General features: G+C 70.5%; 90 protein-coding genes and 2 pseudogenes. 64 read left to right on the forward strand and 28 right to left on the reverse strand.

The window, feature by feature from the left end; all coding sequences use genetic code 11:
- A pseudogene (locus ABT025_RS12385) lies at positions 1-296 on the forward strand (hypothetical protein); the annotation flags it as partial.
- A 219-nt stretch (positions 297-515) separates the two neighbouring features.
- Here ABT025_RS12385 and ABT025_RS12390 read toward each other — a convergent pair.
- A pseudogene (locus ABT025_RS12390) lies at positions 516-890 on the reverse strand (hypothetical protein); the annotation flags it as partial.
- Positions 891-967: 77 nt separating this feature from the next.
- On the opposite strand from ABT025_RS12390, the gene ABT025_RS12395 reads away from it, so the two are divergent.
- Together ABT025_RS12395 and ABT025_RS12400 are read left to right on the forward strand one after the other, a co-directional pair.
- Positions 968-1,573, forward strand: a complete 606-nt coding sequence (locus tag ABT025_RS12395) for an SGNH/GDSL hydrolase family protein (RefSeq protein WP_350992861.1) — start codon at positions 968-970, stop codon at positions 1,571-1,573.
- A 381-nt stretch (positions 1,574-1,954) separates the two neighbouring features.
- On the forward strand, positions 1,955-3,916 hold the full coding sequence (locus ABT025_RS12400; RefSeq protein WP_350992863.1) for a YncE family protein: 1,962 nt from the start codon (positions 1,955-1,957) through the stop codon (positions 3,914-3,916).
- Positions 3,917-4,432: 516 nt separating this feature from the next.
- Here ABT025_RS12400 and ABT025_RS12405 read toward each other — a convergent pair.
- The 3 genes from ABT025_RS12405 to ABT025_RS12415 all read right to left on the reverse strand — a co-directional run bounded on the left by ABT025_RS12405 (position 4,433) and on the right by ABT025_RS12415 (position 10,360).
- A complete protein-coding gene (locus tag ABT025_RS12405) occupies positions 4,433-8,041 on the reverse strand; it encodes a DUF4132 domain-containing protein (RefSeq protein ID WP_350992865.1) in 3,609 nt (1,202 codons plus the stop codon).
- A 125-nt stretch (positions 8,042-8,166) separates the two neighbouring features.
- Entirely contained in the window at positions 8,167-9,195 is a 1,029-nt protein-coding gene (locus ABT025_RS12410; protein ID WP_350992867.1) for a hydroxyacid dehydrogenase, read from the reverse strand.
- 103 nt (positions 9,196-9,298) lie between these two features.
- Positions 9,299-10,360, reverse strand: a complete 1,062-nt coding sequence (locus ABT025_RS12415) for a LacI family DNA-binding transcriptional regulator (protein WP_350992868.1) — start codon at positions 10,358-10,360, stop codon at positions 9,299-9,301.
- A gap of 82 nt (positions 10,361-10,442) precedes the next feature.
- Here ABT025_RS12415 and ABT025_RS12420 point away from each other — a divergent pair, with 82 nt between their 5' ends.
- From ABT025_RS12420 to ABT025_RS12440, 5 genes are read left to right on the forward strand one after another with little or no spacing between them, the layout of a single operon-like run.
- Complete coding sequence (locus tag ABT025_RS12420) at positions 10,443-11,747, forward strand: ABC transporter substrate-binding protein (RefSeq protein ID WP_350992870.1); 1,305 nt, start codon at positions 10,443-10,445, stop codon at positions 11,745-11,747.
- 8 nt (positions 11,748-11,755) lie between these two features.
- Entirely contained in the window at positions 11,756-12,697 is a 942-nt protein-coding gene (locus tag ABT025_RS12425; RefSeq protein WP_350992872.1) for a carbohydrate ABC transporter permease, read from the forward strand.
- A gap of 26 nt (positions 12,698-12,723) precedes the next feature.
- Positions 12,724-13,590: a carbohydrate ABC transporter permease gene (locus ABT025_RS12430; protein ID WP_350992874.1), complete on the forward strand. Its 867-nt coding sequence runs from the start codon at positions 12,724-12,726 to the stop codon at positions 13,588-13,590.
- 4 nt (positions 13,591-13,594) lie between these two features.
- A complete protein-coding gene (locus tag ABT025_RS12435; RefSeq protein WP_350992876.1) occupies positions 13,595-15,364 on the forward strand; it encodes a DUF2264 domain-containing protein in 1,770 nt (589 codons plus the stop codon).
- Entirely contained in the window at positions 15,361-18,060 is a 2,700-nt protein-coding gene (locus tag ABT025_RS12440) for a carbohydrate-binding protein (protein ID WP_350992878.1), read from the forward strand. Before ABT025_RS12435 ends, ABT025_RS12440 begins: the two co-directional genes overlap by 4 nt.
- A 66-nt stretch (positions 18,061-18,126) precedes the next feature.
- Here ABT025_RS12440 and ABT025_RS12445 read toward each other — a convergent pair whose 3' ends face one another.
- Together ABT025_RS12445 and ABT025_RS12450 are read right to left on the reverse strand one after the other, a co-directional pair.
- Positions 18,127-18,570 carry a hypothetical protein gene (locus ABT025_RS12445; protein WP_350992880.1) on the reverse strand — a complete coding sequence of 148 codons (444 nt, stop codon included), beginning with the start codon at positions 18,568-18,570 and terminating at the stop codon, positions 18,127-18,129.
- A complete protein-coding gene (locus tag ABT025_RS12450) occupies positions 18,564-19,022 on the reverse strand; it encodes an ATP-binding protein (RefSeq protein WP_350992882.1) in 459 nt (152 codons plus the stop codon). The genes ABT025_RS12445 and ABT025_RS12450 overlap by 7 nt, the downstream gene beginning before the upstream one ends.
- Before the next feature lie 205 nt (positions 19,023-19,227).
- Here ABT025_RS12450 and ABT025_RS12455 point away from each other — a divergent pair, with 205 nt between their 5' ends.
- From ABT025_RS12455 to ABT025_RS12465, 3 genes are all read left to right on the forward strand, one after another.
- Complete coding sequence (locus ABT025_RS12455; protein WP_350992884.1) at positions 19,228-20,088, forward strand: Sco1979 family transcriptional regulator; 861 nt, start codon at positions 19,228-19,230, stop codon at positions 20,086-20,088.
- A complete protein-coding gene (locus tag ABT025_RS12460; protein WP_350992886.1) occupies positions 20,088-20,324 on the forward strand; it encodes a DUF397 domain-containing protein in 237 nt (78 codons plus the stop codon). Before ABT025_RS12455 ends, ABT025_RS12460 begins: the two co-directional genes overlap by 1 nt.
- A gap of 78 nt (positions 20,325-20,402) precedes the next feature.
- Positions 20,403-21,209, forward strand: a complete 807-nt coding sequence (locus ABT025_RS12465) for an SAM-dependent methyltransferase (protein WP_350992890.1) — start codon at positions 20,403-20,405, stop codon at positions 21,207-21,209.
- A 46-nt stretch (positions 21,210-21,255) separates the two neighbouring features.
- On the opposite strand, the gene ABT025_RS12470 is transcribed toward ABT025_RS12465, so the two are convergent.
- Complete coding sequence (locus tag ABT025_RS12470) at positions 21,256-22,395, reverse strand: M48 family metallopeptidase (protein WP_350992892.1); 1,140 nt, start codon at positions 22,393-22,395, stop codon at positions 21,256-21,258.
- A gap of 181 nt (positions 22,396-22,576) precedes the next feature.
- Between ABT025_RS12470 and ABT025_RS12475 the strand changes: the two genes are divergently transcribed.
- Positions 22,577-23,017 (forward strand): YchJ family protein, encoded by a 441-nt coding sequence (locus ABT025_RS12475; RefSeq protein WP_350992894.1) that lies wholly within the window; start codon positions 22,577-22,579, stop codon positions 23,015-23,017.
- 37 nt (positions 23,018-23,054) lie between these two features.
- On the opposite strand, the gene ABT025_RS12480 is transcribed toward ABT025_RS12475, so the two are convergent.
- Positions 23,055-25,127: an MDR family MFS transporter gene (locus ABT025_RS12480; protein WP_350992896.1), complete on the reverse strand. Its 2,073-nt coding sequence runs from the start codon at positions 25,125-25,127 to the stop codon at positions 23,055-23,057.
- A 55-nt stretch (positions 25,128-25,182) separates the two neighbouring features.
- A complete protein-coding gene (locus ABT025_RS12485; protein ID WP_350992898.1) occupies positions 25,183-26,010 on the reverse strand; it encodes an ATP-grasp domain-containing protein in 828 nt (275 codons plus the stop codon).
- A 78-nt stretch (positions 26,011-26,088) separates the two neighbouring features.
- Here ABT025_RS12485 and ABT025_RS12490 point away from each other — a divergent pair, with 78 nt between their 5' ends.
- Positions 26,089-27,345 carry a cytochrome P450 gene (locus tag ABT025_RS12490; RefSeq protein ID WP_350992900.1) on the forward strand — a complete coding sequence of 419 codons (1,257 nt, stop codon included), beginning with the start codon at positions 26,089-26,091 and terminating at the stop codon, positions 27,343-27,345.
- 7 nt (positions 27,346-27,352) lie between these two features.
- Here the strand turns inward: ABT025_RS12490 and ABT025_RS12495 are convergent, their stop codons facing one another.
- From ABT025_RS12495 to ABT025_RS12510, 4 genes are all read right to left on the reverse strand, one after another.
- Positions 27,353-28,567, reverse strand: coding sequence for an acyl-CoA dehydrogenase family protein (locus ABT025_RS12495; protein WP_350992902.1), 1,215 nt, complete (start codon positions 28,565-28,567; stop codon positions 27,353-27,355).
- Positions 28,568-28,571: 4 nt separating this feature from the next.
- On the reverse strand, positions 28,572-29,045 hold the full coding sequence (locus ABT025_RS12500) for an SCP2 sterol-binding domain-containing protein (RefSeq protein WP_350992904.1): 474 nt from the start codon (positions 29,043-29,045) through the stop codon (positions 28,572-28,574).
- Positions 29,046-29,142: 97 nt separating this feature from the next.
- Entirely contained in the window at positions 29,143-29,406 is a 264-nt protein-coding gene (locus ABT025_RS12505; RefSeq protein WP_350992906.1) for a hypothetical protein, read from the reverse strand.
- Between the two features lie 219 nt (positions 29,407-29,625).
- Complete coding sequence (locus ABT025_RS12510) at positions 29,626-30,840, reverse strand: PucR family transcriptional regulator (RefSeq protein ID WP_350992908.1); 1,215 nt, start codon at positions 30,838-30,840, stop codon at positions 29,626-29,628.
- A 583-nt stretch (positions 30,841-31,423) separates the two neighbouring features.
- Here ABT025_RS12510 and ABT025_RS12515 point away from each other — a divergent pair.
- From ABT025_RS12515 to ABT025_RS12600, 18 genes are all read left to right on the forward strand, one after another.
- Positions 31,424-32,065: a hypothetical protein gene (locus ABT025_RS12515; protein WP_350992910.1), complete on the forward strand. Its 642-nt coding sequence runs from the start codon at positions 31,424-31,426 to the stop codon at positions 32,063-32,065.
- Between the two features lie 362 nt (positions 32,066-32,427).
- Positions 32,428-33,063 (forward strand): hypothetical protein, encoded by a 636-nt coding sequence (locus ABT025_RS12520; protein ID WP_350992912.1) that lies wholly within the window; start codon positions 32,428-32,430, stop codon positions 33,061-33,063.
- Between the two features lie 109 nt (positions 33,064-33,172).
- Positions 33,173-34,735 (forward strand): DUF6801 domain-containing protein, encoded by a 1,563-nt coding sequence (locus ABT025_RS12525; RefSeq protein WP_350992914.1) that lies wholly within the window; start codon positions 33,173-33,175, stop codon positions 34,733-34,735.
- Positions 34,736-34,810: 75 nt separating this feature from the next.
- A complete protein-coding gene (locus tag ABT025_RS12530) occupies positions 34,811-35,764 on the forward strand; it encodes a hypothetical protein (protein WP_350992916.1) in 954 nt (317 codons plus the stop codon).
- An 873-nt stretch (positions 35,765-36,637) separates the two neighbouring features.
- Positions 36,638-37,633: an ABC transporter ATP-binding protein gene (locus ABT025_RS12535; protein ID WP_350992918.1), complete on the forward strand. Its 996-nt coding sequence runs from the start codon at positions 36,638-36,640 to the stop codon at positions 37,631-37,633.
- A complete protein-coding gene (locus ABT025_RS12540) occupies positions 37,630-38,478 on the forward strand; it encodes an MlaE family ABC transporter permease (RefSeq protein WP_350992920.1) in 849 nt (282 codons plus the stop codon). The genes ABT025_RS12535 and ABT025_RS12540 overlap by 4 nt, the downstream gene beginning before the upstream one ends.
- Positions 38,479-38,481: 3 nt before the next feature.
- Complete coding sequence (locus tag ABT025_RS12545; protein ID WP_350992922.1) at positions 38,482-39,285, forward strand: MlaE family ABC transporter permease; 804 nt, start codon at positions 38,482-38,484, stop codon at positions 39,283-39,285.
- The gene (locus ABT025_RS12550) at positions 39,285-40,598 is read left to right on the forward strand and encodes an MCE family protein (protein WP_350992924.1); all 1,314 of its coding nucleotides are present in this window, start codon (positions 39,285-39,287) and stop codon (positions 40,596-40,598) included. Before ABT025_RS12545 ends, ABT025_RS12550 begins: the two co-directional genes overlap by 1 nt.
- Positions 40,595-41,626 (forward strand): MCE family protein, encoded by a 1,032-nt coding sequence (locus ABT025_RS12555; protein WP_350992926.1) that lies wholly within the window; start codon positions 40,595-40,597, stop codon positions 41,624-41,626. Before ABT025_RS12550 ends, ABT025_RS12555 begins: the two co-directional genes overlap by 4 nt.
- Positions 41,623-42,642 carry an MCE family protein gene (locus tag ABT025_RS12560; RefSeq protein ID WP_350992928.1) on the forward strand — a complete coding sequence of 340 codons (1,020 nt, stop codon included), beginning with the start codon at positions 41,623-41,625 and terminating at the stop codon, positions 42,640-42,642. The genes ABT025_RS12555 and ABT025_RS12560 overlap by 4 nt, the downstream gene beginning before the upstream one ends.
- A 1-nt stretch (position 42,643) precedes the next feature.
- Positions 42,644-43,759 carry an MCE family protein gene (locus tag ABT025_RS12565; protein ID WP_350992930.1) on the forward strand — a complete coding sequence of 372 codons (1,116 nt, stop codon included), beginning with the start codon at positions 42,644-42,646 and terminating at the stop codon, positions 43,757-43,759.
- A complete protein-coding gene (locus tag ABT025_RS12570) occupies positions 43,756-44,910 on the forward strand; it encodes an MCE family protein (RefSeq protein WP_350992932.1) in 1,155 nt (384 codons plus the stop codon). The genes ABT025_RS12565 and ABT025_RS12570 overlap by 4 nt, the downstream gene beginning before the upstream one ends.
- Positions 44,910-46,172, forward strand: coding sequence for an MCE family protein (locus tag ABT025_RS12575; RefSeq protein ID WP_350992934.1), 1,263 nt, complete (start codon positions 44,910-44,912; stop codon positions 46,170-46,172). The genes ABT025_RS12570 and ABT025_RS12575 overlap by 1 nt, the downstream gene beginning before the upstream one ends.
- A complete protein-coding gene (locus tag ABT025_RS12580; RefSeq protein ID WP_350992936.1) occupies positions 46,169-46,690 on the forward strand; it encodes a hypothetical protein in 522 nt (173 codons plus the stop codon). The genes ABT025_RS12575 and ABT025_RS12580 overlap by 4 nt, the downstream gene beginning before the upstream one ends.
- A complete protein-coding gene (locus ABT025_RS12585; RefSeq protein ID WP_350992938.1) occupies positions 46,687-47,403 on the forward strand; it encodes a hypothetical protein in 717 nt (238 codons plus the stop codon). Before ABT025_RS12580 ends, ABT025_RS12585 begins: the two co-directional genes overlap by 4 nt.
- A gap of 92 nt (positions 47,404-47,495) precedes the next feature.
- Positions 47,496-48,026: an Rv1363c family protein gene (locus ABT025_RS12590; protein ID WP_502971932.1), complete on the forward strand. Its 531-nt coding sequence runs from the start codon at positions 47,496-47,498 to the stop codon at positions 48,024-48,026.
- A gap of 59 nt (positions 48,027-48,085) precedes the next feature.
- Positions 48,086-48,835 carry a hypothetical protein gene (locus ABT025_RS12595; RefSeq protein WP_350992940.1) on the forward strand — a complete coding sequence of 250 codons (750 nt, stop codon included), beginning with the start codon at positions 48,086-48,088 and terminating at the stop codon, positions 48,833-48,835.
- Between the two features lie 21 nt (positions 48,836-48,856).
- Entirely contained in the window at positions 48,857-50,128 is a 1,272-nt protein-coding gene (locus tag ABT025_RS12600) for a lytic transglycosylase domain-containing protein (RefSeq protein WP_350992942.1), read from the forward strand.
- A gap of 14 nt (positions 50,129-50,142) precedes the next feature.
- Here ABT025_RS12600 and ABT025_RS12605 read toward each other — a convergent pair whose 3' ends face one another.
- Positions 50,143-51,207 carry an ATP-dependent DNA ligase gene (locus tag ABT025_RS12605; protein WP_350992944.1) on the reverse strand — a complete coding sequence of 355 codons (1,065 nt, stop codon included), beginning with the start codon at positions 51,205-51,207 and terminating at the stop codon, positions 50,143-50,145.
- A 97-nt stretch (positions 51,208-51,304) separates the two neighbouring features.
- Here ABT025_RS12605 and ligD point away from each other — a divergent pair, with 97 nt between their 5' ends.
- Together ligD and ABT025_RS12615 are read left to right on the forward strand one after the other, a co-directional pair.
- The gene (ligD, locus tag ABT025_RS12610) at positions 51,305-52,315 is read left to right on the forward strand and encodes a non-homologous end-joining DNA ligase (RefSeq protein WP_350993043.1); all 1,011 of its coding nucleotides are present in this window, start codon (positions 51,305-51,307) and stop codon (positions 52,313-52,315) included.
- Complete coding sequence (locus ABT025_RS12615; protein WP_350992946.1) at positions 52,312-53,427, forward strand: ABC-2 transporter permease; 1,116 nt, start codon at positions 52,312-52,314, stop codon at positions 53,425-53,427. Before ligD ends, ABT025_RS12615 begins: the two co-directional genes overlap by 4 nt.
- Before the next feature lie 15 nt (positions 53,428-53,442).
- On the opposite strand, the gene ABT025_RS12620 is transcribed toward ABT025_RS12615, so the two are convergent.
- Together ABT025_RS12620 and ABT025_RS12625 are read right to left on the reverse strand one after the other, a co-directional pair.
- Complete coding sequence (locus tag ABT025_RS12620; protein ID WP_350993045.1) at positions 53,443-55,602, reverse strand: OmpL47-type beta-barrel domain-containing protein; 2,160 nt, start codon at positions 55,600-55,602, stop codon at positions 53,443-53,445.
- Between the two features lie 74 nt (positions 55,603-55,676).
- Complete coding sequence (locus ABT025_RS12625; protein ID WP_350992948.1) at positions 55,677-58,169, reverse strand: ThuA domain-containing protein; 2,493 nt, start codon at positions 58,167-58,169, stop codon at positions 55,677-55,679.
- Between the two features lie 199 nt (positions 58,170-58,368).
- On the opposite strand from ABT025_RS12625, the gene ABT025_RS12630 reads away from it, so the two are divergent.
- The 5 genes from ABT025_RS12630 (at position 58,369) to ABT025_RS12650 (ending at position 67,514) form a co-directional block, all read left to right on the forward strand.
- The gene (locus tag ABT025_RS12630; protein WP_350992950.1) at positions 58,369-59,391 is read left to right on the forward strand and encodes a multicopper oxidase domain-containing protein; all 1,023 of its coding nucleotides are present in this window, start codon (positions 58,369-58,371) and stop codon (positions 59,389-59,391) included.
- Between the two features lie 227 nt (positions 59,392-59,618).
- Complete coding sequence (locus ABT025_RS12635) at positions 59,619-60,353, forward strand: ABC transporter ATP-binding protein (protein ID WP_350992952.1); 735 nt, start codon at positions 59,619-59,621, stop codon at positions 60,351-60,353.
- A gap of 159 nt (positions 60,354-60,512) precedes the next feature.
- Positions 60,513-63,842, forward strand: a complete 3,330-nt coding sequence (locus tag ABT025_RS12640) for an FtsX-like permease family protein (protein WP_350992954.1) — start codon at positions 60,513-60,515, stop codon at positions 63,840-63,842.
- 1 nt (position 63,843) lies between these two features.
- Positions 63,844-66,558 carry an FtsX-like permease family protein gene (locus ABT025_RS12645; protein WP_350992958.1) on the forward strand — a complete coding sequence of 905 codons (2,715 nt, stop codon included), beginning with the start codon at positions 63,844-63,846 and terminating at the stop codon, positions 66,556-66,558.
- The gene (locus ABT025_RS12650) at positions 66,555-67,514 is read left to right on the forward strand and encodes an ABC transporter ATP-binding protein (protein ID WP_350992960.1); all 960 of its coding nucleotides are present in this window, start codon (positions 66,555-66,557) and stop codon (positions 67,512-67,514) included. The genes ABT025_RS12645 and ABT025_RS12650 overlap by 4 nt, the downstream gene beginning before the upstream one ends.
- Positions 67,515-67,723: 209 nt before the next feature.
- Here the strand turns inward: ABT025_RS12650 and ABT025_RS12655 are convergent, their stop codons facing one another.
- The gene (locus ABT025_RS12655) at positions 67,724-69,919 is read right to left on the reverse strand and encodes a DEAD/DEAH box helicase (RefSeq protein ID WP_350992962.1); all 2,196 of its coding nucleotides are present in this window, start codon (positions 69,917-69,919) and stop codon (positions 67,724-67,726) included.
- A gap of 104 nt (positions 69,920-70,023) precedes the next feature.
- Positions 70,024-70,806, reverse strand: a complete 783-nt coding sequence (locus tag ABT025_RS12660) for an IclR family transcriptional regulator (RefSeq protein WP_350992964.1) — start codon at positions 70,804-70,806, stop codon at positions 70,024-70,026.
- A 193-nt stretch (positions 70,807-70,999) separates the two neighbouring features.
- Here ABT025_RS12660 and ABT025_RS12665 point away from each other — a divergent pair, with 193 nt between their 5' ends.
- The 9 genes from ABT025_RS12665 to ABT025_RS12705 all read left to right on the forward strand — a co-directional run bounded on the left by ABT025_RS12665 (position 71,000) and on the right by ABT025_RS12705 (position 78,209).
- Positions 71,000-71,110: a putative leader peptide gene (locus ABT025_RS12665; RefSeq protein ID WP_327271637.1), complete on the forward strand. Its 111-nt coding sequence runs from the start codon at positions 71,000-71,002 to the stop codon at positions 71,108-71,110.
- Between the two features lie 141 nt (positions 71,111-71,251).
- Positions 71,252-72,280, forward strand: coding sequence for an ABC transporter substrate-binding protein (locus tag ABT025_RS12670; protein ID WP_350992967.1), 1,029 nt, complete (start codon positions 71,252-71,254; stop codon positions 72,278-72,280).
- Positions 72,277-73,299 (forward strand): NrtA/SsuA/CpmA family ABC transporter substrate-binding protein, encoded by a 1,023-nt coding sequence (locus ABT025_RS12675; RefSeq protein ID WP_350992969.1) that lies wholly within the window; start codon positions 72,277-72,279, stop codon positions 73,297-73,299. Before ABT025_RS12670 ends, ABT025_RS12675 begins: the two co-directional genes overlap by 4 nt.
- Positions 73,296-74,180, forward strand: coding sequence for an ABC transporter permease (locus ABT025_RS12680; protein WP_350992971.1), 885 nt, complete (start codon positions 73,296-73,298; stop codon positions 74,178-74,180). The genes ABT025_RS12675 and ABT025_RS12680 overlap by 4 nt, the downstream gene beginning before the upstream one ends.
- Positions 74,177-74,932 carry an ABC transporter ATP-binding protein gene (locus ABT025_RS12685; protein WP_350992973.1) on the forward strand — a complete coding sequence of 252 codons (756 nt, stop codon included), beginning with the start codon at positions 74,177-74,179 and terminating at the stop codon, positions 74,930-74,932. Before ABT025_RS12680 ends, ABT025_RS12685 begins: the two co-directional genes overlap by 4 nt.
- On the forward strand, positions 74,933-75,820 hold the full coding sequence (locus ABT025_RS12690) for an ABC transporter substrate-binding protein (protein WP_350992975.1): 888 nt from the start codon (positions 74,933-74,935) through the stop codon (positions 75,818-75,820).
- Between the two features lie 4 nt (positions 75,821-75,824).
- Positions 75,825-76,898 (forward strand): LLM class flavin-dependent oxidoreductase, encoded by a 1,074-nt coding sequence (locus ABT025_RS12695; protein ID WP_350992977.1) that lies wholly within the window; start codon positions 75,825-75,827, stop codon positions 76,896-76,898.
- 160 nt (positions 76,899-77,058) lie between these two features.
- Positions 77,059-77,859 carry a VOC family protein gene (locus ABT025_RS12700; RefSeq protein ID WP_350992979.1) on the forward strand — a complete coding sequence of 267 codons (801 nt, stop codon included), beginning with the start codon at positions 77,059-77,061 and terminating at the stop codon, positions 77,857-77,859.
- A gap of 95 nt (positions 77,860-77,954) precedes the next feature.
- On the forward strand, positions 77,955-78,209 hold the full coding sequence (locus ABT025_RS12705; RefSeq protein WP_350992981.1) for a WhiB family transcriptional regulator: 255 nt from the start codon (positions 77,955-77,957) through the stop codon (positions 78,207-78,209).
- A gap of 530 nt (positions 78,210-78,739) precedes the next feature.
- Here ABT025_RS12705 and ABT025_RS12710 read toward each other — a convergent pair.
- Entirely contained in the window at positions 78,740-79,657 is a 918-nt protein-coding gene (locus ABT025_RS12710; protein WP_502971934.1) for a chitosanase, read from the reverse strand.
- A 63-nt stretch (positions 79,658-79,720) separates the two neighbouring features.
- Here ABT025_RS12710 and ABT025_RS12715 point away from each other — a divergent pair, with 63 nt between their 5' ends.
- A complete protein-coding gene (locus ABT025_RS12715; protein ID WP_350992986.1) occupies positions 79,721-83,077 on the forward strand; it encodes a hypothetical protein in 3,357 nt (1,118 codons plus the stop codon).
- Positions 83,078-83,233: 156 nt separating this feature from the next.
- Here the strand turns inward: ABT025_RS12715 and ABT025_RS12720 are convergent, their stop codons facing one another.
- From ABT025_RS12720 to ABT025_RS12730, 3 genes are all read right to left on the reverse strand, one after another.
- Entirely contained in the window at positions 83,234-84,211 is a 978-nt protein-coding gene (locus tag ABT025_RS12720) for an acyl-ACP desaturase (RefSeq protein ID WP_350992988.1), read from the reverse strand.
- 277 nt (positions 84,212-84,488) lie between these two features.
- A complete protein-coding gene (locus ABT025_RS12725) occupies positions 84,489-84,680 on the reverse strand; it encodes a hypothetical protein (RefSeq protein ID WP_350992990.1) in 192 nt (63 codons plus the stop codon).
- Between the two features lie 9 nt (positions 84,681-84,689).
- Positions 84,690-85,541 carry a Scr1 family TA system antitoxin-like transcriptional regulator gene (locus tag ABT025_RS12730; protein WP_350992992.1) on the reverse strand — a complete coding sequence of 284 codons (852 nt, stop codon included), beginning with the start codon at positions 85,539-85,541 and terminating at the stop codon, positions 84,690-84,692.
- A 167-nt stretch (positions 85,542-85,708) separates the two neighbouring features.
- Here ABT025_RS12730 and ABT025_RS12735 point away from each other — a divergent pair, with 167 nt between their 5' ends.
- On the forward strand, positions 85,709-86,170 hold the full coding sequence (locus tag ABT025_RS12735; protein ID WP_350992994.1) for an ATP-binding protein: 462 nt from the start codon (positions 85,709-85,711) through the stop codon (positions 86,168-86,170).
- A gap of 38 nt (positions 86,171-86,208) precedes the next feature.
- Here ABT025_RS12735 and ABT025_RS12740 read toward each other — a convergent pair whose 3' ends face one another.
- Together ABT025_RS12740 and ssgD are read right to left on the reverse strand one after the other, a co-directional pair.
- Positions 86,209-87,840 (reverse strand): ABC-F family ATP-binding cassette domain-containing protein, encoded by a 1,632-nt coding sequence (locus ABT025_RS12740; RefSeq protein WP_350992996.1) that lies wholly within the window; start codon positions 87,838-87,840, stop codon positions 86,209-86,211.
- 347 nt (positions 87,841-88,187) lie between these two features.
- Complete coding sequence (ssgD, locus tag ABT025_RS12745) at positions 88,188-88,604, reverse strand: spore wall synthesis regulator SsgD (protein WP_350992998.1); 417 nt, start codon at positions 88,602-88,604, stop codon at positions 88,188-88,190.
- Positions 88,605-88,790: 186 nt separating this feature from the next.
- Between ssgD and ABT025_RS12750 the strand changes: the two genes are divergently transcribed.
- The 3 genes from ABT025_RS12750 (at position 88,791) to mmpA (ending at position 90,854) form a co-directional block, all read left to right on the forward strand.
- A complete protein-coding gene (locus ABT025_RS12750) occupies positions 88,791-89,882 on the forward strand; it encodes a WD40/YVTN/BNR-like repeat-containing protein (protein ID WP_350993000.1) in 1,092 nt (363 codons plus the stop codon).
- A 70-nt stretch (positions 89,883-89,952) separates the two neighbouring features.
- Entirely contained in the window at positions 89,953-90,678 is a 726-nt protein-coding gene (locus ABT025_RS12755) for an endonuclease V (protein ID WP_350993002.1), read from the forward strand.
- Positions 90,679-90,710: 32 nt separating this feature from the next.
- On the forward strand, positions 90,711-90,854 hold the full coding sequence (mmpA, locus tag ABT025_RS12760; RefSeq protein WP_350993007.1) for a morphogenic membrane protein MmpA: 144 nt from the start codon (positions 90,711-90,713) through the stop codon (positions 90,852-90,854).
- Positions 90,855-90,875: 21 nt separating this feature from the next.
- Here the strand turns inward: mmpA and ABT025_RS12765 are convergent, their stop codons facing one another.
- Positions 90,876-92,066, reverse strand: a complete 1,191-nt coding sequence (locus ABT025_RS12765) for a saccharopine dehydrogenase family protein (protein ID WP_350993009.1) — start codon at positions 92,064-92,066, stop codon at positions 90,876-90,878.
- A 205-nt stretch (positions 92,067-92,271) separates the two neighbouring features.
- On the opposite strand from ABT025_RS12765, the gene ABT025_RS12770 reads away from it, so the two are divergent.
- The 4 genes from ABT025_RS12770 (at position 92,272) to ABT025_RS12785 (ending at position 98,099) form a co-directional block, all read left to right on the forward strand.
- Positions 92,272-93,432, forward strand: a complete 1,161-nt coding sequence (locus ABT025_RS12770; protein WP_350993011.1) for a CaiB/BaiF CoA transferase family protein — start codon at positions 92,272-92,274, stop codon at positions 93,430-93,432.
- A complete protein-coding gene (locus ABT025_RS12775) occupies positions 93,432-94,574 on the forward strand; it encodes an acyl-CoA dehydrogenase family protein (protein WP_350993013.1) in 1,143 nt (380 codons plus the stop codon). Before ABT025_RS12770 ends, ABT025_RS12775 begins: the two co-directional genes overlap by 1 nt.
- A 107-nt stretch (positions 94,575-94,681) precedes the next feature.
- On the forward strand, positions 94,682-95,896 hold the full coding sequence (locus ABT025_RS12780) for an acetyl-CoA C-acetyltransferase (RefSeq protein ID WP_350993015.1): 1,215 nt from the start codon (positions 94,682-94,684) through the stop codon (positions 95,894-95,896).
- 31 nt (positions 95,897-95,927) lie between these two features.
- The gene (locus ABT025_RS12785) at positions 95,928-98,099 is read left to right on the forward strand and encodes a 3-hydroxyacyl-CoA dehydrogenase NAD-binding domain-containing protein (protein ID WP_350993017.1); all 2,172 of its coding nucleotides are present in this window, start codon (positions 95,928-95,930) and stop codon (positions 98,097-98,099) included.
- 57 nt (positions 98,100-98,156) lie between these two features.
- Here ABT025_RS12785 and ABT025_RS12790 read toward each other — a convergent pair whose 3' ends face one another.
- Entirely contained in the window at positions 98,157-98,888 is a 732-nt protein-coding gene (locus ABT025_RS12790) for a MerR family transcriptional regulator (protein ID WP_350993019.1), read from the reverse strand.
- A gap of 118 nt (positions 98,889-99,006) precedes the next feature.
- On the opposite strand from ABT025_RS12790, the gene ABT025_RS12795 reads away from it, so the two are divergent.
- The 4 genes from ABT025_RS12795 (at position 99,007) to ABT025_RS12810 (ending at position 104,250) form a co-directional block, all read left to right on the forward strand.
- A complete protein-coding gene (locus ABT025_RS12795; protein ID WP_350993021.1) occupies positions 99,007-99,483 on the forward strand; it encodes a macro domain-containing protein in 477 nt (158 codons plus the stop codon).
- Positions 99,484-99,550: 67 nt separating this feature from the next.
- Complete coding sequence (locus ABT025_RS12800) at positions 99,551-100,648, forward strand: helix-turn-helix transcriptional regulator (RefSeq protein ID WP_350993023.1); 1,098 nt, start codon at positions 99,551-99,553, stop codon at positions 100,646-100,648.
- Between the two features lie 133 nt (positions 100,649-100,781).
- Positions 100,782-103,472 carry a M4 family metallopeptidase gene (locus ABT025_RS12805; protein ID WP_350993025.1) on the forward strand — a complete coding sequence of 897 codons (2,691 nt, stop codon included), beginning with the start codon at positions 100,782-100,784 and terminating at the stop codon, positions 103,470-103,472.
- Between the two features lie 145 nt (positions 103,473-103,617).
- Positions 103,618-104,250 (forward strand): TetR/AcrR family transcriptional regulator, encoded by a 633-nt coding sequence (locus ABT025_RS12810; protein ID WP_350993027.1) that lies wholly within the window; start codon positions 103,618-103,620, stop codon positions 104,248-104,250.
- Here ABT025_RS12810 and ABT025_RS12815 read toward each other — a convergent pair.
- On the reverse strand, positions 104,168-105,142 hold the full coding sequence (locus ABT025_RS12815) for an oxygenase MpaB family protein (RefSeq protein WP_350993030.1): 975 nt from the start codon (positions 105,140-105,142) through the stop codon (positions 104,168-104,170). The genes ABT025_RS12810 and ABT025_RS12815 overlap by 83 nt on opposite strands.
- Before the next feature lie 386 nt (positions 105,143-105,528).
- Here ABT025_RS12815 and ABT025_RS12820 point away from each other — a divergent pair, with 386 nt between their 5' ends.
- Positions 105,529-106,410 carry an oxygenase MpaB family protein gene (locus ABT025_RS12820; RefSeq protein ID WP_350993032.1) on the forward strand — a complete coding sequence of 294 codons (882 nt, stop codon included), beginning with the start codon at positions 105,529-105,531 and terminating at the stop codon, positions 106,408-106,410.
- Between the two features lie 117 nt (positions 106,411-106,527).
- Here ABT025_RS12820 and ABT025_RS12825 read toward each other — a convergent pair whose 3' ends face one another.
- The gene (locus tag ABT025_RS12825; RefSeq protein ID WP_350993034.1) at positions 106,528-107,571 is read right to left on the reverse strand and encodes a LacI family DNA-binding transcriptional regulator; all 1,044 of its coding nucleotides are present in this window, start codon (positions 107,569-107,571) and stop codon (positions 106,528-106,530) included.
- A gap of 419 nt (positions 107,572-107,990) precedes the next feature.
- Between ABT025_RS12825 and ABT025_RS12830 the strand changes: the two genes are divergently transcribed.
- The 3 genes from ABT025_RS12830 to ABT025_RS12840 all read left to right on the forward strand — a co-directional run bounded on the left by ABT025_RS12830 (position 107,991) and on the right by ABT025_RS12840 (position 113,151).
- Positions 107,991-109,313, forward strand: a complete 1,323-nt coding sequence (locus ABT025_RS12830; protein WP_350993047.1) for a M14 family metallopeptidase — start codon at positions 107,991-107,993, stop codon at positions 109,311-109,313.
- Positions 109,314-109,387: 74 nt separating this feature from the next.
- Positions 109,388-111,133 (forward strand): BCCT family transporter, encoded by a 1,746-nt coding sequence (locus tag ABT025_RS12835; RefSeq protein ID WP_350993036.1) that lies wholly within the window; start codon positions 109,388-109,390, stop codon positions 111,131-111,133.
- A gap of 380 nt (positions 111,134-111,513) precedes the next feature.
- Positions 111,514-113,151, forward strand: coding sequence for an ABC-F family ATP-binding cassette domain-containing protein (locus tag ABT025_RS12840; RefSeq protein WP_350993038.1), 1,638 nt, complete (start codon positions 111,514-111,516; stop codon positions 113,149-113,151).
- The last annotated feature ends 429 nt before the right edge of the window (positions 113,152-113,580 follow it).

Genomic DNA, 113,580 nt, shown 5'->3' on the forward strand with positions numbered 1-113,580 from the left:
TGTCCGCGAGTTCGACCGCGCAGAACAACTGGCGTTTCTGCCAGAAGTGCTTCGCGATGTATTACTGGGGTTATCCGACCGACGGCGTCTGTCCGGCCGGTGGTTCCCACAGCGCGCAGGGCTTCAACTTCGTCCTCCCGCACGATGTGTCCGCGAGTTCGACCGCGCAGAACAACTGGCGTTTCTGCCAGAAGTGCTTCGCGATGTATTACTGGGGTTATCCGACCGACGGCGTCTGTCCGAGCGGTGGTTCCCACAGCGCGCAAGGTTTCAACTTCGTCCTCCCGCATTCATAGATCCGGGTTCATCGGGACTCGGCCTCCGGCTCCACCGGCAGTCCGGCGCCGCCCCGGAACGCCACGTGCGGTGGGCAGCAGCCCTTACGGCCTCGGGCGAAATTGAGATCCGGGCGTGCCGGCCCGGCGGTTCGGCTGGTGGGTGATCAGCAGGTCACGTCGCGGACGAGGACGAGCTCGGTGCTCGTCTCGGGGCGGGTGACCTGCTGTGCGGATCGGTCAGAGACCAGGGAGGCGATCGCGAGGTGCGTTTCGGCGTAGATGTCGCGGCATCCGGTGAACCGTCGCAGGGGTGACCACTGGCGGAGCTCGGCGTTGGTGTGTTCCGCGCAGATCCGGGCCGAGGACTGCCGCCGCCGCGTCTCGCGCCAGGCGTACTTGTCGCCGTCGCATGCGCGTCCTCGGCTTCTTCGGCGGTGCGCTGACCTGGCAGGGGAACTCCTTGGCCGGCCCTGCGTATCCGGAGTCGACCTTGGCTCTCACGCCTGGCCGGTTGCGGAACTGCTCGGCGATACCCCCGGTGCGGACGGCGGTCTGGTCGTGCATCCGGCCTGGGCGGACCACGCCGGACGGCAGCATGCGGCCCCGGCCGTCGCTGAACGTGGTGGTCTTGACGGTGTTCTGCCTGCGCTTGCCGGAGACGAACTCACGGCGTCCGGGACGCCCGGCCTGTGGGTGCCCGCGACCGCTGGTTCGAAGACCTGTCGCCCCGTACCGACGCCGTCCTGCGGGCCCACGGGGCCCAGATCGTCCGTGCCGACCTCGTCCTGCCCCGCGCGGCGCAGGACCGGCCGGCGGCCGAGCCGGCCCCGGACGGCGTCCACCCGAGCCCTCTCGGACACCGGCTGATCGCCTACGCCTGGCTCGCCGTGGTCGGTGCCGGCGCTCCGGCGGCGCAGCGCCGGCATTACGTCGCCTGCCGCAAGTGCGTCACGATCGGTCATGAACGTATGACCAGTTCATACAGGGGGCATGTGATCCGCTTCATGCGTTCGCTCGTCCACGGCGGGCTTGCCGCGCTTGCCGTGGACGCGCTCCTGATTCGCGGCCACGCGGGGGAGGCTTACGCCGATCAACTCCCCTCCCCTCGGCAGGGGTACGGCTCCGTCAGCGGTCCGGCGGCGCCCGGCGCCACAGGGGAACTCACGGCCAAGGAGCGCTCCGGCGATCCGCACCCGACGGCAGTCGAGGTCTCCCGCTCGAGGCTCACTCCGGATCGCTGCGGCAACTCACTCTCGCCAACTCCCACCACTGCCACCACGCCTTCCAGGGAATGAAGTTGCGCCGTCGGCTGCGCCGGCGCGACCGCAACGCCCGGCACTCCTAAGTCCTGGGCGCCCAGCGCCGCGAACGCGCCCGCGTCCGCAGTGAGGGGGATCCGCGGGGTGCCCCTTCCCGGCAGCAGCCTGATCGTCTGCCGCAGGATCCGGATCTCCCGGGCGCGGGGGCTGTGCGACCGCCCGCCCCAGAGTGCTGCGCTCCCGCGGAGTGCGGCCCAGCGGATCACGGACGCTTGGGGCGGGCCCCTGCGCATGTTGTCGGTGGCATGACCTATTCTTCGCTCACCCGTCACACGTGCAGCACAAGTCGCACACATCGACTGTCACCTGCTAGCTGCATGTAGTGGCCCCACACTCGTTCCGGGGGTTCGAACCATCGTGCGTATACGCACTCTCCCGGCCGCCACCGCACTGGCGGTCCTCTTCAGCTCGGCGGTACTCACCACCGCACCGGCGTCCGCCGACACCACCAGGCCCATCGCGGTCTCGGACGCCGACGACACGGTCGTCGACGGCGTCCACCAGCGGCTGTACTTCAGCGACCGGTCCAATGACAAGATCGTCGTCACTGACCACACCGGCAAGGCCGTCGCCACGCTCACCGGCCTGCCCCAGGTCCGTGGCCTCGAACTGAGCCCGGACTCGGGCACGTTGTACGCGGCGGTCTACGGCGCCGACAAGATCGTCGCCATCGACACCGCGACCCTCACACGGACCGCCGAGTACCCGACCGGCGACAAGACCATCCCCTCCCGGCTCGCCTATGCCGACGGCAAGCTGTGGTTCGGATACGGGGACCAGTGGGACTCCGGGCTCGGCTCCGTCGACCTGACGGCCGAGACGCCCACGGTGACGCTGGACCTGGCGGCCGGACACGACTTCTCAGGCCCGCCCGATCTCTACGCGAGCCCCGCCAACCCGGGCACGCTGCTTGCCCTCGACTCGCACATCAGCTCCGCTCCGATCGTCGTCTACGACACCTCCTCCGGTACCCCGGTCATCCGCGTGTCCGCCGAGAAGGGAGGCTTCTACAGGGACGCGGCCATCACGCCGGACGGCCAGAACGTCGTCGTGGCGGGGCCCGGGAAGCGGGCGCTCACCGAGTACCGGCTCTCCGACCTGGAACAGGTCCGCACCTACCCCGTCCCCGACGAGCCGGAGACGGTCAGCGTCGCTCCGGACGGCACGGTCGCGGCGACCGTCCTCGACACCGACGACCTCGGCGACACGTACGTCTTCGCCGGCGGCAGCGGCAAGCCCGCCAGCGTCCGCAACCTGTCGCACCAATGGATGCCCTGGTTCGGACACTCCATGAACTGGTCGGCCGATGGCCGTAAGCTGTTCGTGCTGACCGGGTCCTCCGAGTTCACCCAGTTCCACACCATCGACGAGCCCCGCAAGTACGTCGGCACGCTCAAGGTCGATGCCCCCGCCACCGCCACCCGCGCGAAGTCGCTCACCGTCAAGGGCTCGCTCACCGCCGCCCTCGCGCTGCCCGCCGGGACCCCACTGGCCGTCACCCGCACCGACATGGAGTCGCCGAAGGGAAAGTCGCTCGGCACCAAGCGGCTCGGCACGGGTGGCAAGTTCTCCTTCACGGACACCCCGCCGGCCGGCAGCAAGGTCACGTACACGGTGAGGTACGCCGGTGACGCCACGCACACCTCGGCCACCGCCTCGGACACCGTCAGCGTTTCCCGCGCCACGCCCACACTGACTCTGAACAACAACGGCAAGGTGTACGGCTACGCCAAGAAGGTCGCGTTCACGGCGCACCTCGGCACGACGTACAAGAACCGCACGGTCGAGATCTGGACCGACCCGTTCGGGGCGGACAAGCCGAAGAAGCGGGTGAAGACCGGCACGGTCAACTCCAGAGGCAACCTGTCGGTCACCCTGGCCATGACCCGGGACACCGCGGTCACCGTCGTATTCAAGGGCGACGCCCGCTACGCCCCGAAATCGGTCAAGTCCACCGCGTACGCCCGGGTGAAGGTCTCGACGGCGCTGTCCAAGCACTACAAGACCGGCAAGATCGGCTCCACGACGTACCGCTACTTCCACAGGAACACCAACGTCATCTCCACGACGACGATGAGCTACTACAAGGGCCGCAAGCAGCGGCTCGAACTCCAGGTGTACTACCAGGGCAAGTGGTACTACGGGGCCACCGAGTACTTCAAGCTCGGCACCAACGGAAAGTCGGTCGTCAACCTGGGCCACTCTGGCAAGTCCGGCATCCGCGCCCGCGTGCGCTCCTCGTACGTCAACTCCGCATCCGGAGACACCGTCAACTCGACGACGCACGGGAGCTGGACGTACTTCATATTCACCAGCTGATGCACGGCCGACGTCCTTCGAGACCGTGACGTCAGGGGCGCGTTTCCCACCCGGGGACGCGCCCCACTGCTGTCCCCCTCACGCTCTCCGCCTCCGGAGCAGCGGGTGTTCAGACTGCGTGACCTCTCGCCGGCCGCGGTCAACTCGGCGAGCGGCCCGCATGCCCGACACGGCCGCCGGGTTGACCGCAGTCAGCCGTTCCCGTCCGGGATGCCGGGCAAAGCGCGGCCGTCCGGACGTAGTTGACTGTTCGGGCGCGGGCCTCGAAAGTTGTCCCGCCCCCACCCGGACGCGGGGCCTCTCGTGTGGATCAGTGCCGACAACGCGCCCTGAACCAGGACCGTGCGATGCAAACCCTCTGCACGTCAGCCAGCGGCATACCTGCTTCTACGACCGCTGATCCAAACGATCCGTTGCCGGGACGCCCGAATACATCCAGGATTCGGGCGTCCCTCCGCCTTCCGGTGCACCGCATCCGACGCCGCACGCTGATCCGCCAGGCCCTATGGGCAGCTCTCAGGCGAGTCCGGCCAGGTCGGCGAGGAGCTCGGACACGGTCACCGCGTCCAGCCCGCCGAAGCGCAGCTGATGGCTGCGGCTCGGCCAGTAGTCGCCGGGCTGCGTGTCGAGCCAGACTGTCTCCAGGGTCTGGTCGGGGAACATGTCGACGACGCCGACCGCGATGCCCGTGTCCAGCGCGATGACCAGATAGCAGTCGTCGCCGAGCCGCTTGGAGATCCAGCGCTCCACCCCCGCGTCCTGCGGCACCCCGCGTTCCCAGCCGCGGCGCTCCAGACCGAGGACCTTGCCCGTCGGTACCTTTAGGCTCTCGAAGCGGGTCAGGCGGTTGTTGTCCGCCTCCTCCTCGGTCAGTGTGAATACGGCACGCCCCAGCTGGGGGAAGGGCTGCAGGATCTCGTGGTTCGCGAACAGCTCCGACCAGGTGGTCAACTCCTCGCCCAGGTGCAGTGGATGGGCCAGACGCACGGTCGCCTCCCCGGAGAGAACGAAGGGCTCGTCCTCGGCATCGGCGAACGTACGGTCCTCCGCAACCCGGAACGCGCTGGTTTCCCCGTCCTCCTCGCTCAGCCATACGAGGCGCCGTACCAGGTGCCACAGCAGCGGATGGCCGACGAACAGCTCGCCGAACTCCCGCGCACTCCAGGACCGGCCCGCCACCATCGCGGCCTCCAGGCGCCGCACCTCGTCGGACGCGACCGTCCGCACATCCTTCTTCAGGGCCATGAACCGCTTGTGCTCGGCCGGAGCCGATTCCGCGTCGTCCCGCGCGCCCGGCTTCGGCAGGTCCTTGCGGCGTTTGCCGTCGCTGTCCTGGACGTACGGCCGCAACTGCTCGTCGAAGCCCACCGTGAACGTCCGGGTCCCGTAGTCGAAGACCGTGGAACCATCCGTGTCCAGGCCGAAGTCGGGCACCAGCCGGTCGGAGAGCTGTTCCCCGGTGAGCCCGAGACCCGCGGCCACCTCGGCGATCTTCTCCGCCGCCCGGACCTTCAGGGCCTTGAACTTCACCCGCTGGGAGATGCCGTGCAGATGCAGGAGTGCGACATCGCTGCCGATCGCCGCCAGCACGTCCAGACCCTCGACCGCGCGGTGGTGGGCGCCCTCGCCGGGCCAGGACCGGATCACCGGTGTCAGCCGGCGCACCGTCCCGTCGTCACCCAGCAGGCCCAGGGCGTACAGCGCCCACGACTCCTTGGCGGGCAGAGAGGCGAGCCGCCACTGCTCGAAGAGCGCCCAGGCGAACTCGGCCAGGGAGGCGGCATCCGCTGTCCGAGTGACATCACCGAGACCCGGATACGGCTCACCGGGTCCGGACATCGCGAGCATGGTCAGTACATGGCGCACGGCCTCCGGCGGCAGGGCGCCGCCCGAGGTGACGGTGATCTGCGGCAACAGCGCCGGATCCGCCCACCCCGGCACCGTCGGCATGACGGCGGGCAGCGCCCGCTCCAGCGGATCGGCCGTCAGCAGCTCGGACACCGCGTCCGCCACCCGCGCGCCGTATGCCTCGGCGGCACCGCGGACCACGGCATCGCCGTGCAGCGCGGCGATCTGGACCAGGGCCTGCTCGGCGGCGCGTCGGGCCCGGCCGGCCTTGCCGACTGCGTCGGGCACCAGCATCGGAGCGGCCCGGACACCGTGCCGCTCGAACCAGGAACGGGTGCTGGCCGCAGTCGACTTGAGCCGTACCGACCAGTCGGCCATGTGCCGGGCGACCGACTCGTCCACGAAGGGAAGCAACAACGAAGCGAGGGAACTCGGCTGCCGGGGCACGACGCGCAGCAGCAGCGGGAGTGCTGTGAGTCCGAAGCGGGCGGGAATCGGCTTGAGGGTGTCCGAGGCGTCCCAGAGATCCGTCGGATCCCAGGTGGCGAGCAGTGGCGTGACCAGCTCCTCGGGGCCGTGGACATAGACCCACGCCGGTTGCAGGTCCGGCGCGTCGAGGGGGTAGCGCAGCGCGGCGATGTCCTTCTCCCAGTCGCCGTCACCGTTGCGGCGGGTGTACCAGCTGGTGGAGGCGGCCCACTGCTCCCGTTCGCCGGGCAGCCACTCCACCGCGGGCTCGCCGACAGCCGTCAGGCCGGTCACGACCGTGGGCTTCGGCGTGCTCCGCTGCCGGGCCCATGGTGGGGACGTCAGCACGGCGGGCAGGGCGGCGGCAGGTGCGTCGGCGATCCGGTTCGCCGGGTTGAGGAGCGGTTCGATGATCTCCGCCAGGTCGCTGTCCAGCGTCGGCCGCACCCGTTCCACGAGAGACCGGTGGGCGGCGATGTGCCCCGTCAGCAACTGGCGTGAGATGGCCGACGCCGCAGCGCCGTGGTCGCGGACCTCCGCGGCGAGCAGTCGCAGCCCCCGGACCGGATAGCGGCGCATCGCCTCCATGAGGGCGGGACGGACGTGCTTGGCGTCCGAGTGGCCGAGCAGCAGGAGGAACGCCTCGTCCGTCGGGAACTCCACGAGGGCGTTGGCGACCTGCTTCACGAGGTCCGCATAGGAGTAGTGGCCCCGCAGGTCCTCGCCCAGCAGCGGGACGGCGGCGGCGCCGATACCCTCGGCCACGGTCGCGATCAGGGCGGTGCTGTGACTGATGACGGGCCTGTGCGTGAACGCCCGTGCCTGTTCCGCGGAGTCGAGAGCGCAGAAGGCCAGGGAGAGGATCGCGTCGTCCTGTTCCGTGGTGACTTCGGGATCCGTGCAGAGTCCGGCGACCCAGTCGGTCTCGCTCGGTGCCAGATAGGCCGTGATGATCCTTCGGTAGGCGTCGGTGCGGCACCGGGCCAGCGCCTCGACCGTGGCCCGGTAGGTCTCCTCGTCCGCCGCGGCGAGCAGCGAGCGCACCCGGTCGGCGGCCGGACGGCACGACCGCGTCCAGTAGGCCTGGGGGGCCCGGGTGCGCGCCTCCAGCCAGGGGTCGTAGCGCCTGGCGCCTCTCTGCATCCAGTGGGCCTCGGTCAGGAACAGCTCCACCGTGGCCCGTGCGGCGAACGGCAGTCCGCCCAGCCGCACCCAGCTGTCGGCCCAGGAACCGGCATGCGGCGAGGCGAGTCCGACGATCGAGGCCACCGCGGCCGCCCCCGTCGGCGAACGACTGCCGGCGAGGTGCACCCGCACATGGTCCACGAGCTCCGCATCGCTGCCCGGCGCGTCCAGGAACTCCTGGATCCACGCCCTTTCCTCGGCCGTCCGGCCGTCGACGGCGTCCAGCTCCTTCTTCCGTGCCCGGCCGGGCGCGCGCACCACTCCGCCCCGGCGGGGGTGAAGTGAACGCTGCCAGCCGACCGGCAGTACGAAGGTGTCCTCGTCGGGCAGTGCGGGCTCCTGGTCCCCGTCACCCGCCTGGCCCGCCCCCGGACCGGAGGGCGCGCCCGGGCCCACCGCCGACGGCACCGAGGCGGACGCCCCCACCTCCCGGTACCCCTTGCGTTCCTTCTCCGCGATCGACTTCGCCACCTGCGCGTCCGCCGCCTGCGCGGATCCGTACTCCTTAGTCTGTGTACGTCCCTCGCTTCCGCAGCGCCCGTACCGCACGGTCACCACGGCGCCGTCCGCCCGGGTCTCCCAGAACTTCGACGCACTGCCCTCGACGTACTCCAAGCGACGCACAGGTCCGCCCCCCTTCACACCCGTTCGACCCGTACTGCCACGGGCTTCTCGATCAGTGGTTCCACACTAGAACCGACCACTGACAACGCAGCGTGACCAGGGTCCGCGACGGAGGGAAGGGCGGGTCAACCGCTGCGTGCCAGGTCTTCCCTGTGCACGGGGCGGGCGAACGGCACCCCGGTGACCAGGCGTTCCACCTCGTCCACCGCCGCACTCCCCAGCCGTTGGAGCTCATTGCCCAGCGAGCCCGCCAGGTGCGGGGTCAGAAAGGCGCCCGGCAGTTCCAGCAACAGTGCGTCGGGCGGCAGCGGTTCCGGATCGGTGACGTCGAGCACAGCGGTGATCCGGCCGCTCGCCACCTCGTCCGTCAGCGCCGCCGTGTCGACCAGCGCCCCTCGGGCGGTGTTGATGAGCACCGCCCCGTCGGGCAGCAGCGCGAGACGGCCCCGGTCGAGCAGGTGGTGGGTCTCGGGAATCGACGGGGCGTGCAGGCTGACCACCTCGCATCCGGCGAGCAGCTCGTCGAGTCCGGCGAGGCGTACCCCGAGGGCGCGCGCGGCGGCTTCGTCGACGTACGGATCGCTGAGCCACACGTCCAGATCGAACGGCCGCAGCAGTTCGATCACCCGCCGGCCGATCCGGGACGCACCGATGATGCCGACCCGGCGACGGAAGTTGCCGATCCCGTGGGGGAGGTCGTAGGGGGAGAGCGCTCCGTTCGCCGCCCGCATCCGCTCCCGGGCGGCGAACACCCCCTTCCCGGCGAACAGGACGGCCGCCAGGGTGAATTCGGCGACGGGTACTCCATTGGTGTCCGCGCCGGACGAGACGGCGACGCCCCGTTCCCAGCAGGCCTCCGTCACCAGCGACTTGACGCTCCCGGCGGAGTGCACGACGGCCCGCAGCCGCGGTGCGGCGGCAAGCACGGACGTGCCGATCGGCGGACAGCCCCAGCCCGTGATCAGTACCTCGGCGCGGGCGAGCGCGTCACGTACGGCCGTGTTCGCGGGATCGTCGAACCGCTCGGCGATCAGCGGGCGCCCGGCATCGATGCCGACGAGCCGGGCCAGCCGGGCCAGCACCTCCGGAGGGAAGAGTTCCGGTGCGTGGCGCGGGTCGAGGGCGAGAAGCGCAGGGGGGCGGGCATGCGCCACGGGGGTGCTCCGATCGGCAGGAGGCCGGCTGATCACCACATGATCACCGGTGGATGAGGCGACTATTTCGAAAATCTGCGAAAATGCAAGCCCGCTGGGCAGGCTACGCTCCGGTCCCCGCGCCGCCTCCCCCCGTGGCCGGCGGACACGTGCTCTCCCGCACGACCAGTTCCGTCGCCACCTCGACCCTGGTCGTCTCCGGCTGTTCCCCGGCGATCAGTTGCAGGACCATCCGCGCGGCCAGCGCGGTCATCTCGGCGAGCGGGGTGCGGACCGTCGTCAGCCGCGGGGTCACCCAGTCCGCGAACGGCAGGTCGTCGAAGCCGACCACGCTGACGTCCTCCGGGACCCGCAGGCCCAGCGAGGCCGCGGCCCGGTAGGTCCCCAGTGCCTGGTGGTCGCTCCCGGCGAAGATCGCGGTCGGCCGGTCCGGGAGTCGCAGCAGGTCGAGGGCGTGCTGGTGGGCCAGGCCGTGCGTGAAGTCGCCGTACCGCACCAGCTCCTCGTCGAAGGGCAGGCCCGCCTCCTCCAGGGCCGAACGGTAGCCGCCCACCCGGGCCCGCGAGGTCAGCCGGCGGGCCGGTCCGCTGATGATCGCGACGCGCCGGTGGCCCAGTTCGATCAGATGCCGGGTGGCGGCGAAACCGCCGGGCCAGTTGGTGGCGCCCACCCATGGCACTCCCGGGGCCGGCTCCTCTATCGGGGCGACCAGGGCGAACGGGATCGCGAGCCGGCGCAGCTCCTCGTGCTGCGCGGCGGTCAGTTCCGGCACCACGAGGATCGCGCCCCGGGTCGGGCGGGTTGCCAGCGAGTCCAGCCACTGCCGGGCGAGCTTCGTGCGGCCGTGGGTCGCCGACACCACCATGCCCATCCCGACCCCGTGCAGGGCCTCCTCGGCGCCCCGGATGAGCTCGACGGCCCAGGGGCTGTCGAGCTCGTTGATGACGAACTCGATGAGCCCGCCCCGGAGTTGGGAGGTAGGCGGACTGTTCCGGGCGAGGTAGCCGTGCTGCTCCAGGAGTCGCTGCACCTTTGCCCTGGTCTTCGATGACACATCGGATCTGTCATGCAGAACCTTGGACACGGTGGAGACCGAAACTCCGGCCTCTCCGGCAATCTCCGCCAAAGTACTCCGTGTCGAATCGTCCCCAGCCGTTGACGTCATCCGATGTTTCTCCTACGTTTCGATCGATCCGTTGTTGCGAAAACTATCGCAACTTCATTTTCAGGCACAGAGGTGGTCTTCGATGAACCGATGGGGTACCGGCGCAAGGACGCGTGCGGCGCTTTCGGTGTGCGGCGCGCTGCTGCTCACCGCCTGCGGCTCGGGCAGCGGCGGCTCGGGCGGAGACAGCGACGAGCTGCTCGTCTGGGTCGACAACACCCGGACCGCTGCTGCCAAGGAGTATGCCAAGGAGCACCCGGACCAGAAGATCCGTGTGGTGACGATTCCGCCGGATGCGGGATATGTGCCCACCAAGATCTCCCTCGCCAACCGCACCAAGCGCGGCTGGCCGGACGTGGTCTTCCTCGCCAACCCGTCCGAGACCGCCACTCTGGCCGCCGATCCCTTCGACTACGCGGCCCCGCTCGACGCCGCCGTCCCGAAGGAGACCCTGGCGGGCTTCGCGCCCGGCGCGCTGGACACCTGCACCTTCGACGGCAAGACGTACTGCCTGCGCAACGACATCGCGCCCGGCATCCTCTGGTACGACGCCGAGCTGATGAAGAAGTACGGCTACGAGGTGCCCACCACCTGGGAGGAGTACCGGAAGGTCGGCCTGAAGGCGGCGGCCGAGCACCCCGGCACCATCGTGGGCTCCGTCGCCGGCAAGTACGGTGCCGGGCTCTACTTCGGCTCCAGCGGCTGCCCGACCCGCGACACCCTCAGTCTGACCAAGGTCCGCATCGACACGGCCGACGACACCTGCACCCGGGTCGCCGACGTCCTCCAGCCGCTCACCGAGAAGAAGGCCGTCACCAACGTGGTGCCGACCGAACCGTCCTTCGCGAAGCTCGGCGCCGACGACAAGATCCTGATGCTGCCCGGCCCGGCCTGGTTCGGCGACTTCATGTTCAAGCCGTCCTTCAAGGTGCCCGACGGCCGGATCGCGGCCGCGCAGATGCCCGTCTGGAAGGGCGAGCCTAAGTCCGCGGCCGGTCAGGTGGGCGGCGGAGCGTTCGTCGTGTCGAAGCACGCGGGCAAGCGGGCGAAGGCAGCCACCGACCTGGTGACCTGGCTGACCACCGACGTACCTCTCCAGGCCAAGCAGCCCACGTACCCCGCCTTCACCGCCGCCGCCACCGAATGGGGCAAGGCGAAGGCGAAGGACACCTACTACGCCACGAACCCCGTGCCGGTGCTCACCGAGGCCGCCGCCAACCTCCGCCCCGGCTTCGGAGCCGTCCGCTACGAGGCCGAGTGGCAGAGCAGCTTCAACGACACCTTCGGTGCCGCCGCAGGTGACGGGAAGTCGCTGAAGGACTCCCTCGGCAGCTGGCAGGAGCGGCTGAAGCAGGCCGCGAAGACCAGCAACTACACCGTCGAATGAGCCGCCCCGTGACGCTCACCAGCAGGCGGCCCCCGGCCGCCGCGACCACCCCCGCGAGCACCGCCCCGCAGCCGCGCAGCCCCATGAAGCGGGCACGGTCGCTCGCCGCCTGGGGACTGATCGGCCCCTACACGCTCTTCCTCGTCCTCTTCGGTGTCGCGCCCGCCGGCTACGCGCTCTGGACGTCGTTCACGCACGACGGCGCTTTCGCCGGACTCCGGAACTGGACCGGCGTCTTCGAGGACTACCGGCTCGTCGACTCCGCGGCGCACGTGGGGATGTACCTCCTGCTGTGGCTGCCGGTCCTCGTCCTGCTGGTGCTGTCGCTCGCGCTGACCCTGCACGTGAAGCCGGGCAGGTTCTCCTCGACGATGCAGTTCGTCTACTACCTGCCGGGCGCGGTCACCGGATCGGCCGCCGCGCTGCTGTGGCTGTTCATGGTCAGCCCCGACGCCAGCCCGTTCAGCCCGGTCCTCGACCTGTTCGACATCACCAGCGCCACCGACGCCCTCTCCGGGCAGAACCTGATCGCCGTCCTCACCGTCATGGGTGTCGCGGTCCACGCGGGCGGCTGGATCATCGTCCTGTACGGGGCGCTGAACGCCCTTCCCAAGGACGTCATGGAGGCCGCCCAGGTCGACGGTGCCTCCACCTGGCGCACCACCTGGCACATCAAGCTGCCCATGGTCCGCAGCTACGTCGCCTTCGTCCTCATCTCCAGCTTCGCCGCCGGCAGCCAGGTCTTCGTCGAACCGACCGTGCTGACCACCGGCGCCCCCGGACAGATCAGCCCCACCTGGTCGGTCAACCAGCTCGCGTACAACTACGCGACCCAGGAAGGGGACTTCGGCAAGGCAGCCGCCCTCTCCCTGGCCATGCTCGCGGTCGGTCTGCTGGCCGCCTGGATCGTCATCAGCCGCACCCGCATGTACGAAACGGACCACCGGTGATCACACGTGAGAGGCGTCCGAGCCCGATGAACGCCGTATCCCGCTCCGCACGGCTGCTGTTCCTCCTCGGCGCCGCCGTCTTCTTCGGACTCCCGCTCCTGTGGCTGGTCCTCGCCCCGACCCGTACCGCCGACGACCTCACCACCGGGTCCTCGCTCGGCTTCGGCTCCCTGGGCAACGTGGGCAGCGCCTGGGACCACCTCATGAGCTACAACGACGGCCAGATCACGCTGTGGATCGGCAACTCCGTCTTCTACACCGCGGCCAGCGTCGCCCTGTCCCTGGTGCTCTGCGTTCCCGCCGGATACGTCCTGGCCAAGCACGACTTCGGCGGACGCAAGCTGCTGCTGACTCTCTCCATCGTCTGCATGATCCTGCCGCCGGCGGCGCTCGTCCTCCCGCTGTACCTGGAGATGAACGCCTTCGGCCTCACGGGCACCCCCGCCTCGGTGATCCTGCCGCTCTCCTTCTACCCGTTCGGCGTCTACCTCGCCTATCTGCACTTCGCCGCCAACCTCCCGGACAGCCTGCTGGACGCCGGACGGGTCGACGGGGCGGGGGAGCTGCGGCTGTTCTGGTCGATCGGCATCCCGCTGGCCAAGCCCGCCATCGGCCTGATCGCGTTCTTCTCCTTCACCCGGACCTGGACCGACTTCTTCCTGCCGTTCGTGATGCTCGCCGACGACCGCACGTTCACCCTCCAGCTCGGTCTGATGTCCCTGCTCCAGTCGACCGGAGCCGTCAACGCCTCCAGCGGCTTCAGCGACCTCGACATCCACCAGCCCGAGGCCGCCCTCGCCGGACTCGTCGCCTGCGTCCCCACCCTCGTCGCCTTCCTGTTCGCCCAGCGCTTCCTGCGCACGGGACTGCTCGCCGGCGCGGAGAAGGGCTGACCACATGACCGACGAAAGCCGCGCCCGACTGCAGGAGTACGTCCGGGCCCTCACCGAGCCCCTCCTGCCGCACTTCAGCCCCGGCCGCGCCCGGCTGCGCCTGGGCGTCAACACCGCCATCCACGACGACCCGGCCGCCGAACTGGAGGCGTTCGCCCGCCCCCTGTGGGGCCTCGCCCCGCTCGCCGCGGGCGGCGGGTCGTTCGCGCACTGGGACCACTGGGTACGCGGTCTGGCGGCCGGCACCGACCCGGGCCACCCCGAGTACTGGGGCCCGCCCGGACCGCACAACCAGCGCATCGTGGAGATGGCCGCCATCGGCTTCGCCCTCGCGCTCGCCCCCGACCGCCTCTGGGAGCCCCTGAGCGGACCGGAACGCGAACGGGTCGCCCACTGGCTGATCTCCGGCATGTCCTGCGCGGTCACCGACAACAACTGGCTGTTCTTCCCGGTCCTGATCGGACTCGGCCTCGACCGCGTAGGCGTCCCGTACGACCGCGAACGCGTCAGCACCTGCCTGGACCGGCTGGAGACCTTCGCCTGCGGCGACGGCTGGTACTCCGACGGCCCCACCGAACGCCGCGACTACTACGTGCCGTGGGCGATGCACTTCTACGGACTGCTGTACGCCCAGCTCGCCGGGCACCGCGACCCCGAACGGGCCGTCCGCTTCCGGATGCGGGCCGCGCTGTTCGCCCAGGACTTCCAGCACTGGTTCGCCGACGACGGGGCCGCCGTCCCCTACGGCCGCTCCCTCACCTACCGCTTCGCCCAGGCGGCGTTCTGGTCCGCCCTCCCGTACGCCGGCGTCGAAGCCCTCCCGTGGGGTGTCGTCAAGGGGCACCTGATGCGCCATCTGCGCTGGTGGCAGCAGCGACCCGACGCCGCACCCGGCGGACTCCTCTCTGTCGGCTACGCCTACCCGCAGCCCGCGCTCGCCGAGCAGTACAACGCCCCGGGCTCCCCGTACTGGGCCCTGAAGACCTTCCTGCCGCTCGCCCTGCCGGCCGGCCACCGCTTCTGGACCGCCGCCGAACGCCGCGCCCCCGCCCTGCCCGCGATCTCGCCCCAGCCGCACGCGGGCGCCGTCCTGATGCGCTCCGCCGGCGACGTCACCCTCCTCGCCGGCCGCCAGCACCACGCCTGGGTCCGGCACGCGGCGGAGAAGTACGCCAAGTTCGCCTACTCCTCGCGCTTCGGCTTCAGCCTGCCCGCCGGACCCGTCGGCCTGGAGCAGGGGGCGTACGACTCGATGCTGGCTCTCAGCGACGACGGCGGCACCCACTACCGGGTGCGCGAGGAGCCGGGCGATCACCAGGTCACCGACGACACAGTGCGCTCCACCTGGCACCCCTGGCCCGACGTCGAGATCACCACCTGGCTCACCGCCGCCCCGCCCTGGCACGTGCGGGTCCACCGCGTCCGCACCGCGCGGCCGCTGTGGACCGCGGAGGGGGCGTTCGCCGTCGACCGCGACGCCGCACCCCCGCCCGGACCCACTCGCCGGGCAGGACCCGCCCGGGCCCGCGTCACCGGCGCCTCCGGACTCTCCGGCCTGATCGACACCGACGGCCGCCGCACGGGGAGAAACGTCGACTGCCTGCCCGGCACCAATGTGCTCGCCCGCCGCACCGCGCTGCCCATGCTCACCGGCGAACTCCCGCCCGGCGAGCACTGGCTGAGGTGCGCCGTCCTCGGCGCCCCGCCGGGGCCGGACGGCGAGACAGCATGGAAACGCCCACCCGCACCACCGAACACCGGAGGCTGTACATGAGACCGGCTCTCAGCCCGACATCCCTGGTGGCCGCCGCGGCTGCCGCACTGATCGCACTCCCACTCGCCCTGCCGTCGGCGGCCACCGCCGCCGACCGCGGCCGGACGTACGAGGTCGCGACCTGGGGATCCGACCGGTCGGGCGGCAGCGCGCAGCACCCGCTGCGCACGATCTCGCGCTGCGCCGAGCTCGTGGGCCCCGGCGACAGCTGCCTGATCCACCGGGGCACCTACCGCGAGCAGATCACTCCGCCCGCCGGCCGCGAGGACGCGCCGATCACGTTCGCCGCGTACGGCGACGGCACGGTCACGGTCGACGGCACCGAGACCCTCTCCGGCTGGAAGGACGCCGGCGACGGCCTCGTCGCCGTCAGGACCGGCCTCCCGCTCGACGCGAGCGAGAACGCCCTCTTCCTCGACGGCGAGCGCGCCATGGAGGGCCGCTGGCCCAACTCCGGCACCGACCCGCTCAACCCGACCTGGGCCGTCGCCGAGAAGACCTCCACCGACCAGCACATCGACGACCCCGATCTGCCGGCCGGTGACTTCACCGGCGCCACCGTCCACCTGTGGGCCGGTTCCAACCCCTGGAGCCAGCAGACCGGAACGGTCACCTCCACCACCGCGGGCGCCCTCGACTTCAAGGGCGGCAACTACCGCTGCGACCCGCTCTGCATGGGCGACAAGGCCTTCCGCAACTACTACCTCGTCGGCGCCAGGGCCGCCCTCGACCAGCCGGGCGAGTGGTACTACGACAAGGCCGGCGGGACGCTCTACCTCGTCCCGCCGAAGGGCGGCATGAACGGCCACACCGTCACCGCCAAGCACCGAGCCTGGGGTGTCGACCTCAGCCACAGCTCGTACGTCACCGTCCGGGGCCTCGATCTGTGGGGCACCTCGCTGCGCACCGGGAACGACAGCACCGGAGTCCTCGTCGAGGACCTGAACGCCCGGTACGTCTCCGAGTACTCGACGCTCCCGATGCCCGCAGACGACGAACTCGCCATCGAACCGGGCGAGGGGCACATCGTCGTCGCCCGGATCCTGGACTCGGGCATCCAGCTCCTCGGCACCGGCAACACCCTGCGCGACAGCGAGATCGGCTACTCCGCCGGCACCGGCGTCCTCGTGCGCGGCAGCGGCAACACGGTCACCAACACCTACATCCACGACGTCGGCTGGATGGGCAGCTACACCCCCGGCATCGAGATCAACGGCAGTGACCACACCGTCACCCACAACACCGTCCGCCGCACCGGCCGGGGCAGCATCGACGTGTCGTGGCAGCTCAACGGCGTGCCGTTCCACAACAACACGATCGCCTACAACGACCTGTCCGAGGCGATGCGGACCTCCCGCGACGGCAGCCCGTTCTACGTCTGCTGCAACCTGGACGCCACCGGCACCAGCGTCGACCACAACGTCGTCCACGACCACGACGGGCAGGTCGGCTACTACATCGACAACTCCTCCGGCAACTTCCTGCTCCACCACAACGTCGCGTACAACACCGGCACCCGGGGCACCTTCTTCAACGGCCACAGCGGCGTCAGCCTCGGCAACCGCGACCACAACTCCTCGTACGGGCAGGGCATCACCGGCGCCTCGGTCCGGCTCAGCGGTGCCACCGACGCCACCGGGACCTACGTCAGCAACATCGTCGGGATGACCAAGACGGAGATCTCCGGACCCGGTGACCCCGGCCCCGTCGTCCGCAGCAACCTGCTGCCGCCCACCGAACCGGGCTACACCGACATCCGCAACGGCGAACTGTGGCTGCGCGGCGACTCACCCGCTGTCGACGCGGGGGAGACCGTCGACGGGGTGACGACCGGCGTACGGGGCGCAGGGCCGGACCAGGGCGCCTACGAGTACGGCGACGCGATCTGGTCCGCCGGCTGCAACCTGGACGGCTGCGTGTCACGCGTCCGCAACGACGGCTGGACCGCGGCCGCGGCCGCGTCCGACGGCACCGACGCCTCGGCGGCCGTGGACGGCGTCCAGACCACCCAGTGGAAGACGGCCGCGGTCCAGACGCCGGGCCAGTCGCTCACCGTGGACCTCGGCGCACCGAAGACCGTCGGCAGGCTCGTCCTGGACGCCGGCCTCGACGCCACCGGGCACCCGTCCGGCTTCACCGTCTCGACCAGCGGCGACGGCAAGAAGTGGGGCGCACCGGTCGCCGAGGTCAGCGGCCGCTCCTTCGCCCAGGAGGCCGTCTTCCCACCGGCCACCGTCCGCTATCTGCGGATCACCCTCACCGCACCCGGCGACACCGAGTGGGGGGTGAACGAGATCCGGCTGTACGCGGACGGACCCGACGCCACCACCACGCTCCAGGCCGAACAGGCCACCGACGTCAGGGGCGTCACCCGCGGCGACGCGGCCACGGGCCTCCTGCGCTCCGGTGACCGCATCGGCTTCCGCAAGGTGCAGTTCGGGGCGGGAGCGGACCGGCTGACCGTCCGCGTCGCCGCTCCGGGACGGGGTGCGACCGGAGTGCTCCAGGTGCGCCTGGACAGCCCGAAGGGCCGGATCGTGGGGGTGCTGCCGGTGCGGGCCACCGGTGGTGCGGACACCTGGCAGGAGCAGTCGGCGAAGCTGCTGCACACCGTCACCGGTGCGCACGACGTGTACGTCGTCGCGGCCGGTGGCGCGAAGACGGCGGCAGTCGACTGGCTGACCTTCCGCAAGTAGGTACGCGAACGGGGGCCGGGGCGTCATCCGGCGCCCCGGCCCCCGTTCGCACACACGGAATCGGTTTCAGGGAGCGGAGGAGACGACGCGCGCTCCGCCCGCGGGCGCCCACGAGGGCGTCACACCCGTCACCTGGCAGACCATGAGGAACAGCGGGATGGGCGGGGTGTACGGCGTACGGCTGTCGGGCTGGTGGATCAGCCGGGGCCGCACCGCGGGGACGTGCGCCCCTCTCGCGTAGGCGGCCTGCGCGGGCCAGTCCAGATCGAGGTCGGAGCCGGACGGGACGATCCACCACCAGCGGTCGGCGTCCGCGAAGACGCAGCCCGTACGCGGCAGATGGGACATCAGCCGGAACCCGTACCGCGCGGGTACCCCCACCGCGTCGCAGCCCAGGCTCGCCGACAGGGCCGCCGGCAGCGGCAGTTGCACCATGCCACCGCCGGGGACACAGCCGGGTTCGCGGGAGCGCCGGGCTCCGAGCAGATGGGACATGGCGTTCTTCAGCATGAGTGCTCCGAGCCGTGCGGCAGTTCCGCCCAGACGATGCGGCCCGAGCCGTCCCCGGAATCGCGGGACCCCCAGGCGCTGCACATCGCGTCGACGAGCAGCAGGCCGCGTCCGTGCTCGTCGTCGGCGCCGGCGCCCAACCGGGGTCCGCCCGGCTGGTGCCCCTGGTCCTGTACGGCTATGCGCAGTCGGGTCTCCAGACGGCGCAGCTCGACCACGACGCGCGCGCTGGCGGTGTGCACCACCGCGTTGGTGACCAGTTCGGACACGATGAGGATCGCGGCGTCGTGGGCGTCGTCGTCCAGCCGCCATGTGTCCAGCCGTGCCCGCGCCAGCCGCCGGGCACCGGCGACCGACTCGGGGTGCGCGGGCAGCGCGAAGCAGTATCGGAGCGCTTCCGTCCCGGGGCTGAGGTCCATGAGCCGGGGGATGAGCGCACTGCCAGGTGCCACGACCGAATCCTCACAGTGGGGGCTGTGTCACGCTTCGCGATCTTCCTGCGGAAGGGCGGGCATGACGAGTGAACTGGTTCACTCACCAACTCTCCCCCTGTCGTGAACACTTGGCAAGGGGCACTCTGAAAAATTCAGAGTGGCAGTGTTCTTGGTGGCACGCCCATGGCACACTCTTGGCAAACAGCGCATGGGGAGGTCTGAAGTGAGCGAACCGCGGTCCGCCCCGACCGTGGGTCAGGTCGTTCTCGGCAAGCGTCTGCAGGATCTGCGGGAGCGTGTCGGCCTGAGCCGGGACCAGGCAGCCAAGGTGCTCCGCGTCGCCCCGGCGACGATACGCAGGATGGAGACCGCCGAGGTCGCTCTCAAGGTCCCCTATGTGCAGTCGCTCCTGAAGGCCTACGGGATCTCCGAGGAGGAGGCCGACGCCTTCGTCGACCTCACCGAGGAGGCCAACAAGCCGGGCTGGTGGCAGCGGTTCCACGACGTGCTGCCCGACTGGTTCAGCATGTACGTCAGCCTGGAGGGCGCCGCGAGCCTCCTGCGCATGTACGAGCCGCACTTCGTCCCCGGACTGCTGCAGACAGAGGACTACGCCCGCTCGGTGATGCGCACCGGAGCCGTCGGCCAGACCAGGCCCGAGGACATCGAACGCCACGTGGCGTTGCGGATGGAACGGCAGTCCCTGCTGACCCGGCCGGACGCCCCGCGGCTGTGGGTGGTCATGGACGAGACGGTGCTGCGCCGCCCCGTGGGCAGCACCGACGCCATGCGCGCCCAGACGGACCGGCTGCTGGAAGCCACCGAGATGCCCAACGTGACCCTGCAGATCGCCGAGTTCTCGACCGGCCATCACCCGGGCACCTACGGGCCGTTCGTCCTCTTCCGGTTCGCCGTCCCCGAACTTCCCGACATGGTCTACAGCGAATACCTGACCGGGGCCGTCTACTTCGACGCGCGCCCCGAGGTGGCCTCCTACCTCGAGGTCATGGACCGCATGGCGGCCCAGGCCGCGACTGCACAACGCACGAAGGAAATCCTCCGGGACTTCCGCAAGGAGCTGTGATGACACCCATATACAACGGCATGCCGGCCACCGATCTCGGCTCCGAGGGCTGGTACAAGCCGTGGAGCGGTGGCAACGGCGGCAACTGCGTCGAGGCGATGAAGCTCTCCGACGGAAGAATTGCCATGCGTCAGTCCGCGGACCCCGACGGGCCGGCCCTCATCTACTCCCACCGCGAGATCGCCGCTTTCATCCAGGGCGCCAAGGCCGGTCAGGCAGACTTCCTTCTGACCTGACCCACCGCGCGGACGGTTCCCGGTCGCCGCGCAACGCATTCGTTCTCTGTTCGCCGACACGGATCCAAGGAGCGCGCTATGACCGGGCACGAGCCCCTCGCCGAGATCGACACCAGCAAACCGCATCCCGCGCGGATGTACGACTGGTTCCTGGGCGGCAAGGACAACTATCCGGTCGACGAGCAGATGGCCCGGCAACTGCTGGCCGTGGATGCGCGGGGCCGTGACATGGCACGGGTCAACCGGGCGTTCATGCACCGCGCCACCCGCTGGCTCGCGGAGAACGGCATCCGGCAGTTCCTCGACATCGGCGCCGGGATTCCGACCGAACCCAACCTCCACCAGATCGCCCAGCGGACAGCGCCGGAGGCGCGCGTCGTCTACTGCGACAACGACCCGATCGTCCTCGCCCACGCGGCGGCTCTGCTGCGCTCCACCCCGGAAGGTGCCACCGAGTACATCCAGGCCGACGCCCGCAGGCCCGAGGCCATCCTGGAAGCGGCCGGCAAGGTCCTCGACTTCGACAAGCCGATCGCCCTGTCCCTGCTGGCGCTGCTGCACTTCCTGGACGACGAGGACGGCGCCGCCGAACTCGTGGACCGCCTGGTCGACCAGCTCGCCCCCGGCAGCTACCTCGTCCTCTCTCAGACCACCGGCGACTTCGACCCGGAGGGTGCGGCCAAGGCCTCCGCCATGTACAAGGCCCGCGGCATGACCCTGCGCCCGCGCAGCCGCGCCGAACTCACCGCCTTCTTCCACGGCCTCGAACTCGTCGACCCCGGCGTCTCGCTCTCCGCCGACTGGCACCCGGAGCTCGGCGAAGCCGTCGACGTCCCGGGCGACGAGCCGATCCCGGGGTACGCGGGCGTGGCCCGCAAGGCCTGAGGGTGACCAGGGGCGTGGTGAGGACATCGCCTCGCGATCCGGCCTCCTACAACTGCATGCCGTCACGCAGCACCCGTTGGGCCACTGTTTGCTCGGGCACGTGAAGCTCGTCCTCGATGAGGGCCCGGCCGGGCTCGTCGAGCACGATCGTCGCCGGGTGCTGCGGGGAGTGGGCCAGCCGTTCGATGCGCAGGGCGTCCGTACCGGTGCCGGTGGAGCCGGGCACGCCACTCGGTGAGCCGGGTCCGGAGGGCCGGGTCATGTCCTGCTCACGCAGATGTGCGGCGTGCGCGTTGACGAGTTCCCAGAGGTCGTCCTGCGTGACCGCGGCGGTGCGGGCCTTGACGACGGTGCGCTTCTCGATGGCGAGGCGGTGCATCTCAAGGCTGATGGCACGTGCCAGGCGCCTGTCACGGAGTGCGGCGAGAGCAGCTGACGAGGAAGCCGCACGGGCCGACGCGTCGTCCGCCTCGAACTGCGCACGCCGGGCGGTCGGCTCCGTGAGCCACAGCAGCAGGCGGGCCGTCGCGGCCAGTGCCGTTCGCGGAATCCACAGCAGCCACTCACTCTTCCGCGACCGGGCGTTGAAGCGCTGTGTTCCGTCCGCCACGGCGGCCGCGCCCACGGCGACAGGGCTGAAGCGCGGCGGCGTGGCGGAGGGCTCGCCTTCTTGCACGGCATGCGATCCCGATGTCAGGGACCTGAGGGCCGAGCCGACGAAAGCGCCGTCCCGGACGTTGCGGGGAGCGCTCCGGCCCAGCGCCTGCGTCACTGCGGCAACACGCTGCTGAGGAGGGGAGGCGGCCCAGAGCGGGAGGCCCAGGACGAAGCAGCGTCTGCGGCGAAGGCCGTAGTGGATGACGTTCGCGGAGAAGTCGGCAGTGAACTGGACCGCGTCGACGCGTCGCGCTCCTGCCATGTCCGCCGCGCGGTGCAACAGTGCGAACAGGGCCGGCGCATCGGCTTCCCGCACGGTCGGCGCGTCAGGATCCAGGCGCCCGGGCCGCGGACGCATCGCAATGGCGAGACTCAGCAGCAACAGGCCGATCACCGGCTGGAAGAACGTGCGAAAACCGAGAACGGTCAACTGCAGCCCGGTGAGGAACAGCCCGGCCGTGACGAGATGGACCGCCCCCGCGACGGCGTACGCGGCCGCTGTCGCGAACCTGACACTTGCGGTGCTCACTGATCGGCTGTGATGGTCGGATTCCATGATGCCCCCCGGCGGTGAACGGCTGATGCCGCTCGAACATGAATCGATCTGAACAACATCGCGCAGGAAAGACAAGTGGTCTGCGCTTGTTCCGAGGGTGCGACCGACGCCGCCCGACGCCCGGCCCGGTACGCCCGCAGGCCACAATGGACCCATGTCCCGACGCACCGCACGCCCCCGGCGCCCCTCCGCCGCCCCCGCCTTCAAGGTCACGGCCGCCGTGCCGTGCCCCTGTGGGCTGCCCGCCACCTACGGGGAGTGCTGCGGCCGGTTCCATGACGGGGCGTTGGCGCCGACGTGCGAGGCGCTGATGCGCTCGCGGTACGCCGCCTTCGTCGTCCGGGACGTCGCGTACCTGCTGCGCACCTGGCACCCGGACCACCGCCCGGACGTCCTCGACCTCGACCCCGGGCAGCGCTGGCAGGGGCTGGAGATCCTGGAGACCACGGAGGGCAGCGCCTTCCACAGCACGGGCACGGTCACCTTCCGGGCGCATTACACGGCCGGCGGCCACCGCGACTCGCTCCATGAGAAGAGCCGTTTCGTCCGGCACGAGGGAACCTGGGTCTACGAGTCCGCCGTCTTCGCCGACTGACGGCCCGAGGCCGGGCGGGCCTCTGGCCGGGCCGGCCTCAGACCGGCGCGCCCGCAGGGGCTGCCGGGGAGAGCTCCTGCGTGAGGTCCTCCGCCAGCAGCCGCTTGGCGATCACGTCGACCGCGGCGCGCAGCCGGGCGTCGTCCGCCTGCTCCTGCTGGTCGCCCAGCTGCTCGGTGAGCCAGTGGGACCACGCGTCGTTGATGGCCGCGGCCTCCCGGCTGCCCGCCTCGGTGTGCGTGAACAGATGGCCGTCCCCGGTGAGGTAGCCCTCCTCGATCATGCGGTCGAAGACGGGCACCAGGACCTCCGGCGGAATCCGGTGCCGGGCCGCGATCAGCCGGAGCCCCGCATGGCCGACCATCCGCGTGAACAGCTCGACCTGCATCACCGCCCAGGCCCCCGCCATGTCGAGCCGGGTGTCGGACGAGGCCACGATCCGCCGGGCCGTGTCCGGGTCCACCCGGCGCAGGACCCTGGCCACCGAGAACTCCAGCAGCCGGGCCGAGTCACCGGTACTCGGAGAGGCGAACCCCTCGCCCATGTCGGTCGAGCCGGCCCGCGCCGTGTCCCGCAGCTTCACCTGTTTCAGGAACAGCGCCACGACGAAGCCGAGCACCGCGACCGGGACCGTCCAGAGGAACACCGTGTGCAGGGTGTCGGCATACGCCTGGGCCAGCGGGGCCGACTGCGCGTCGGGGAGGGAGTGCAGCCCCTCCGGACTCTGCGACGCCTTCGCCACCACCGCCGGATCACCGCCCGCCCGCACCGCCGCCGCGACCCCGTCCTTGAGGTTCGGGCCGAGCGAGTTGGCGTAGATCGTGCCGAACACCGCGGTACCGAAGGAGCTGCCGAGCGTACGGAAGAACGTCACGCCCGAGGTGGCCGTGCCCAGGTCCGCGTAGTCGACGGTGTTCTGCACCGCGATCGTCAGCACCTGCATGCACAGCCCGATGCCGAGCCCGAGCACCAGCATGTACAGCGACTCCAGCCACACCCCGCTGTCCGGTCCCATCCGGGAGAGCAGGAACAGCCCGACCGCCATGACCAGCGAGCCCACGATGGGGAAGATCCGGTAGTGGCCGGTCTTGCTGACCACGTTGCCGCTGAAGATCGAGGCGGCCAGCAGACCGATGACCATCGGCAGCGTCCGGACCCCCGAGAGCGTCGCCGAGTCCCCGTCCACGTACTGCAGATAGGTCGGCAGGTAGATCATCGCGCCGAGCATCGCGAAGCCCACGATGAAGCTGAGGATCGAGCAGACCGTGAAGACCGGATTGCTGAACAGCCGCATCGGCAGCATCGGTTCCTTCGCCCGGAACTCGACGAGGCAGAAGGCGGCCAGGGCGACCAGGCCGAGGACGAACAGGCCGATGATGACGGGGGAGCCCCAGGCGTACTCGTTGCCGCCCCAGCTCGTCGCCAGGATAAGGGAGCTCGCCCCGACCGTGACCATCGCGATGCCCAGGTAGTCGATGACCGGACGTCCCGCCGCCTTCACCGACGGGATGGTGCGGGCCGCGGCGATGACCACCACGATCGCGATCGGCACGTTGACGTAGAACGCCCAGCGCCAGGTCAGATGGTCGGTGAAGAGCCCGCCCAGCAGCGGCCCGATGACGGTCGAGACGCCGAAGACGGCGCCGATCGCACCCTGGTACTTGCCGCGGTCGCGCAGCGGGATCACATCGGCGATCAGCGCCATCGACGTGACCATCAGACCGCCCGCGCCGATGCCCTGCAGACCGCGCCACACGATCAGCAGCGTCATGTTGGTCGCGAGACCGCAGAGGAACGAACCGGTGATGAAGATGATCGCCGAGAGCTGGAAGACGATCTTCCGGCCGAACAGGTCACCGAACTTGCCGACCAGGACCGTCGCCACGGTCTCCGCCAGGAGGTACGCCGTCACCACCCACGACATATGGGCGGCGCCCCCGAGGTCCGAGACGATCGTGGGCAGCGCGGTTCCCACGATCGTCTGGTCGAGGGCGGCCAGCAGAATGCCCAGCACGATCGTGGCGAAGACGATGTTCCGGCGGCGCGGATCGAGCAGGGGCGGTGCGCCGGCGGCCTGCGCGGCGGGGGCGGTCTCGCTGGCAGTGGTCACCTTTGCACCCTCACACCGCCCCCTGTCACCCGCATGCGGGGGACGGCCGGACGTGTCAGCCCAGCAGGTCCTTCAGCGACGCCGCCATCCGGGCGATGAACGCCTCCCGCACCGGCTCGCCCACCCGGTCCAGCGAAAGGTACGGATTGAGGTCCTCCAGCTCGACGAGCAGCAGCTCACCCTCGGCGGTCCGGCAGGCGTCGACCCGCTGGATGCCGTGGTCGAGGGTGTTCCAGTCGACGAACGACCGGGCGAACGCCAGATCCGCCGCGCTCGCCCCGTACGGCTCCAGCACCCACCGCTGCTCCGGGTGCGGGGCGTTCAGCGCGTACTGGAAGTCGTGGTCGACGAAGTAGAAGGACACCTCGTAGCGGAAGTCGATCCGGGGCTGGACCAGCTGCGTGCCGTCTGCCTCGGGCGGCAGTTCAGGGGTACGGACGAACTGCAGCCCGACCGAGTCCGCGCCCAGCTTCGGCTTGATCACATAGCCCTCGGCCTCGGGCAGCAGCCCCAGATCCGCCGCCCGGTCCACCGTCGGGATCACCGGGTACCCGGCCCGGCTCAGATCGACCAGGTACTGCTTGCCCGCCATGTCGCCGCGCCCGGTCAGCGGGTTGTAGACCCGGGTGCCCAGCTCCCGGGCCCGCGCGCAGAACGCGTCGTACGCCTCCTGGTAGTGCAGCACCGGACCGCTGTTGCGCACGACGACCGCGTCGAAACCCTCCAGCAGCGCGGCGGCGTCGCGGGGGTGGCAGAGAGCGATGTCGAAGTCCTCGCGCAGCCGCGACGTCAGGTGGATGTCCTCGTCGCAATAGCGGCGTCCACGGGCCTCGTAGGCGAGATCGGTGACGAAGAGAACGGACGGGCGCGGGCCGGCGGGCATGGGTCCCCCAGGGGGTGTCAGGTCGGACGACGAGTCAATAGCCTGGGCGGCGTTGCCCGTCAACGACCCTGGAGCGTCATGACATCCGCCCCACAAGAGTCACTCGCCTCGCAAGCACCGCCCGTGCCCGACATTCTCTCGCCGGCCTTCGCGGCCGATCCCTACGGGTCCTACCGGATCATGCGCGAGAGCCACCCGCTGATCCGGCACGAGGCCACGAACAGCTACGTCGTCTCCCGGTACGAGGACGTCGAGCGGGTCTTCAAGGACAAGGCCGGGGAGTTCACCACCGACAACTACGACTGGCAGATCGAGCCCGTCCACGGCAGGACCATTCTCCAGCTCAGCGGTCGTGAGCACGCCGTGCGCCGGGCCCTGGTCGCCCCCGCCTTCCGGGGCGCGGACCTTCAGGAGAAGTTCCTCCCGGTCATCGAGCGCAACGCCCGCGAGCTGATCGACACCTTCCGGCACACCGGCGAGACCGATCTCGTCGACGCGTTCGCAACCCGCTTCCCCGTCCTCGTCATCGCCGACATGCTCGGCCTGGACAAGGCGGACCACGACCGCTTCCACGGCTGGTACACCACCGTCATCGCCTTCCTCGGCAACCTCGCGGGCGACCCGGAGGTGGCGGCGGCCGGCGAACGGACCCGGCAGGAATTCGCCGAGTACATGATCCCGGTCATCCAGGAGCGGCGGAAGGCACCCGGCGACGACCTGCTCTCCGCGCTCTGCACCGCCGAGGTCGACGGCGTCCGGATGAGTGACGAGGACATCAAGGCGTTCTGCAGTCTGCTGCTCGCCGCCGGCGGTGAGACCACCGACAAGGCCATCGCCTCGATCTTCGCCAACCTGCTCACCCACCCCGAGCAGCTTGCCGCCGTGCGGGAGGACCGCGGTCTCATCGACCGGGCCTTCGCCGAGACACTGCGGCTCACCCCGCCGGTCCACATGATCATGCGCCAGACGGCCGTCGACGTGCAGCTCGGCGGCGGGCCGGTGCCCGCGGGCTCGACCGTCACCTGTCTGATCGGCTCGGCCAACCGGGACGCGGCCCGGTACCGCGACCCGGACCGCTTCGACATCTTCCGCACCGACCTGACCAGCACCACGGCGTTCTCCGCGGCGGCCGACCACCTGGCGTTCGCCCTGGGCCGGCACTTCTGTGTGGGCGCGCTGCTGGCCAGGGCCGAGGTGCGGACCGGGGTGAACATGCTGCTCGACGCGATGCCCGACGTACGGCTCGCGGACGGGTTCACCCCGTCCGAGCAGGGCGTCTTCACCCGGGGCCCGGCGTCGCTGCCGGTGCGGTTCACCCCGGTCCCCGGCCCTTGACCCCGCGTCAGCGGATGTGGCGGCCCGAGATCGCCCGCGCGATCACCAGGCGCTGGATCTCGCTGGTCCCCTCGAAGATCGTGTAGATCTTGGCGTCGCGGTACATCCGCTCCACCGGATGCTCCCGGCTGTACCCGGCGCCCCCGAGGATCTGGACGGCCTTCTCCGTCGCGGACACCGCGAGTTCACCGGCTCGCAGCTTGGACATGGAGCCCTGTCCGGCGTCGAAGGTGCGGTCGTTGCGGGCCATCCAGGCGGCCTGCCAGATCAGCAGCCGGACGGACTCGATCTCCGTACGGATGTCGGCCAGTGCGAACGCGATCGACTGGTTCTCGATGATGGGCCGGCCGAACGCCTCGCGCTGACCGGCGTACTCCAGCGCGTATTCGTACGCCGCGCGCGCGATGCCCAGCGCCTGGGCGCCGACGGTCGGGCGGCTGACCTCGAATGTGGCCATGGCCGCCTGCCTCTTGGCGTTGCCGCCCTCACGGGCGCGGGCGAGCCGGGCGTCCAGCTTCTCCTTGCCGCCGAGCAGGCAGTGCCCGGGAACGCGTACGTCGTCGAGGAAGACGTCAGCCGTGTGCGAGGCGCGCAGTCCCAGCTTCTTGATGGTGCGGCTCGCCTCCAGGCCCTTCGTCGCGGGCGGCACGATGAACGCGGCCTGTCCGCGCGCACCGAGCGAGGGGTCGACCGAGGCGACGACGACATGGATCTCGGCGATGCCGCCGTTGGTGATCCACGCCTTCTGGCCGGAGAGCACCCACTCGTCCTTGGCCTCGTCGTAGCGGGCCTTCGTCGCCATCGCGGAGACGTCGGAGCCGGCCTGCGGTTCGGAGACGCAGAACGCCGCGACCTTCGGGTCGTCCTCGTCGCCGTAGCACTGGGGCACCCACTCGGCGAGCTGGTCCGGGGTCCCGGAGGCGAAGATGCCGGCGACGGCGAGGGAGGTCCCGAACAGTGCCATGCCGATTCCGGCGTCGCCCCAGAACAGCTCCTCGTTGGCTATCTGGAGGGAGAGTCCGGACGGGTCGCCGTACATGTCGGCCAGCGACTCGAATCCGTACAGACCGATCCGGGCCGCTTCCTGGATGACGGGCCAGGGCGTCTCCTCGCGGGCGTCCCATTCGGCGGCCGCCGGGCGCACCACCTGGGCGGCGAAGCCGTGCACCCAGTTGCGCAGGTCCTGCTGTTCCTCGGTGAGGGCGAGGGAGAAGTAGCTCATCGGCTCAGGCCTTCGGGATGTCGAAGTAGCGGGTGAGGCCCGAGGCGAGGCCGACATCGCCGGCCACCTTCAGCTTGCGCATCATGAACATCGTCACGGGATTGCCGTTTCCGGAGACCAGCTTGAGGAACTCCGCGTCGGCCATCACCAGCGTCGTGCGCGGTTCGGCGTCGGAGCGGCCCTCGCTGATGGTGCAGGTGCCGTCCGCGATCGATGTCTCGTAGACCGCGTCCGTTTCACCGGTGATCTTCCAGCGGATCAGCGCCTTGAGCTGTCCCGCCGCCTCCGGGCGGAACTGCTGCCTCATCCGGCCGAAGACCTCGCCGAGCACCCGGGCACGCAGTTTGCCGTGCATGACCTCGCCGAGCTGCTTGGCGGAGAGGCCCTTCACGATCCGCGCGAACTCCGGCGGGGAGACCGTCGCGAAGTCGAGGGCGGTCAGTTCGTCGGTGAGGTTGCCGCTGCTGTTGTCGGCCACGCCAGTTCCTTACTCCGGAGTAAACTTACTTCCGAGTAAGGTAAGCGTCGGGCGGCGCCTCCGCAAGACGGAGGCGGGGCGGGGGAGAGGCGGGGAGTCACCAGGGGCTGCCGGGGCGCACCGCCAGCCGCGGGTGGTGGGCGGAGAGCACCTTGTTGGCGCGGGCGAGCTCGGACAGAGCCTGCTCGCGGTCGGCCTGGTCCTCGATGCCGAGCCGCGGGCCGCGGAACCTGCGGACCTCGCGTGCGGCGCACTCCGCGGCGAACTCCGCCTCCAGGATGTGGGCCGGGATGCAGGAGCCGATCAGCGCCGCGATGCGGTCCGGGATCGGTACGGGGACGAGCAGGTGTGAGGCGGTCATGGGGGGTTCCCTCTCGAATGGTGGCCAGGAGGTCGGGCGTCGCGGCCGCCGGGTGGGCGGCCGACTCCTCCATGTGTACGAGACGCAGTTCCGGGTTTCTCGTTGAGAACGTCTCCGTGTGGCAACCGTTTGGGAGTGACCGGGTATTTCCCTTTACTCGTAAGTAAGTTGACGCGCAGCGAAGGCCGTGATCCGGCCGGAAGCCGTTCTGTGGACGGACTACGGGGAGGTCTCCTCGTTGCGGGCCTGCAACTGGAGAGCCCGCAGAACCGCCTCGGTGGAGAACCTGCTCTCGGGATCGATGAGTTGCTCACCGAAGATGGATTCGAGGTTGCGCATGCGGTAGCGGACGGTCTGCGGGTGTACATCCAGCAGTTCGCCCATGTGGGCAGCGGTGCCACGGGTGTCGAGCCAGATGCGCAGGGTCTCGATCAGCCGCTCCCGTCGGGTGGTGCTGATACCGGCGATGGGTGCGAGCTCCCGCTGCGCGAGCTGGTCCAGGAGGGCCGGATCGGAGAGCAGCCACAGGGTGATGAGGTGGTCCCCGCAGTGGATGAACGGCGCGTCGTCGATGACGCCCGCGTCGACGAGTTCGAGGGTCCTCCTGGCCCAGCGGATCGAGTCCGAGGCCAGAGCGGTGGGGACGGTCAGCCCGATCGCCGCACGGGTGCCCAGAAGCGCCTGGTCCAGCATGGCTCTTCGTGCGTCGTCGAGAGGCCCCGGGATGAGTAGATGCGGCTGGGGGTCGCTGAGATCGACCAGGATGTCGTGGTCGGCACCGGCCCGGTCGAGCCGTGCGGGAGCGCGTGCTGCGACCAGGGTGACCTTCTCGGGCAGCGCCCACCCGGTCTGCTCGCTCAGCTCGGCAATGGCCGAACTGGGTACGGGGCGCCCGGCCAGGATCAGGTGGAGCAGCCGCCGGCGCATGGCCTCGCTCTGTTCGCCGGTCTGGGACTGCACCTCCAGGAAGCCCTCGCGGGAGAGTGATTCGAGCTCGTCGATGTAGGCGAAGAGCGCATCGGCGAAACTGAGCATCAGGGTCGGCGAGAAGTGGTAGCTGCGGCCGACCTTCTTGGCCCGTCGTAACGCGACGCGGGCGCCGAGCCTGTAGGCCCCCTGAAGCGTTTCCATGGTGCGGCCCTCGTACGCCTCGAATCGTCCGAATCGACGGCACATGTCGTCGCGCAGCGATGTCGATGTGGAGGGTTCGGCGACCAGGTCCACGAATGCGGAGAGGCTCTGTTCCACGCCGACCCGAATTGCCTGGCCGTTGGGCCCGCTGAGCAGGCGCGCGTATTCCGGATAGGCCCGGGTGACCTCGACGCCGATCTCCTTGATGAGGCTGGGCAGTTCGGGACGCATGATCGCGGCGAACTCCTGGGGAAGCGGTCCCAGCGGATCCCCCGTGTCCATGGGTGAAATGACTTTCGGCATGACGTTTCCCCTTGCTCTCCGGCGCCCGGTGGGGGTGAGGCGGTGGGGGAAAGCGCTCCCACGAACCGACAGGTGCGTACCAAGTCAGCGATGAAGATAGACCAAGTCAACGGCCGTGCCCACAGCTTGTACAAGATCGAAGTGCAGGGGCCACACATCGTGGCCCCGACGTGGTGCTCCGGTGCAGGTAGGGCGAGAGCACTCACTTCCGGACAATATTTTCGGCCGTGTGTTTTCCGGCTGGCGAGGAGGTGGGCACCGGACATCGGGCGGCTGCGCCGGCGACGGGTGCGACGGCCGCACGGAGAAACTCGGCGGGCATCCGATGGGTGCGCTGTGGAGGCGTAGCAGTGACGCTTCCTTCCCTGGACCGGGACACGGCCGGCGAAGTGGATGCGTGGTGCCGTATGCGCGTCCTGCTGCTCATGAACTGACAAGGCTTACGCGGTGCTGCGTGGGCGGAGTTACCGGTACTCACACTCTGAAGATGTATGTGGCAAAGGCGTTGAGGATTCCCACCCGCTTCTTCTAGGGTTCCGGCCCTGAACGAATCGGGCGTTGAGGAAAGGGTTGATGGATCGATATGCGTACATTCATCAGAAGAATGTTCCTGCTGGGCGGGGCGGCTGCCGTCGCCCTGAACATCGCGGTGACACCGGCGATGGCCGCTCCTACGTCGTGGACGGTAGGACCGATGACGCCCGCCGCCATCGGCGCGAACTCGACGGACACGGTCTTCCAGCTCGGATACATCCCGATGACGTGTCCGGTCCTTCCGGTCAGGGGCAGCTTGTTCAGTGCCACGGGGTCACCCGGTTACGTCGGCAAGGTCACGTCCATGGTCTTCGGGAGTTCCGGCAGCCCCTGCACGACGGCGCTGGGCCCCGTCACGCCTCTGGCTGATGTGAGTACTCCATGGAAGATCATGGCCACGGAATATCACGCCGGAACGGGCGTGACCAGCGGGTACGTCACCGGGGTCGAGATCAGGTTCACCGTTCTCACCTGCTCGGGCAGGATCGCGGGCGAAATGGCGATGACCTACACCTCGTCGACCGGCGTGATGGCGCTTACGGGCGCCCCGGGCCACCAGTTGCTGTTCGCCGACACCACGCCGGCGTGCAAGGGTCTCTGGGCTGACGGGGAGGTCGCGACCCTCACCGCGAACCTCGGTGTGGTCACGCCCGCGGGAGGTGTTGTGCACCCGGCCGTCACCGGAAGCTGAGCCGCCTCCACGGAGGGCGTGCGCCGGCCGCGATGCGGACGCCGCTGCCCGGCGCGGTGTCCGGTAGTCGAGGGCGGCACCATGGGGCCGCTCCCGGTATTGCGCACCAAGTGACAAGTGAGCCACGGGAATTAGTAAGCGCGGGACGAGAAAAGAACTCGGCGTGAGCAATTTCGGTGAGCAGGATTGTGCTCCAAGTTTCCCGCTAGTAACGTCCCGGCCTGTCACAGAGCGTATGTGGCTGAAGAAGTAGCACGGCCCACGCAACACGGTTCATAGCTGCACGTCCGCCGCTTGCGCGGTACCTGGCGTGTGTGTCCCCGCAACAGTGCACCCGCACTGTCGAATCGGAGGAACTAACTGTGCGCAACTCCCTCAGAAAGATCGCGGTCGCTACCGGCGCAGCCGCCGCCGCTGTCGCCCTCGCAGCCCCCGCCGCCACCGCAGGCGTCGCGGCCGGGCAGTGGACTGTCGGCCCCGCCTCGCCGGAGACGTTCTCGGCCACCGCGGGAACCGTCACCCTGACCCTCAACAGCATCCCGATGACGTGTACCTCGTCCGCGGCGGGGGGCACCCTGACGTCCGCCCCCGGCACCACGAACGTGCAGGTCGGCACCATCGCTCCGCTGACCTGGAGCGGGTGCACCAGCCCGTTCGGTCCCGTGACACCGGCCTCCACCACATCCCCCGCGTGGAAGCTGATCGCGAACACCTACAGCGGCGGCGTCACGAGCGGGGCCATCACCGGTGTGAAGGCCTCCGTGACGGTGCTCACCTGCACCTTCACCGTGGACGGCAGTGTCGCTGCCACGTACACCAACTCCACCGGCAAGCTGGCTGTCAGCAACAACAGCACCTACAAGCTGAGGGTCGCCACCGCCAGCGCGGGCTGTGCCGGAATCGCGGCCGTGGGTGACAACCCCACGTACACCGCCAGCTACGCGGCGGTCACTCCGTCCGGCGGTACGACCAAGCCGACCATCACCTACACCCCCTGATCCGGCCTCACGCCGGTCTTGGGTGATCAGGGATCGCACGGCGGGCGGGAGCCCGCCGTGCGATTCGCCATCCGGCTCCGTCCGGCTCGTCCGAAGGGGGACACCGCAAGTGAAGCGCAGTGGTAAGTCGGGAGCGCCGCGGCGCACGGCACGGGGTGCCGCGGTGGCCACCGCGGTGCTGCTGGGGGGGATGATCCCCGGGGCGCAGGCCGCGGCGGGTGCCCAGGAGATCGATGCGAACCTGGCCTACACCTGCGAGTTCCCGGCGGGCAAGTATCCCGTGAAGGTGGGGATCACCGCCAAGGTCGCGGAGTCGGTCCAGGCGGGCCAGACGATACAGCCCGAGGACGTCTCCGTGGAAGTGGTGCTGCCCGAGGGCGCACTCACCGGGCCGGCCGATTCCGGGCCGGCGGATTCCGGGCCGGCGGATTCCGGGCCGGCCGATTCAGGGCCGGCGGATTCAGGTCCGGCCGTTTCCGGCGCGGCGACCGTGAGCGCCGAGATGCTGCTGTCCACGGACGTCTCCCAGGGCGACAAGCACGCCAAGGCCGAGTGGGCCGGGGCGACCACGGAGTCCACACCGATACCGGACAAGGGTGACCTGACGCTGAGGACCTCGGGGACTGTTCCCTATGTCAGACCTGGCGCGTCCGGCGACCTCTCGCTCAAGGCGGCCCGTCTGTCCGGGGTGCTCACGACCAGGACGGCCGCCGGTGCTCCGACCGAACCGCGGACCATCCCCCTGAGCTGTGAACTGGACGCCGATCAGGATGCGACCCTGGCAACGGTGAAGGTGCTGGGTGAGGGCGGACCGTCCACACCCGCGCCGTCCGCGTCCGACGACTGGCCCGAGGACGGAGCCGGGCTGCGTGACGCAGGCGTACCGGAGGTCGGGGAGAAGGCCGAGGAGCCGGCGGTGGCCGACGCACCCAAATGTGTCGGGGACACGACGAACGAGGTAGAGATGGTCGCCTATGTGACCGGCTACGCGAACGTCACCAAACTCAAGGGCGCCAATAAGTTCCCGCTTGCCTGCTCGCGGATCTACACGTATCCCAGCGTCCCCCCTGTGATACAGCCCCCCTATATTCACGTATACATGACAGCGGCGATGGTGCTCGACTATCAGGGGAAGCCGCAACTGCCGCCCACCACAGGAACATTCCTGACCTTCGGGTTCATGCCGACGACGGCGACTCTTGAGATGACGCAGATCCCTCCCAGGACCGACACGCCGGACGCCCCCAATGTGCACGTCCACACCGTTACCGATCTCACGACCTTCACCACCAAGGCTGTCACCACCATCGACGTCAAGCTCGTCCTCAGGCTGCGCGACGTCAAGGTCAACGGCGTTCCACTGGACGTGGGGAACAACTGTCGTACGGAGCGGCCCTTCACACTTCCGCTCGAAGGCGTGGGAAACGTGGTCGGCGGGGTCCTGGACGGCTACCAACTCACCGCAGGGGGTCCGCTGACGGGGTCGGTGACGATCCCGCCCTTCCAGGGCTGTGGTGCCGGTGAGGAGGACCTGGACAGCCTCTTCACCGCGTCATTGTCCGGTGTCCCGGGATTCGTCAAGCAAATGCAGGGAGCGCCCTGCATAGCTTCGGTTTCGAACGGCTGCACATCCGACAACCAGCCGTCTGACATACCCAAAGCGGAACGCTGAGGTTCATTCCCCCGCCCGCTCGCCATTGCACCGAGCACAGCAATCACCCAGAGCCGCAACCGAATTGAGGGAACGATGAGACCTGTCTCGAAGACCTGGATCAAGGGCTCCGCTGCCGTCGCGGCCTCCGCCGCGCTGGTCATGCCGCTGGCCGCGACGCCCGCCGGAGCCGCCACGGCCGCGGCCCAGCTCAACGGCGCCTGGGCGCCGTTCGACCGCTGCCCGGTGGACGACCCCGCCATGCTCGCGACGGACGGCGAAACCGACATCCCGCTGTGCGTGACCTCCGCCTCGCCCAACGGGTCGATCAAGCTGGGCAGCACCACGGCGACGACCGGTTCCACGAACCTGCAGTTCGGGGTCATCCAGCACCCGGCGCAGGGCACGTACACGGTCGTTCCGCCACCGGCCGGATCGATCATCAGTGGCGAGACCACGATCCCCGGTGGGCTGCTCGGCATCATGTGCCCGAGCAACGTTCCTGTCGTCTCGGCCGTGTGCGGGCAGATCACCAACGCGACCTTGAACAAGGTGACCGCCACCGTGGAGTCGGCCGGCACGCCGTCGGACTTCAGCCTGGTCGCCGGGATGTCGTCCGGGCCCATCGTGAAGCTGCCGATCAGGATCCGCCTGGACAACCCGCTCCTCGGATCCAAGTGCTACCTCGGCACCAACAGCAATCCGATCTTCCTGAACCCCGGGAACCTCAGCGCGCCGAGCCTGGGCGTCACCAGGTTCGACGGTGACGGAACGGCGAACCAGGAAGAGGGGTCGATGATCAAGTTCGGCCTTAAGGGCGCCGCCCAGGGCGACAGCACGTTCGCCGTGCCGAAGGCCAGTGGCTGCGGCCTGGCCGGGACGCTCAGCTGGGCGATCGACCTCAAGGTCGGCCTGCCGGCCGCGTCCGGGACGAACAACCTCGTCCTCAACAACGCCGAGACCTCCACGGCCGGCCTCGCGGCCCCCGGCATCGTGGTGCCCAACGCCGGCAAGCTGTTCGCCGAGAACTGGCACTCCGCGGTGAAGTAGTACCGGCGGGCCGAGACGGGTGTCCGTGGATCCGTTCGGCTTCTCCTTGTGACACTGCCCGTCCCCTCCGGGAGACCGACCGGAGGGGACGGGCTTCGTCGTGCTTCGGCACGCTGCGTCGTGACGCAAGGGCGGCAGACGGTTCCGGAATCCGGCTCCCGCACATTCTCATATCCGTATGAGACATGTGTCGAATACGCGCTCCGGAACACCGCGAGCACGGTGGTTGGCCCGGCGCCGGCTATATCGACATACCTCCTTTCATGAATGCTGATTCGGAGGTGATCCGGGAAGTCCCGTCGCCGCCTCGATCTCCGTAAATGCTCACTTCTCGATAGCCGTGTGAGGGTGTCTGCTCACCGGCGTACAAAAATGGCCCCGCCGTTCATACTTGCGCAAAAAGTTAGGGAACCGCTATTGCGGAGGCAGGTTACCGAGCCGTAGCGTCCCGGGTGGGCAGCGCGGGAATGCGTCCGCGACTGTTCGTTCGACGCATGTGGAGTCCAGGTCGTGCGCCCCCTGACCCGGATTCCGCAACGGGAATGCCTCAGCCCCGAACCCTCTGTCCAGGGCCGGCGCTCCCGCTGTCGGGGTCCCACTGCACCGGCTCCCACGGACCGTTGGACCCCACCCCGCACGCCGGAGATCTTGCGCAGGTTCCGACAAAGTCCGTGAGCGGCTTTGTCACTTGGTGACAAGTGATCCACATCGAGCACATGGTTCGCCGATTTCCGCTGTTCAACGGCTTGTCCTGGCGGTTTCGGCGGACATAACGTGCGCCTCCTGGTGCATGTGTGACGAGCCGCCATTGGATTTCTCAGAGCCGGAGCGCTGACAGATGACTTCGTTCACCGATACGTCGAGGGAGGGCCGATGGGAATCGAAGTAGTCGTTGAAGGCCTCACGAAATCCTTCGGTAAGCAGAACATCTGGCAGGACGTCAGCCTCACCCTGCCTGCCGGTGAAGTGAGTGTGATGCTCGGTCCCTCCGGCACCGGAAAGACCGTCTTCCTGAAGTCCATCATCGGGCTGCTCAAGCCCGAACAGGGACGCGTGCTCATCAACGGCGTCGACATGGTGAACAGCCCGGAGCGGCAGATCATGGAGACCCGGAAACTCTTCGGGCTCATGTTCCAGGACGGTGCGCTCTTCGGATCGATGTCCCTCTTCGACAACATCGCCTTTCCTCTGCGTGAGCACACCCGCAAGAAGGAGTCGGAAATCCGCCGGATCGTCATGGAGCGGATCGACATCGTCGGTCTTCTCGGTGCCGAGGACAAACTGCCCGGCGAGATATCCGGCGGCATGCGCAAGCGGGCCGGTCTGGCCCGCGCACTCGTCCTGGACCCGCAGATCATTCTCTGCGACGAGCCGGACTCCGGACTCGACCCGGTCCGCACCGCGTTCATCTCGCAGCTGCTGATCGACCTCAACGCGCAGATCGACGCGACGATGCTGATCGTCACGCACAACCTCGACATCGCCTCCACCGTCCCGGACAACATGGGGATGCTGTTCTGCCGCAACCTCGTCACCTTCGGGCCGCGCGAGGTGCTGCTCACCAGCGATCTGCCCGTCGTCTCCCAGTTCCTCGCCGGGCGCCGCGAAGGGCCCATCGGGATGTCCGAGGAGAAGGACGCAGCCACCCTCGCCGCCGAGGAACGGGACGGCTACGGACGGGGCATCAGCTCGGCCAACGCCCCGCGCACCGTCGTCCCGCAGCTGGAGCCCTCGCCGGGCCTGCCGGTACGACAGGGCGCCGTGCGCCGCCGGGAGCGGGTCATGTCGATGATGGGGCAGCTGCCCGAGGCCGCCCGTACCGCCATCCTGAACAGCTACAGCCCTGCCGCGGGCGGTGGGCGCCCGTGACGGCCCCCATGCCGGTGCGGCCCCCCGAGCCGCCGGCGGACCGGGTGCCGGCCAAGGCCCCCGAGCAGAGACGCCCGACCCGGTTGTTCGCCCCGCTGCGCGAGACCGGGAGGCTGTTCACCCTGGCCGGGACCGTGTGCCGCGAGACCTTTCGCCGGCCGTTCCAGGTGCGGGAGTTCATCGAGCAGTTCTGGTTCGTCGCCAGCGTCACGATCCTGCCCGCCGCTCTCGTCTCCATCCCGTTCGGCGCGGTCATCGCCCTCCAGGTCGGCTCCCTCACCCAGCAGCTCGGCGCCCAGTCGTTCACCGGCGGCGCCAGTGTCCTCGCGGTCATCCAGCAGGCCAGCCCGATCATCGTGGCGCTGCTGGTGTCCGGGGCCGCCGGATCGGCCATCTGCGCCGACCTCGGCTCACGAAAGATCCGCGAGGAACTCGACGCGATGGAGGTCATGGGCGTCTCGCCCGTGCAGCGCCTGGTCGTCCCCCGGGTGCTGGCCACCATGCTCGTCGCAGTCCTGCTCAACGGCCTCGTCTCCGTCGTCGGCACGCTCGGCGGCTACTTCTTCAACGTGATCATGCAGCACGGCACCCCCGGGGCCTACCTGTCGAGCTTCTCGGCACTCGCCCAGCTGCCCGATCTGTACATCAGCGAGATAAAGGCCCTGATCTTCGGGTTCATCGCCGGCATCGTCGCCGCCTACCGCGGGCTCAACCCGCGCGGCGGGCCCAAGGGGGTCGGGGACGCGGTCAACCAGTCCGTCGTCATCACCTTCATGCTGCTGTTCTTCGTGAACATGATCCTCACGGCGATCTATCTCCAGATCGTCCCCGCGAAGGGGAGCTGACCGATGTCGATGCTCAGCTGGCTCGATCGATCCGGTGACCAACTCACCTTCTACGTGAGGGCCCTGGTCTGGATCCCCAGAACCCTGCGCCGCTACCTCAAGGAGGTGCAGCGGCTCCTCGCCGAAGTCGCCTTCGGCAGCGGTGGCCTCGGCGTCGTCGGCGGCACCATCGGCGTGATGATCGCGATGACGCTCGCCACCGGCACCGTCGTCGGCCTCCAGGGGTACGCGGCCCTCAACCAGATCGGCACCGCCGCCTTCACCGGGTTCATCTCCGCCTACTTCAACACTCGTGAGATCGCCCCCCTCGTGGCCGGGCTCGCGCTCTCCGCGACCGTCGGCGCGGGTTTCACCGCCCAGCTCGGCGCCATGCGGATCAACGAGGAGATCGACGGCCTGGAGGCCATGGGCGTGCGCTCCATGCCCTACCTCGTCACCACGCGCATCATCGCCGGCGTCGTCGCGATCATCCCGCTGTACGCGATCGGGCTGCTCTCCTCGTACCTCGCCTCCCGCTACGTCACCGTCCTGTTCAACGGCCAGTCCGCGGGCACGTACGACCACTACTTCAATCTCTTCCTCTCCCCGCAGGACGTCCTGCTGTCGGTGCTCAAAGTGCTGATCTTCAGCGTGATGGTGATCCTCGCGCACTGCTACTACGGCTTCCACGCCTCCGGCGGACCCGCCGGAGTGGGCGTGGCGGTCGGCCGGTCGGTGCGCAACGCGATCGTGCTGATCAGCGTCACCGACTTCTTCCTCTCGCTCGCCATCTGGGGCGCCACGACGACCGTGAAGGTGGCCGGCTGATGAGTAACCGGACCACGGATTCGGCCCGCCGCCGGCTCGCCGGAGTCGCCTTCCTGCTGGTGCCCGCCCTGCTCATCTGGGTGTCGGTCGCGGTGTACGAGAAGGAGTTCACGGACGACGCCACCGTCACCGTCCGGACCGGCAGTGTCGGCAACGAGATGCACGACAACGCCGACGTGAAGCTGCGCGGCGTCGTCATCGGACAGGTCCGCGACATCGCGGCCGACGGCGAGGGCGCCCGCCTCACCCTCGCGATCCAGCCCGGCAAACTCGACCGGATCCCGGCCGACGTCACGGCCCAGATGCTGCCCACCACGCTGTTCGGCGAACGCTTCGTGGCGCTCGTACCGCCCGCTGTACCCTCCGCGCAGACCCTGCGGGCCGGGGCCGTCATCCCGCAGGACCGCTCCAGTAACGCCATCGAGCTGGAGGAGGTCCTCGACAACGTCCTGCCCCTGCTGACCGCCGTACAGCCGGAGAAGCTCTCCGCCACCCTCAACGCGGTCTCCCAGGCACTCCAGGGACGCGGCGAGAAGCTGGGCGACACCCTCGTCACGCTCGACGCGCACCTCCAGAAGTTCAACCCCCAGCTCCCCACGCTCAACGCCGACATCAAGGAACTCGTCAAGGTGACCAGGGTGTACGGGGACGCCGCCCCCGACATCCTGGACGCGCTCACGGACTTCACCACCACCAGCGGCACCATCGCCGAGCAGCAGGCGGAACTCGCCGATCTCTACGGCTCCACGACGGCCACCGCGCAGGACGTCACCTCGTTCCTGCGGGAGAACAAGGACAACCTGATCCGGCTCTCCGCCACGAGCAGGCCCACGCTGGAGCTTCTGGCGAAGTACTCCGACGAATTCCCCTGCACCCTGCGGACCGTGGCCGGATTCGTCCCGGCGATGGACAAGGCGCTCGGCAAGGGAACGGACCGGCCCGGCCTGCATGTCACCGTCAAGTCCGTGAGATCCAAGGGAAAGTACGTACCCGGCAAGGACACTCCGGTCTACGACGCCACCGGCGGACCGCACTGCTACTCCGTGCCGTACGTCGGGACGGCCGAGCCGACCGCCGCCGGGCGGGCCGCCGGCTCGCCCGCTCCCGGTGACCGGGCGGACGCCACGGAGCAGACCGCCACCGCGCCCACGGCCCAGGACACCGCACTCGGCATGCCCAACTCCCCGCAGGAGAGCCGGCTCGTCAACGAGCTGGTCGCTCCCTCACTGAAAGTCCAGCCGCAGACCCTGCCCGACTGGAGCAGCGTGCTCATCGGTCCGGCCTTCCGCGGTGCGGAGGTGAAGCTCAAGTGAAGCGCCGCTCCCTCGCGGGACCGCTCGCGAAATCGATCGTCTTCATCGTGGTGACCGTGCTCGCCACCACCGTCCTGGGGCTGTCGATCGCCAATACCGGGGTCGGCGACACCACCACGTACAAGGCCAGGTTCACCGACGCCACCGGCCTGATCGTCGGCGACAGCGTCCGGATCGCCGGGGTCAAGGTCGGGCAGGTCGAGTCCATAGAGGTCGCCGACAAGCGGCTTGCCGAGGTCGGCTTCGCCGTCCGCAAGGGGCGCAGCCTCCCCGCCTCGGTGACCGCCTCGATCAAGTACCTCAACATGGTCGGCCAGCGCTACGTCGACCTCGACCAGGGCGCGGGACCGGTCGGCCGGAGCTTCGCCGCCGGAGCGACCATTCCGCTCTCCCGCACCACGCCGGCGCTCGACCTGACCCAGCTCTTCAACGGCTTCCAGCCGCTCTTCGAAGGACTGTCGCCGCCCGACGTCAACCAGCTCGCCGGCTCCATCGTCCAGGTGCTCCAGGGCGAGGGCGGCACCGTCGACAGCATCCTCCAGCACGTCGGCTCCCTGACCAGCACGGTCGCGGCCAAGGACAAGGTGATCGGTGAGGTGATCAAGAACCTCAACACAGTGCTGAAGACCGTGAACGACCGGGAAGCCGGCTTCGACGACCTGGTCGACACGCTCCAGGAACTCGTCACGGGCTTCTCCGGCGACCGTAAACCGCTCGGAGAGGCGGTCACCGCGATGGGCGCCCTCACCACGGTCACCGCCGACCTGCTCCAGGACGGCCGCAAGCCGCTCAAGGAGGACATCAAGCAGCTCGGGCGGCTGTCGGACCAGTTGGACAAGGGCTCCCCGCAGATCGAGAACATGCTGAAGAAGACGCCGGCCAAGATGGAGGCGATCAGCCGCCTCGCCTCGTACGGCTCCTGGCTCAACCTCTACCTCTGCGAAGCCAAGGTCAGCGGCGTGACGACCGAGGACGGCAGCGCCCCGCCCACCGGCATCACGATCACCCAGCCGAGGTGCCTGGCATGAGAATCAGACCCCTGCGGGATCGCAGTCCCGTCGCCGTCGGCATCGTCGGACTCCTCGTCCTGGCCCTTCTCGGCTTCGGCGCCTACCGCGCCGATTCGCTGCCCTTCATCGGCGGCGGCACCACCTACACCGCCGACTTCACCGAGTCCGCCGGCCTCGGCGAGGGCGACGAGGTGCGGATCGCCGGCGTCAAGGTCGGCGAGGTCACCGGCGTTTCTCTCGACGGCGCGAAGGTCAAGGTCAGTTTCCGGGTCAAGGACGCCTGGATCGGCAACTCCTCCACGGTCGGCATCGCCATCAAGACCCTCCTCGGCGAGAAGTACCTCGCCGTCGACCCGCTCGGCACCGGGCCCCAGGACCCGGACGCCCGCATCACCGCAAGCCGCACCACCTCCCCGTACGACGTCACCCAGGCGTTCAACGGCCTCGGAGAGACCATCGGGGAGATCGACACCCAGCAGCTCGCCAAGAGCTTCGAGACGATCTCCGCCACCTTCAAGGACTCGCCCCCCGACGTGAAGAGCGCCGCCGACGGGCTCTCCGCACTCTCCAGAACGGTCTCCGAACGGGACGCCCAACTGGCCACGCTCCTCAAGGGCAGCAAGCAGCTGACCAAGACCCTCGCCAACAAGAAGAGCAGCTTCGAGACCCTGCTGAAGGACGGCAACCTGCTCCTCGGCGAGATCCAGGCCCGTCGCGACTCCATCCATCTGCTGCTCACCGGCACCCGGGACCTGGGCACCCAGCTCACCGGTCTCGTCGCGGACAACAACAAGCAGCTGAAGCCGACGCTCGACTCGCTCGGCCGGGTCACCGCCGTCCTGGTGAAGAACCGCAAGAGCCTCGACAAGGTGCTGTCGCTGGCAGGGTCGTACAACCGGCTCGTGGGCAACACGCTCGGCAGCGGCCGCTGGTTCGACAACTACGTCTGCGGGGTCGTCCCCAAGGACTACCTGCCCGCAGGCACACCTCCGGCGACCGGATGCATGCCACCCAAGCAGCAAGGCGGCCGCTGACATGAGACTCACGCGCATCGTCGGCATCGGCGCCGGACTCGCCGTCGTGGCCGTTGCGGCCACCACCGGGGTGATGGCCATGGACGAGGAGGGAACGACGACCGTCACCGCCTACTTCGACCAGGCCACCGGGGTGTACGCCGGATCGGACCTGCGGATCCTCGGAGTGAAGGTCGGACGGGTCGAATCGGTGCAGCCGCAGGGCAAGGAGGTCAAGGTCAGGCTCCGCGTCGACAAGGGTGTCAAGGTGCCCAAGGGCGCGCACGCCGTCGTCGTCGCCCCCAGCCTGGTCGCCGACCGGTACGTCCAGCTCGCCCCCGCGTACGACGGGGGGCCGGTGCTGGCGGACGAGGCCGAACTGCCGGCCATGAACAACGCCACCCCGGTCGAGGTCGATCAGCTCTACGCGTCCATCACGGAGCTCTCCACCGCACTGGGCCCCGACGGGGCCAACGCCGATGGCGCCCTGGCGAAACTCCTGGACACCGGCGCGAAGAACCTCGACGGCAACGGAAAGGCCATCGGCGACTCCATCGAACAGTTCGGCAAGGCGACGAAGACGCTCGACAAGAGCAGCGGCAACCTCTTCGACACCCTCTCCTACCTGCAGACGTTCACCACCATGCTGAAGGACAACGACGGCAACGTCCGCGCCGCCGAACAACAGCTCAACTCCGTCACCGGATTCCTCGCCGACGACAAGAAGAACCTCAGCGCCGCCCTGAAGGAGCTGGGCACGGCTCTCGGCCAGGTCAAGACCTTCATCAAGGAGAACCGCGGCGCCCTGAAGGCGAACGTGGACGCACTGGTGCCGATCACCCAGACCCTGGTGGACCAGCGCGCCTCGCTCGCCGAAGCCATGGACACGCTGCCGCTCGCCGCGACCAACGTGATCAACGCGTACGACCCGGCGAACCGCACCCTCAACGGCCGCACCAACCTCAACGAACTCTCCATGGGCGGACCGCTCACCGAAGCGTCCGCCGCACTGTCCGGCCTCTCACCCGTGGACGCGGCCCGGCAGAAGGCACTGCCCGCGCTGCCGCTGCCCGCGGTGGGCACCGTCTACGGGACCCCCGAGAAGTCCGCCACGCAGAAGAAGGGGGCGAAGCGATGAGCCGCGCGCTGCGCCGGCCCGGCGCCCGTACGACCGGCGTAGCCGCCGTGCTCGCCGTGGGCGTCGGTCTGGCCCTGATCGCCACCACGGTCGACCTGCCGACGTTCACCGGCATCGACCAGATACCCCTGCCGGGCGGCGCGGACCTCGGCGACCATCCGTACGAGATCACCGCCGAGTTCGCGGACGTGCTCAGCCTCGCCCCGCAGTCCTCGGTGAAGGTCAACGACGTGGCCGTCGGCCGGGTCACCAAGATCTCCCTGGCCTCGGGCAGCTGGAACGCCAAGGTCACCATGCGGGTCAACGGGAGGATCAAGCTGCCCGCGAACGCGTACGCGCACCTGGAGCAGTCCAGCCTCCTCGGCGAGAAGTACATCCAGCTCTCCCCGCCGGCCGCCGGTACCGCCCGGGGGGCACTCGCCGACGGGGACCGCATCCCGCTGACGCGGACCAACCGGAACCCGGAGGTCGAGGAGGTGTTCGGCGCCCTGTCGATGCTCCTCAACGGCGGTGGCATCAACCAGCTCAAGACCATCACCACCGAGCTCAACAAGGCACTCGCCGGGCAGGAACCCCAGGTCCGCTCCATGCTCAAGCGGGTCAACACCCTCGTGACGAACCTGGACGGGCACAAGGGGGACATCACCGACGCCCTCGACGGGGTCAACCGCCTCTCCGCCACCCTCGCCACCCGCAAGCAGGACGTCGGCACGGTCCTCACCGGGCTCAGCCCCGGCATGAAGGTCCTGGAGAAGCAGCGCGGATCGCTCATGACCATGCTCCGCTCGCTCGACACGCTGTCCACCGTCGCCGTCGACACGGTCAACAGGAGCAAGGCCGACATGATCGCCGACCTCAAGGCACTCGCCCCCACCCTCCAGGCCCTCGCCGACTCCGGCCAGGACCTGCCCGACTCCCTTCAGGTGCTGCTCACCTATCCGTTCACGGACGAGGTACTGCGCGGGGTGAAGGGCGACTACCTCAACGTCTACCTGGATGTGACGGCCATGCCCGGCACACAGATCATTCCGCCGCTCGACCCGGCCGGCACCGCACCCGCGGCTCCATCGGGCAGCACCGCCCTGAAGTCCGGCTCGGCCCTGCCGCTGCCCCTTCCCTCGGTCACATCGAGCACCAAGGGGAGCAGCTGATGATCACCACGGCCATCCGGCTCAAGAACATCGCCTTCCTGATCATCGCGGTCCTCGTCCTCGGCTACCTGGGCGTCCGCTACGCCGACCTCGGTCACTACATCGGCATGCGCAGCTACTACACCGTCAAGGTCCAGCTCCCGCGAACCGGTGGACTGTTCACCCACTCCAACGTCACCTACCGGGGCGTTTCGGTCGGCCGGGTCGGACCGATCGAGCTCACCGACGACGGGGTGGAGGCCGAACTGCGCATCGAGAAGGACGCCCCGCCCATCCCGGACGGGCTGAAGGCCGTCGTCGCCAACCTCTCGTCGGTCGGCGAGCAGTACGTCGATCTGCGGCCCACCCGTACCGAGGGCCCGTACCTGGCGAACGGCTCGGTCATCGACCAGGCCGACACGACCGTTCCGGCGCCCGTCACCGACGTCCTCACGAGCGTCGACGACCTCGCCGGCTCCGTCGACCTCGAATCGCTGCGCACAGTCGTCGACGAGTTCGGCACCGCTTTCGAGGGACGCGGCGACGACCTCCAGGTGCTGCTGGACACCGGAAGCGACTTCGTCCAGGCAGCCGATGACGCACTGCCCGTCAACACCCGGCTGATGGTCGACGGCGAGACCGTACTGCGCACCCAGGCCGAACAGGGCGAAGCCCTCAAGGGCTTCGCCTCCGGCGCCAAGGAACTGGCCGCCGAGCTCAAGGGATCCGACACCGACCTGCGCAAGCTGATCGCGGCCGCCCCCGACGCGACCAGTCAGATCAGCGGACTGCTGCGGGACCTCGACCCGAGCTTCGGTGTCGTCGTGGCCAACCTCCTCACCACCTCGGACATCGCCGTCACCCGGCAGCGCGGGCTGGAGGAACTGCTCGTGAAGCTCCCCGCCGTCGTGGCGGCGGGTTCCAGCGCGGTCGACGAGAACGGCGCCCGGTTCGGCATGTCGGTCACCTTCTTCGAGCCGCTGCCCTGCACCTCGGGCTACGGCGCCACGACCTACCGCAACGGCCTCGATGTCACGGCCGGTCCCGCACTCAACACCAAGGCCCGCTGCGCCTCGTCACCCGGAACCGGCATCAACGTCCGCGGCAGCGCGAACGCCCCGAAGGGCGGGGCGCTGCCCGCACCGGCGAAGCCGGGATCCATGCTCCTGTCGGACGCCGCGGAGAAGCGCCTTCCCGGCGCACTCGGAGTCCCCGCCGACACGGCCCCTGCCTCCGACGGCATGGCCGGTCTGCTGGGTCTCGGGCAGGGAGGCGGATCATGACCGCCCGTACGAGGACCCTGAGCGGCTGGGCCGTCCTGCTTGCCGCCGTACTGATCTGCGCACTCGGCGGCTGGTCGTACGCACAGGCGCGCGGTGACGACGACCTGGCGTACGCCAAGAGCCGGGACACCGCACTTGCCGACGGGAAGCGGTACCTCGCCCTGCTCAACAGCCTGGACGGCAAGGACGCCACAAGCGTGGACACCGGACTCGGGGCCTGGCTCGACTCCTCGACCGGTCCGCTCCACGAACAGCTGAAGCGCACCCGGAGCAAGGACGCGAGTGACCTGACGAAGTCCGGCTCCACGGCGCGCGGAAAGGTCACCGACGCGGCGCTGACAGCCCTCGACCAACGGACCGGCACCGCCGAGATGATCGCGACCGTCGACGTCGAGGTCACCCCGCGCACCGGCAAGGGCGGCACCGAACGCAAGCGCTTCGAGGCCACCCTCGCCCGGACCGCGGGCGGCTGGAAGGTCAAGGCGCTCACGGCGATCGCGGTGGGGAGCGGCACATGAAGCGACAGGGAGGGGCGGCGGTCGTGACCACCGGCACGGATGTGGAAGACGTCGAGGGCCTCGACGCCGCGGCGGCACAGGCGTCGGGGGACGAGCCCGCGGAGGGCATTTCGGCGGACGGTGAGCGGGGTGCCGGCGAGGACGAGGCTGCGGACGGCATTCCGGCGGACGGTGAGCCGGGTACCGGCAAGGACGAGCCGGATCCCGGTGCGGGCCGTCGGACGCTGCGCGTCGTGGCCGGGGTAATGATCGCCGCGTTGCTCGTCGCCGGCGGCGGACTCTTCGCCGCGGGGCGTCAGTTGCGCGACACCCCCGCCACCTCGAACAGGGCGCTGACCGACAGCGAGGCCACCACCCGCGTCGCGGGAGACGTCACCAACGCACTCGGCAAGGTCTTCTCCTACAGTCCGGAGGCCACCGGCGTCACCAAGGAGTCCGCGAAGCAGCTCCTCGCCGGCAAGGCACTCCAGCAGTACGCGGCACTGTTCGGCCAGGTGGAGAAGCAGGCCGCCGACCAGAAGCTCACCCTCACCACTCATGTCGTCCGTGCCGGAGTGACCCGGCTGACCCACGACAGCGCCCATCTGCTCGTCTTCCTGGACCAGGTCTACGAGCGCAAGGGCAAGGCCGCCAGCAGAGCGGCCGCGCAGCTCTCCGTCACCGCCCAACTGCGGGACGACCGCTGGACGATCGTCGAGATCACCTCCCGATAGCGGCCCGGTACAGGCGCGGGTACGGAGTAGCGCACCACAGCACGGAAGAACCACACAGCACGGCACAGACCGGCCGGCAGGGAGAGGCAGCGATGGCACGGGTACGGATGACGAGGAATCCGCTGGTGGCGGCGGCGATCGTGCTGACGGTCGCGGCGGCAGGTGCCGCGGGCTGGGGCGGGGTGTCCTGGTACCAGGCGGAGCACGACAACTCGGCGGCGTACGCCCAGGCCCGCGACGATGTGCTGGCCGCCGGGGAGCAGGCCGTCCAGAACATGAACACGCTCGATCACGAGCAACTGGCCAAGGGGCTCGACAGCTGGGAGGACTCCACCACCGGGGACCTGCACCAGCAACTCGTCGACGGACGTGACGGGTTCGTGAAGCAGATCCAGGTAGCGAAGACCGTCAGTACGGCCAAGGTGCTGTCCGGTGCGGTCACCGAGCTCGACGACCGGGCCGGCAAGGCGGGAGTGATGGTGGCGCTGAGGGTGACCGTGACCGCGCCCAAGGGCAAGCCCGCGGTGAAGGAGAGCCGGATGCTGGGGCAGCTCACCCGCACCTCCGAGGGGTGGAAACTCAGCGCCCTCGGTCAGGCGCCCGTCGGGAACACCGCCGGCTGAGAGGCCGCCCGACGGCCCTGACACCACCGACTCCACCCCGCACCGAGAGGACCCCGGACATGTCGACGACCCGTCACCTCGTCAACCGGCAGCGCCGCCTGGCCACCGTCGCCGCCGAACGCACCGCCGCGCCCGCCCCCGTACGCAAGCCCGCGGAGCCCGAGACCGTCACGGGCGAATCAGGCGCGGGCGAATCCGTCGCGGAGGAGTCCGCCGCGGACGAATCCGTGGCCGACGAGGCGGAAGCGCAGGAGGAGCCGGAGGCGAAGGAACCACGCCCCGGCCGGCCACCCCGTCTCCGGATCCGGCTGCCCGCCGTGCTGTGCGCCGCGACCGTCCTCCTCGGCGCCTTCGCCGCCTGGGCGTTCACCTCGGCCGCAAGCCTGGACGACGACCCGAGCCGGCAGAACACCGCACTCACCGACATCAGCCGCACCAGCGAGGTGAAGGGGCAGATCACCGAGGCCGTCGGCGCGGTGTTCTCGTACAACTACGCCTCGCCCGCCAAGGCCGATGCCGCGGTGAAGAAGTTCCTGACGGGCAAGGCGGTCCAGCAGCACGAGGACATGCTCGCCGAGGTGCGTGCGCAGGCGCCCAAGCAGAAGCTCGTCCTCACCACCACCGTCACCGAGAGCGGCGTGGAGGTGCTCGACGGCGACCGGGCCCGGCTGATCATCTTCGCCGATCAGAGCAACACCCGTACTGGCAAGGCGGAGGAGACCACATACGCGGCGGCGATGTTCGCCGTGGACGCTGTTCGCCGGGGCGGAACCTGGCGGATATCCGCCATCGACACGTTCACCCGGTGACCCGGGGAGAGGAGAGCACGCATGAGGTTCAACGGCACCATGCGCCGCGGCATCGGCGGCACCGCAGCAGCCGTCGCCGCGATGGCGGCGCTCACCGCGTCCCAGGCACCGGGACTCGTCGCGCACGAGGAGACACCGAAGCAGAAGACGGAGGCGGAGGCGGAGGGGGTCAAGTGGTCGGAGGTACCCAACGACGACTCCTACCACACCGAACTCCCGCCCCTGAAGAGCCCCGAGCCGCCGAAGCCCGGCGCCAAGCGGAGCAAGACAGCCGTCCAGTCGTGGGCCGAGGCGGGAATTCCGTCCACGGTGCTCGCCGCCTACCGCAAGGCGGAGAGCGCGCTGGGGCGCAGTGACCCGGGCTGCCGGCTGCCGTGGCAGTTACTGGCCGCGATCGGCAAGGTCGAGTCCGGACACGCGGGCGGCGGCCGGGTCGACGCCCACGGCACGACGCTCTCCCCGATCCTGGGGCCGGTGCTCAACGGTGCCGGGTTCGCGAACATCCCCGACACCGACGGCGGCAAATACGACGGGGACAGGACCTACGACCGGGCGGTCGGCCCCATGCAGTTCATCCCCTCGACCTGGGCGCACTGGGCGAGGGACGGCAACGGCGACGGCCGCAGCGACCCGAGCAACATCTACGACGCGTCCCTGGCCGCCGGGGCCTACCTCTGCGCCGGCACACGCGATCTGACGGTGCGCGCCGACCTCGACCGGGCGATCCTGAGCTACAACCACTCGGACACGTATCTGCGTACCGTGCTCTCCTGGCTGGAGTTCTACCGCCACGGCATCCATGCGGTGCCCGACGGCAAGGGCCCGGTTCCCAAGAGCCCGGGTGCCGGCAGTCCGAACGAGCCCAAGCACCCAGTGGGCGGGCCGGGCACGGGGGGCGGCGGCATCGAGGTCGGCCCGCAGCCCAGTCCTTCCACGCGTCCGACGACACCGGGCACCCAGGGCCCGGGCGCGAGCCCCTCACCGGGCGGCACGGATTCCCCGGACCCCGGCGGCTCCACGGATCCGGGCACCACCCCCGACCCCACCGACACCGGCTCCGCCGGCCCGGACCCCACGACGACCCCTGACCCGACCACCACCCCCGACCCGACCACCACGCCGCCCGGTCCGGGGGGCTCGGGCTGCCCGACGGACCCCGCCTCGCCGGACCCGACGGACACCGCCTCGCCGGAGCCGACGGACACCACGGGGACCGGGGAGACGCCGTCGCCCGACCCGACGGACACCGGGGAGCCCTGCGCCACTGATTCGGCGCCGCCGGCCACCGCCTGACCCGGGCGGAACGGTCAGCTGCCCGCCCGCAGCACCTCGGCCAGGTCGTACCGCACCACTTCCTCCAGCTGCGCGTAGGTGCAGCCGTCGGGGGTGCGGTCCGGCCGCCACCTGCGGAACTGGGTGGTGTGCCGGAACCTGTCCCCCTCCATGTGGTCGTACGCCACCTCGCAGACCCGCTCCGGTCGCACCGGCACCCAGGACATGTCCTTCTTCCCCGACCAGCGGCTCGGCGCGCCGGGCATCCGGGCACTCCCGTGGGCCTCGGCGTCCGCCCAGGCCCCCCACGGATGCCCGGCGACATCGGTCACCAGGGGTTCGAGCTCGGCGACCAGCTCAGCGCGGCGCTTCATCGGGAAGGCGGCGCAGACGCCGACGTGCTGAAGGGCGCCCCGCTCGTCGTACAGGCCGAGCAGCAGTGAGCCGACGACCGGGCCGCTCTTGTGGAAGCGGTAGCCCGCCACCACGCAGTCGGCGGTGCGCTCGTGCTTGATCTTGTACATCGCGCGGGTGTCCGGCCGGTACGGCAGATCGAGCGGTTTGGCGACGACCCCGTCGAGGCCCGCACCCTCGTACCGTTCGAACCACTCCTGGGCCACGGCCGCATCGGTGGTCGAAGGCGCGAGATGGACCGGGGGCGAGGCATCGGCGAGCGCGGCCTCCAGCACCGTGCGCCGGTCCGACTGCCGCGTGTCCAGGAGCGAGTCGTCGCCCAGCGCGAGGAGGTCGAACGCCACGAGACTCGCCGGAGTCTGCTCGGCCAGCAGCCGCACCCTGGAGTCGGCGGGGTGGATGCGCTCACTGAGGCGGTCGAAGTCCAGCCGGCCGTCGTACGCGATCACGATCTCGCCGTCGACGACACAGCGCGGCGGAAGATTCTCCCGGACCGCGGTGACCAGTTCCGGGAAGTAGCGGGTGAGAGGCTTGCCGGTGCGGCTGCCGATCACCACCTCGTCGCCGTCCCGGTGCACGATCGCCCGGAAGCCGTCCCACTTCGCCTCGTACTGCATCCCGGGCGGGATCCGTTTCACGGACTTCGCGAGCATCGGCTTCACGGGCGGCATCACCGGCAGATCCATGCTCCGATTGTGGACCGCAAGGCGATCGGAGTCCTCCGATATGCGGCATATGTGCGCCCCGCCTACCGTGGCCGACATGGCAGCAGCGGGCAGAGCGGTGGAGCTGGAAGCGGCGGGACGGGCCGTACGGCTGTCCAATCCGGACAAGATCTACTTCCCGGAGAAGGGCTACACCAAGAGGGACGTGGCCGAGTACTTCCTGGCCGTGGGTCCCGGGATCATCCGTGCCCTGCGCAACCGGCCCACCACCCTCCAGCGGTTCGTGGACGGCGTCGAGGGTGAGTTCTTCTACCAGAAGCGGGCGCCTAAGAACCTCCCCGAATGGATCCCCACTGCCGAGATCGCCTTCCCGAGCGGCCGTTCCGCCAGCGAGATCTGCCCCACCGAGGTGGCCGCCGTCATCTGGGCGGCCAACCTCGGAACCCTCACCTTTCACCCGTGGCCCGTACGCGGCGGGGACACCGATCATCCCGACGAGCTGCGCATCGACCTCGACCCGCAGCCCGGAACCGACTACGCCGACGCGGTCCGGGCGGCCGTCGAGCTGCGCTCCGTACTGGACGAGTACGGGCTGCGCGGCTGGCCCAAGACCTCCGGCGGCCGCGGCATCCACGTCTTCGTCCCCATCGAGGCGCGCTGGACGTTCACCGAGGTCCGGCGAGCGGCCATCGCGGTGGGGCGCGAGCTGGAGAGCCGGATGCCCGATCGGGTGACCACCGCCTGGTGGAAGGAGGAGCGCGGCGAGCGCATCTTCGTCGACTACAACCAGACCGCCCGCGACCGGACGATCGCCTCCGCCTACTCCGTACGGCCCCGTCCGCACGCCCCGGTGTCGGCGCCGCTGCGCTGGGAGGAGATCGAGGACGCCGAACCCCGCGACTTCGACATCCGGACGATGCCGGTGCGGTACGCGGAACAGGGCGATGTGCACGCGGACATGGACCAGGAGGCCTTCCGGCTCGACGCGCTGCTGGAACTCGCCGACCGGCACGAGAGCGACGGCGGCCCCGGTGACATGCCCTACCCGCCGGAGTACCCGAAGATGCCGGGCGAGCCGAAGCGGGTGCAGCCCAGCCGCGCCCGCCATGACGAGGACGGCGACGCATGAGCACATCCGGTCAGGAGCCCGAGGCGCATCACGGGGAGGCTCACGGGGCACACCACGAGGACGCCCACGGGGCGCACGGCAGGCCGCCGACCCGGGGCGAGAAGTGGGCGGCGTACAAGAAGTCGCCCTACTTCCCGGCGACGGTCCTGGTGTTCATCCTCGCGGCTGCTGCCGGGCTCTTCGCCGGGTCCTACACGTACGCCATGGCGAACCCGACGCCGCACCGGATTCCGACCGCCGTGGTCAGCCAGCCGGACACGACCCGCGGCAGGGAGTTCGTGGCCGCGATGGACAAGGCCCTGGACGCCTCCCTCGTCATCCATGTCTTCGCGACCCCCGCAGCGGCGCGCGAGGCCCTGGAGGACCAGAAGGTCTTCGCGATCGTGCGGTCCGGCAGCCGAGGCGTGGCTCTCGACGTGGCGAGTGCCTCCGGGGCGGCCGTCGCCCAGGTGCTCACGGAGTCCGCGGTGAGGGTGGGGGACACCCTCGGCGTGCCGGTCGCCGTCAGGGACGTCAAGCCGCTCCACAAGGGCGATCCCCGTGGACTGGCGCTCTTCTACATCTCGCTCGCCGCGGTCATCATCGGTTTCGTCGGCTCCATCCAGCTGAACGTGAACGCCAAGGGCCTGACCCCGCTGGAACGGATCGCGTTCACGGTCGCCTACGCGCTGCTCGGCGGATTCTGCATCGCCGCAGTGGTGGACTGGCTGCTGGGCGCCGTCGATCTGCCGTTCTTCGAGTCCTGGATGATCCTGGCGCTCACGATGTTCACCTCGGGCATGGTCTTCCTCATGTTCAACAGCTTGTTCGGGCGATGGGGGATGATCCCGACCTGGGGACTGATGGTGCTCCTGGGAAACCCGTCCTCCGGCGGAGCGGTGTCCTGGCCGCTGCTGCCCTCGGTGCTCGGGCACATCGGACGCTGGCTGCCGCCCGGAGCCTCCGTCAGCGCCCAGCACACCGCCGTGTACTACCAGGGGCATCAGCGGCTCTTCCCGTTCCTGGTGCTCGCGTGCTGGGCCCTGGTCTCCGGCACCGTCTTCTGGGTGCGGAGCCACCGGCAGGCGGAAGGCAGCGGCCACATGCCTCAGCACGCGGCCGCTGCCACCTGATCCCGAGCGGTCCGGTCAGAGCTCCTGGATCCGGATGTCCCGGTAGGAGATCACGTCCGAGGTGCTGTGGACCTGGAGCCCGATGTAGCCGGAGGCGTACCGCCGGCCGTCGGTGCCCGGGTCGTCACCCCGCGGCGGCTCGAAGACCTGCCCGCCGGTGTTGTCGAACTCGTTGAGCAGGACACCGTTGCGGTAGACCGAGTAGTGCTGGTCCACCACCCGGATCTCGTAGTCGTTCCAGGTGCCCTTGGGCGTGACACCGGCGCCTGCGAGGCCCACCCGGTCGAATCCGTACACGGACCCGGTCTTGTACATGTCGCCGTCCGGCCGGTCGTTGACCTGGATCTCATGGCCGTACTTGATGGCGACCCATTCCGGATTCGGCTCCTCCGGATTGTCGTGGACGTTCGGGAAGCGGACGAACACTCCGCCGTTGGCGTTGCCCGTGCCGGGGGCGTCGTCCCGCCACTGGAGCTTCAGCGAGAAGTCCCCGTACTGGCGTTCCGGGAACCACAGCATGCCCATGCCGTCGACCGTGGTGGAGCTGGTGATCGAGCTGTCAGCCTCGTTGAGCGCGAACTGCCCGCCGCCCACCTGCTGCCATTTGGCGAGCGAGGCGGCCGTGCCGTCGAAGAGCTTGCGGTACCCCTCGTCCTGGCCCGGCTCGCCGATTCCGGACTGCTTGGCCGCCTTGTAGATCTTCTTGTGCTCGCGGGCGTCGATCACCCCGGCGGAGAGCAGCTTGTCGAGGACCTTGTCGACGTGCTTGAGGAACAGCGCGTGCGACGACCAGTCCTTCTCGTCCTCGATCAGCTCGTTGATCGTGCAGCGGTTGCCGGTGATGCGGTTGGGGACCCCGGTGTCGACGGTGCCCACGATGACCGTGAGGCGTTCGTCGAACTCCGGGCAGTTCGGCGCCGGTACGCCGCCGCTCTGCGCGACGGTGAACGACACCTGCTTGGCCTCGGAGGTGTTGCCCGCCTTGTCCGTGGCCCGGTGGGCGACCGTGTGGTAGCCGATCCGGTCGACGACGACGGTCGCCGTGTAGGCGAGGTAAGGGCCGCCGTCCAGGGAGTACTCGGCCTTGTCCACCCCGCTGTCGGCGTCGGTCGCGGTGACCGTCACCCTGGCGCTGGTGAGGTAGGCGCCGTCCGAGTTCTTGTCGCCCTCGACCTTCGCGGACGTCTCGGGCGCCGTCGTGTCCTGCGTCGGCGGCTCGACGACGGTGAACTCCACCGCCTTCTCGGCGGCGGCGTTGCCCGCCTTGTCGGTGGCGTGGTAGCGGACGTGCTGCGCCCCCACCTCGTGCACCATGACGGGACCGGTGTACGTCTGCCAGGCGCCGTCCGCCCCGAGGGCGTACTCGATGGTGTTGACGCCCGAACCGGTGTCGGACGCGGTGACGGTGACCGTCGCCATGCCCAGGTACTGCCCCTGGTCGTCCTTCTCCCCGGACACGGTCGCCGAGGTCTCGGGAGCGGTCGTGTCGTCCGTCGGCGGAGCGACGACCGCGAACTCGGCCGTCTTCTCGGCGGCGGCGTTGCCCGCCTTGTCGGTGGCGCGGTAGCGGATGAGGTGCGAGCCGACCTCGTTCACCACGACCGGCACGGTGTACGGCTGCCAGGCGCCGTCCGCCCCGACCGCGTACTCGACGGTGTCGACGCCCGAACCCGCGTCGGTGGCGGCGAGGGTGACGGTGGCCTGACCGATGTACGCGCCGTCGGCGTTCTTGTCGCCGTCGACCTTCGCCGAGGTCTCGGGCGCGGTGGTGTCCTCACCACCGCCCCCGTCGGTGACGGTCAGGATGCCCTGCATCGCCTCGTGCCCGGGCATCGTGCAGTGGTAGAAGTACCGGCCGGGGGTGAGCGTGACCTCCGCGGTCTGTTTGCCGCCCTGGTCGTCGCCCGGGTTGGCCAGCAGGTTCAGGGGGACGTCGTTGTTGAACTCCGGGTCCGACACGCTGAACGTCAGCGTGTGCGGCATACCGGTGGTGTTCCCGGTCGCCTCACTGTTCTCGAACACGATGGTCGCCCTGCCGGCCACCGCCGTCTTCGGCGCGGAGAGGTAGTGGTCGATGGGATTGCCGGCCGTCCAGGTCAGCACCTGGTCGGCCGCCGCGTCCGCCGGGGCGGCCGTACGGCCGTATGCCGCCGTCGACGTCAGCCCCAGCACCATCAGGAACGATCCCAGCAGCGCGAGCCACAGCCTCGCGGGCCGCGACCGCCTTCGGAAGAAGCTCGAACGGTGACTCACTGCACTGCCGCCTTCCTGGCCAGATCCTTGACGGCCGGGGTCGGTGCGCCGCCCTTGTACGTCACGCGCCACAGCGCGGACTTGGAGTCGGAGGTGAAGAAGCCGCGGCCGTAGTCCAGGACGTACAGCGAACCGTCCGGCGCGAACTTCCAGTCCATCAGGTTCCGGATGCCGTCGGCGCCCACCGGGATGATCTCCTTCAGCGACTCGGCGTGTGTGGGCAGACCGCCCTTGCCGACCGTCTTCGGGTCGGTGAGCACCGCGTGCCGCGGCTGTGTGTCGTCGTAGAAGTCACCGACGAACCACTTGCCGTCCCAGTACGAGGGCCACTTGTCGGCGCTGGTGCTCGCCGCGTCGTACCGGTAGACCGGGCCGTTCATGGTGGCCTGGCCGCCGCCCTTGAGCCAGGGGAGGAGCTCCTTCTGGTCCTCCACCTTGTAGCTCGGGATGCCGTTGCCGTCGCGCGGGTAGTCCACGCCACCGCCCTGCGGTGAGTACCAGATGGTGTTGGAGGTGATCGGCGGCAGCTTCACCAGGCCGTCGTTGTTCGGCGACTCGTTCTTGGGGTGGTCGCAGTCGTACCAGCCGAGCGGCTTGCTCGGATCGGGCAGATTGCGGTCCCGGTAGGGCTGCTTGTTGCCCATGCAGTACGGCCAGCCGTGGTTGCCCGCCTGGGTGATCGCGGCGAACGTGTCGTACTTGGCCGGGCCCCAGGTGGTGCTCGGGGCACCCGCGTCGGGTCCGACCCAGCCCGCGTACAGCGTGTCGGTCGACTTGTCGATCGAGATCCGGGCCGGGTTGCGCACGCCCATCACATAGATCTCACCGCGGGTCCTGCCGCCGCCCTCGTCAGGCTCCTTGCCGGTGAAGAGGTTGCCTTCGGGGAGCGTGTAGGTGCCGTCGTCCTCGGGGTGGATCCGCAGGATCTTCCCGTTGAGGTTGTTCGTGTTGCCCGCGGTGCGGCGGGCGTCGGCGAACGAGACGCCCTTGTAGTTCGGCTGCGGGTTGTTGCCCGAGTAACCGTCGCTGAAACCGGAGGAGTTGTTGTCGCCGGTCGCGATGTACAGGTTGCCCTTGGAGTCCCACGCCATGCCGCCGCCTGCGTGGCAGCAGCTGTGGACCTGGACCGGCCAGTGCAGCAGCACCTTCTCGGAGGACAGGTCCAGCTTGTTCGTCGCCGGGTCGAGGGTGAAACGGGAGACCTGACGGACCGCCATCTGCCTGTCGCGGTTGAGCTTGTCGTGGGGTGTGTAGTGCAGGTACACCCAGCCGTTCTTCTCGAAGCCGGGGTCGAGCTCGATGCCGAGCAGCCCCTCCTCGACCTTGATCAGCTCGTCGCCGCCGCCCTTGTTGCCGAAGACGGTCAGCGCACCGGCGAGGGTGACCTGCCTGGTCTTCGGGTCGTAGACGTGGATCTCACCCAGGCCCTTGCCGACGTTCGGGTCGCTCCAGTCGGTGACGACCGGCACGCTGCTGTCGGCGCCGCCGCGGCCGATGTACAGGACACGCCCGTCGGGGGCGGTCACCAGGCCGTGGGGTTCGCCGATCTGGTCGTTCTTGCCCGGCTGGTTGGGCCGAGTGACCTTCTCGGCCGTGTAGTTGGAGGTGATCGTCGCCTTGCAGTCTGCCTGCGAGATCCGGGTCGTCCAGTCGAGCGCGCCGCGCAGGTGGTCCCGGAAGTCGGCCTCCGCGAAGCTGTCGGCCGTACCGCCCATGGCGGTGTAGAAGGACCGGCCGCCGTCGTAGTCACGGCACCAGGAGACCGGGTGGTCCCAGCCGTTGGCGCTCGTGCCCGGCTTGTACGTGATCTCCCGGACCCGGGCCACGGTGTGCACGTCGCCGGACGGGTTGTCCTTCCAGTTCAGCCACTTGTCCGGGCGCTTCCACTCCAGCGGCAGGTTCTTCGTCGCCGGGTGCTGCCGGTCGCCGATCTCCACCGTGGCACGCTGGACGGTGGTGGGGCTGCCGGCCGCCGGACGCGCTCCGACCAGTCCGGTGAACCAGTCCGAGTACGGCTCGGTGCGCGCCGCGTCGTGGATGCCGAGGAAGCCGCCGCCGGCCTCCATGTACGCCTCGAGGCCGGCCTCCTGCTCCGGGTCGAGGACGTCACCGCCACCCGTCAGGAAGACCACGGCGTTGTACGTGCCGAGCTTCTTGCCGTTGGTGAAGACGGCCGGGTCGTCGGACGCCACGGTCTTGAAGCGGCCTGCTTCCGGCCCGGTGAGCCCGATCCTCTCGATCGCCGCGATTCCGGCGTCGACCGTCGGGGACTCCTCGGTGGCGGAGGCATGGAAGACGAGCACCTTGACGTTGGCGCCGCCCGGTGGCGACGGCAGGGACAACGTTGTCGCCATGGATTCCGGTGCGCCGGGATCCGTTCCGGCACTGGCGACGTTGCCGCCGAGCAGGGATGCGGTCAATGCGCCGGCCGCCACGGCCGCCGCAAGTCCGCGTCGCGATCCGGACCTGTGATGTGGTGTGCGCTGCATGTGGTCACCCACCCCTCTTTGGTCGCTGCAACAGCTTCGGTCACTGCAACAGCGCATGAAGCTAGACCTCTTTTCGCGACTCGCCAATAGCTATGGCAGCAATGACACCAACTTTGTCCTTAGTGTGGATAAACGAAGCCCGCCGGGCTACGGTATGGCCCGATCTCCGCAACATCCGTCCCACAGTGGGGAGTTCGACATGGACCGAAGGAGCTTCAACCGGCGGGTTCTGATGGGTGGCGGGGTGGTGGCGGCGACCGGCGTGACATCGTTGTCCCTCGGTGCGATCGAGGCCACCTCGGCGGAGAATCCGCCCCCGACAGCACCTGCGGGAGGGGCGGTGCGCCATCTCAAGCTGTACGCAGAGAAGTTGGCGGACGGCTCGATGGGGTACGGATTCGAGAAGGGCAAGGCGTCGGTTCCCGGACCGCTGATCGAGATCAACGAGGGCGACACCCTGCACATCGAGTTCGAGAACACGATGGACGTGGCAGCCAGCCTCCATGCGCACGGCGTCGACTACGACATCGCGAGCGACGGCACCCGGATGAACCGGAGCATCGTCGAACCGGGCGAGACCCGCACGTACACCTGGCGCACCCACGCCCCGGGCCGGCGCAAGGACGGCACCTGGCAGCCGGGAAGTGCGGGCTACTGGCACTACCACGACCACGTCGTCGGCACGGACCACGGCACGGGCGGCATCCGCAAGGGGCTGTACGGGCCGGTGATCGTCCGGCGCAAGGGCGACATCCTGCCCGACAAGACCATCACGATCGTCTTCAACGACATGACGATCAACAACAAGCCCGCCGGCAAGAGCCCGGACTTCGAGGCCACGGTGGGGGACCGGCTCGAAGTCGTCATGATCACGCACGGCGAGTACTACCACACGTTCCATGTCCACGGTCACCGCTGGGCGGACAACCGTACGGGCCTGCTGACCGGGCCCGACGACCCGAGCCGGGTCATCGACACGAAGATCGTCGGGCCTGCGGACTCCTTCGGCTTCCAGGTCATCGCGGGTGAACACGTGGGCGCCGGGGCCTGGATGTACCACTGCCATGTGCAGAGCCATTCCGACATGGGCATGGCTGGAATGCTGCTGGTCGCCAAGGCGGACGGCACGGTGCCGGGGCACGAGGGGCATGCCATGGGGTCATCGCCGGAGGTGGATCCCTCCGCGAAGGCGTCGGCGCACGAGGGCCACCAGGTGGACTGATCACGAGGTCGCCGGCGCTCGCCGGGCGCGACCGTGGCGAAGACCTCCGGTGCGGTGCGGCCTTCCGGGGCTGCACCGCACCGGAGTTCCTCATGTACCGCACGGCCGCGTCATCCGGTGCCGGACGGGCCCACCGCGGCCGCAGGACTTCCGGCGGCCCCCGGCGTTGCCCGGACGCACGCCCCTGAACATACTGGGCCGGACCGATTCCGTACGGGGGACCCTTCATGGCAGAGAGCATCAGCGCGCACTCCGGCACCACCTTCGCGGCGGGCGGCGACGGGCAGCCCATGGTGCGGGTGGAGAACCTGCATCGTTCCTACGGCTCAGGGGCCGCCGCCGTCCACGCCCTGCGCGGCGTCTCCTTCGACGTGGCGCACGGTGAGCTGGTCGCGCTCAAGGGCAGATCGGGCTCCGGCAAGACGACACTCCTCAACCTGGTCGGCGGGTTCGACGCCCCCGACGAGGGCCGCGTCACCGTGGGCGGCACCGATCTGACGGACCTCGGTGAGGACGGTCTGCTGGAGCTGCGCCGCGACCGGATCGGCTTCATCTTCCAGTCCTTCGGCCTGATCCCGATCCTGACGGCCGCCGAGAACGTCGGTGTGCCGATGCGCCTGCGCAGAACCGATCCGAAGGAGCGCGACGAGCGGGTCGAACTGCTCCTCGCGCTGGTCGGACTCACCGAACACGCGGAGCAGCGGCCCGGTGAGCTCTCCGGTGGCCAGCAGCAACGTGTCGCTATTGCCCGCGCACTCGCCAATCGGCCCGCCCTGCTGATCGCCGACGAACCGACGGGCCAGCTGGACGCGGAGACGGGGCTGGCGGTGATGGAGCTGCTGCGCGCCGTGGTGCGGGCCGAGGGCGTGACGGCGCTGGTCGCCACGCACGACGCCCAGCTGCTGGGTCTGGCCGACCGGGTGCTCGAACTCAACGACGGCCACATCGTCGAGCACGTCTGACCCACGGCCTGCGCGCCGCATTCCGGTGTTGATGCACCGAAATCCGGTCACGATTCGATCAAGTCGTGCGTGAGGGCGGTGTTCTCCGAGCGCCGTCTCTGTAAACATTCCCTTCGAAAGAATTTTCGGGGGATGTGTGCAGCGCTTCGGGGGTGACCGGTGACGGGATTTGTGTTTCTGCGCGTCCGCGGACACCGGTTGCTGGTCACGGCGGCGCTGCTGGCCGTCCTGTTGACCACCGCCGTACTGGCCACCCTCGCCGCCTTCGCGGGTTCCGTCGGGGACGCCGGTCTGCGGCACGCCCTGCAGACCAGGGACGCGGCCGCCGCCTCGCTGGTCATCAAGGCGGAGAGTCCCGGCGCGGACCGTGCCGCGGCCGTACAGTCGGTCCGGCGCGCAGCCCGGCAGTCCTTCGACGGACTGCCGGTGACCCTGCGGCAGTTCGACCGCTCCGGGCCGTACGCCCTGCCGCGCGGTCTGCAGGCGCCGGCCGCCCGCGAGGGCGAACCCGACCTCACCACGTTCGCCCTGGCGGACCGCTCCCGGGTCCGCCTGTCGAAGGGAGCCTGGCCGTCGGCGGGACAGGACGACGACGTGGTCGGGGTCACCGTGCCCGAGGCCGCCGCGACGCAGCTGAAACTGTCGCCGGGACCGCGGGTACTGACCCTTGCCGACCGGCTCGGTGGTCCCGCGGTGCGGATCCGAGTCACCGGCGTCTACCGACCCGTCGACCGGAACGATCCGTACTGGCAGCTGGACGAGCTGGGCGGCCGCGGCGTGCACAAGGACTCGTTCATGACGTACGGGCCCCTGCTGACCGACACCGCGGCCTTCGGGTCCGGCCGGATCACGCAGGGCGGTCTGTCCTGGCTGGCCACGGCCGACTTCGCCACCTTCGGCGCCGACCGGATCGACTCACTGCGCACGGCCGCGAAGAACAGCCAGAAGTTCGTCGCCGCCCAGCCGGGGCTGGAGCGCGGCGTCACTACACGTACCTCGCTGCCCGACGTCCTCGGCACGTTGGAGCGGGCGCTGCTCGTGTCCAGGGCGACCCTGCTGATCATCTCGTTGCAGCTGGTGCTGCTGGCCGCGTACACGCTGTTGCTGGTGGCCCGGCTGCTGAGCACGGAACGCGCGGGCGAGACCCAGGTGCTGCTGGCCCGCGGCGCGTCGCGCGGCCGTCTCGCCACGCTCTCCGCCCTGGAGGCGCTGCTGCTCGCGCTGCCCGCCGCCGTGTGCGCGCCGCTGCTCGCGGGGCCGCTCACCGGGTTGCTCGCCGGCCGGGGACTGCTGGCCAGAATCGGGCTGCGTGTCGACACCGGTCCGACCGCGGAGGTCTGGCTGGTCGGCGCGGTGGCGGCGCTGGCCTGTGCCGGGGCCGTGGTGGCCCCGGCGCTCACCGCGGCAGTGGCGGCACGCGGCCGCGGCCGCACGCTGCCCGCCCCGCTGCGGACGGGCGCGGACATCGCACTCGTGGCCGTCGCCGCGGTCGCGTTCTGGCAGCTGGACCGGCGTGACGCGGGCGGCGGCGCCCTCAGCGGTGACCGCGAGGGCGAGTTGGGCATCGACCCGCTGCTCGTCGTGGCGCCGGCGCTGGCGCTGTTGGCCGGGACCGTCCTCACCTTGCGGCTGCTGCCGCCGACGGCGAAGCTCGCCGAGCGGCGGGCGACCGCGGGCCGGGGTCTGACCCTCCCGCTGGCCGGCTGGCAGATCAGCCGCAGACCGCTGCGCGGCGCGGGCCCGGTGCTGCTGCTGGTGCTCGCCGTCGCGATGGGCATGCTGGCGATCGGCCAGGGCGCGTCCTGGGACCGCTCGCAGGACGACCAGGCGGACTTCCGGGCCGGCGCCCCGGTCCGCGTACTGGGCAGCGGCACCTCCCGGTTCGGCCAGGGCGGTGTGTACGACGGGATGCCGGGTGTACGGGCAGCGGTGCCGGCCGCCCGTACCGGTCTCATTCTCTCGGGCGGACGCCAGGCCACCGTACTCGCGCTCGACACCGGGCTCGCAGGCACGGAGCTACGGCTGCGGGACGACCTGGCCGACGGCGACCCGGACAAATTGCTGAGGGCCCTGGGCCCGGAGAAGACCGCACGCACGGGTGTGCTGCTGCCCGATGACACGGTGCGGCTGCTTCTCGATGTCACCCTGAGCGCCGCCGAGGACGGCCCGTACGAGCGAGAGGGCACGACCATCACTCTCACGTTCGAGGACCGCTTCGGTGTGCCCTACCGGCTGCAGTCGGACGCACCCGCGCCGGACGGCAGGCCGCACGCGGTGACCGTCGACCTCGCCAAGGCGGCGGACGCCCCGACGGGAAGGCCGGCGGGTCCGCTGGCACTGACCGGGGTGGAGTTCGACGAGTCGGGTTACCCGGACCGGATCGCCGCCAAGCGGCTCACGATCGGCGGGATGCGCTCGGTCACCGCGGACGGCGCCACCCGCGGGGTCACTGCGCCGAAGGACCTGGCATGGGCGGCCAAGGCCACGGTGAGCGTCGAGCCCGACTCGTCCAGGAACGAGCGCGGCCCCGCGATCACCGCCGTGGGCTCGTCGTCCCGGACACCCCTCGACGTCTCCTACCACACGGGCAGAGTGGTGTTCGAGGATCAATGGGGCCCCAAGCGCACAGTCACCGTCCGGGTCACGGCCAAGCGTGGGGAACCGGCCCTGCCGGCCGCGCTCGCCACCGACCGCTTCCTCGATTCCAGTGGTGCGAAGACCGGATCAGTGATCGACATCCCGATGCCCGGAGGCCCCGTCAAGGTGAAGATCGTGGGCGCTCTCCGCGGTGTTCCGACCACCGGGCCCGGTGCCGCCGCCCTCGACCCGGCCGCCACGCCCGCGACCGACGGCGGCGCGCTGCTGATCGACCTGCGAGCCGTCAACCAGGTGCTCGCCACCCGTCCCGACTCGGCGTTCCCGCCCACCGAATGGTGGCTGTTCACCGAGCGCGGGGCCGCGGAAGAGGTCGCGGCGGCCCTGCGCGACAGGGCCGAGATCGACCCGACCCAGATCCAGGTGCGGGACGAGATCGCCGAGGAACTGCACGACGATCCGCTCGGCGCGGGCCCGCAGTCGGCGCTGCTCGCGGTGGCTCTCGTCGCCGCGGCGCTGGCCGCGGTCGGCTTCGCGGTGGGCGCGGTGGGAACGCTGCGGGAACGCTCGGCGGAGTTCGCGGTACTCCGGGCGCTCGGCGCGCCGCGGCGCCAACTGGCCCGGCTGCTCGCCGTCGAGCAGTCACTGCTGATCGGGCTCGGGCTGCTGATCGGGCTGGCCCTCGGCGCAGTGCTCACCCGTGCCGTCGTACCGCTGATCGTGCTGACCGGACAGGCCACCCAGCCTGCTCCCGGTGTGCTGGTGGAACTGCCGCTCGGGCGCGTGGCGCTGCTCGTCGCGGGGGTCGCCGCCGCACCCGCGCTCATCGTGGCGGCACTGGCCATGCGCCGAGGCGATCCCGCCGCGGCGCTGCGTGTCCAGGGAGGCGAGTGATATGAGGGCCACTGCCCCCTGGGTCCGCACCCGGCTGCGTACGGCACCGGGGCCCGCCGTCGCCCTGCTGTTCCTCGTCCTGGTCACCTCGTTCCTCGCCGCGGCGTTCCCGGGCGCGGTGGCCGCGTACGAAAGCCGGGGCCTGCGCCACGAGGTGAGCGCCACCTCACCGGACGGAAGCGTCATCCAGTTGAGCAGCGATCCGTGGCAGGACGTGGACGGTGGACCGGAGAAGAGCACCGATGCGCTACGGGCCCGTCGGCTGACCGAGAACTACCGGCAGATCCTGGCCGCCCTGCCGGACTCCCTGCGCGTCGACACCGGCCAGTCCGCCTACGGAGCCCGCACCCTCAAGCCGGTGGCAGCCACCGACATGTGGCTGCCCGAGCTGAACGGCGGCCGCCCGGTATTCACCCTGTCCGCCCAGACCGAGGTCGCCGAGCACTCCGAGCCCGCCTCGGGACGGCTGCCCAGGGCGACCGCGGGAACCGTCACCCCGGACACCGCCACCGTGGAGGCCGCGGTCACCTCCGCCACCGCCAGGGCGCTGCGCATCAAGACCGGCTCGACCATCCACGTGCCGCGGGCCGTCGGTGCACCCCTCGCCGTGCGCGTCACCGGCATCGTCGAACCGCTGCGGCCGCAACAGAGCTACTGGTCCGTCGAACCCGTGCTGCGCACGCCGACGTACCTCCACACGCCGGATCAGCCCCCTCTGCCGTACTGGCACGGCGCGCTGCTGCTGGCCCCCGAAGCGGCACCCGTCCTGCTGTCCATGCCCGTGGAGACCGAGGCCTACTGGCGTGTCGCTCCCGACCCGGCCGGGATGGACATCGCCGACCTTCCCCGGATCACGCAGACGATCGCCTCTCTCGAACAAGGCCCGCTGCTGAGCGCGCTGCGCACCGAGGTCGCGCCGGCGCTGGAGATCAGCACCGGCCTGGACGACGTCCTCATCGAGTTCGACGGCATCCGTGCCGCCATCAACCCGGTGGTCGCCGTCGCGGCCTTCGGCGTCGGCAGCGTCGCGGGCGTCGTCCTGCTGATGACAGGCGGCCTGGCCGCTTCGCGCAGGCACGCCGAGCTGTCGCTGCTCCGCTCGCGGGGCGGATCGGTCCGCGGGATCGCGGGGCGGCTGCTCGCCGAGGTCGCCGTTCCCGTGCTGGCCGGCGCGGCACTCGGCTGCGCGCTCGCGCTCGTCGTCGTCCCCGAGGGCCGGACGCTGCCGGCGCTGCTCGCCTCGGCCGTGGTCGCGCTGTTCGCCTGCGCCACGCTGCCCCTGAGAGCGGCGTTCCTGCACCGGCGGCCGCGCCTGCACGGTGACCGGGACGATCTCGTACGGGCCAGGCCGTCGCGCCGCCGGACCGTCGCGGAACTGACGCTGCTGGTGCTGACCGTGGCAGCGGTCACCGCACTGCGGCGCCGGGGCACCTCCAACGGCGACGCGGACGCACTGATCAGCGCCGCCCCGGTACTGGTGGGTGTGATCGCCGCGCTGCTGCTCGTGCGGCTGTATCCGCTGCCCCTGCGGCTCGCGGCGCTGCCGGTGGCGCGCCGGCGCGGTGCGGTCGGCTTTCTGTCACTCGCCCGTGCGGGCCGCTCCTCCGCCACCGCCACCGTGCTGCCGCTGCTGGCGTTGCTCGTCGCCCTGACGACGGTGGCGTTCGGCGGCTCGGTACTCTCCGGTGTCGCCGATGCCCGGGACCGGGCGTCCTTGGTCGCGGTCGGCGCCGATGCCCGGATCGATGCGGACCAGGGGCTGCCGGACGAACTGGCCGGGACGGTAAGGAACATGGCCGGGGTGAGCGATGTCGCTCCCGTCTACCGGGAGTTCGACCTGGACCTGCGCGACGGCCGGCTCGACCGCGTCACGCTGCTCGCCGTCGACCCCGATTCGTACGCGCGTCTCGCCGGCCGCACCGGCCTCGGTTCGTTCCGGGCCGCCGAACTGCGGAAGTCCTCCGGAGTGCTGCCCGCGCTCGCCACCCCCGCCGTCGCCGAGCGGCTGCGCGGCGGGACGACGACGATCGGCCCGCCGGGCGGCCCGTTCTCGGTCCGCGTGGACATGGTGCGCAGCACCACTCCCGCGGCCGACGGCGACTTCCTGGTGGTCGACGCGGCAGGTCTGCCGGGCAGGCACCCCGCCACCACGCTGCTGATATCCGGGCCCTCCGTGGCCGGTGCCGACCTCGCGTCAGCGGCTCGCTCAGCGGGCTCCGCCATCGTGAAGCTGCGCTCCGCCGAACGGGACAGGTTCACGACGTCACCCGTGCAGAGCGGTGCCGAACGGATCTACGCGGTGGCCGCGGCGGCGGGAGCCGGGTACGCGGTGCTCGCGCTGGTGCTCTCACTGCTCCAGACCTCCGCCGAGCGAACCGCGCTGCTGGCTCGGCTGCGCACCATGGGCCTGACCCGCCGGCAGGGGCGCCGTCTGCTGATTCTGGAGACCCTGCCGCAGACTCTGCTGGCTGCCGTGGGCGGTGCGCTGGTCGGCTGGGCGGCGATCCTGCTGCTGGCTCCCGGAATCGATCTCGGCCGGCTCGCTCTGGCCGGGCAGGCATCGCTCGGCCAAGTACGGCTGCACGCCGATCCGGTGAGCCTGCTGCTGCCCGCGCTCGGTGTGGTGGCGATCGCGTCTGCGGTGGCCGCCGTGCAGGCCTGGCTGATCACCCGGCGTACGACAACGACCGAACTCAGGGTAGGAGACACGCGATGACCGAGGCCTCCACAGGCGTCACTCTCGGCGAGCTGGAGCGCCGGGCGGCGGCCCGGCGCGACCGGCCCGAGTACGGTCACGACGCGCTGATCACCTGCGACCGTCTGGTCCGCATCTTCTCCACGGACGGAGTCGAGGTGCAGGCCCTGCAAGGGCTCGACCTGCTGGTCCGCGAGGGGGAGCTGATGGCGCTGGTCGGGGCGTCCGGCAGCGGCAAGTCGACGCTGATGAACGTCCTGGCGGGTCTGGACGAGCCGACGGCGGGTGCCGCGAAGGTGGCCGGGTGCGATCTGCTGACGATGAGCGCGAAGGACCGGCTGCGCTACCGGCGCGAGGTGGTGGGCTTCGTCTGGCAGCAGACGGCACGCAATCTCCTGCCGTATCTGAGCGCCGTCCAGAACGTGACGCTGCCGATGCAACTGGCCGGCCGTACGAGGAAGAAGGCCGAACGGGCCGCGCGCGCCGAATCGCTGCTCTCCCTGCTGGAGGTCGCCGACTGCCGCGACCGCCGCCCGCACCAGATGTCCGGCGGTCAGCAGCAACGCGTCTCCATCGCGGTGGCACTGGCGAACGAACCGTCGGTGCTGCTCGCCGACGAGCCGACGGGCGAGCTCGACTCCCAGACCGCCGAGCAGGTCTTCGCCGCGCTGCGTCTGGCGAACGAGGAGCTCGGCACGACGATCCTCATCGTCACCCACGACCAGTCGGTGGCCGCCGAGGTCCGCCGCACGGTGGCCATCCGCGACGGCCGCACCTCCACGGAGACCCTGCGGCGCACGGAGGTCGACGCGACGACGGGCCAGGAATCGGTGGTGGCCAGGGATTACGCGATGCTGGACCGCGCGGGCCGCCTTCAGCTGCCCGCGGACTACACCGATGCCCTGGGCATGCGTGACCGGGTGCTGCTGGAGCTGGAATCCGATCACATAGGCATCTGGCCCGACGACACCCCTTAGGCACTGTCGTTCGGACCGGACCGGACCGGACCGGACCGGGCTCGCGGGGTCCGGCACCGGGCCCCGGGCGTTGTCGTCGGTCGGCACGTTCCCCGACCTCTCGGCCGCGCCCGAGCAGGGGAGGCCCCGGTCGCCATGGTTCGCTCCTGCCGTGCGACGCACCGCATCCGGCGCCGCGCGCCGAACCGCCTGGGGTCACGGGACAGCCCTCAGCCGGCCGCGTCCGCCACCGCGGCGAGGCGCTGCTGCTCCTCCTCGACGATGCGGCGGGCCAGCGATCGGTCCGACACGTCCATGGCGTCCGGCGTCGTCTCGGCGACGTCGCTGCGCCGTGCGTACGCGTCGAACAGCCGCTCCTTGCGGGCCAGGATGTCCAGCATCCGCTGGTCGACGCTGTCCGTCGCGAGGAGCCGGTGCACCTGGACCGTGCGTATCTGGCCCATCCGGTGCGCGCGGGCCACGGCCTGGTGCTCCATCGTCGGCTTGATCTGCGGCTCGCAGAGGATGACGACCGACGCGGCCTGCATGTTCAGCCCGATGCCGCCCGCCTGGATCTGGCTGAGCAGCACCGCGTGGCCGTCCGCGGCGGCGAAGCCGTCGATCAACTGCTGCCGCCGGGCCGCCGGAACGCTTCCCGACAGCGGGCCGAACGCGCCTTCCCCCAGGGTGTGGCGGACCGTTTCCAGCACCTCGCGGAAGTAGGAGAACACGACGACCTTCAAGCCGTTGTCCGCGGCCTCCCCGACCAGCTCGCGCAGCCGGTTCAGCTTCGCGGACGTGGCCGGGTGGGCGTACGCGGCCCGGCGCATCCGCATGAAGTGCCCGGCGGACACCGCCTCGTGGTAGGCCCGCTGATCGGCCTCGCTGAACTCCTCCCACTCGTCGACCTGCACGAGTGCGGGGAGTTCGGTGAGCACGTCCTGCTGGTTGCGGCGCAGATAGGCGGGGGCGACGGCCCGGCGGAACGCCTGCGAACCGGCGACGCCGTGCGTGGTGTTGACCGAGGGGGCCAGTTCGGGCTGGAGATGGCGGACGAGGCTGCGGAACTCCTCCACCCGGTTCTCCATCGGCGTGCCCGTCAGGAAGAGCACGTGCTCGGTCCCCGCCGACCAGCCGGACACCGCACGGGAGCGACGGGTGGCCGGATTCTTGACGTAGTGGGCCTCGTCCACGACGAGCATGCCGGGCCGCACACCGCTGTCGCCCGCGAGGGGAAGGGTGTGCAGGGCGTCGAAGGTGGTCAGCGCGACCCCGCCGCTCACGCGCCACTCGGCGAACGCGCCCTGCCGCTCGGGCCCGTGCACCGGCAGGACGCGCAGCGTGGAGCGGGCACGGATCTCCCGCGTCCAGTTGATCAGCACGCTCGCGGGGCACACCACCAGGAAGTGCGTCTCCCCGCGTGCCGCGAGATGGGCCAGCGCGGCGATGGCCTGCACGGTCTTGCCGAGCCCCATCTCGTCGCCGAGGATCACCCGCTTCTGCGCGAGCGCGAAGCGCGCGCCGAAGGACTGGTAGCCGCGCAGCGAGACCCGCAGCCGGGCGTCGTCCAGCCGCAGTCCGCGCACCCGGTCGGCGATCCCGGACGGCAGGAAGCCCTCGGCCGCGTCCCGGTCCGGACCGGTGCCGGACATCTCAGCCAGCAGGCTGTAGTACTCCGCGGACCGCAGCTCGAAGTCGACCCAGGCCGCGACGTCGGACTCCGGCTCCCGCAGCAGATCGACCGACACCTGGCCGAACAGCAGAGGGAGTTCGCGCTCCACCGCGTCGCCGACGGCCGTCCGCACGGAGGCGGCGGCCTCCAGCGCCCGCGCCCGGACCTGCCGTCGGGTGAAGACCATCCGCAGCCGCCCCCGGGCCGGCCCGGCCGCGGCCAGCAGCGGCTCCAGGAGATCGGCCAGCCGGCGGGCCCCGTCCACGGCCCGCCGCACGTCCGGCCCGGCCTCGACCAGCCGGTACAACGCGGTGACCAGGGCGGTCGTGGCGTCGTCGGGGGTGTCCACATCTATCCGCAGGGCGACGGTGTCGCGCACCGCGTGCGCGATCTGGCCCGCCGCGGCCAGGGTCTGGTCGGCCGTCTGCGCGCCCACGCCGGGGATCTGGCGGAGCTCGTAGCGGTTGGCCCCGTACACCTGCCCCACCGTCGTGAAGCCCGCCTGCTCGACGGCGCCGAGCCGCAGCCGGCCCTCGGTGACGTCCTTGAGCCGGGACACCGGGATGGCCGACAGCTCCTCGCGGACGAGGGCGTCGAGCAGCGGGTCCAGCGCCGTGCGCACGGCGCCGACCGCGCGGGTGTGATCCACCAGGACCCCCCGCGCGGCGTCCAACAGCCCGTCGGCGCGCGCCAGCAGCTCCCGGGCCGCCCGTCCGGTCGGCGCCCCGCCCTCCGCGGAACCGGCCTCAGTCATGTCGTTCCTTCTGTCCCCGCCGCCCTGCCACCGCCGGCTCCGGCTTCCACCGGAACGACTCATATCGTCCCATGCGTGACTGACATCCGGGTCCGGTGGACGGCTCAGGGCGTGGGAGGCCGCCGCTCCGCCGGTGACAGCAGAAGCACCTCCAGGGCGCGTGCGCAGGAGCGCGCCTGCGCGAGGAACCAGTCGGTGCGCGCGTCGGTGATCACGGAGGGGGTGGCTCGTACCGCCAGGGCGAAACGGGCGTGCCCGGCACCGTCCAGCACCGGCACCGCCAGGGTCCGTACCCCGTGGGCCGACTCGCCGTCGTTGACGGCGTAGGCGGCGGACCGCACCCGTGCCAGCTCAGCCTCCAGGGCCGCCGGTTCGACGATCGTCCGGTCGGTGAAGGCGGGCAGCGGCGGCAGCGACGAGGGGCCGCCCTCGCCGGGCCCCGCCCAGGCCAGCAGCACCTTGCCCAGTGCGGTGGAGTGCAACGGCCGACGCAGACCTACCTTGGGGGTCACCGAACCACCCGCGACGATCACCGCGTGCGGTCCGCTGCGCAGGGCCAGGTCGGCGGTGGCGCCCGTGCGATCGGCGAGATCGGCCAGTTCGGGGGCGGCCAGATGCAGACCGCGCTGATGGTAGGAGAGCCTGCCCAGTTCGGTCACGGCCGGGCCGAGCCGGTAACGGGACGTCCGGGCGTCCTGCTCCAGGAATCCGGCACCGAGCAGGGTGCGGGCGAGCCGGTGGGCCGTGGACACCGACAGGGTGAGGCGCCGGGCCAGATCGGAGGCGCTCAGATCGGGGCCGTTGTCGTGGAAACAGTGCAGGACGTCCAGGGCGCGCTGTACCGCCTGGGCCCCGCCGGGAGCACGTACCGCGGCGGCCTGGGTCATGTGGGTTCACGCTCCGCTCGTGGGGATGAGAGGTTTGACGTTGCCACATTGCGGGAGTCCCACCGGGTGAAAACTGCCTGGTGAAACACTGCGTTCATAAGCAATCCCACATCATGGGAAGCGAGTTGTGGCCGGGCGCCGCTCCGTGGCAGGCTGCAGCCGTCACCACCGACGAGCTGAAGGGAGCAGTGCCATGGCCGGCCGCCGAACCGCGACCCCCGCCCACGCCGCTCCGGTCCTGCTCGCCCTCACGCTGCGCCGTCACATCGACCTGGCCCGCGTGTCCAGCGCCGCCTGTCGCTGACCCTCCCCGCACGTTCCCCTTCACGCCTGACGCGTCGATCCGACGCGTCACGGGCCCCTGCCGTACGTACCCCTTCCTGCCCCGGGACGCACGTGCCGCGCCCGCAGGCTCCCCCGCTTCGCCGATCCTCGGGAAGACTCCATGACGTCTGCCGTCCTGCCCCGGACCCTCTGGTTCACCCGCTGTCCCGTACCCACCGCCACCGGCATCGCCGCCGACCGGCAGTGGCTCACCGCCGAGTTCGCCACCGACGGCATCTCCGTGCGCTCCCTCCAGGACGCCTCCCCGGATGCCGACCGTGCCGCGCACTACACCCACGCCCTGCCCGGCCTGTTCCGGGAGGGCGGCAACGTCCCCGCCCTGTGGGCCCGTTCGCGTGGCGAGCGCACCCGGCTGATCGGCCTCACCTGGATCGAGGAACGGCAGACCGTCCTGGTCGCACCCGGCTCCGGAATCCGGGGCGCCGAAGCGCTGCGCGGGCTGCGGCTCGCCGTACCGAAGCACGACATCGCCATCGACTTCTGGCGCGCCATGGCCCTGCGCGGCTTCGAGGGGGCGCTCGCCTCCGCCGGACTCGCACCGGAGGACGCCTCACTCGTCGACGTACCCGCCGACGGGCACACCGGTCAGTGGGCGGCCGAACTGGCGGCGCTGCGGCGCGGCGACGTCGACGCCGTTTACGTGAAGGGCGCGCTGGCCGTCGAGGCGGCCCGCCTGGCCGGTGCCGAAGTGGCAGTCGAACTCGACGACCTGCCCGACCGCCGCTTCCGCGTCAACAACGGCACCCCGCGCCCCATCACCGTCCATCAGCAGCTCCTCGACGACCATCCCGGCCTCGTCGACCGCTTCCTCGCGGTCCTGCTGAGGGCCGCCGACTGGGCCGCCGGGCAGCCCGACGAGGTCGCCCGCATCCTCGGCGCCGAGACCGGGGCGGGCGCCGACGGAGTCGCCGGCGCCTACCGCCCCGGCACCCACCTGACCCTCCACCCCGACCTGTCCGCCGAACGCCTCGGCCTGCTCGCCGCGCAGGAGGCCGGGCTGCGCGCCCACGGCTTCCTGCCCGAACCCGTCGACGTCGCGGCCTGGGCCGACCCCGAGCCGCTCCGCCGCGCAGCCGCCCTGGCCCGCCGAACCTCCGCCCCCCTGAGCCCAGAGGAACCCTCATCATGAATCTCTCCCGACCACTGCGTACGACGGCCGTTCCGGCGCTCCTCTCGGTCTCCGCGCTCGTCGCCCTCACCGCCTGCGGCACGTCCGAGGCCGACAGCGCAGCACAGGGCTCCGGCGGCAAGGCGACCGTGACCGTCCGCATCCCCGACCCCGGCAACTCCGGTGTGCTCGCCCTCGGCAAGAAGGACGGCAGCCTCGACAAGGCCCTGTCCAAGGCGGGCGCCAAGGTGCAGTGGACCGGCAGCGCCGGACCGTTCGCCCCCGCGGCCCAGGCGATGAACGCGGACCAGCTGGACATCGCCACGGGCTCCATCACCTCCGGCATCACCTCGCTCGCCCAGCGGCCCGGCTTCAAGTTCTTCACCGCCGTCGACCCGGATGCCGCCGGGGAGGGCATCCTCGTCAGGAACGGCTCGGACATCGGCTCGGTGGCCGACCTGGTCGGGAAGAAGGTCGCCGTCAACCAGGGCGGCACCGGCGAGTACCTGCTGCTCAAGGCCCTCGCCAAGGCCGGCATCCCCGCGGACAAGGTCACCCGGGTCTATCTGCGGCCCGACCAGACCGCAGCGGTCTTCAACGCGGGCAAGGTCGACGCCTGGGCCGTCTGGGCCACGTACGCGGTCGCCGAGATCGGCAGCGGCAAGGCGCACTTCGTCGCCGACGGTGCGGCGATCGGCTCGGACAACTACAGCCTCAACGCCGTACGGACGGAGTTCGCCGAACAGCACCCGAAGGTCGTGGAGGCCCTCTACCAGTACCTTCACGAGGCCAGCGCCAAGGAGAAGCAGAACCCGGCCGCGTACCTCAACGTCTTCACGGACGTCGGCCCCACCGCCGTGACCGGAAAGGCCAAGGAGGTCCAGACGGAGTTCACGGCAGAAGGCGGCACCGTCGACCCCATCGGCCCCGAGGACATCGCCCGCTTCAAGGACGTCGCCGCGTTCTACGCCGAGCAGAAGGTCACCAAGGCCGAGGTCGATGTCGCCGCCCACCTGCTCGACGTCGGGAAACTGGCATGAGCGACACCGCAGCCGCGGCGCCCGGCCTCGTCCGGCCGGGCCCCGCCCCGGGCGACACAGCAGCCGCGCCCCCCGGCCTCGTCCGGCCCCGCCCCCAGCTCCGCAGGGCACGCAGCCGGGGCTACGCACTCGGCGTCCGCACCATCGGCCCGGTCCTGCTGCTGGCCCTGTGGTGGGTGGCATCCGCCACCGGGCTCCTGACCCCCGACGTCCTGGCGTCGCCCGGTGAAGTGCTGCGGGCCGTCGGCGAGTTGTGGGGCAACGGGCAGCTGCCCGACGCACTCACCACCTCCCTCACCCGTTCCGGTCTCGGCCTCCTGATAGGCCTCGCCGCAGGGCTGACACTCGGCATCACCACCGGATTCACCCGTCTCGGCGACGAACTTCTCGACTCCTCGCTCCAGACCCTGCGCACCATCCCCTTCCTCTCCCTGGTACCGCTGTTCATGGTCTGGTTCGGGATCAACGAGACGGCGAAGATCCTCCTCATCGCCGTCGCCACCACCTTCCCCATGTACGTGTCGACATCGAGCGGAGTCCGCAACACCGACCCGAAACTCATCGAGGCCATGCGGAGCTTCGGCATGGGACGCCTCGCCCTCGTACGCGAAGTCGTCCTGCCCGGCGCCCTGCCGTCCCTGCTCGCCGGGCTGCGCCTGTCGATGACACTCAGCGTCATCGCGCTCATCGCCGCCGAGGAGATCAACGCCACCGCCGGCATCGGCTATCTGATGTCGCAGGCGCAGAGCTACGCACGCACCGACATCCTCGCCGTCTGCATCCTCGTGTACGGGCTCCTCGGGCTGGCCGCCGACATCCTCGTGCGGCTGCTGGAACGTCTGCTGATGCCGTGGCGCACCCCTCAGGGAGTCACCCGATGACCGCGACCACATCAGCGCCCGCCGTACGGGTTCGAGGGCTGCGCCGAGTCTTCGGGAAGCGTGCCGTCCTCGACGACCTGCGACTGGACATCGCCCGGGGCGAGTTCGTCGCACTTCTCGGCGCCAGCGGCAGCGGGAAGACGACGCTGCTGCGCATTCTCGGAGCCCTCGACGGTGCCGACGGGGGAGAGGTGCTCGTCCCCGAGGCGCGCACCATCGTCTTCCAGGAACCCAGGCTCGTCCCGTCGAAGAAGGTCCTCGCCAATGTCACGGTCGCGCTGCCGCGCAGCCGCTCCGCACACGGGCTCCGGGCCCTGGCCGAAGTGGGCCTGGAGCGCCACTCCGAGGCCTGGCCGGCCACCCTCTCCGGCGGCGAGGCCCAGCGCGTCGCGCTCGCACGCGCCCTGGTCCGGGAGCCCGAACTCCTTCTGCTCGACGAGCCGTTCGCCGCTCTCGACGCGCTGACCCGGCTGAAGATGCAGGACCTGGTCGGCGAGCTGTGCCGCAGGCACCGGCCCGCCGTCCTGCTGGTCACCCATGACGTCGACGAGGCCGTACGGCTCGCCGACCGGGTCGCGGTCCTGCGCGACGGCCGGCTCGTCACCGACGAGACCGTCGAGGTGGGCCGCCCGCGCGACCCCGGCGATCCCGCGTTCGCGGCCCTGCGGCGGCGCCTCCTCGCCGACCTCGGCGTCGAGGCCCCCGTACCTACTGTCCCCGCCCCCGTCCGTACCGAAGCAGGAGTGATCTGAATGACCATCACCATCGGTGTCCACAGCAGCAATCCGTCCCTCTACCACCTGTACCACCTCTCCCGCCTCGGCTTCGCCCAGGAGGAACTGGCCCCCCTGGGCGAGAGCGTGGTCTTCCACCCGTACACCAACGGCGTACGCACCGGAGAGCTCCTGACCCAGGGCGTCATCGACTTCGGCGGCACCGGCTCCACCCCGCCCGTCACCGCTCAGGCCACCGGGCACGACATCGTCTACACGGCCGTCTCCGCCCCGCGCCCCGAACACGGCGCGCTCCTCGTCGCCGAGGACAGCCCCGTGCGGACCGTCGCCGACCTCAGGGGCTCCACCGTCCACCTGGCGATCGGCTCCTGGCAGACCCATCTGATCGCCAAGGCACTCGACGACGCCGGACTGTCCTACGCCGACGACATCACCGCCGTCCGCAGCAACGCCGACAGCGAGCAGCTGCTGCGCACGGGAGAGATAGCCGCCTGGGTCGCCCAGGGTGCCGAGCTGGCAGCCGCGCGGCGCACCGGCGGACTGCGGACCCTCGTCCGTACCGGCGACGTCATCAGCGACCGTTCCGTCTTCTTCACCCGCCGCGACCTCGCCGAGACCCGGCCCGAGGTGGTCGAGGCACTGACCCGGGCGCTTGAGCGCGCCGACGAGTGGGCGGCGGCCCATCCCCGGCAGGCGGCCGAGATCGCCGCGGCGGACCTCGGCGGGTCGGCCGACGACTGGGAGACCGCGCTCGCCTCGCTGCCCTGGACGATCGAGCCCGTCAGCGACGCGTTCATCGCCGAGCAGCAGGAAGCTGCCGACATCTTCCACCGGACCGGATTCATCGACCGCCCGGTCACCGTGGCCCACGCCCGTGCCCGTACCGCTGCCGACAAGGCGGTATGACGACATGGCGACCGAAGTCCTCTGGTACATCATCCCGCGCGAAGGCGCCTACCCCTGGGAGCCCGAAGGCAGGCGCCCCGTCGATCTCGGATACCTGAGCCGGCTTGCCGGGACGGTCGAACGGCTCGGCTACAGCGGTGCGCTCCTCGCCACGGACCTCTACGACGTCTGGCCGCTCGGCAGTGCGCTGGCCGCGTCGACCAGCACCCGGTTCAAGCCTCTGCTCGCCGTCCACCCCGGGCTCGTCTCGCCGACCCTGCTCGCCAAGATGGCGCTCAGCTTCGACACCCTCTTCGGGGGCCGGCTGCGCTTCAACGTGGTCAACGGGTCGACCAAGTCGCTCCAGGAGTACGGACTCCACGTGGAGCACGACGAGCGGTACGAGCTGAGCGCGGAGTACTGGTCGATCGTGAAGCGGCTGACGGCCGGCGAGGTCTTCGACCACAAGGGCCGCTTCTACGACCTGAAGAACGCCGGAGCCTCGTTCCGGGAGCTGAAGCCGGTGCAGGACGGGCACATCCCGCTCTGGTTCGGCGGCTCGTCGGATCCCGGCATCGAGATGGCGGCCGAGCACGTCGACGTCTTCCTGACCTGGGGGGAGCCTCCGCACCTGCTGAAGGAGAAGCTGGAGAAGGTCCGGGCGAGGGCCGCCGCGTACGGCCGCACGCTCAGAATCGGCCTTCGGCTGCATCTGATCGTCCGGGACACGGAGGAAGAGGCCTGGGCCGCCGCCGACCGGCTGCTCGACGTCACCAGCGACGCGACGTACGCCCGTCAGCTCGGCGACCGGGCGGGCGAGGACGGTGTGGGCTGGCAGCGACAGTTCCGCCAGCACGGCGGAAAGGTTCCCGCGCACGCCCGTGAGCTGGAGGTCCACCCCAACATGTGGCCGGGCATGAGCCTGTTCCGGCCGGGGCCCGGCACCGCGGTGGTGGGCTCGACCGCGCAGGTCGTCGAGCGGCTCAAGGAGTTCGAGGACCTGGGTGTCGACACCTTCATCCTCTCCGGCAACCCGCTCCTGGAGGAGGCGTTCCGGGTCGCGGAGACGGTGCTGCCGGCCCTGGGCGTCGCACGCTGACGAGCGGGGTGTTCTCGGGCCGGCCGCGCCCGGACAACGCACGGACTGCGGGCGGCTTCGTCCGGGGAACGCACGGACTGCGGTTGTCGGTGCCCGGTGCCAGACTCGGAGAGTCAGGAATTCCTGCTGTCCGAGAACGGGACCACCGAAGGAGCGCACGATGCTCACCACCCGTTTTGTTGACGGAGCCCCCAACTGGATGGACCTGGGCACACCGGATCTCGAAGGGGCCACGGCCTTCTACACCGCTCTCCTCGGCTGGGACTACGAGGCCGGAGGCCCCGAGACCGGTGGTTACGGGATGTTCATGCTGAACGGGAAGACGGTCGGCGGCGCGATGACGGTCACCGAGGAGCAGGCGAAGCCGTCCTGGTCGGTGTATTTCCGGTCGTCGGACGTCGACGCCACCGCACGGGCCGTGGAGAAGGCCGGCGGGGCGGTGCCGTTCACACCGATGGACGTCCTGGACTACGGCCGGATGGGCGGGTTCACCGACCGGGCCGGGGCGTACTTCGGCGTCTGGCAGCCGAAGCGGAATCCGGGGCTCGGCGCAGTCAACGAACCGGGCAGCCTCTGCTGGGCCGAGCTGTACACCCCGGACGTGCCGGCCGCCGCGGCGTTCTACGACGCTGTCTTTGGCTGGCGGACCGACCAGATGCCCTATCCGGGCGGCGGTGGCGCGTACACCGTCATCAGGACGGCGGGCGGCGGTGAGGAGACCTCCTTCGGCGGGCTCGTCCCGCTGGACGCGGTGCCTGTCAGGGCCGCGGCCGGGCCCCACTGGCTGCCGTACATCGAGGTCGACGACTGCGATGCCACGGTGGCGGCGGTCGAGCGGCTGGGCGGCAAGCTGACGCTGGAACCGCTGGAGATGGAGGGTGTGGGCACCTTCGCCAACGTCGCCGATCCGTACGGTGCCGCGTTCGCCGTGATCAAGAGCGCGGAGGCGCCCGCCGCCTGACAGCGCGGCCGCCGGGGGTTCGCCGTGCCCGGTTCCTCCGGCCGGTTGATGGATCGTTGATCAGTCGTTTATCGCGACAGGGCACTGTGTGCCGCATGCTGATCAACACCCCGACCGACCCCGCTCTCGCCTGGCAGGAGACAGCGCTGTGCGCACAGACGGGGCCCGAGTTCTTCTTTCCTGCCCCCGGCAGCTCCACCCGTGAGGCCAAGCAGCTCTGCAACGCCTGCGACGGACGGCTGGCCTGTCTGGAGTACGCACTCGACAACGACGAGCGCTTCGGCGTATGGGGCGGTCTCTCCGAGAAGGAGCGCGACCGGCTCCGCAGAGTCGACCGCGACCAGGCGTGAACGTACCCTCACCGTGGGACACTTCGGCCTCCCGCGCATCGGCTTGCGGGTCTCCGTGAACGCCGCGGAACTCACGTCGACCACGAGGAGAAGCCGCGTCGAGCGCGTACGACCACGTCGTCGTCGGAGTGGGTTCGGCCAGCTGTGTGCCGGCCGCACGGCTGTCCGAGGACCCCGCGGTCGGCGTCGCCCCCGTCGAGTCGGGCCGGCCTGACCGCAAGCCCGGGACCCGGAATCCGGCGGCGTTCCCTACCGAACGGGGGGCCCGCTCTTCGTCTCGCCGCCCCACGCCCCTCCGGCCCGACCGGCGACTTCGTCACCGCCTGTCTGGACGACGGCGTTCCACTCCGCACCGAGCTGAACACGCCCGACCGCGGGCGGGGTGGCGGTGACTTCGGTCAACCGGCGCCGCGGCCGCCGCTGGAGCGCCGCCGACGGCTGTCTGAAAGGCGGCGGAGCTGATCAGGCAGGACGCGCGGCGGTAGACGGCATCCGCCGGGTCGGGACACCGCCGGGTGGGGGCCGCCGGGTCAGGACGGTACGCGGAACGTCTCGCCGTACATCCTCCAGGTCAGCGGCGGTTCCAGGTCCAGGTTCCCGTCCTCCAGGAACGTTCGCTGAGCGGTGTCGAGGCGTGAGGTGTCCTGCTGGTTCCTCTTCGACTTCATCACGGTCCGCGCCGCGTCCAGGAAAGCGTCCAGATAGGCGCTCTCGTCGCCGCCCTCCGTGACCGTGTCCGCCTCGGCCAGGGCTGCCTGACGGATGCCGTAGAACGAGTCCGTCTCGGACCCGGGACCCTGAAGCACCATGGCGTCGAAGTACATGTACTGGCCCAGGGCGCCGAGCCCGTCCAGTTTCGCCAGATGGACGGCCGGTTCGAAGTACTGCTTCAGCCGGACGTAGTCCTGAGCGGCTCGGAAGGCGGGGTCCTCGGCCGACTTCTTCCAGGCGGCCGTGAATCCGGGATCCAGCCCCTCGTGCGAAGCGGAGCCGTCGACCTGGCGCAGCGCCGGGACGAACGGAGCCAGTGGACTGTCCGGATGGTCCTTGGTGAACGACTCGACGAACGCGAGCATGTCGTGCGTACCGGAGCAGAATCCGACGATTCCGGCGCTGTACCCGGTGCCGTCGCCGGTGTCCTCGATCGTGGCGTACTGGCTGCGCCAGTCCAGGGTCGATCCCTCGGCGCTGGCCAGCAGCTGCCAGGCGATTTCGCGCATCCTCGGCTCGGCCAGCCCCGCGGGCATCGCGGCGACGCGTGCGTTCAGCTTCCGCCGTTCCTCGTCGTCCGCCGCGACGAACGGGTCCGCCTGCGCGGACGCGGTGACCGGTGCCTTCGCGGCGGGGGAGCTCGTGGGCAGTTCCGAGTCGCCGCCGCTGTTGAAGAGCAGGGGAACGACGATGGCTATCGGCGCACCGAACAGAACAACGCGGGTAACTGGTTTCACCGGCACAGAGTACGGTCCGCACGGCCCGGGGGAGGGCCCGCCCCCGCACGGCACAATCGCCCCATGACCGATGCCCTGCTGAACGCCCTCGATCCCCTCCCGTATCCGCAGCGCATGCGCGAACTCGCCGCACGGGCACGTGATGCGGCGGCTTCGGGACGGCTGCGTGCCGTCCTGGACGAACTGGACGGGGGCGATGCGTACGAGCGGGAGACCGCGGTCATCGCCGCGTCCGCGGGAGGGGACCGGGACTGGATCGCGGCGCACCTCGCCGACCGGGACCCCTTCGTGCAGGGGCACGCCCTGCGGGTCGCGCACAGCCTCGGCGTACCGGACGAGGCGTACGCGGACATCCTCGACGACGTCCCGCGCACCGCACGCCGCCGCCTCCTGCGGGCCGTCGTGGCCGACGGGCGGGCCGCCCTCGCCGACCGTCTGATCGACGAGGTGCGCGCGAACTGGGGCGACAGGGACGCCACCGTGCTGCTGCCGGGCTGCACACCGGGAACCGCGGCCCGGCTGCTGCCCGAGCTCCTGCACGCTGTACGCGGCTGGGGCGGCCTCGGGCGCAGGCATCCGGGCCTCCTCCTCGATGCCTGCGAGCGGCACCTGGCGGCGCTGCCCGAGCCGCACCGCGCCGAGTGGTGGCACCGGTACGCCGCGGGGGTCGCCGCGACCGTCGCGCCCCTCCCGGAGCGGGTCCTCGACCTGCTCGAACGCTTCGCTCCGGCCAACCTGCCGTGGCCGCTGACGAGCCGCCTCGGGGCACTCGCCGCGGCCTGCCCCGACCGGCTCGTCCGGCTCCTGCTGCGCCCGGATGCCAGGCCGGCGCTGCGAGGCGCCGTGCTGGGGCGAAGCGTCCTGTACCGGCTGGCCCGCACCGCGCCCGAAGGGCTCGTGGTCGAGCTCGGCCGCGCCATGGCAACGGACTCCACCGCCCTCGCCCGCCTGCTTGCCGCACTCCCGCCGGGCCGCCGCGCCGCCTTCCACACCTCGGTCACGGCCGGAAGCGGAGAGGGGAACCACGTCCGCGTGGACACCGTGCTGCTCGACGCGCTGCCGCGCAGCGGCGTCGCCGACGTGGCACGGCGCACGGCCCGGCTGGCGGCCGAACGCGGAGCGGCACGGAGCACCGTTCTGATCGCGGAGTCGTATCTGCCGGTCGCCGAGGTGCGCGAGCGGCTGACCGCCGCCACGCGCGCGCCCCTGGCCGAGGACCGGGCGCAGGCCTGGTCGCTGCTCATCGGGAACGCCGGGCGTGCGGGGCACCCGGACAGCCTCGCGGACGTGCTCGCCGACATGGAGCGGCTGCGCAACGAACAGGACCCGGTCCGTTCGACGGCCCTCCACGCACTGGCGGCCGTCCCGGCCGGCCTCTTCACCGACGCGGCGGAACCCGCCCTGGACCGGATAGCCGCCGACGCCGTCGAGGCCCGGGACTCCTCGCACGCAACCCGTCACGCCTTGAGCACCCTCGCTCTGGGTCTGCTGCGCGAGCACGCCGCGACAGGGCAGCGTGCCCTCGTCAACTGGGCCCTGCGCACCCTGGTCCGGATCTCGGGGAACACCGGGGGAGCGGACCTCGGACGCCTCGACCGAACCCTGCGCCGCGGCCAGGAGTCCGACGTGTTCGAGGCGCTCCGGCCCTGGCTGGAGGCGGGCGCGGAGAAGGCCGACTACGGGCTCGTGTTCGCGCTGGCCAGGGCGCTCGGCCGTCGCGCGGCCGGACTGCCCGAGTTGCAGGACCTCCTGTGGCAGGCCGCACGGTTCGGGGAGAACAGCACCGCGCGGACCGCGGTGGGGCTGTGGCTGGAGCCGGTCGCACACCGCGGCGAGCGGGTGGAGCGGCTCCTGGCCGTCGAACCCTCCGCCGGAACCCTGCCCGAGGTGCTGCGCGTTCTCACCGGCTGCCGTACGGACCTCCTCGACCCGTATCTCGGTGATCCGCCGCCGTACGGCAGGTTCCTGCCGCACGGCACACCGTGGACCGTGGAGCCGGGAGCCGCGGTCCGCCGCTGGGTGCCGCGTCAGCGGCGCGCTGCCCTGCGCGCCCTGGAGCGGGCCGCGCGGGACGAGAAGCTGCCGCTGTACACCCGTGCCGCCGCGATCGGTTCACTGGCCCGTATCCCCTCGACCGGTGCCGCGGCCGTGCTCGGCTGGACCGACTCCGAGGACGTCGTGCTCGCGGAGGCCGCCCTCACGGCACTGGGCGGGACGGACCGGGCGCCGGACGTGCAGGCGGCGCTGCTCGCCCACAGCGGGGGTGACCGCGCCAGGGTCGCCGTCTTCGCGGCCGGCCGCGCCTCGCAGGACGTCCGCCCCTCCGTGCTCGGGCCCCTGCTGCGCGAGCGGCTCGCACCGGGCACCGGCAAGGTGACGGCCCGCAAGGAGGCCGTACGGCTCGCCGCGACCCGGCTGCCCCTGCCACAGGCCGCCGCGCTGGTCGCCGAGGCGTACGGGCTGCCCGGCCAGCACCCTGACGTGCGGGCTGCCGCCGTGGCCTGCGGCACCGGGCTGCTCGGTGACGAGCGGATGTGGGCCCTGCTCACGGACGCGGCAACCGGCACCGCGGTACTGCGCACCGCCGTACTGCGCGTGCGGCCCATGGACCTGCCCGCGCCCTACCGCCCCCGCTACGCAGGCCTGGTACGGGAGGTGTGCGAGACGGAGGACGAGGAGCTCGCGGCGTCGGCCCACGCGGTGGTGGCCCGGTGGATGCCGTGGGCGCCGGGCGCCTGCGACGTGCTGATGGCCGCGACGACGGATCTCGCCCGCCGCCGCTCCTGGAAGTCGGCCGCGGACGCGCTGGTGACCGCCGCACCCGCTGCGCCTGAGGCGGCACAGGCGCTCATGCGGGCGCTGCGCAGTCTCACCGACGCCGTGGCCATGGACGACGCGGGCAGCGAGCGCGACCGGCCGGGGCGGCAGCGGGTCGTTCACCTCGTGAACCGGCTCGCCGTATCGGCGGGGGCGCGCACGGACGACGCGCTGCGGCCCGTGCTGGGCGCCGCCGGGGAACTGCTCGCCCGCCACCGGGACCACGTACCGCAGGCCGCGGAACTCCTGGTGAGGGCCGTCGATCCGGATGCGGGGCCGGACCCCCTGTACGCAGCCCTGGACCGGCTGGCCCGCCTGCACGACGGCCGTCCCGTGCTCGCCGCCCGGACGGCGGGTGTGCTCGGCACACGGATCGGGGTGCCGCAGGGCGAGGACGGTTCGGGAACGCTGCTCGCGCTCGTGGCACGCCTTGCCGAGGACGGCGGCCCCGCCCACGGCCACATGGCCGTGGAGCTCGCTGCGGCGGCCGGCCGGCGGACCGGCTGGAGCGGGCCGTGGCGTACCCAGCTGAGACTGCTGCGACGCCACTCGGACGCGGATGTGCGCGACGCGGCCTACGCGGAGGTGACAGCGCGCGAATGAGAGCAGCCGGTGGGGAGCGCCGGGATGCGAACACCGCGCAGTCGCGGATGGCGCGCACGATACGGATGCCGCGGACTTTGCGATCGTTGCGGATGCTGCGAACGGGGGGCGGGCCGAGGTGGCCCGCCCCCCGTCGGGGCCGTGTCGTGCCGGCTGTCAGGCCTGGGCGGCGCGGGCTGCCATGCGCGCCTTGCGCGCGGCGAGCTTCTCGTCGAACTTCGACGCCTCGCTGTCGAGCCCGTTCATGTACAGACCGAGCTCCTCCTGGGCCTTGATCCCGTCCGGGCCCAGGCCGTCGATGTCCAGCACCTTCAGGTAGCGCAGCACCGGCTGGATGACGTCGTCGTGGTGGATCCGCATGTTGTAGATCTCGCCGATCGCCATCTGCGCGGCCGCCCGCTCGAACCCGGGCATGCCGTGGCCGGGCATCCGGAAGTTCACGACGACGTCGCGCACGGACTGCATCGTCAGGTCCGGTGCGAGCTCGAAGGCTGCGCCGAGGAGGTTGCGGTAGAACACCATGTGCAGGTTCTCGTCGGTCGCGATCCGCGCCAGCATGCGGTCGCAGACGGGGTCGCCCGACTGGTGTCCTGTGTTGCGGTGCGATACCCGGGTCGCCAGCTCCTGGAACGCCACGTACGCCACGGAGTGCAGCATCGAGTGGCGGTTGTCGGACTCGAAGCCCTCCGCCATGTGCGCCATCCGGAACTGCTCCAGCTTGTCCGGGTCCACCGCGCGCGAGGTGAGCAGGTAGTCGCGCATCACGATGCCGTGGCGGCCCTCCTCGGCGGTCCAGCGGTGCACCCAGGTGCCCCAGGCTCCGTCGCGGCCGAAGAGCGAGGCGATCTCGTGGTGGTAGCTGGGGAGGTTGTCCTCGGTCAGCAGGTTCACGACCAGGGCGATCTTGCCGATGTCCGTGACCTTGGACTGCTCGGCCTCCCAGGCCTGGCCGTCCTCGAAGACGCCGGGGAAGTTCCGGCCGTCGGAGAACGGAACGTACTCGTGGGGCATCCAGTCCTTGGCGACCTTGAGATGGCGGTTGAGCTCCTTCTCCACCACCTCTTCCAGCGCGTACAGCAGTTGGGCGTCGGTCCACGCCTGTGAACTGCCGAGGTGGGGAGAGGTGATCGTCACGGGGGCTCCTGGGGACGGGAGAATTACCTACGGCTTCGTAGGTTACGAGACCGTAGGTTAAAGCGGCGGTAAGGCCTCCGCCAAGCCCGTCCGGGCGACAATCGCTCACGTATTGTTATAAGTGCAGGTCAGGCGTATACACAGAGGGTCAGGCAGGCGGGAATGAGTCGCGTGAAAGTCGCATAATCGGCCGGGCCGGGCCCCGGCGGCGATGAGCTCTGAACAGTCGGCGTACTCGGAGCGCAGCGCACGAGGGGCACGGTCGGGACGGGCCGGATCAGAGCAGATGGTCAGCCGCGCCCGCCTTCACCGCGAAGATCAGTGCCTGCAGTGCCTCGATGGAGTCGCTGACATAGGTCGCCGTGTCGGTCGTGGAGCCGATGTAGGCGCGGCCCTGGTCGTCGAGTCCGAAACGGAAGCAGTTCGCACCCTCGCTGCAGAACGCTTCGTCCCAGCAGATTTCCTTCATGGTCTCTCCTCAGAGGTCCTGGGCTATGCGTCGGATGAAGTCGCGCGATTCCTCGACGGGGAGCGCGAGCGTGCGCAGGCGCTCCAACAGGCCCCGGTATCTACGTAGTTGCATATCCGCGTCCAGCAGCATCGAACCGTGCGAGGAATCGAGCTGCACGGTATCGAGCTGCGGAACGGCTGCGCCGACATAGGTGAACGACTGCCCGGCCCCGGGGAAACCGCCTGCCGCGAACGGGATGGCCCGGACCGTGATCCGGTCGCGCTCCGACTGGTCGAGAATGTGCTCCAGTTGCGCCCTGGCGATCTTGGGGCCGCCGAACTGCATCCGCAGTGCGGCCTCGTGGATCACCGCTTCGTACAGTGGCGGCCGGTCCCGTTCGAGCACTTCCTGGCGGCGCAGCCGCAGCGAGAGCCGGGCTATCAGATCGGGGCGGGGCAGCTGGGGGTCGGCCGTGTCGAAGACGGCACGGGCATGCTCCTCGGTCTGTAGCAGGCCGGGGATGTGTGTGGTGGTTGCGGTGACCAACTCCACTGCGTGGAACTCGAGTTCGGCGATGTCCAGCAGGCTCGGCAGCAGTAGGCCGCGTTGTTCCTCCCACCAGCCCCGGGCCCGCTCCTGGGCCATCTCGGCCAGCAGGTCCACGAGGCCGGTGTCCGGACAGCCGTAGTTGAAGGCCAGGGTGCGGACCCGCTCGGCGCTGATGCCGAACCTGCCGGACTCGATGTTCGGGATGCGGGTGCGGTCGACCCCGAGCAGCGCCGCGGCCTGCTGTGCTGTCATTCCCGACTGTTCGCGCAGCTTGCGCAGTTCGTACCCGAGTCGTTGTTGCCGTGCGGTTGGGGTGCTTCTGGGTGGCACGGTGTGCGTCCTCCGGGGGTGGGGAGTGTCGAAATGACCGGAACCACACAAGTAGTAGCACTGTGCTCCGGTCGTGCGCTACGGTCGGTAGTGCAAGTCTCACACGGGGCGACCATGCCCCTGTGTGTGATCGTCACCACACGTATGAGAAATGTGAGCAGCACTTGATGAAGGGCGCATTGCGTTGTCTCCCGGCCCTCGCACCCGCCGGCCCGCAACCGCCGGCGGCGGACAACCTCAGCTACTCGTTCGCTCTTCCGGGCGGCGCCTTCTGCGCGGGCCTCGCCCGCCGTGCCGTGGACGAACTGCTCACCCGGCACGGTCTCGCCGAACTCGCAGAGACGGCCGTCCTCGCCACCTCGGAACTGGTCGCGGCCGCCTACCGCTTCACCCCGGACCGGGAGATGCTCCTGCGGGTCCACTGGCAGTTCGACGCGCTGCGGATCACCCTCTACGACCAGCACCCGGCCCATGAATCGGCCGAGAAGTCCGAGGAGTGCCGTGAGCACCGCAGCGCCAGCATGTGGCTGCTGGCCGCCGCGGTGGACGCACACGGCGGGGACTGGGGACTGGCCCCCGCACTGACTGCCTCCGGCGGCTCCAAGACCTGGGCGTTACTCCATCGCTAGCCCCTCCCCGCAGACCCACTGACCTGCGCCCCCGCATGTCACAGGCCGGTGCGCACCTCCTCGGCCGTCGTGTCCCGGAGACCGCCGTCGAGCAGCAGCCAGCGCGTGATGCCGATCGATTCGAGGAACGGCACGTCGTGGCTCGCCACGATCAGCGCTCCCTCGTACGAGTCGAGTGCCGCCGTCAGCCGGTGCACGCTCGTCATGTCGAGGTTGTTCGTCGGCTCGTCCAGCATCAGCAGCTGAGGTGCCGGCTCGGCCAGCAGCAGCGCGGCCAGAGCCGCACGGAACCGCTCTCCGCCCGACAGGGTCCCGGCCGGCCGGTCCGCCCGTGCGCCCCTGAACAGAAAATGTGCCAGTCGCGCCCTGATCCGGTTGTCCGTGGCATCCGGTGCGAACCGCGCCACGTTCTCCACCACGCTCAACTCGTCGTCCAGCACATCCAGCCGCTGCGGCAGAAAACGCATCGGCAACCGCACCGAAGCCTCGCCGGACACCGGCGCCAGCTCGCCGGCCAGCGTCCGCAACAGCGTGGTCTTGCCCGCACCATTGCGTCCGACCAGCGCGATGCGCTCCGGACCGCGCACCTCGAACGAACCCTGCACCCGTGCCCCGTACGCCAGTTCCAGGCCGCTCAGCATGAGCACGCCCTGGCCCGGATGGACCTTGGTGTGCGGTAGTTCGACCCTGATCCCGGCGTCGTCCCGCACCGCTTCGACAGCGTCGTCGAGGCGCTCCTTCGCTTCGGCCAGCTTCTCCGCGTGCATGATGCGGTGCTTGCCCGCCGACTCCTGGGCGGCGCGCTTGCGGGCGCCCATGACGATCTTCGGTTCGCGCTTGTTCTCCTGCATCTTCTGTCCGTAACGCCTGCGCCGTGCCAGCTTGACCTGTGCCTCGGCGAGTTCGCGCTTCTGGCGGTGCACATCGGCCTCGGCGACCCGCACCATCCGCTCGGCGGCCTCCTGTTCCACGGCGAGCGCCTCCTCGTACGCCGAGAGGTTCCCGCCGTACCAGGTGACCGAGCCGTCCCGCAGATCGGCGATCTGGTCGACCCGCTCCAGGAGCTCCCGGTCGTGGCTGACGACGACGAGCACGCCGTTCCACGCGTCGACCGCGGCGTACAGGCGCCGTCGTGCGTACAGATCCAGGTTGTTCGTCGGTTCGTCGAGCAGCAGCACCTCGGGCCGGGCCAGCAGCAGCGCCGCCAGGCGCAGCAGCACGCACTCACCGCCCGACATCTCGCCGATGGTCCGGTCGAGCCCGATGCGGCCGAGGCCGAGCTGGTCGAGCGTGGCGAGCGCCCGCTCCTCCACGTCCCAGTCGTCACCGACGGCGGCGAACCGCTCCTCGCCGACATCGCCCGCCTCGATGGCGTGCAGAGCCGCACGGGTTCCGGCGATGCCCAGGGCGGCGTCGACGCGCAGCGCGGTGTCCAGGACCACGTTCTGCGGCAGATGGCCGACCTCGCCCGCCGTCCTGATGTGGCCCTCGGTGGGCGTGAGTTCACCGGCGATCAGCCGCAGCAGGGTCGACTTGCCCGAGCCGTTGAGGCCGATGAGTCCGGTTCGGCCGGGTCCCACGGTGAGATGGAAGTCGTCGAGGACCGGACTGCCGTCGGGCCATGCGAAGGAGAGCGACGCGCAGGTGATGTGGGTCAGAGGGGTAGACATGAGGAATCTCCCGGTTGCGAGGAAGGACAGGGGCAACGGGGCGAGACACCGGTCACTGGCTTTCCACGGAAGAATTTCCGGAAGTGGAGAGGGAAGGCCCTGGTCGCGGAGGACGGCTCGAAGAGCTGAGGTCACACTCGGGCACGCGGACATGTGCAGACATGGCATGGCGCGCAACACGGTGTCTCAAGACCTCAGACGAGCAACGTCCTACTCCTATCGGCGACAACAAGGACATCAACGAAGGTACGACGGCCCGCGGAGCGGGGCAAGCGAATTAGGGCGTGGGTCCCGCGCGGGCGACCCCGAGGGCCCCGACCCGCGTGAGTGCCGGCGAGGGCTCCCGGTCAGCAGGAACCGTCGAGCAGATCGGTCAGGCTCCGGTCCAGGTCCAGGAAGCGGTACTCGTCCCCGGCGGGGACCAGATCCTGCGCGCGCCGCAGGAAACGGCGCAGCTCAGCCGTGCGCACGTGCACCATGGCGATGCCTTCCGCAGCGTGGAACTCCAGCACCGTACGGTCGTATCCGAAGGGCCTGACGCGTACGTCCCCGACCCCCGCCGGCGCGTCCATCCCCGCTGCCAGCAGCTCCCGGGAGAACTCCCAGGACACCTCGGTGCCCTCCAGCGTCGCCGGCGCGGGGAACGCCATGCGTACGGCGAAGGGATCCGTGCGGTCGTAGCTCAGGACTGCGGGAAGCGTCTCCATCTGCGGTGCGGATGCGACCATGCGGGCCTTCACGGACTGTTCGATAACGGTGGACAAGACCTGCTCCCTCTCGCGACCGGATGAACGGTTACCGGCACTCATACAGACGATGGAACGCCTCGATTCGTGCACCGGAGCATGGCGTGAGCTGCGTCACCGCACACCACTTCCTGATCATCACGTGCCCATTTCCCGGCGATGCACCCTGGACGGGGAGTGGCCCGTGGGTTAGCTTCCAGCGCCATGAGGGCCTTGGGGAAGACGCGACGACTGATGTCACTGGGACTGTGCGGGGCGGCCGTGGCAGCCGCGCTGGCCGCACCCGCGGCCCACGCGGCACCCGGCGAACGGCACGGACCGGCCTGGACGCCCACCGCCACCGGGACGGACGCCCGCTTCCGCGGTCTCGCGGCCGTCAGCGGCCGCACGGCGTGGCTCGCGGGCTCGAAGGGCACCGTGCTGCGCACCACGGACGGCGGCCGGCACTGGCGCGACGTCTCGCCTCCCGGCGCGGCCGACGCGGGGCTGGAGTTCCGCGACATCGAGGCCTTCGACGCCCGGCGGGCGGTGGCCCTGGCCATCGGCGAGGGCGAGGCATCCCGGGTGCTGCGCACGGACGACGGCGGGGCCACCTGGACCGAGTCCTTCCGCAACACCGACGCACGCGCCTTCTACGACTGCCTCACGTTCTTCGACAGCCGCCACGGCCTCGCCATGAGCGACCCCGTGGACGGGCGGTTCCGGATCCTGTCCACCGCCGACGGCGGCCGCAGCTGGAACGTGCTGCCCGGTGCCGGCATGCCGCAGGCCCAAGCGGGCGAGGCGGGGTTCGCGGCCAGTGGGCAGTGCCTGGTCAGCGCCGGCCCGAAGGACGTCTGGCTGGCCACGGGCGGGGCGGCCACCGCCCGGGTCCTGCACTCGGGCGACCGCGGGCTGACCTGGACCGCGACCGAGTCGCCGGTTCCGGCGGGGGACCCGGCCCGGGGTGTGTTCGGCCTCGCCTTCCGGGACCGCACCCATGGCATCGCGGTCGGCGGCGACTTCCGCGCCGACCAGCTGTCGCCCCGAGCCGCGGCGGTCACCTCCGACGGCGGCCGCGGCTGGCGGCCGTCACAGTCACCGCCCGCCGCCTACCGCTCGGGCGTCGCCTGGCTGCCGCACAGCCGGTCGGCCGCACTGGCGGTCGGCCCGACCGGCACCGACCTCACCACGGACGGCGGCCGCACCTGGCGCACGGTCGACACCGGGTCGTACGACACGGTCGACTGCACCGCGGACGGGAGCTGCTGGGCAGCCGGCGAAAAGGGGCGGGCCGCACGCGCGGCCGTCCGCTGACGGGCGCCCGGGGCCTTCCGGCCGGACGATCGCAGGGCCGGGGGAGCCGCGCCCTAAGCTGACCGGCATCATGACAACACTTCGGATGCCTGCCGACGAGGCCGAGGCCCGCGCCCTCCAGGACACCCTGCGCGCCCGGGTGGTGCTCGACGAGCCCGGGCCGCCGCCGGGCACCGGCCGGGTGACGGGCGTCGACGTCGCGTACGACGACGAGCGCGACGTCGTCGTCGCGGCGGCCGTCGTCCTCGACGCGGCCACGCTGGAGGTGGTGGCCGAGTCCACCGCCGTCGGACAGGTCACCTTCCCCTACATCCCGGGGCTCCTCGCCTTCCGCGAGATTCCCACCGTGCTGGCCGCCCTGGAGTCCCTGCCCGTGGACCCGGGTCTCGTCGTCTGCGACGGCTACGGACGGGCCCACCCGCGCCGCTTCGGCCTCGCCAGCCACCTGGGTGTGCTCACCGGGCTCCCCGTCATCGGCGTCGCGAAGAACCCGTTCACCTTCTCGTACGAACAGCCCGGACCCCACCGCGGCGACCGGTCACCGCTGCTCGACGGGGGCGAGGAGGTGGGGCAGGCGCTGCGCACCCAGGACGGCACCAAACCGGTGTACGTCTCGGTCGGACACCGCACCGGCCTGGACAACGCCTGCGCGCACACGCTGCTGTTGGCCCGTGACTTCCGTCAGCCGGAGACGACCCGCCGGGCCGACGCGCTGTGCAGGCGGGTGCTCCGGGAGGCCACCGTCCGAGGCCGGTCCGGGGACGGTGCCGGGGCGTCTGAGTATCCGTACGGATAGCGCCCGCCGATCATGGTCGGCACTCTGGACACATGAACGCATCTCGCTCAAATGCCCGAACAGCCCCTCTTCACCCCGCTCAGCGCCGTGTGGCGCTGGGCATGCTGATCGGGGGTGCGGTCGGCTTCGTCTGGGCCGGGGCGATGCTCTACACCCTGGCCTCCTGGATCTTCTAGGCGGCGTCCGCCGGCGGCGCGTCAGCGCACGTCCGCCACCCGGAAGCGCAGACCGGCCCGGCGCAGCCGTTCGAGCAGCGCGTCGCCCATCGCGACGGCCGTGGTGACCTGCCCCGATGTCGGGGGAAGCTCGTCCAGCGCCAGGCTCAGTGCCGACTCCGCCAGCATCTTCGCCGTCTCGTCGTAGCCCGGATCGCCGCCCGACACCTCGGTGAAGACCCGGCGGCCGCCGCCCTCGCCGACGAACCGGACCGTGAACCAGCTCCGACGGCGGCGCTCCTGGTCCGGGCCGGACCCGGGCTCGTAGCGATCCATCAGCCAGTTCCGTACGGCCGGCAGCTGTGCCGCGCCGAGCAGGGCGCCCAGGGCCGCCGTGCCGCCCAGGGCCACCGGCAGGTGCTTGACCGAGGCGAAGTGCCGGTAGCGGAAGTCGGGGCCGTAGCGGGGGAGTGCGCGGGCCGAGCGCTCCACGATCCGAGCGTCGAGCGTCGGCAGCGGAAGGGCCCAGGTGCCGGTCTCCGTGCTGAAGTGAGGCCCGCCGAGCGGGGCGCGGGCGCGACGGGCGACCAGCCGCGGCTCGTGCAGCCGGCGTTCCCCGGCGGCGCGCAGCATCTGCGGCCCGCGGCCCATGGCCGTGAGCGCGGAGGCGAACGTACCGCCCGAGAAGGCGGCGTTGGAGCGGACGAATCCGTCGACGCGGAGCGGGACGTCCTCCGGCAGCTGCCGGACCGTGAAGTACACACCGAGATCGTGCGGTACGGAGTCGAAACCGCAGGCGTGCACGATCCGTGCGCCGGTCTCGCGCGCCCGGGCATCGTGCTCCAGGTACATCCGGTCGGCGAACTCCGGCTCGCCCGAGAGGTCCGTGTAGTCCGTGCCCGCCTCGGCGCAGGCGGCGACCAGCTTCTCTCCGTACCAGACGTACGGGCCCACGGTCGTGGCCACCACATGGGTGGACTCGGCCAGGGCGCGCAGCGTGTCCGCGTCGTCGGCATCGGCGTGCAGCAGCGGGAGGTCCGCGCAGTGCGGATGCAGTGCGGTGAGGCGGTTGCGCAGTTGTTCCAGCTTGGCGCGGTTGCGGCCGGCCAGGGCCCAGCGGCTGCTGTCCGGGGCGTGGGCCGCCAGATACTCGGCGGTGAGCACACCCACGAAACCCGTGGCGCCGAAGAGGACTACGTCATAGGGGCGTGGTGCCCCGTTCTGCCTGTTCACGAGTGCCTCCGCAGGGGCCGGCGCCGATGTAGCAGGCAGAGGGTAGCGGAGCCGGCCGTGGCGCTGTGCGGCCGGGGAGGCTTCGTGAGGGAGGATTCCAGGGAGAACAACTAAGCGCTTGCTCGCTCCAAGGGGTTGTGCGGAGCGCGGTGCGTTCTTAGCATCATCGATGTTACATCGGTTGTGTCACACCGCTGGGGGCTCGATGGCAACGACAGGGAACGGCTCGCCCGGGCCGCGCGGCCCACTGGCAGGGGTGCGCGTGGTCGAACTGGCCGGCATCGGGCCCGGCCCGTTCGCCGCGATGCTCCTGGCCGATCTGGGCGCCGACGTGGTGCGGGTCGACCGGCCCGGCGGTGCCGGTCTCGGCATCGATCCGGCCCTCGACCTCACCAACCGCAACAAGCGCTCCGTCCTCGTCGACCTCAAGGCCGCATCCGGCCCGGACACGGTCCTGGATCTGGCCGAGCGCGCCGACGTCCTGATCGAGGGGTACCGGCCCGGCGTCGCCGAACGCCTGGGAGTGGGCCCGGACGCCTGCCTGGCCCGCAACCCGCAACTCGTCTACGGGCGCATGACCGGATGGGGCCAGGACGGTCCCCTCGCCGAACGGGCCGGGCACGACATCGCGTACATCGCGGTCACCGGCGCCCTCTCCATGATCGGCAAACCGGGGGAGCCGCCCACCGTCCCGGCCAACCTGCTCGGCGACTACGCGGGCGGCTCGCTCTATCTCGTCGTCGGCGTCCTCGCCGCTCTCCAGCACGCCCGGACCCCCGGTGGTACCGGACAGGTCGTCGACGCGGCGATCGTCGACGGCACCGCGCACCTGACCATGATGATCCACGGCATGCTGCAGGCCGGCGGCTGGCAGGACCGGCGCGGCTCCAACCTCCTGGACGGCGGCTGCCCCTTCTACGGCTCGTACGAGACCGCGGACGGCGAGTACATGGCGGTCGGCCCGCTCGAGAAGCGGTTCTACGCGGAGTTCACCGAACTCCTCGGCATCGGTGAGACGGCCCCGGACCGGGGCGACATCGCCCGATGGGACGAGTTGCGCAGTGTCGTCGCCGCCCGGTTCCGCACCCGTACGCGCACCGAGTGGACCGAGGTCTTCGACGGCTCGGACGCCTGTGTGGCACCGGTCCTCTCCCTGCGCGAGGCACCGCACCACCCGCACCTCGCCGCCCGCTCCACCTTCGTGGAACACGGCGCACTCATCCAGCCCGCGCCCGCGCCCCGGTTCTCGGCGACGCCCTCCTCGGTGCACAGCGGACCGGCGCAGCCGGGCGCGGACACCGAAGCCGTCGCCGCCGACTGGGGCGTACCGGCCCTGCGGCCCACCCGGAAGGACACGACCGACTGATGCAGCGGCAGATCTTCACCGAGGAGCACGACGCGTTCCGCGAGACCGTTCGCACCTTCCTGGCGAAGGAGGTCCTCCCGCACTACGAACAGTGGGAGAAGGACGGCATCGTCTCGCGCCGGGCCTGGCTCGCCGCAGGACGGCAGGGGCTGCTCGGCCTCGCCGTGCCCGAGGAGTACGGGGGCGGCGGGAACACCGACTTCCGCTACAGCGCGGTCCTCGCGGAGGAGTTCACCCGGGCGGGCACCCCCGGTCTCGCACTCGGGCTCCACAACGACATCATCGGCCCCTACCTGACCGGCCTCGCCACCGAGGAACAGAAGCGGCGCTGGCTGCCCGGCTTCTGCAGCGGCGAGATCATCACCGCCATCGCGATGACCGAGCCGGGCGCCGGGTCCGACCTCCAGGGCATCCGCACCACCGCCGAGGACAAGGGAGACCACTGGCTCCTCAACGGCTCGAAGACGTTCATCTCCAACGGCATCCTCGCCGACCTGGTGGTCGTCGTCGCGAAGACGACCCCCGAGGGCGGCGCCAAGGGGCTCTCGCTCATCGTCGTCGAGCGCGGCGCCGAGGGCTTCGAGCGCGGCCGCAACCTCGACAAGATCGGCCAGAAGTCCCAGGACACCGCCGAGCTGTTCTTCAACGACGTGCGCGTTCCCAAGGAGAACCTCCTCGGCGAGCTCGACGGCGCCTTCATCCACCTGATGACCAATCTCGCCCAGGAGCGGATGGGTATAGCCGTCGCCGGGATCGCCGCCGCCGAACACCTCCTGGAGATCACCACCACGTACGTCAAGGAGCGCGAGGCCTTCGGACGGCCGCTGTCCAAGCTCCAGCACATCCGCTTCGAGATCGCGGAGATGGCCACCGAGTGCGCCGTCACCCGGGCGTTCCTCGACCGGTGCATCGTCGACCACTCGGAAGGGACGCTCGACGCCGTGCACGCCTCCATGGCGAAGTGGTGGGCGACCGAGCTGCAGAAGCGCGTCGCCGACCGCTGCCTCCAACTGCACGGCGGATACGGCTACATGGCGGAGTTTCCGGTGGCCAGGGCGTTCGTCGACGGTCGCATCCAGACCATCTACGGCGGAACGACCGAGATCATGAAGGAGATCATCGGCCGCTCGCTGCTCGCCTGACCCCGCACTCCTGCCCCGCCGGGCCGACCGGTTCCGCCTGCCCGGCCTGTGTGCCCGACCCTGTTTGCCCGGCCCTGTTGCGCCACCACCCTCGAAAGGCAGCTGTCTTGAGTACCGAAGCATTCGTCTACGACGCGATCCGCACCCCGCGCGGCCGCGGCAAGGCCAACGGGGCCCTGCACGGCACCAAGCCGATCGACCTCGTCGTCGGCCTGATCCACGAGCTCCGCGACCGCTTCCCGGGCCTGGACCCGGCGGCCGTCGACGACATCGTGCTCGGTGTCGTCAGCCCGCTCGGTGACCAGGGCTCCGACATCGCGCGCATCGCCGCCATCGCGGCCGGGCTCCCCGACACCGTCGCAGGCGTCCAGGAGAACCGCTTCTGTGCCTCTGGTCTGGAAGCCGTCAACATGGCCGCCGCCAAGGTCCGTTCGGGCTGGGAGGACCTCATCCTCGCGGGCGGCGTCGAGTCGATGTCCCGCGTCCCGATGGGCTCCGACGGCGGCGCCTGGGCCATGGACCCGATGACCAACTACGAGACCGGCTTCGCACCCCAGGGCGTCGGCGCCGACCTCATCGCCACCATCGAGGGCTTCTCGCGCCGCGACGTCGACGAGTTCGCCGCCCTGTCGCAGGAGCGCGCCGCCGAGGCGTGGAAGGACAACCGCTTCGCGCGGTCCGTCGTCCCCGTCAAGGACCGCAACGGCCTCGTCGTCCTCGACCACGACGAGCACATGCGCCCCGGCACCACCGCCGACTCCCTCGCCTCGCTGAAGCCGTCGTTCGCGGCGATCGGCGAGATGGGTGGCTTCGACGCGGTGGCGCTCCAGAAGTACCACTGGGTGGAGAAGATCGACCACGTCCACCACGCGGGCAACTCCTCCGGCATCGTCGACGGAGCCGCCCTCGTCGCGATCGGCTCGAAGGAGATCGGCGAGCGCTACGGACTCACCCCGCGCGCCCGGATCGTCTCCGCCGCGGTCTCCGGCTCCGAGCCCACCATCATGCTCACCGGCCCAGCGCCCGCCACCCGCAAGGCGCTCGCGAAGGCGGGGCTGACCATCGACGACATCGACCTCGTCGAGATCAACGAGGCCTTCGCCGGCGTCGTCCTGCGCTTCGCCCGCGACATGGGGCTCTCCCTCGACAAGATCAACGTCAACGGCGGCGCCATCGCGCTCGGCCACCCGCTCGGCGCCACCGGCGCGATGATCCTCGGCACGCTCATCGACGAACTGGAGCGCCGGGACAAGCGCTACGGCCTCGCCACCCTCTGCGTGGGCGGCGGCATGGGCATCGCCACCGTCATCGAGCGTCTCTGACCGTTCCCCTTCCTACGGAGAAGACAAGCAAATGACCGAGAGCACGACCATTCGCTGGGAACAGGACGAGACCGGCGTCGTCACCCTCGTACTCGACGATCCCAACCAGTCCGCCAACACGATGAACCAGGCCTTCAGGGACTCCATCGCGGCCGTCGCCGACCGGGCCGAGGCCGAGAAGGACTCCATCCGCGGCATCATCTACGCCTCCGCCAAGAAGACCTTCTTCGCGGGCGGCGACCTCAAGGACATGATCAGGATCGGTCCCGAGAACGCGCAGGCCGCGTTCGACGCCGGCACCGCGATCAAGAGGTCGCTGCGCCGCATCGAGACCCTCGGAAAGCCCGTCGTCGCCGCCATCAACGGTGCGGCCCTCGGCGGCGGTTACGAGATCGCCCTCGCCTCCCACCACCGCGTCGCCCTCGACGCCCCCGGCTCCCGCATCGGCCTGCCCGAGGTCACCCTCGGCCTGCTGCCCGCCGGTGGCGGCGTCACCCGCACCGTACGCCTCATGGGCATCGCCGACGCGCTGCTCAAGGTCCTCCTCCAGGGCACCCAGTACACCCCGCGGCGGGCGCTGGAGAACGGCCTGGTCCACGAGGTCGCCGCCACCCCCGAGGAGATGCTCGACAAGGCCAGGGCCTTCATCGACGCGAACCCCGAGTCCCAGCAGCCCTGGGACGTCAAGGGCTACCGGATCCCCGGCGGCACCCCGTCGAACCCCAAGTTCGCCGCCAACCTGCCGGCCTTCCCGTCCAACCTGAAGAAGCAGCTCGCCGGCGCCCCCATGCCCGCGCCGCGCAACATCCTGGCCGCCGCCGTCGAGGGCTCGCAGGTCGACTTCGAGACCGCGCTGACCATCGAGGCCCGGTACTTCACCGAGCTGGTCACCGGCCAGGTCTCGAAGAACATGATCCAGGCGTTCTTCTTCGACCTCCAGGCCGTCAACTCCGGTGCCAGTCGCCCCAAGGGGATCGAGGAACGCCCGGTCCGCAGGGTCGCTGTCCTCGGCGCCGGGATGATGGGCGCGGGCATCGCGTACTCCTGCGCCCGGGCCGGCATCGACGTCGTCCTCAAGGACGTCTCCACGGAGGCCGCGGCCAAGGGCAAGGCGTACAGCGAGAAGCTGCTCGCCAAGGCGCTCTCCCGGGGCCGTACGACCGAGGCCGGGCGGGACGAGCTGCTGGCCCGCATCACGCCGACCGGTGACCCGGCCGACCTCGCGGGCTGCGACGCCGTCATCGAGGCCGTCTTCGAGAACACCGCCCTCAAGCACAAGGTGTTCCAGGAGATCCAGGACATCATCGAGCCCGACGCCCTGCTCTGCTCCAACACCTCCACGCTGCCCATCACGGCGCTGGCCGAAGGGGTCGAGCGCCCCGTCGACTTCATCGGGCTGCACTTCTTCTCGCCCGTCGACAAGATGCCGCTCGTCGAGATCATCAAGGGCGAGAAGACCGGCGACGAGGCCCTGGCCCGCGCCTTCGACCTGGTCCGCCGGATCAAGAAGACGCCGATCGTCGTCAACGACTCCCGTGGCTTCTTCACCTCGCGCGTCATCGGCCAGTTCATCAACGAGGGCGTCGCCATGGTCGGCGAGGGCGTCGAGCCCGCCTCCGTCGAGCAGGCCGCCGCCCAGGCCGGCTACCCGGCCAAGGTGCTCTCCCTGATGGACGAGTTGACGCTGACCCTGCCCCGCAAGATCCGCGACGAGACCCGCAGGGCCGTCGAGGAGGCGGGCGGCAACTGGGCCGGGCACCCCTCGGACGCGGTCATCGACCGGATGGTCGACGAGTTCGGCCGCCCCGGCCGCAGCGGCGGTGCGGGCTTCTACGAGTACGACGAGAACGGGAAGCGCACGCGTCTGTGGCCCGGCCTGCGTGAGCACTTCACGAAGGCGGACGCGGATGTCTCCTTCACCGACATGCAGGAGCGGATGCTCTTCTCGGAGGCCCTGGACAGCGTTCGCTGCCTGGAGGAGAACGTCCTGATCACCGTCGCCGACGCCAACATCGGCTCCATCATGGGCATCGGCTTCCCCGCGTGGACCGGTGGCGTGCTCCAGTACATCAACGGGTACGAGGGCGGGCTGCCCGGATTCGTCGCCCGCGCCCGGGAACTCGCCGAGCGGTACGGCGACCGCTTCCTGCCGCCCGCCCTGCTCGTGGACAAGGCGGAGAAGGGCGAGACCTTCCACGACTGACGCCGACACCGCCGGTCCCGCACCCCGCCCTCGCGTGGGGTGCGGGTCAGGCAGGTGCTACTCGGCCGCGAACGCGGTCCGCAACTCGTCCCTGAGTGAACGCTGGAAGGCGGTCACCAGCGCCTGCAGCACGATCGGCTGCATGTCCGCGGACAGCGACTTCATCGTTCTGAGGTGCTCCGGGTCCGTTTCCCGTTCGCGGTACGGATTCCAGACCTCGTCCCGGAACAGCCGGGTCAGCTCATGCGCGACAGAGCGGGTGTGCTCCAGCAGGACCGTGCGGGCGGCGAGAATCGTCTCGTGTGCGATGGGCACTTCGAGCAGCTCCACGCCGAGCCGCAACAGACCCGGATCCAGCCGGAACACGCCGTCCCCTGGATCGGACCGCTCCAGCACACCCATCGCGGCCAGTCGCTCGATGTCCTGCTGGGACAGCGGCCGCCCCGCGCGCCGCTCCAGTTCCGCGCGGGTCGCGTCCTCCGCCGAATCGGGCGCCCACGAGGCCACCAGGGCCCGGTGGATCGCGAGGTCGTGGGCGTTCAGACCGGCCGGCAGCTGTTCCAGATAGCGTTCGATCGCGGCGAGCGTCATGCCCTGGTGCTGCAGCTCCTCGATGAGCGCCAGCCGGGAGAGGTGCTCGTGCCCGTAGTGCCCGACCCGGCGCGGCCCGATGACCGGCGGCGGCAGCAGCCCACGGGTGCTGTAGAAACGCACCGTGCGCACGGTGACTCCGGCGCGCGCCGCCAGCTCGTCCACCGTGAGTGTCGGCTCGTCGGTCCCGGTAGCCATTCGCTGCTCCTCGTGTCGGACAGGTCCGGTGTCTCACCACTGCTGTGAAAGTGTCCGGCACCGCGGCTGTGCCGTCCACCCCGGCCCCGTTGTCAGTGGCTGCCCGTACCGTGAGGCCATGTCGGAGATCATTTACGTACGGGGGGACGCCACGGCCCCGCAGGGCAAGGGCGTCAAGCTGATCGTCCACGTCTGCAACGACCTGGGTGGCTGGGGCAAGGGCTTCGTCCTGGCCCTCTCGCGCCGCTGGCCCGAACCGGAAGCTGCCTACCGGCGCTGGCACCGCGAGCGCGCGGGCAACGACTTCGCCCTGGGTGCCGTGCAGTTCGTCCAGGTGGGACCGTATCTCTGGGTGGCCAACATGATCGGCCAGCGGGGGATGCGCACCGGCAGCAAGGGAGTGCCCGTGCGGTACGAGGCCATCGATACGGCGTTGGGGGCGGTGGCGGACCGGGCGGCCGAACTGGGAGCCTCGGTCCACATGCCACGAATCGGCTGCGGGCTGGCGGGTGGGAAGTGGTCCCGGATCGAGCCCCTGATCGAGAGGCGGCTGACCGGAGGGGACATACCGGTGACGGTGTACGACTTCGCCTGAGACCGATCGTCCTGATCCTGCCGGATAGCCTGACGCCGTTGACGTGGCGGGCCGGAAGGGGTGGGGCATGGCGGGTTCCGAGACGCCGGGCGGGGAGCCGGGCCGGCCGGAGGACGTCGGTCGGCGCGGACCGGTGGACGCGTCGCTGCTGACGCTGCTCGGCCTCGGACGGGAAGAGGACGCGGTCTACCGTCTGCTCGTGGACCGCCCCGACTGTGAACCGGATGCGCTCGTAGGTCCGTTGAGCGGGGCGGCGGTGGCGGATGCCCTCGAATCGCTCGTCGAGCGCGGGCTGGCCAGTGCCGATCTGCCGGAGCCCGGCGGGACTGTCCGCTACCGGGCCGCCTCGCCCGTTCTCGCGCTCGGACCGCTCCTCGAATCCCGGCGGTCCGCCCTGCACCGGGTCGAGTCGCTCGTGGGGGACCTCTCCGAACGGCACCGCTCCGCGCAGATGTACGGGGCGGGTGCCCCGGTGGAGGTGCTGTCCGGCCCGGCGGCGATCAGGCGTCGGCTGCTGACCATGCAGCGTCAGGCCAGGAGTGAGGTGTGCACGCTGGTGCCGGCCAGACACGTGCCGGCGGTTCTCAGTTTCGAGGACAACCACGAAGAGGTGGACGCCGAGATGATACGTCGCGGGGTGACCGTGCGCAGCGTCGTCGAGCGTGAGTGGCTGGAGCATCCGGCGACCGCGGACCTGTTGGCTTCGTGCGTCGCCCAGGGGCAGCACATATCCGTGACGGACCGGCTGCCCATCAAGCTCGCCATCATGGACCGTCGCGTCGCCCTGCTGCCTCTTGACCCGGAGCGCGAGACGGAGCCGGTTGCGCTGGTCGTCCACCGCACCGGTCTGCTCACGGCTCTGGTCTCGCTCTTCGAGCAGCATTTCGAGAAGGGCCGGCGGCTGAGCCTGACCGGTGCGGAGGACCGCGAGGAGTCCCCGGTCGCGGTGATCGACCGGCAGATCGTGGCGCTTCTCCACGTCGGGCTGACCGACGCCGCCATCGCCCGCCAGCTGGGGATGGGGCACCGCACCGTGCAGCGCCGGCTGCACGCGCTGATGGACGAGGTGGGTGCGGCGACGCGGTTCCAGCTCGGCTGGTACGCGGCACGGGCCGGGTGGCTTCCCGAATCTGCGGACAATCTGTCGGTGCAGCAGGGTTCCTGAGGCGTAATTACGCCACGGCATGTTCGCGCCATCGCCATCTCTTGTTCGCGTGCCCTCCCATGGCGAACGATCAGCACGTCAACGCCTGAGACGCCCACACGGCTCAGGCACAGGTGTGCGATGGGGAGGTCCCGTGAGACGAACGAGCGTGCTGCGGATGCTGGCGACCGGGGTGGTCGCCGCCGCGACCGGCGCGGCGCTGATGGGTGCTCCGGCCTGGGCGGACGACACCGCCACGGCTCCGGCGACCGACCCGGCAGGCGTCGCCCCCGCGATGACCCAGGGCCTGGACAAGGCCCCCAGGCAAGGCACCCCGGCCGAGGCCGCCCGGGCCCACCTGAAGGCTCATGAGGACACGTACAAGGTCCCGGTCTCCGAGCTGGCGACGGTGAAGACCACCAAGGACGGGAAGCAGTCCTCGGTGCGCTTCCAGCAGAAGCACGACGGCGTCCCGGTCTTCGGCGCCGAGTACGCGGTGCAGACGCAGGCGGCCGACGGCGGCCAGCAGGTCACCTCCGCCACGGGCACGCTCTACACCGACCTCACGGTCTCCACCACGCCCACGGTGAGCGAAGCCACCGCGAAGCGCCGGATGTTCTCCCTCGACCGTGGCCTGTCCGCCGTGCGGGACGCGAGGACCGAGGCGCACGGCCTGTCCGTGCTGCCCGACGCCCGGGGCGGCAGGCTCGCCTGGCACTTCACCGTCACCGGTGGCGAGGCGAACGGCAGCCCCGTGCGCCAGGAGGTGTACGTCGACGCCCGCGTGGGCGGCATCGCCCTCTCGTACAACAACATCGACGCCGCCGACGCCTCGCCCGCCGAGGGAACGGGCGTACGCGTCGACGGCGGCGAGGTGAAGCTGAACGTCGACAAGGGGACGGACGGTGCGTACACGCTCGTCGACTCGACGCGCGCCATGTACCCGCGGACCGGCGGCCAGATCCGTACGTACGACGCACAGCGCAAGAGCTACAGCCTCGTCGCGGGCGGCCCGGTCACCGACGACATCCCCCTGGGCACGTCGGCGAGTGACCGCTTCGACGGCGCCAACACCACGTCGGGCGCGGTCGACGCGCATCTGAACGCGGGAAAGGTCTACGAGTACTACAAGGAGCAGATCGGCCGGGACGGCGTCGACGGCAAGGGCGGCACGATCTACTCGGTCGTCAACGTCGCGTCGAACGGCAAGGACTACGCCAACGCCTTCTGGGACGGCTCCAAGATGGTCTACGGCCACATGGACGGCGTACCGCTCTCCGTCGGCCTGGACGTCGTCGGCCACGAGATGACGCACGGTGTCACCGAGCACTCCGCCGGGCTCGTCTACCTCAACCAGTCGGGCGCGCTCAACGAGGCGATATCCGACTACTTCGGCAACGCCATGGAGACCGCCGACAAGGGCATCGCGATGAGCGACCCGACGTCCGGCCTCATCGGTGAGTACCTCTGCAACGGCACCAAGCCGCTGGAGGAGTGCGCCCTGCGCGACCTGAACGACGGACGCAGCGCGCAGAAGGACTACCAGCCCATCACGCTCGACATCGACAACGGCGGAGTGCACTACAACTCCACCATCGTCGGCGGCGCACTCTGGGACATGCGCAAGAACATCGACAGCAGGCTCGCCGACCAGATCGTCTACCGGTCCGCGCAGAACTACCTGACCCCGCTGTCCGGCTTCACCGACATGCGCAACGCGGTCGTCCTCGCCGCCAAGTCCCTGCACGTCTCCGGTGCCGACCTCGCCGCCATCACCGAGGCCTTCGACGACCACGGCATCGAGAACGGCTGGGAGCACAAGAGCGGCACGCACGACGGCACCACCATCGGCGCCGACGTCCTGCCCGCGTACGAGGTCTACGGCGGGGTCGACGAGCAGGCCGCACAGATCAACGGCGACGTCTACGCGATCAGCCACGGCGACGCCATCGCCTGGGACCAGGGCAGCGCCGCCTTCGGCATCACCGTGGGCCGCTTCGACAAGAAGCCGACGCACGAGCTGGCCCAGAAGGACGCCTACCTGCTGGATCCCTCCCTGGACGACGACCGCATCGTCTTCACCCGCATCAGCGCCGACGGCATCGGCATCTACCGGGCCGGTGACAAGGGCCAGGGCGCGATCAAGAAGCTGGCCGACGCCCCTGACGCGGACGAGACCGAGCCGGTGACGGACGACGGCACCCTCGCCTACATCAGCACCACCGCCGACGGCGAGCAGGACGTCATGCTCCGCAAGGCGGACGGCACAACGGTCAACGTGACCCCGGAGGCCGGTACCAAGGCCGCCCGGCTCGCGATGAAGCACGGCCGGATCGCCTGGGCGGGCGGAGACGGCACGTACGTCCACGTCTACGACATCGCGAAGGGCACCACACAGACGAAGAGGATCAGCGGCTTCCTCTTCAACTACGTCTCGGACATCCAGATCACCTCGGAGCGCGTGTTCTGGCGTGAGACCGGCGGCTTCCTGATCCCGAGCACGACGTTCATGTCGGCTCCGCTCGACGACCTGTCCCAGGCCGCGAAGCTGCGCTACCCGACGAGCACGTACGTCGCGCAGTTCTCCGTCAGCGACGAGTACTTCGCCTACTCCACGTACGACCTCTGGGGCGCTCTCGGCTCCTGGAGCGGACCTGGCAAGGTGCAGGTGGCCAGGACGGCCGACGTGCTCGCCGGACTCAGTCAGTTCAGCCGCGTCTCCTGCTCCTCCGGCGCCCAGCTGGCCCCGTCCCTCGGCGACGGTCAGCGCGTCGCGTGGCTGGACACGAGCGCCGCGGCCACCGACGTGGTGACCCGCAAGACGTTCGCCGGGACCTGCGAGTAGTCTCCGGCCCGCACCGCACGCACCCCCGGCGGGGGGCCCACCGAATCCGGTGGGCGCCCCGCCCGCGTTGTTACGGAGTTACGGGGTGAGTCACTCCGTAACGACTTCTATGGTGGGGTCGGAAACGGCGGAACGGGGAGGGCTCATGACGGCACGGAGTACCGATGGGACACGGCTGGCCGTGGCGCTCAACGAGACGCCGCCATCCGACGCGTTGAGCGAACAGATCCTGGACGCCGCACGCGAGCAGTTCATGACCTTCGGGCTGCGCCGCTCCACCGTCGACGACGTCGCCAAGCGCGCCAGGGTCTCGCGGGTGACCGTGTACCGGCGGATCGGCAACAAGGACAGCCTCGTCTCCGCCTGTCTGCTGCGCGAGTACCGCCGCTTCCTGATGGAGGTGGACGACGCGGTGGCCGCGCTGCCGACGACGGAGGACCGGCTCGTCGAGGGGTTCGTCGCGGTTCTCCGCCACATCCGCGAGCATCCGCTCATCGGCGGCCTGCTGAGGCTGGAGCCCGAGACGATGCTGCCGTTCCTGACCGTGGAGAGCGGGCCCGCCCTTCTCGCCATCCGTGCGTACCTGGCCGACCGGCTGCGCGAGGCCCGGCGCGAGGAGGGCCGTCCGTCGACCGACCCGACCCCGGTCGCCGAACTGATGGTGCGGATCACCGTCTCCTTCCTCCTCAACCCCGTCAGCTGTTTCGAGCTCGACGACGACGAGCAGGTGAGGGAGTTCGCCCGCCGCTATCTGGTGCCGCTGCTGGCCGCCGGCTAGGGCCGTCGGCGGGCACGTCGTTCTCGTCGGGCAGCGGTTCCAGTGGACGGTTGCGGGCCCAGTGCGGCCCGAGGTCGTCGAGCCGCCAGCCGAAGGGGTACGAACGGGGCTGCGGGCGCGAGGGGAACCGGCGCGGCCGGGCCGGCATCCGGCGTACGCATCGCGCGCGCAGGCGAAGGGCGGCCGCGGCCGAGGCCTGTGCCCATCTCGGCTGCGGCCGGAAGCCCAGCGCCTTCAGCAGCGGCTCGTCGAGCAGTGCGAGCGAGAATCTCGCCACCAGGGGCCGTAACGGACGCGGATACCAGCCGGCCATGACGCGGAAGGAGGCGCTGGCGACCCGTCGGTTGGCCGGGTCGTACGCGAACATCTCCTCCTCGTAGGAGTCGAGGAGCCGCTCGAACCCCTCGTACGTGTCGGGGACGTCCTCGATGCCCATGACCGCCGCCGTCTTGCGGCCGGCCTCCACCAGTGCCTGGACCTCCTGGGCACACAGGGGGCGCCACCCGAACCGGTCGATCCAGCGCTTCGGCCCCACGACGGTGGTCGCCAGCACGTAGCGGAAGTCGTCGTTGGGGATGCTGTACTTCCCGTGGATCCGGTTCAGATGACGCGCGGCCGCCCGCCCGCGCTCCGAGTCGAAGCCCTCGACGGCCATCTCGTACCCGATCAGCACCGTGTCGTCGTACCGCTTCTGCCCGGCCCGTTCGAACTCCTGGGTCCGGTCGAGGAGCACGGAGATCCGGGGGACGCCGTAGTCCCGGAGGAAGGCGACGCTCACCCCCTGCCGGTAGTCCCAGGGGAACTCGTACTGAGAGATCAGCAGAAGGATCTCGGCGTAGTCGCGCGCCGGATCCATCCGGCGTATCTCGTGCAGGCGGCTGTATCGGCCCATGATGCGCTCTCCTGTCCGTGTGCCGACTCCCTGTGGGACCGCTGTTGCGGGTTGTCGTTGCCTGACGGATCAACTCACCTGTGTTGCAGGGGATATGAGGGACCATCTGGTCTGGGAGTCAAAGTTACAAATACTATCGACTTGTTTCACGAGTCCCGTCAACACCGTCGTCAACACCGCTGCCGACGCCGCTGTCACCACTGCCGTCGGGGCCGTCGGTGACCGGGCCCGCGACAGGTGCGCGGCAGATGTACGCCAGGCTCGCGACAGGTGCGCGGCAGGCTGTTCCGGAGCCGGATGCGCACGACTGCCGATGCGCTCGCATACTGGATCACGCAGGGGGCCGGGTGCCGAGCCGTGTGCCCGCGGACCGTCGGGAGTACCGGATGAACAGCGAGACAGCCAGGGGCGCCGATCCCGTACCGCCGCCGCCCGGAGGGGTGCTGTGGAGCCTGTCCGGTGACGTCCGGGCCCTGCTGATGCTGCCGGCGGCCCTCACTCTCCAGGTCGCCCACCCCGCGGTGGGTGCGGGCGTCGACGAGCACTCCGTCTTCCGTACGGACCCGTGGGGGCGCGGGGAACGTTCCCTGAGCTCGCTCCAACTCTGGGTGTACGGGGGCGAGGAGGCCGCCGAGGAGGGGCGCAGGCTCCGCCGGCTGCACCGCACGATCCAGGGCACCGACACCCGAGGCCACCCCTACCACGCGCTGTCACCGGCCAACTACGCGTGGGTGCATGCGACCGGCTTCCCGGTCTACCGGCACGGGGCGCAGTACCTCATCCGTCCGCTCGGCCGGGAGCAGGAGCGGGCGCTGTACCGGGAGTGGCTCCAGGTGGGCCGGGTGCTCGGGATCCACGACCGGGACATGCCGCAGACGATCGAGGAGTTCTGGCCCTACTACCGCGGCATGCTCGCCGACGAGGTCGAACGGACCGTCGTCGTCGAGGAGCTCGTCGCCACCGGCACCCCGGTGCCGCCCCCGGACCGGGGACCCAGGGCGCTCCGGCTGCTGCTGCGGGCGCTGTGGCCGGTGCTGCTGCCGCCGCTGGCCCGGTTCCGCAGCTTCCTCACCGTCGGGCTCATGCCGCCGGACGCGCGCGAGGCGCTCGGCCTGGAGTGGACGGACGCGCAGGAGCGCAGGCTGCGGCGGTTCTGCGCCGTGCTGCGGGTGGTGGTGCCGGTACTGCCGGAACGGCTGCGGTATCTGCCGACAGCCCGACGCGCACGGGCGGCCCACCGGGAAGCGCGGCGACGCCGAGCCCGCTGACCACGCTCACCGGCCACCGTGCGGCGCCGTCATGCGGGAGGTATCGCTGTGCGGCGTCGTCATGCCGAGGTGTCACCGTGCGGGGCCGTCACGTCGAGGTGTCACCGTGCGGTCCCATCACGCCGAGGCGCGCAGGATCAGCTCGGTCGGCGTGATCACCGAATCGGTGCCGGAGGTTCCGTCGTTGAGCCGCTCCATCAGGAGCCGGACCATCAACCTGCCCATGCCCACCACATCCTGACGGACCGTCGTCAGTGGAGGATCGGTGGCTTCGGCGACCGACTCCATGTCGTCGAAACCGACCAGGGCCACGTCCTGCGGTACTCGGCGGCCGTGTTCGCGCAGCACCCGCAGGGCACCCGAGGCCATCAGGTCGTTGGCGGCGAAGACGGCGTCCAGGTCCGGCCGCCGATCCAGCAACTGCGCCATCGCCCGCGCACCGCCCTCGGTGGTGAAGTCGCCGTCCGCGACCAGGGCGGGGTCGCCGTCGGGAAGCACGTCGACGTAGCCGTCGATCCGGTCGAGCGCCGATGTCTGGTCGCGTGGGCCCGCGATGTGCGCGATGTTCCGGCGGCCGAGGGAGACCAGGTGGTGGACGGCCTCGCGGGCGCCGCCACGGTTGTCGCAGTCCACGTAGGGGACCGCGAGTTCGGAGGCCGCGCCAGGCCGTCCCGGGCGGCCGCCGTAGACGGTCGGCACCCGGAACTTCCGGATGACCGCGGGCAGCTCGTCGTCGGTGTGCAGCGAGAAGGCGAGCACCCCGTCGACATGGCCGCCGGCCAGATAGCGCGTGACCCGCTCGAAGTCCCCGCTGCCCTCCACCAGGAGCAGGACCAGCTGGGCGTCGTACACGCTGAGTTCACGGCTGATGCCGCGGATGTGCTGGGAGAAGAAGGGGTCGGAGAAGATCCGGACCTCGGGTTCGTCGATGATCACGGCGACCGCCCCGTTGCGCCGGGTCACCAGGGTCCGCGCGGCGTGGTTCGGTATGTAGCCGAGCTCCTCGACCGCCTTGCGGACCTGGTCCACGAGCGGCTGCCGCACCCCCGCACCGCCGTTCACCACCCGGGAGGCGGTCGCCCGGGAGACTCCGGCACGGGCCGCCACCGCTTCCAGCGTGGGACGCGCTTCGTGAGGGGCATCGGGGGTCGGACCGGGCAAGAGACGCTCCTCGCAGGCACGGAATGAGGCAGAGAGCGGCCGGGCCCGGCCACTCAGCGCGAACCTCGCCAGCCTAAGGGCTGCCACCGCCGGTCCGCGGCCGGGCGCCGTCGCGGCCGCGGTCGTGTGACTGGGTACCCGGCGCCCCCACCGGAGGGCCGGACACCGGATCCCGTGCAGGAGTCCGCCGAGGTCTGTCGCACGGGCGCGGTCCGAGGTACCTTCCGGCCATGCCGATACGTGTGCGGGGAGCCCACCCGACGAACGGTACGTCCGCGGCTCCGTCCGAAGGCGGCACGAGTGACGCGGGAGGCATGGGCCGATGACGCCCTGTCCGGCGAACGGCTCCGGCCGGTGACACCCCCTTCGGCCATCGGTTCCCATCGGTGACGCCCTCCTCCGGCGAGCGGCCACGGCCGATGGCGGCCCCCGGGCCGCGCACTTCCGCCGGCGGCTCCGGCCGTCACCGCGTCCGCGGGCTCGCCCTGACGGCCGTCGCCGCCGTACTCGCCGTCCCGCTGGTCACCGCGCCCTCCATCGAGGCGCACGCCTTGCCCCGTACGGGCTTCGAGGCCGTCAACGGGTCGCGGTGGACCGGTGCGGACGAGGAGGGGGCGCTGCTCGATGCCGTCGACCGCCACAGCGCCCTGGTGTCCGTGGACCGGATCGGCACGACGCGACAGGGGAGACCCCTGCGCCTCGTCCGGATCGGCGGCGGCCGTACCCCGGCGCTCACCGTGCTGCTGGTGTGCAGCCAGCACGGTGACGAACCGGCGGGCCGCGAGGCGTGCCTGACGGCGGTCCGCGACCTCGCGTACGCCACGGACCGGGCGACCCGCGCCTTCCTCTCCCGCACCGAGATCCTCGTCCTGCCCACCGCCAACCCCGACGGCCTGTCCTCCGGCACCCGGGGCAACGCCGACGGTCTGGACATCAACCGCGATCACCTCGCACTGCGGACCGCCGAGGCCCGCGCGCTCGCCGGGGTCATCAGGGACCGCGCGCCCGACGTGATCGGGGACCTCCACGAGTACGGTGCGACCCCGCCCTACTACGACAAGGACCTCTACGTCCTCTGGCCCAGGACCCTCAACGCCGACGACCGGGTGCACGACGCGTCCGAGCACCTGGCCGAAGGCCGCGTGCGCCCGGCCGTGCTGGACGCCGGATTCAGCAGCGGCCGCTACGGCATATGGACCGACCCCGTGACCGACAGCCCGCTCAAGCAGGCCGCAGGTGACGGACAGGAGCGCATCCTGCGCAACACGGCGGCCGTCAAGCACGCGGTCGGTCTTCTCGTCGAATCCCGCGCGGACGCGCTCTCCGGGGCCGAGAGGGCCGATGCGGCGCTGGGGCAACGCCGCCGCGTACGGTCCCAACGTGCCGTACTCGAGGCCGTGTTCGCCTATGCCGACGAGGAGCGCGACCGCATCAGTGCCGCAACCGGCCGGTCGCGCGCAGCCGGGTTCGCCGACCACGGGCCCGTGTATCTCGGGGGAGCGGACAACGAGGCGGCGGAGCCCGGTGAGATCCTCGCCGACCCGCCCTGCGGCTACCGGCTCACGGCGGACCGCTACGCCGGCGTGCGGGACGAACTGGCCCTGCACGGCGTCACGTCCCGGCCCGACGGTGACGGCGTGTACGTGCCCCTGCGACAGCCCGCCCGGAAGCTGATCCCGCTCCTCCTGGACCGACGGGCCGCATATCACCTCACAAACGGTCAACCCGATACCGCTTGTTGATCCCGGGAGATGCACACCGCGTGTGGTACTGCCTACGGAGAGCGAAATTCCAGCTTCCGTGAAAGGTGCCATTCGTGTCGCAGGACGATCAGAGAACGGGCGGCAGGGGTGATCTGTCGGTGACGGCGGATCTGCCCGGCGATCCGGCACAGGGCCGGCGCCCCACGACCGACCGGGTGGTGTTCGGCGTCACCGCGGCCCTCACCCTCGCCTTCGTGGTCTGGGGGGCCACCGCCACCGACTCCCTGGAGGACGTGTCCGACACGTTGCTCAACGGTCTCCTCCACAACGGTGGTTGGGCCTTCATGCTGGCGGCCTCCGGGTTCGTGGTCTTCGCCCTCTGGCTCGCCATCAGCCGGTACGGAAATATCACCCTCGGCCAAGAGGGTGAGGAGCCCGAATTCAGGACCGTGTCCTGGGTCGCGATGATGTTCAGCGCCGGCATGGGCATCGGCCTGATGTTCTACGGGGTCAGCGAGCCTCTGGCACACTTCACCGACCCGCCGCCCGGCACCCACCCCGCCGACGCCGCCGAGGCAATGCAGACGGCGATGGCCACCACCCTCTTCCACTGGACGCTGCACCCCTGGGCGATCTACGCGGTGGTCGGGCTGGCCATCGCGTACAGCACCTTCCGGCGTCGCAGGCGGCAGACGATCAGCGCGGTCTTCGAACCGCTCATCGGCGCCCGCCACGCCCACGGCGCTTTCGGCCGCCTGATCGACATCCTCGCCATCTTCGCCACGCTCTTCGGCTCGGCCGCCTCGCTGGGCCTGGGCGCTCTCCAGATCGGCAGCGGATTCCAGGAGCTGAACTGGCAGGAGAAGACGGGCACCGGGCTGCTGGTCCTGATCATCGCCGTGCTGACCGTCGCCTTCGTCGCCTCGGCGATCTCCGGCGTGGAGAAGGGCATCCAATGGCTGTCCAACATCAACATGGTGCTCGCCGTGATCCTCGCAGTCTTCGTGTTCATCGCGGGCCCCACGATCATCGTCCTGGATCTGCTGCCCACCTCGCTCGGCGCCTATCTCGGTGATCTGCCACAACTCATCGGACGTACCGAGGCGACGGGCGAGGGCAAGGTGGCCACGTGGCTCGGCAGCTGGACCGTCTTCTACTGGGCCTGGTGGATCTCCTGGACGCCCTTCGTCGGAATGTTCATCGCCCGGATCAGCCGGGGCCGGACGATCCGCCAGTTCATCGGAGGCGTCATCCTGGTGCCCAGCACCGTGAGCCTGATCTGGTTCGCCATCTTCGGCGGAACCGCGATCAAGCTTCAGGAGGCCGGCAAGCTCAGTGGGGCGGACACCCCGGAGGCCCAGCTCTTCGGCGTACTGGACCAGTTCCCGATCGCCACCGTGATGAGCGTGCTGGTGATGGTCCTGGTCGGCATCTTCTTCGTCTCGGGCGCGGACGCCGCCTCCATCGTGATGGGCACCCTCTCCCAGAAGGGCATCCTCGAACCGGCCAAGTGGGTCGTCATCTTCTGGGGCGTCGTCACCGGAGCCGTGGCGGCGATCATGCTGCTCATCGGGAACGGCAAGGGCAATGCGCTGGAGGGTCTGCAGAACCTGACGATTCTGGTGGCCGCCCCCTTCACCATCGTGATGATCGGCATGTGCGTGGCGCTGATGCGGGACCTGCGCGAGGACCCGCTCATCGTGCGCCGCGAGTTCGGTGTGGAAGCCGTCGAGTCCGCGGTCATCGAGGGGCACGCCAAGTACGACGGCGACTTCGAGATCCGGATCGGCCCTGGTGGCGGCCAGATCACCACGGAGCACCACGACAAACCCGGCGGCTCGACGCCGGCGGGCGACTGATCCGTGTCACGCGCGGCACACGGCGGCGGCCCACCGGCTGGGCCGCCGCCTCCGCGCACCTCAGGGGCCACCCCCGTCCCCCGCGCCCGTAGCGGTGCACCAGGCGCCCGCCTCCGGGCAGCGGCTCGGCCCTGATCCGCACCTCGACGTCCCGGGCCCGGCCGCAGTCCCGCCGCTGCCCTCGGACGCCGGGCCGGCCGCGGTCCCACCCGGTGTCCGACGACCCGCGCCCGGGCGGTCTTCGGGCGGAACCGGGCGATCGGGTCCGGCACCGGCCGTGCGGGGCGCCCCTCCCGGAGCCGGACCGGGGCACCCTTGATCACGCCGGACAGGCCTGGCCGCCCAGGGAGGTCCGGCGGCCGATTAGGATCGGCACCCTGATGACTGCCACTCTCGTCGCCAAGGACCTCGCCGCCGGACACGGCGACCGCACTCTCTTCGCCGAGCTCGACCTCGTGGTCGCGCCCGGCGACGTGATCGGTCTCGTCGGAGTCAACGGCGCCGGTAAATCGTCGCTGCTCCGGCTGCTCGCCGGTCTCGACCAGCCGGAGGAGGGCGAGCTGCGGCTCTCCCCGCCCACCGCCACGGTCGGCCACCTGCCGCAGGAACCGGAGCGCCGCACCGGCGAGACCGTGCGCGAGTTCCTGGCCCGCCGCACGGGCGTGGCCGACGCCCAGGCCACGATGGACACCGCCACGCAGGCCCTGGTCGACGGGGCGCCCGGATCCGACGACGCGTACTCCGAGTCGCTGGAGCGCTGGCTCGCCCTCGGTGGCGCCGACCTGGACGAGCGGGCCGAGGAGGTCGCCGCGGACCTGGGCCTCACCGTCGGACTCGACCTGCCGATGACCGCCCTCTCCGGCGGCCAGGCCGCCCGCGCGGGGCTTGCCTCGCTCCTGCTCTCCCGCTACGATATCTTCCTGCTCGACGAGCCCACGAACGACCTCGACCTGGACGGTCTGGAACGGCTGGAGCGGTACGTCTCCGGGCTGCGCGCCGGCACGGTCGTCATCAGCCACGACCGCGAGTTCCTGATGCGCACGGTCACCAAGGTCCTTGAGCTCGACCTCGCCCAGCAGCAGATCAACCTGTACGGCGGCGGCTACGCGGCCTATCTGGAGGAGCGCGAGCGGGCCCGCAGGCACGCCCGCGAGGAGTTCGAGGAGTACGCGGACAAGCGTTCGTCGCTCGAAGGCCGCGCCCTGATGCAGCGCTCCTGGATGGACAAGGGTGTCAGGAACGCCCGCCGCAAGGCCGGCGACTCGGACAAGATGGCCCGCAAGTTCCGCAGCGAGTCGAGCGAGAAGCAGGCTGCGAAGGCCCGGCAGACCCAGCGCATGATCGAACGCCTCGACGTCGTGGACGAGCCGCGCAAGGAGTGGGAGCTGCGGATGGAGATCGCCTCCGCTCCCCGTTCCGGATCCGTCGTGGCCACCATGCGCGAGGCACAGGTCGTCCGCGGTGACTTCGCGTTCGGACCGGCCTCGCTCCAGATCGACTGGGCGGACCGGGTCGCCATCACCGGCGCCAACGGAGCCGGCAAGTCGACCCTCCTCGCAGCCCTTCTGGGCCGCCTCCCGCTGGACTCGGGGCACGCGAGCCTGGGCTCGGGCGTGGTCGTCGGCGAGGTGGACCAGGCACGGAAGCTGTTCCACGGCACGGAGTCCCTCCTGGAGGCGTTCTGCGCGGCCGTCCCCGACACGGAACCCGCCGAGGTCCGTACGCTGCTCGCCAAGTTCGGCCTGCGCGCCGACCACGTGATGCGCCCCGCGACCACGCTCTCCCCGGGCGAACGGACCCGGGCGGCGCTCGCCCTCCTCCAGGGCCGCGGCGTCAACCTCCTGGTGCTGGACGAGCCCACGAACCACCTGGACCTGCCGGCGATCGAACAGCTGGAGTCCGCGCTCGACTCCTACACGGGGACACTGCTCCTGGTCACGCACGACCGCCGGATGCTGGAAGCGGTACGCACGACGCGCCGCGTCGAGGTGGCGGCGGGCCGGCTGACGGAGATCTGACACCGGGGCGGCTCGCGCCTCCGGCGCGGCTGAGGTGGTTCGGCCTTCCGCCACGACTGCCGGGCCTTTGGCGGTGTTCCCTGCCGGCTACTCCGTGCGCGCCTGGCGGCGTGGCTGAGGAGGCTCGGCCTTCGGTGCGCCTGATGTGGTTCGGCCTTCCGGCGCGGCTGCCGGCTCTTACCGGTGGTCCCTGCCGAGCCGGTTCCGCCGCGCCTACCAGCCCGGCGCGCCTCCCGGCCCCTTCCCGCGTCCTCCAGCGCCTCCTGGTACTGCCCGGCCCCTTCCCGGCGCCACCCGGCACTTCCCAGCGCCTCTCCGGGCGACGCTCCCGGGGCTTCCCGGTGTGCGTCCCAGAGCTTCCCGCGTATTTCCCAGCCCCGCCGGCGTTTGAGGCGCGGGGTCCGGGGCGGAGCCCCGGTTACGGGAAGG

It is taken from the genome of Streptomyces sp. NPDC002809 (genome assembly GCF_040295435.1).
Taxonomy (GTDB): Bacteria; Actinomycetota; Actinomycetes; order Streptomycetales; family Streptomycetaceae; genus Streptomyces.

What these genes read in the sequence shown, in the direction of transcription:
- ABT025_RS12580 (WP_350992936.1), top strand. Translation starts at nt 46,169, where the DNA reads ATGACCGCCCGTACGAGGACCCTGAGCGGCTGGGCCGTCCTGCTTGCC.
- ABT025_RS12785 (WP_350993017.1), top strand. Translation starts at nt 95,928, where the DNA reads ATGACCGAGAGCACGACCATTCGCTGGGAACAGGACGAGACCGGCGTC.
- ABT025_RS12800 (WP_350993023.1), top strand. Translation starts at nt 99,551, where the DNA reads ATGGCGGGTTCCGAGACGCCGGGCGGGGAGCCGGGCCGGCCGGAGGAC.
- ABT025_RS12575 (WP_350992934.1), top strand. Translation starts at nt 44,910, where the DNA reads ATGATCACCACGGCCATCCGGCTCAAGAACATCGCCTTCCTGATCATC.
- ABT025_RS12550 (WP_350992924.1), top strand. Translation starts at nt 39,285, where the DNA reads ATGAGTAACCGGACCACGGATTCGGCCCGCCGCCGGCTCGCCGGAGTC.
- ABT025_RS12645 (WP_350992958.1), top strand. Translation starts at nt 63,844, where the DNA reads ATGAGGGCCACTGCCCCCTGGGTCCGCACCCGGCTGCGTACGGCACCG.
- ABT025_RS12515 (WP_350992910.1), top strand. Translation starts at nt 31,424, where the DNA reads ATGCGTACATTCATCAGAAGAATGTTCCTGCTGGGCGGGGCGGCTGCC.
- ABT025_RS12415 (WP_350992868.1), bottom strand. Translation starts at nt 10,360, where the DNA reads ATGACGTCAACGGCTGGGGACGATTCGACACGGAGTACTTTGGCGGAG.
- ABT025_RS12820 (WP_350993032.1), top strand. Translation starts at nt 105,529, where the DNA reads ATGAACAGCGAGACAGCCAGGGGCGCCGATCCCGTACCGCCGCCGCCC.
- ABT025_RS12670 (WP_350992967.1), top strand. Translation starts at nt 71,252, where the DNA reads ATGACGTCTGCCGTCCTGCCCCGGACCCTCTGGTTCACCCGCTGTCCC.
- ABT025_RS12435 (WP_350992876.1), top strand. Translation starts at nt 13,595, where the DNA reads ATGACCGACGAAAGCCGCGCCCGACTGCAGGAGTACGTCCGGGCCCTC.
- ABT025_RS12530 (WP_350992916.1), top strand. Translation starts at nt 34,811, where the DNA reads ATGAGACCTGTCTCGAAGACCTGGATCAAGGGCTCCGCTGCCGTCGCG.
- ABT025_RS12690 (WP_350992975.1), top strand. Translation starts at nt 74,933, where the DNA reads ATGACCATCACCATCGGTGTCCACAGCAGCAATCCGTCCCTCTACCAC.
- ABT025_RS12680 (WP_350992971.1), top strand. Translation starts at nt 73,296, where the DNA reads ATGAGCGACACCGCAGCCGCGGCGCCCGGCCTCGTCCGGCCGGGCCCC.
- ABT025_RS12620 (WP_350993045.1), bottom strand. Translation starts at nt 55,602, where the DNA reads ATGGTGCTGGGGCTGACGTCGACGGCGGCATACGGCCGTACGGCCGCC.
- ABT025_RS12600 (WP_350992942.1), top strand. Translation starts at nt 48,857, where the DNA reads ATGAGGTTCAACGGCACCATGCGCCGCGGCATCGGCGGCACCGCAGCA.
- ABT025_RS12840 (WP_350993038.1), top strand. Translation starts at nt 111,514, where the DNA reads ATGACTGCCACTCTCGTCGCCAAGGACCTCGCCGCCGGACACGGCGAC.
- ABT025_RS12830 (WP_350993047.1), top strand. Translation starts at nt 107,991, where the DNA reads ATGGCGGCCCCCGGGCCGCGCACTTCCGCCGGCGGCTCCGGCCGTCAC.
- ABT025_RS12625 (WP_350992948.1), bottom strand. Translation starts at nt 58,169, where the DNA reads ATGCAGCGCACACCACATCACAGGTCCGGATCGCGACGCGGACTTGCG.
- ABT025_RS12655 (WP_350992962.1), bottom strand. Translation starts at nt 69,919, where the DNA reads ATGACTGAGGCCGGTTCCGCGGAGGGCGGGGCGCCGACCGGACGGGCG.
- ABT025_RS12810 (WP_350993027.1), top strand. Translation starts at nt 103,618, where the DNA reads ATGACGGCACGGAGTACCGATGGGACACGGCTGGCCGTGGCGCTCAAC.
- ABT025_RS12795 (WP_350993021.1), top strand. Translation starts at nt 99,007, where the DNA reads ATGTCGGAGATCATTTACGTACGGGGGGACGCCACGGCCCCGCAGGGC.
- ABT025_RS12545 (WP_350992922.1), top strand. Translation starts at nt 38,482, where the DNA reads ATGTCGATGCTCAGCTGGCTCGATCGATCCGGTGACCAACTCACCTTC.
- ABT025_RS12615 (WP_350992946.1), top strand. Translation starts at nt 52,312, where the DNA reads ATGAGCACATCCGGTCAGGAGCCCGAGGCGCATCACGGGGAGGCTCAC.
- ABT025_RS12430 (WP_350992874.1), top strand. Translation starts at nt 12,724, where the DNA reads ATGAACGCCGTATCCCGCTCCGCACGGCTGCTGTTCCTCCTCGGCGCC.
- ABT025_RS12495 (WP_350992902.1), bottom strand. Translation starts at nt 28,567, where the DNA reads ATGAGCTACTTCTCCCTCGCCCTCACCGAGGAACAGCAGGACCTGCGC.
- ABT025_RS12660 (WP_350992964.1), bottom strand. Translation starts at nt 70,806, where the DNA reads ATGACCCAGGCCGCCGCGGTACGTGCTCCCGGCGGGGCCCAGGCGGTA.
- mmpA (WP_350993007.1), top strand. Translation starts at nt 90,711, where the DNA reads ATGAACGCATCTCGCTCAAATGCCCGAACAGCCCCTCTTCACCCCGCT.
- ABT025_RS12465 (WP_350992890.1), top strand. Translation starts at nt 20,403, where the DNA reads ATGACCGGGCACGAGCCCCTCGCCGAGATCGACACCAGCAAACCGCAT.
- ABT025_RS12475 (WP_350992894.1), top strand. Translation starts at nt 22,577, where the DNA reads ATGTCCCGACGCACCGCACGCCCCCGGCGCCCCTCCGCCGCCCCCGCC.
- ABT025_RS12490 (WP_350992900.1), top strand. Translation starts at nt 26,089, where the DNA reads ATGACATCCGCCCCACAAGAGTCACTCGCCTCGCAAGCACCGCCCGTG.
- ABT025_RS12665 (WP_327271637.1), top strand. Translation starts at nt 71,000, where the DNA reads ATGGCCGGCCGCCGAACCGCGACCCCCGCCCACGCCGCTCCGGTCCTG.
- ABT025_RS12560 (WP_350992928.1), top strand. Translation starts at nt 41,623, where the DNA reads ATGAGAATCAGACCCCTGCGGGATCGCAGTCCCGTCGCCGTCGGCATC.
- ABT025_RS12750 (WP_350993000.1), top strand. Translation starts at nt 88,791, where the DNA reads ATGAGGGCCTTGGGGAAGACGCGACGACTGATGTCACTGGGACTGTGC.
- ABT025_RS12695 (WP_350992977.1), top strand. Translation starts at nt 75,825, where the DNA reads ATGGCGACCGAAGTCCTCTGGTACATCATCCCGCGCGAAGGCGCCTAC.
- ABT025_RS12590 (WP_502971932.1), top strand. Translation starts at nt 47,496, where the DNA reads ATGGCACGGGTACGGATGACGAGGAATCCGCTGGTGGCGGCGGCGATC.
- ABT025_RS12510 (WP_350992908.1), bottom strand. Translation starts at nt 30,840, where the DNA reads ATGCCGAAAGTCATTTCACCCATGGACACGGGGGATCCGCTGGGACCG.
- ABT025_RS12485 (WP_350992898.1), bottom strand. Translation starts at nt 26,010, where the DNA reads ATGCCCGCCGGCCCGCGCCCGTCCGTTCTCTTCGTCACCGATCTCGCC.
- ABT025_RS12460 (WP_350992886.1), top strand. Translation starts at nt 20,088, where the DNA reads ATGACACCCATATACAACGGCATGCCGGCCACCGATCTCGGCTCCGAG.
- ABT025_RS12535 (WP_350992918.1), top strand. Translation starts at nt 36,638, where the DNA reads ATGGGAATCGAAGTAGTCGTTGAAGGCCTCACGAAATCCTTCGGTAAG.
- ABT025_RS12790 (WP_350993019.1), bottom strand. Translation starts at nt 98,888, where the DNA reads ATGGCTACCGGGACCGACGAGCCGACACTCACGGTGGACGAGCTGGCG.
- ABT025_RS12725 (WP_350992990.1), bottom strand. Translation starts at nt 84,680, where the DNA reads ATGAAGGAAATCTGCTGGGACGAAGCGTTCTGCAGCGAGGGTGCGAAC.
- ABT025_RS12605 (WP_350992944.1), bottom strand. Translation starts at nt 51,207, where the DNA reads ATGGATCTGCCGGTGATGCCGCCCGTGAAGCCGATGCTCGCGAAGTCC.
- ABT025_RS12675 (WP_350992969.1), top strand. Translation starts at nt 72,277, where the DNA reads ATGAATCTCTCCCGACCACTGCGTACGACGGCCGTTCCGGCGCTCCTC.
- ABT025_RS12505 (WP_350992906.1), bottom strand. Translation starts at nt 29,406, where the DNA reads ATGACCGCCTCACACCTGCTCGTCCCCGTACCGATCCCGGACCGCATC.
- ABT025_RS12630 (WP_350992950.1), top strand. Translation starts at nt 58,369, where the DNA reads ATGGACCGAAGGAGCTTCAACCGGCGGGTTCTGATGGGTGGCGGGGTG.
- ABT025_RS12565 (WP_350992930.1), top strand. Translation starts at nt 42,644, where the DNA reads ATGAGACTCACGCGCATCGTCGGCATCGGCGCCGGACTCGCCGTCGTG.
- ABT025_RS12735 (WP_350992994.1), top strand. Translation starts at nt 85,709, where the DNA reads ATGAAGGGCGCATTGCGTTGTCTCCCGGCCCTCGCACCCGCCGGCCCG.
- ABT025_RS12650 (WP_350992960.1), top strand. Translation starts at nt 66,555, where the DNA reads ATGACCGAGGCCTCCACAGGCGTCACTCTCGGCGAGCTGGAGCGCCGG.
- ABT025_RS12685 (WP_350992973.1), top strand. Translation starts at nt 74,177, where the DNA reads ATGACCGCGACCACATCAGCGCCCGCCGTACGGGTTCGAGGGCTGCGC.
- ABT025_RS12770 (WP_350993011.1), top strand. Translation starts at nt 92,272, where the DNA reads ATGGCAACGACAGGGAACGGCTCGCCCGGGCCGCGCGGCCCACTGGCA.
- ABT025_RS12440 (WP_350992878.1), top strand. Translation starts at nt 15,361, where the DNA reads ATGAGACCGGCTCTCAGCCCGACATCCCTGGTGGCCGCCGCGGCTGCC.
- ABT025_RS12775 (WP_350993013.1), top strand. Translation starts at nt 93,432, where the DNA reads ATGCAGCGGCAGATCTTCACCGAGGAGCACGACGCGTTCCGCGAGACC.
- ABT025_RS12595 (WP_350992940.1), top strand. Translation starts at nt 48,086, where the DNA reads ATGTCGACGACCCGTCACCTCGTCAACCGGCAGCGCCGCCTGGCCACC.
- ABT025_RS12570 (WP_350992932.1), top strand. Translation starts at nt 43,756, where the DNA reads ATGAGCCGCGCGCTGCGCCGGCCCGGCGCCCGTACGACCGGCGTAGCC.
- ABT025_RS12635 (WP_350992952.1), top strand. Translation starts at nt 59,619, where the DNA reads ATGGCAGAGAGCATCAGCGCGCACTCCGGCACCACCTTCGCGGCGGGC.
- ABT025_RS12585 (WP_350992938.1), top strand. Translation starts at nt 46,687, where the DNA reads ATGAAGCGACAGGGAGGGGCGGCGGTCGTGACCACCGGCACGGATGTG.
- ABT025_RS12755 (WP_350993002.1), top strand. Translation starts at nt 89,953, where the DNA reads ATGACAACACTTCGGATGCCTGCCGACGAGGCCGAGGCCCGCGCCCTC.
- ABT025_RS12715 (WP_350992986.1), top strand. Translation starts at nt 79,721, where the DNA reads ATGACCGATGCCCTGCTGAACGCCCTCGATCCCCTCCCGTATCCGCAG.
- ABT025_RS12420 (WP_350992870.1), top strand. Translation starts at nt 10,443, where the DNA reads ATGAACCGATGGGGTACCGGCGCAAGGACGCGTGCGGCGCTTTCGGTG.
- ABT025_RS12740 (WP_350992996.1), bottom strand. Translation starts at nt 87,840, where the DNA reads ATGTCTACCCCTCTGACCCACATCACCTGCGCGTCGCTCTCCTTCGCA.
- ABT025_RS12700 (WP_350992979.1), top strand. Translation starts at nt 77,059, where the DNA reads ATGCTCACCACCCGTTTTGTTGACGGAGCCCCCAACTGGATGGACCTG.
- ABT025_RS12815 (WP_350993030.1), bottom strand. Translation starts at nt 105,142, where the DNA reads ATGGGCCGATACAGCCGCCTGCACGAGATACGCCGGATGGATCCGGCG.
- ABT025_RS12445 (WP_350992880.1), bottom strand. Translation starts at nt 18,570, where the DNA reads ATGCTGAAGAACGCCATGTCCCATCTGCTCGGAGCCCGGCGCTCCCGC.
- ABT025_RS12705 (WP_350992981.1), top strand. Translation starts at nt 77,955, where the DNA reads ATGCTGATCAACACCCCGACCGACCCCGCTCTCGCCTGGCAGGAGACA.